Source organism: Parasphingopyxis lamellibrachiae, from assembly GCF_003385775.1.
Taxonomy (GTDB): domain Bacteria; phylum Pseudomonadota; class Alphaproteobacteria; order Sphingomonadales; family Sphingomonadaceae; genus Parasphingopyxis; species Parasphingopyxis lamellibrachiae.
The window spans coordinates 789,471-901,083 of the sequence record NZ_QRDP01000004.1 but is presented as its reverse complement, the minus strand read 5'-3'; the positions used below and the strand labels follow the sequence as shown (position 1 = coordinate 901,083).

The following is a 111,613-nucleotide window of genomic DNA, read 5'->3' as shown; positions in this document are numbered from 1 at the left end:
GTTCCCTGAACGCGACTGCGACGCCGCCGATCGCGACGAGTATAACCGCCTGATGGATCTGGAGTTTGAGCGGGTTCGCGATTTCCTGATGCTGCACTATGTTGCCACCCAGCGCGATGACGCTGCCCTGTGGCGCGATATGCGCAACATGGAATGGCCGGACAGTCTCAAATACAAGATCGATGCCTTTCGCCGCCGTGGTATCGTGCCCGAATATACGCACGGCCTTTTCCTGCCGCCGAGCTGGCTCTCCGTTTTCATCGGGCAGAATATTGTGCCGGAGGCGTATGATCCGCGCGTTGATTTGATGTCGGAACAAGAGCTGGCCGCCAATCTGGAACGGGTAAGGAGCAGAATCGCCGCTGCCGTCGTGCAGACCAGCCGGCACGACGATTTCCTTGAAAACTATGGCGCAACTTTTGCCGGAGAGAGCGCCTCGTGAGCGGAGAGAAGGGGCCTTTGACTAGCATTGCGGTCTTTGGACAAGGCGACGCGCTCTGGCCGGTTGCAACGCTGCTGGAGAAGGCTCTCCCAGAATACATAGCGCTTATTCTCGTGGAAGATGAGAGCGCTACGATTCCGTCCGGCGCCGCGACACTGGCCTGCGACAATCCCTTTTTTGAGCTGGCCGGCCTGGAGGCCAGAGAGTTGGTGACAGGCGGCAACGCCACGCTCGGCCTGGGTACCGACTGCCTTGGCTGGCAGGGCGAGGGAAGCCGCTTTTTCGTTGCGCCCTCGGGAACTTTGCCGGCGATCAACGATATCGCGCTGCATCACATCATGCTGCGCGCAGCGATGATGCACGAGGGCCCGGAACGCCTGGCCCATCTGTTTCAGCCGCTGCGCTTCGCGGCCCGGGTTGCGCTGGCCGGCAAGTTCGCGGACCGCTCCGACGATCCGGGATCGCCGCTGCGGATGCTGGGTCCGACGGTCCAGTTCGACCGGGCCGATCTCGGCGTGCAGTTGAAGACCCGCTTTCCGAAGGGCAGTGCGGAGATACTGGCGGGCAAGCCGGTCGATGCCGCTATGAAGCCGGACGGCGATATTCTGTCGATCGGCCTTGACGACGGGCGCGAAATTGCGGCCGACCTGTTCGTGGATGTGTCAGGGGCGATCTCCCTGCTTGAGCGCAATGGTGAACAGCCGCTTGCGCATTCGCTTGCCGATATATTGCCCTTCGACTGGGCCATCCGCAGTGTCGACGCCAGCAATCCACCCGTCGGCCATCTCCACACGGTCGCCCGCGCAAAGCCGGGCGGCTTGGTTATCGAAACGCCATTGCGGGACGGTGTCGCGTGCGAAATGCTCTTCTCCTCGGCCGAGATTGAGGCCGAGGGCGCTTCGTTTCCCTTCGAACCCCGCTATTGCGAGACCCCCTGGACCGCAAATCTGGTGCGTTTGGGTTCCGCCGCCGCGCAATTGGGGCCCTGTCTGTCGGCCGATACGATGCTGCTGCTGGAGCAGGCCCGGCATCTGACGCGCGCGCTTCCCGCCAGCCGCGCCATGGAAATCGAAGCGACCGAGTTCAACCGGAACCAGCTTGGTTCGGCCCGGCAGATTTGCGATTTTCTCGCGCTGCCCTTCGTCCTGAACGGACGAAAGGAGCCTTTATGGGCCAGTATTCGCGAAGCCCGGCGCCCCGAACAACTCCAGATCCGCCTCGAGCAATTTCTCAGCCGCGGCCGTTTCGTGGAGTTCGACCATGAACTGTTCGAACAGCAAAGCTGGATCGAGACGATGATCGGCTTCGGAGCAACGCCGGAACGCTATGATCCGCGAACCGCCTATCTGGATATGAAAAGGCTGCCGCCGATACTCAGGAAGATGATCGATGATTTCGATCGGGCGATCGAGGAGATGCCGGATCATGCGGATTATATGCGCGGTCTGCGCGCCGATGTCCGGAAATCGCAATAGCCCGGACCACGAAATCCCGGAACGCTAGCGCTGCGGCCCGTATTGCGCCTCCATCTGCCGCAAGCATTCGGCGAGGGAGCGCTCCGGGGCCGGCCTGTATGTCGCGCCTGTCGGGCTGACATCGGCCATGCGGTCGATCCGGAACATTCTGAAATCCTCGCGCAATTCGCACCAGGCCAGCAGCGTCCATACTTTGCCCCAGAACCAGAGTCCGAGAGGTTGCACCGATCGGCTCGTCGCTTGGCCGGCTTCGTCGCGATAGCCGAAAGACAGGATCGCTCGGGCATCGACGGCGGCTTCGCAGACGTCGATCAGCTGCCGCGTTTGATCGGTCATCCCCATTTCCGGCGCAAAAATCTGGGTGTTGGCGGCGCGCATCCGTTCCTTGTCCGGCAGCACGGCTTCGATCTTGACCAGAGCTTCTTCTGCAGCACGCGCCATCGCCACGCCGCCCCAGGACCGGACGATCCTGGCACCGGCGACCAGCGCGACAATTTCGTCATGGGAGAACATCAGGGGAGGGAGGTCGAACCCGCTGCGCATGACGTAGCCAACCCCCGCTTCGCCATCGACCGGCACGCCGGTCGACTGAAGGTCTGCGATGTCGCGGTAGATCGTACGCTCGGAAACCTCGAGCCGTTCGGCGAGCATCGCGGCGGTAACGAGCCGACCGCCGCGCAGATATTGCACGATCTGAAAAAGGCGGTCGGCGCGTCGCATGGGCAGTGTATAGCGGCTAGGCTTTGAAGATGCCGAGAGAATTGCCCTCGGTGTCGATGGCGTAGAAAAACGAGCCGGCCGGGATGGTGATGACATCCGAGACGATTTCGCCGCCGGCTTCGCCAACCCTGGCCATGGCATCATCCAGTTCGAAAGGCGTCGCCAGATGGGCGGTCACGCCTTCGCCCTTTTTCGCGGGCGTGCCCGGATACAGATGGCCCGCTACGCCGTTGGTTGGGTCCGAGCAGGGCAGCATCGCCATCGGGTTCGGGCCGGTATTGTCGCGCTTCAGCGGTTCGCCGAGAATTTTTTCATAGAAAGCGGCCGCGCGATCGAGATCGGTGACGGGGATTTCCGCCCAGACGAGGCGGTTGGAGGGAGAGTCGGTCATTGGCGTGTTCCTTGTTGTTTCGGGAGCACGCCTTTCCTGCCACACCTCTACTGACAGCATTGTGTCAGGAGAGTGCGGGTGTGCGCAGACTGCTCAAATATAGCCGAACAGCACGCCGCCCACCTTGCGCATCTGGATCTCTTCTGCGCCTTCGGTGATGCGGTACCGCCGGTGATGGCGGTAGATATGCTCGAACGGCTTGTGCCGGGAATAGCCGATGCCGCCATGCACCTGCATCGCGCGGTCGGCGGCTTCGCAGACCAGCCGGTTGGCCCGGTAGTTGCACATGCTGACCTTGTCGGAGAGCTGCTTGGCGACTTCGGTTTTCGGCATCTGGTCCATCTGCCAGGCCGTCTTGTAGATCAGCAAGCGGAGCATTTCGGCGTCCGTCTGCAGCTCGACAAGCGGGAACTGGATCGCCTGATTGGCGGAAAGCGGCTTGCCGAACGGTTTGCGCTCGCCGGCATATTTCACCGCTTCGTCGATGCAATATTGCGCTGCGCCGAGCGAGGATGCGGCCTGGCGGATGCGGTTCTCATGGACAAAATGCTGGGCGCAGGCGAGCCCCCATTCGGGATCGCCGAGAATCGCATCGCCCGGAACCCAGACATCGGTCAGCGACACTTTGGGGTGATCCGTCGGCATGTTGAACGTCCACATATATTCGCCGATCTCGAATCCGGGGCTGTCCTGCGGGACGATGAAGCAGGTGATGCCCTTGGCCGCACCGTCAGGGCCTTCGGTGCGCGCGAACAGCATGCAGTGGGTCGCGACATGGCTGCCGGTCGTCCACATCTTCTCGCCATTGATCAGCCAGCCATCCACGCCGTCCCGCGTTTCGCGGACAGCGCGCGTTTCCATATGGGTGGCATCCGAGCCATGGGCCTCTTCCGTTAGGCCGAATGTCCAGCGCATCGTGCCATCGAGCAGCGACGGAATGAATTTCTGCTTCTGCTCTTCTGTCCCGAAATCGCGGACGACGAGCGGCAGAACCAGATTGCCGACGATCGAGCTTTCATTCTGAAGGTCGTTATGGAGCCCCAGACCCTTGGCGGCGAGATGCTCGCGGATCCGCGCCATGGCGAGATTGGAGCCGTTCTTGCCGCCGAATTCCTCCGGCAGCGCGTAGCGATAATGCCCCGCTGCATCGGCTTTTTGGCGCATTTCGCGGAGCAGCTCTTCCCAGTCTTCCCGCGGCAGGCCCTCATTGTCCCAATCGGTGCGCGCATGTTCGCGACGATGATCGAAAAACCGAATATTGTCGTCGCGCTGTTCCAGCGGTTTGATCTCGGCATCGATGAACGCGTCAAGTTCGGCGAGATAGTCTTCAATGTCCTGCGGGATTTCAAAGCTCATGACATGGTCCATTGCTTGAGGGCGGCCGCAAGGCCGGGATATCTGGGTTGGTCGACGGACAGGCGTTCGAGGGCCGTGAGGCGCAGATGCGCAAGCAGGGCCGGGTCGGCTGGCGAGAGCGTGCCCTCGGCAAGCCTCATGCGCAGTTCGTCGGCGGTAAGGCCGAGCGCCTTGAGACGCTCCCGTTGCCGGGAATCAAATACAGGCCCCAGCACGGCTTCCCGCTGCAACATCCCCATGGCATTTTTGGCAACGCGAGCCTGAAAAAGGTCTCGGCTCCTGGCATGGGGAATGACATCGTCGCTGTCCCAACCGATCAACGCTTCCAGCAATTCCGCGCTATGGGTTTGGCCCTTATGGCTGGGCGCTGCGGGCAATGCCCAGTCGATCTTCCGGTCGGCGCTCTCGTCGAGCATCGGATCGAACAGCAGGAGCAGGTCCACCTCGACCTCGCTCACTCGCCGCCCAATGACAGCACGCTCAAGGGTCCGGTCCTGGCCCGTGCGCCAGATACTGGTCATGCCAAGGCAGCACACGCCCCACCAGAGGGTGGAATAGACGAGCCAGAAATCGAAACGTGTGCGCTCGACGGCTGCGCCGCTGGCTGCTTCATAGGCATTCAGAAATTCATCTATCCCGGCAAAACCGCCCACCGGCTTGTCATGCCGCGTAAATCGCCAGCTTGGTGTGCACAGATAGGCGAGATCCTGGGCCGGGTCGCCGATATGGGCGAGTTCCCAGTCGAGGATCGCCGCGATACCGTCGCCATCGATCATCAGATTGCCCATCCGGAAATCGCCATGCAGCAGGCAGGGCTGGGCCGGCTCGGGCAGGTGATCCTCAAGCCAGCGCAGCGCATAATCGAAAACGGGGACATGAGCGCCATATTCGCGATACCGTTCGGCAAGGCCGGCGAGCAGCGTCTTGGCCTCATCGCGGGGCATATCCGCGGGCAGGCGATCAAGCGGAATTGCGTGAATCTTGGCCAATTCGCCTGCACACTGCCCGGCCAGCTGTTGTTCAGCTTTCGCGAAATCGGGATTGTCGAGGATCTTGTGCGGGAGCGTTTCTCCGGCAATCCGTTCCATCACATAGCCCTGGCCGAGATCGTCCTCCGGCTTGAGAATGCCCATTACCGGCGGGGCGGAGACGCCCTGCTCACATGCGAGAGCGATGAGCCGTGCCTCGCTCTCCATAGTTATCCGAGACAGATCTTCATTGCGTTCGCCATTGCCCGGAGTGCGGCGGAGCACGAGTCTGCGATCGCCATAATCGAACGCCCAGCTTTCCATATTGGCGCCGCCTGTCAGCCGTCTCAGATGGGCAATTTCCCCGCTCTCGCCGAACATGCGGGCGCAAAAACGATTTAGTTCGTATTCTAACGAATCACCGGACATAGGTTGACGCTAGCGGCAACCAGGCGGGTGTTCAATGCTTGCATCGCGTTCCCGCGCTGCCTAGTCGGAGGGCAAACAACAGGGGTTTACTATGCGGGCATTTATTTTTCCGGGACAGGGCAGTCAGGCGGTCGGAATGGGTTCGGTGCTGGCCGAGGCAAGCGCGGTAGCGCGCGAAACCTTTCAGGAAGTCGACGATGCGCTCGGGCAAAATCTGTCCGCGTTGATGCGCGAAGGGCCGGAGGATGAGCTGACACTTACCGAGAACGCCCAGCCTGCGATCATGGCCAATGCCATCGCCACCCTGCGGGTGCTGGAGCAGGAAGGCGGCATCACGCTGGCCGACAAGGCCGATTTTGTCGCCGGGCACAGCTTGGGAGAATATACCGCTTTATGTGCTGCGGGCGGTTTCGATCTTGCGACCACCGCACGGCTTCTCAAGCGTCGGGGGCAGGCCATGCAGGCCGCCGTACCGGTCGGCGAAGGAGCGATGGCGGTGTTCCTCGGTCTTGAATTCGATCCGGCGCAGGAAGTTGCGGATGCGTCAGCAGAAGGCGAAGTCTGTGTAATTGCCAATGACAATGCGCCGGGCCAGATCGTCATCTCCGGGCATAAGGGCGCCGTCGAGCGCGCCTGCGAACTGGCCAAGGAAAAAGGTGCGCGCCGCGCAATGCCGCTGGCGGTTTCCGCGCCGTTTCACTGTCCGTTGATGAAGCCGGCGGCTGATGCGATGGAAGAGGCGCTGGCCGGTGTGGAGATCCATCCGCTGTCGGCTATGCTCTATGCCAATGTCACTGCCTCGGCGGTTGGCGAGCATGAGGCTATTCGCGGGCTACTCGTCGAACAGGTAACGGCAATGGTGCGCTGGCGTGAAAGCATTGCAGCGATGGCCGGAGAGGGCGTGACCGAATTCATCGAGTTCGGCGGTAAGGTCGTCGCCCCGATGGTCAAGCGGATCGCGCGGGATACGAGCCAGAAAAGCGTGGTTTCGATGGACGATATCGAGGCCGTACTGGCTTCGTTGTGAACTGCAATTTACGCAACAATGGGGAGCTTGTTTTGCCGAATGGTCGGCGTCTTGTTCTTAAAGACTATTATTCGACACCATCAAATGAGAGCAACCTTTACTGCTATGACCAAAACGGGTCCCTTCTCTGGCAATCTCCGGTCAAACCATCTGAAGACGATCATTACGTTGCCGTTCGCATCAACAATGGCCGGCTCTTCGGAAATACCTGGGGTTGCTATCTGAAAGAAATTTCGCTCGAGAATGGGGCCATTCTGTCTTCGGTTTTCACTAAATAGGAATATTGATGTTCGATCTTACAGGCAAAACGGCGCTGGTGACCGGCGCATCGGGCGGCATCGGCTCTGCGATTGCGAAAGCGCTGGCGGCGCAGGGCGCACGCGTTGCGCTTTCGGGCACGCGCGAAGAGGCCTTGCAGGCGGTTGCTGCGGATATTGGCGGCGATCCTGTTATCCTGCCTTGCAATCTTTCCGATCCCGATGCTGTGGATGCACTGGTTCCCTCGGCTATCGAGGCGCTGGGGAAACTCGATATTCTCGTCAACAATGCCGGCGTGACGCGCGATAATCTCGCGATGCGGATGAAGGACGAGGAATGGAATGACGTTATCCGGATCAATCTGGAGGCGGCTTTCCGGCTGGCGCGGGCCTCTCTTAGGCCAATGATGAAGGCGCGGGGTGGACGGATCATCTCGATCACCTCCGTGGTCGGCGCAACCGGAAATCCCGGCCAGGCCAATTATGCGGCGTCCAAGGCCGGTCTGATCGGCATGTCCAAGGCGCTGGCGCAGGAAGTGGCGAGCCGCGGGATCACGGTAAACTGCGTGGCGCCGGGCTTTATCCGCTCGGCAATGACCGATGAGCTGCCCGAAGCGCAGAAAGAGGCGCTGATGACCCGGATTCCGGCCGGAAAGCTGGGTGAGGGCGATGATATCGCCGCCGCCGTCGCCTATCTGGCATCGGACGAAGCTGCCTATATTACGGGCGAGACCTTGCATGTGAACGGTGGAATGGCGATGTTATAGCTTGCCTTAAGATGAACGGGGCTTGCGCCAAAACGCGCTGCCCTTTAGGAAAACCGGGAATCATTAAAGTAAAGGATATTCCATGAGCGATACTGCTGATCGGGTCAAAAAGATCGTCACTGAGCATCTCGGCGTTGAAGCCGACAAGGTCACTGAAGATGCCGCCTTCATCGATGATCTTGGCGCAGACAGCCTCGATATCGTTGAGCTGGTAATGGCATTCGAAGAAGAATTCGGTGTCGAAATTCCGGACGATGCTGCCGAGGATATCGCGACCGTCAAGGATGCGATCACCTATATCGACAAACAGAACGCCTAATCGCTTAGGCGATGAGGGAGCCCGGTCGCCAGACCGAGCCAAATGGATTAATGCGGCTCCCCGGTCCAGAACCCGGGGAGCCGTTTTGCCGTTATAACGAGGCCTGCGAAGGGGCCATGCAATAGGGAGGCATGAAAATGCGCCGTGTAGTTGTCACTGGACTGGGATTGGTCACGCCATTGGGCGGAGACGTTGAAACCACATGGAAGAATCTGACTGCCGGGAAGTCCGGCGCCGGGCAGATAACCCGGTTCGACCCCTCCGACCAAAAATGCACAATCGCCTGCGAAGTTAAACCGGCTGACCATCCCTACGGTTTCGATCCGTCATTGCGCGTCGATCACAAGGTCCAGCGGCAGGTCGACCCGTTCATCATTTTCGGTATCGATGCAGCGGGGCAGGCTCTCGAAGATGCTGGCCTTACCGAAATGACCGAGGAGGAAAAATTCCGCGCCGGCTGCTCTATAGGGTCGGGCATTGGCGGACTTCCTGGAATTGAAAGCGAATCGTTGGTCCTGGCCGAGCGGGGGCCGGGCCGGGTCAGCCCGCACTTTGTGCATGGCCGGCTCATCAACCTTATTTCCGGCCAGGTCAGCATAAAATACGGCCTGATGGGACCCAATCACGCTGTGGTAACCGCTTGTTCGACAGGGGCACATTCGATTGGCGACGCGGCGCGGATGATCGCGCTCGACGATGCCGATGTCATGCTGGCGGGCGGCTCCGAAGGGGCCATCTGCCCGATCGGCATCGCCGGATTCGCGCAAGCCAAGGCGCTTTGCACCAATCGCAACGAGGAACCGGAAAAGGCGAGCCGACCCTATGATCGCGATCGCAGCGGTTTCGTTATGGGGGAGGGCGCCGGCGTAGTGGTGCTCGAGGAATATGAGCGGGCCAAGGCCCGCGGCGCGAATATCTATGCCGAGGTTGTCGGCTATGGACTTTCGGGCGATGCCTATCACGTCACCGCGCCGCATCCCGACGGTATCGGCGCTTATCGTTCGATGGAAATGGCGCTGCGTAAGGCTGGTCTTGACGCAAGCGAAATTGACTATGTGAATGCACATGGCACGTCGACAATGGCCGATCTTATCGAGCTGGATGCGGTGAAGCGGCTGTTCGGCGACGCCGCCAATTCATTATCCATGAGCTCGACCAAATCGGCGATCGGCCATCTTCTGGGCGGTGCGGGAGCGGTAGAATCGATCTTCTGCATTCTGGCGCTTCGCGACCAGCTGGTTCCGCCGACGCTGAACCTCGACAATCCGGAAGAGGGGACGGCGGGCATGGATCTTGTTCCGCACGAAGCGAAACAGCGCGAAGTGAAGGCCGTACTGAACAATAGTTTCGGTTTCGGTGGAACCAACGCCAGCGTCATCATGCGAGCCGTATAGGGAATAATCGTCATGCGCAGGCTTGGTTGTCTGGGGCTCATTGTTGCAGGGTTGCTGGTAGTCGGGCTTGTCGCGGCCCTGCGCAGCTGGAGTGGTGCCGGTCCGTTGGATGAACCGGTTGCTGTTACCATTGCCGATGGCGCAACGCTCACGGATGCAGCGCTTACCCTTGAGGAAGCCGGCGTCATCCGTTCGCAGAGCCGGTTCCTGCTGTTTGCGCGTTTCCTGGGCAGCAATGCACCGATCCGGGCAGGCGAATATGAAATGCCGGCACGGGTCAGCCAATCCGGCGCGCTGCGCATATTGCAGGAAGCCCCGGCCATACAGCGTTTCGTGACGATTCCCGAGGGCATGCCAGCGGTACTGGTCCATGAAAGACTGATGGCGACGGAACTGCTGACGGGTGAAATACCGGTGCCTGAAGAAGGATCGGTGCTGGCCGACAGCTATTCCTACGAACGCGGGGAAAGCCGTGCGGATCTGCTCTCGCGCATGCAACTGGCGCTCGACGAGGAACTGGCCGCGTTATGGGCCGTGCGTAGCGACGATATCGCGGTTGAGACGCCCCGGGAAGCGGTTATTCTGGCATCGATCGTCGAGAAGGAAACGGCTGAGCCCTCGGAACGCCCGATCATTGCGGGCGTCTATTCCAACCGGCTGCGCATCGGGATGCGCCTCCAGGCCGATCCGACGATCATCTACCCGATCACGCAGGGGCGGGCACTGGGCCGGCGTATCCGGCGTTCGGAGATCGATCAGCGCAACGATTACAACACATATGCCATGGCGGGCCTGCCGCGCGGTCCGATTGCCAATGTCGGGCGCGACGCGATCGCCGCCGTTCTCAATCCGGCAGAGACCGATGCGCTCTTTTTTGTAGCGAATTCGGACGGATCGGGAACGCATGTGTTCGCCGAAACCTATGGCGAGCATCGCGACAATGTGGAACGCTGGTACGAACTGCGCCGCCAACGCGGCGAGATGGACTAGGCAATCAGCGCAGCCAGCCGCGTTTGACGGCGTTGCCCGCATACCAGATCTCGAAAATGCCGACGATAACCACGAGGACGGGGCCAATAGCCGCGGTCGCCGGCATGATATCGAGATAGCCGCTGAACACGAACGTCCAGGAATGCTGCACGACCACTGCGATCAGCGAAAGGATAAAGAGGATCCGCGCCCAGGCCTTGCGGGCAAGCAGGGCCAGAGCCCCGATCAGCCCGCCGAACACCGCAATGGCGAACGCACCGGTTACCCAGGCAGGCGTTGATTGAAAAATGGTCCTTTCCGCGGCGGAAAACATCGTTGCAAGCTGTTCGTCGGTTGCGGTTGTCAGCGCAAAATACTGGAAGCAGCCGATGCCGTTCCAGAGTAGCGCGAGTATCGATATTGCCCAAAAAGAACCGGGTGGCTTTCTGCTCAGAACGTTGTTCACGGCGACCTCTCAGTTTTTATACTGAGCTTCTACCCGATTATCCGCTAAATGTGAATAAAGCGGTGGATAAGCGAAGGGGTTAAAACCTCAGGCCGGCATATTCGTCGAAACCACCCATGAGATTGAGGTTTTGAACCGCTGCGCCGGCTGCTCCCTTGCCCAGATTGTCGAGCACTGCACACAGCCTGATCTGGCCGGAATCACTGTTGGCAAAAACCATGATATCCATCCGGTCCGTCCCCGCGCAGCGCTCGATGGTAACGGCATCGAGAGCCGCGCTGTCTTCTTCGTCGAGAACGGCGATCAGCCGACTGTCGGCATAGCGTTCTTGCAGCGCCGTGCGTATGTCGCTGTCCGTCGTTCCGGCCCTCATCTGGCTGAGATGCAGCGGGATTTCGACGAGCATGCCCTGATAGAGATTGGCAACGGACGGTGAAAACAGGGGCGGATTGTCCAGCCCGCTATGCTGTTGCATTTCGGGAAGGTGCTTGTGCCGCAGGGGCAGGGCATAGTTGCGAAACGCCGTGGGGCTTGCTCCGCCCCCGAACTCCTCGATCATCGCGCGGCCGCCGCCGGAATAGCCCGATACGGCATTCACACTGACACATGTGTTACCCGGCAGGATGCCTGCCAGGATCAGGGGATGGGTGAGGGCTATAAAGGTCTGTGCATAGCAGCCAGGATTTCCCACCCGTCTGCTCGATGCAATCGCATTTCTGTGGCCTGTCTCCCATTCGGGAAAGCCGTATGTCCAGCCCGCGGTTGTCCGGTGCGCGGTCGATGCATCGATGATTTTGGTGTCACCATTGCCGACCATCGCAACTGCGTCCCGCGCCGCATCATCAGGCAGGCAGAGGATTGCGATATCCGCCCCGTTCAGGGCGTCGAGCCGGGCATTGGCGTCTTTGCGCCGGTCGTCATCGAGCGCAATCAGAGCGATTTCCGCCCGCTCGGCCAGTCTTTCGCGAATCTCGAGCCCGGTTGTCCCGTGGCCGCCATCGATAAATACGGAAATCGTCACCCGGCGATCCTCCGCCTGACCAGAACCGGCTGATCATGGTCCTTGCCGATCCGCGCGACGACGTCTGCCAGAGCTTCCGTACACACTTTGCCATTGTGTCCGCTGGCATGGATCAGCGTTTCGCCATCCACCATCAGACCGACATGCTCGGGGAAGAATACAAGGTCTCCGCGCCGGAGTTCCGCGCCGTCGGCCAGCGTTGCGCCGATAGTCGCCTGCTGCAGATCGCTGTCGCGTTGCACCCGATGCCCGGCCATTGCGAGAGACTGCTGCACCAGACCCGAACAATCGATCCCCTCGACGCTTCTGCCTCCCAGGAGATAGGGCGTGCCGACAAAGGCTTCGGCAACGGCAACGGGATCGGAAACGGTTTCATCGACCGGCCGGATGTCTTTTACGGAAACCGAACCGCTATCCATAACGAAGCGATCGCCATCGACCGTTCCGGTAAGCCGGCTCCCCATGTAGAGCTGTGCCGCCGGGTCTGCCGGTGTCGCAAGAGCCTTGACGATGTGCGTTGCTTCGCTTGGCGCAACCAACGCCTCCTTGCGGACGAAGCCGACAAAATGATCGTGCAGCCCATAACCCCAGGCCCAGCCGTCATCAATGTCCAGAAGCGCGAAACCCTCGCCGAACAGCAGTTGGGAACCAAGTTCGCTCGTTTCAGAGGGCTCTGCGTGAAGATTGGCGATCGGCTGGCCAATCTGGCGCATCGCCGGTTTGACATAATGGGGCAGGGCGATCCGGTCCGCCAGCGCGATATCGGCGATATCGTCCCGATAGGCGTGAATGCGCGGGTCGAGGGCGGCAGCCAGCGGCTTGAGAGTAAAGCTCTGCCGGCTTTGCTCCATAGAGGCGGATCTGGCAGCCGGTTGGCCGGTCTTGGTCGAAGAGTTTTTCGTACCGTTCAAGGAAGGAGCCTCATTTGGTGCCTGTGCGATGAGGATTATGCGAGGGTCGCATATATCGCGCTTGCGTCGCAGATAGCCGAGTGCACAGAGAGTATTCAAGGCGCGAGGCGCAAGGGCTCTGGAAAGCTGTATCTTTCAGGTGTGCACTGCGATCGGATGGCCAGGGGTCAGGCGTCTGAATACCTATTTCCCGCGTGCGGTCTGCAAATTCTCTATACCATTGCCGGTAAACGGCTTTATTCTGGGAGATAGCGTTTTTTCAGCATGCCCCAATGAGCTCTTATTCCCAGTGCTTCGCCGCCTTTGGGGCGGCCGGGTTTGGCGGCGTTGCGCCAGGCGAATGTATCGAGATGGGACCATTTCGTTCCATTCTCGACAAATTTCCGGAGAAACAGTGCCGCTGTCGAAGCACCGGCCATGGGAACGGACGATGTGCTGCTGATATCGGCTGTCGGCGATTTGAGCCATTCGTCATAGCCGTTCCACAGCGGCAGCTGCCAGATGGGGTCGTCGCCGGCAATGCCTGCCGCAATGATATCGTCAGCCAGTTCCGCATCGTCCGTGAACAGGGCGGGCAGGTCCGGCCCCAATGCGCCGCGGGCTGCGCCCGTCAGGGTTGCAAAGTCGATCAGCAGTTCCGGTTCGTCCTCGCAGGCCTTGCTCAGCGCATCGCCAAGAATGAGCCGGCCTTCGGCATCGGTGTTGCCGATTTCCACGCTCAGCCCCTTGCGGCTCGGGATGATGTCGCCGGGCCGGAAGGCGTTGCCGGCGATCGCGTTCTCGACCGCCGGGATGAGGAGGTGCAGCCGAACCGGTAGTTTTCTGGCCATGATTAGTCCGGCCAGCGCCAGTGCATGCGCGGCGCCGCCCATATCCTTCTTCATCCAGCGCATGCCCGCGGCGCCCTTGATGTTGAGGCCACCGGAATCGAAACACACGCCCTTGCCGACAATGGCAATTCTGGGATCGTCGGTCTTGCCCCATTGAAGCTCTATCAGGCGCGGCGCGCGATCGGTCGCCGCGGCTCGGCCTACGGCGTCGATCATCGGATAGCCTTCGGTCAGGTCGGTGCCCGAAATCACCGACATTTCCGCACCATGGTTGGTTGCAATGGTTTCGGCCGCGTCCTGCAGCTCGGCGGGGCCGAGATCGCTGGCCGGTATATTGACGAGTGTGCGAACGAGATCCGTCGCTTCTGCAAGCGCGACCATCTCGTCGATTATGGCTGGCTTGGACGTCAGGAGCGTTTTCGTGCCGACCGCTTCCGGGTCCTGTTTGTAGCGATCGAACCGGTATTGCGCGCATAGCCAGCCAAAGGCCGCTTGCCCCGGTTCGCCTTCAACCAGGCGATATTCGCCGGCGGGCAGGTTTTCTGCGGCCTTGGCCAGGCACCAGCTGGAGAGTTTTTCCGGGTTGGCGACGCCGATTACGGCAGACCATGCATCGGCCTCCTTGCCGGCCAGAATGGCAAGCTCGGCCTCTTTCCCCGTGAATCCCTGGGCGGTGACGGATTGGCGTTCGCGATCGGGCAACGCCTTGAGCCATTCGTCGAAGCCATCAGGATTGACGAGATGAATGGTGTGGGCGGATTGTCCCTTGTCGGGCTGGAGCATGGAAGCATAATCGGTCATATTCACGCCTTAGACAGAAGAGGCGTAAAACGCCAAGGCCGTTTGTCTGCATTCGGGGGGAGAGACCATGTCCATAACGACCATAAGAAACGCCTTCATTCTGCTGTTTGCCGGGCTACTCGCAGCCTGCTCGATGCAGGGAATGATCGAAACCATGACCTCGGAAGAGGATCGCGCGATGGTGCAGGCCTTTGTCGACAATATCCAGGCGCGCGACAGCGCAGCCCTGGAGGCGATGGTCGATCCGGAAATCTGGAAGGAAAGCGCCAGCCAGTTCGAGCAGGCAGCGGCCATGTTCCCGGATGGCGACAGCGAAACGCGGATCATTGCTTATAGCATGCACTCGAGCGGCCTCGATGCCGGTGCGCGAACGGAGAAAGAGTTTACGCTCGTCACGACTGACGAAACACGGTGGACGACAACCACGATTTCGACCCTTCAGGATGGCGGCCCGCAGCGCATCACAGCCTGGAATGTCGAAAGTTCGAGCGAACCGCCGGCCGATCTGGAAACGATGGAAACCGTGGGCAAGGTGTTCATGTGGGCGGGCATTGTCGCGCTGATATTCTTTGCCGGAATCATCGCGCTGATCGTGTTTCTCGTCCGCCGCTCAAACCGCAACAAGCGGGAGCGCGCGGGTATCAGCTAGGTCGCGGTAACGGGTACGCCGAACAGGTCGTGCGCATCGGCGTCTTCTATCGTGACCGAAACGATATCGCCGGGTTCAAGGCCCGATGTGTCGCGCAGATGGACTTCGCCGTCGATTTCCGGCGCATCGGCCTGTGATCGACCCGTCGCGCCGCCATCTTCGTCGACAAGATCGATAATGACCTTCTGGGTCGAGCCGATCTTGGCCTGCAGTTTGGCGGCGGAAATTGCGGCGCATTTTTCCATCAGCCTCGCGTAACGCTCCTCCTTCACCTCTTCGGCGACCGGATCGGGCAGGGCGTTGGCGCGCGCGCCTTCGACCGGTTCGAAGCGAAACGCGCCGACCCGGTCGAGCTGCGCTTCGTCGAGCCAGTCGAGCAGATACTGGAAATCCTCCTCGGTTTCGCCCGGAAAACCGGTGATGAAGGTCGAGCGGATCGTGATATCCGGGCAGATGGCGCGCCACTTCGCAATGCGCTCCAGCACTTTTGCTTCATTGGCCGGGCGTTTCATGGCCTTCAGGACTTGCGGGGAGGCGTGCTGGAACGGGATGTCGAGATAGGGGGTGATCAGGCCGTCCGCCATCAACGGGATGACCTGATCGACATGTGGATAGGGATAGACATAATGGAGCCTGACCCATGCCCCCAATTTCCCGAGTTCGCGGGCAAGATCGGTCATATGCGCGCGGACCTCTTCGCCTTTCCAGGGCCATTCCGCATGGCGCAGGTCGACGCCATAGGCCGATGTGTCCTGGCTGATGACCAGCAGCTCTTTCGTGCCCGCCGCGACCAGCTTTTCGGCTTCGCGCAGCACGGCGTCGGGTCGGCGGCTGACAAGATCGCCGCGGATCGACGGGATGATGCAAAAGGCGCAGCGATGATTGCAGCCCTCGGAAATCTTCAGATAGCTGTAGTGGCGCGGCGTCAGCTTGAGCCCGGTTTCGGGCACCAGATTGACATAGGGAGAGGGCGGCATGGGCGCGGCATCGTGGACCGCGTGGACGACCTCTTCATATTGCTGGGGCCCCGATATGGCGAGCACATCGGGAAAACGATCCCGGATCAGAGCCGCTTCATTGCCCATGCAGCCGGTGACTATCACCCGCCCATTCTCTGCGATCGCTTCGCCGATCGCTTCGAGACTCTCCTCCTTGGCGCTGTCCAGAAAACCGCAGGTGTTGACGAGAACCACGTCCGCCCCGTCGAAATCGGGCGACAGGCCATAGCCGTCCGAACGCAGCTTGGTGAGGATGCGTTCGCTGTCCACCAGCGCCTTGGGACAGCCGAGCGAAACCATGCCGACTTTCGGCGGGGATGGGAGTTGAGTTGCCATGATGCGGTGCGCCATAGTCCCGAATTGCCACGCTGTCACCGTTTTCGCAGCAATTCGACCGAATTTGCGCTATAGTCCCTCTCCATAATCGCTTTGAGGGAGGGGAAGAATGGAATTTTATGCAGAAAACTGGATCGCGATAATCGCGGCCGCGGCCGCCGGCTTTGTTGTCGGTGGTATCTGGTATGGCCCGGTGATGGGCAAGAAATGGATGGGGGCGGTCGGTCTGACCGAAGAGGATATCCAGTCCGGCAATATGGGTATGATATACGGAACGACCTTCGTCCTCAGCCTTGTCGCATCGACAACTCTGGCGCATGTCCTGACCTATTTCCCGGCCGCCGATCTGGGGACCATCCTGATGGTTTCGGTCGGGATTGCACTCGGTTTTCTTGTTCCGGCGATCGGCACCAATTACCTGTTTTCGCAGAAAAGCCGGACGCTGTTTCTGATCGATGCGACCTATTGGCTGCTCTTCTATGCGGCGATGGGCGTTGTTCACGCCCTGCTCTAAGGTCAGTCGTTGTCGGGCTTGCCGACAATCTCGACGATGAGATCGCCTTCCAGGATCTGCTTGGCTTCTTCTTCCCAGAAGCCAAAGGGCTTACCGTTGCGGTAGATGCGAACGCCGAGCCCGGTCTGGAGGGCGCCCAGCGGTAGGCCTTCCTCCATATGGGTTGCCATGCGCTCGCGGAGCGCAACGCGGCCCGTCGCCGAGGCAAGGTCGGCCATATAGTCCGAAATATGCGGGCCGTGGCAGGAACCGGCGAGCAGGAGCCCGGCGAAGCTCACCGGGTTGATGACATTTGATGCACCGGCCTGGCGGGCGAGTTGTTCATTGTCCGAAGCGCGCACGAGCACGCTGATCGAGAGTTTGGGTGCCAGCGCGCGCGCCGTGAGCACGACCAGTATCGAGGTGTCGTCCCGGCCTGCGGAAACGATCATCGAACGGGCCCGGGAGACGCGAACCTGGTTAAGGGTCTTGTCGCGCGAAGCATCCCCCTCCATCACGTTGCAACCGCGTTTTTCAGCGGCTTCGAGACGGCCATGATCCTGATCGATAACGACAATTTCGGAAGGGTCGATCCCGCGTTCGAGAAGCTCGTCCACGGCCTCCGATCCGCTGATCCCGAAACCGGCAACCACGATATGGTTGTGAAGATTCTTCTGGATGATGCTCATGCGCCAGCGACTCCAGCTCTTTTGTAACAGAAAATCATAGGCCGTCCCCAAAAAGATCAGCCAGATGAACAGGCGGATCGGTGTGACGAGTATGGCTTCGAACAACCGGGCGCGGTCGGTAACCGGCACGATATCACCATAGCCGACGGTCGTGATCGTGACCATTGTGAAGTACAGAACGTCGGAAAAATTGATATTGCCGTCGGCGTGATCGACATAGCCTTCGCGATCGAACCAATGGACGCTGATGGCGATTCCGACGAGGAAGAACACGAAGGCCGCGCGCATGGTGAGCGAGCTCCAGCGCGACAATCCGGTTTTGCGTCTCAGTTCCCCCATGCGGTCGGGGGGCGGTCGACTCGGTCCCATCATCAGGAAAGGTCCGGCAGGTGAAGAGCGGGGTCGACCGGTTGGCGATTGCGGCGAATCTCGAAATGGAGCTGCGGCTGGTCGACCTGTCCGGTATCGCTGGCACGGGCGATGACCTGGCCGCGTTCGACACGCTGACCCCTGGCGACCTGCAAATCTTCCATATTGGCATAGGCCGTGATCCAGCCATCGCCATGGTTCAGGAGGATGAGCCCGCCATGCACCTGGATCTCGTCGCCCGCATACAGCACGACGCCGTCGGCCGAAGCGAGGACGGGCGTCCCGCGTACCGCACCGATGTTAAGGCCATTGTTGCGCTGACCTTCGGCGCCGCGGCCAAATGGCGAGAGTATCCGACCGGTGAGCGGCCAACCGAACTGGCCGGCAAAATTCGCGGGAGAGCGGACGGCGGCGTCGGCCGGAAGCACCTGCTGAGCGGTTCGTATCGGCGGCGTCGCCTGTTCGTTTTCGGCGAGTGCGGGTTCGCCCCCCGTGACGATATCGTCGATGTCGAGATCGAACGCGGCGGCGCGCTGTTCGCGGGTCATCGAGGCAACGGCCCTTGTGCTTGGCAGCAATATCCGCTGGCCGGCCCTCAGGATGAAGGGTTCTTCCAGCCGATTGAGCGTTGCGACTTCCGACCAGTCGACGCCGTAAGTGCGGGCTATCGCGATTCCCGTCTCTCCGCGCTGGACTTCGTGATAACGCCCGGCCGGGATATCCAGAACCTGACCCGGCCGGATGATATAGGGTGGGGCGATATTGTTTGCGTCGGCAATGGCGCTGATGCTTGCGCCTGTGTTGCGCGCAATGCCGCTCAAAGTGTCGCCCGGGCGCACGATATAGCGGGTGGCGTCGATTTCGGCGGCATTGGCAGCGACCGCGCTCGGCTGCCAGCTGGTAAGCGGCGCCGGTGGAGGTGCAGGGCGGGCGGCAGGTGGACGCGAAGCGGTGCGCGGACCGGACGGCGCGGGAATGCACGCGCTCAACATTAGCGCCGAAGCCAGGGGCAACATCCATGGGCATCGTGCTCGCATGATGCGGTCATACCACGAAATTCTTGGGTTTCCAGCGCAGATAGCCGGTTAGGATCGAACAACTGCGGATCGCAATTTACTCGAAAATTGCACCGAGCGCCGCCAGTGACCGGTGATGCGTCATATCCAGATGCAGCGGCGACACTGAGACAAAACCATCCGCCACGGCCTCCAGATCCGTTGAATGCCCCGGCGTGCCAACCATCGGGCCAAGGCCGAGCCAGTAATAGGGATAGCCGCGCGGGTCCTTATTCTCCAGAATCTGTAGCCGGCCATAATCGCGCATGCCCTGGGTGACAGTGCGAATTCCCCGGACATCCTCAGGCGCGCAGGCCGGAAAATTGACATTGAGCAGCGTTTTCGCCGGGAATTCATAGTTGGCCAGTTTTTCAAGCACTTGCGGGCCCCAGCTGCGCGCCGCGGAAAAAGGCACGTCATCGCCCATGCCGTGAGACCCATAGCATTGGCTTAGCGCGATTGACGGCACTCCGGCGAGGGCTCCCTCCATCGCAGCGCAGACCGTTCCGGAATGGGTGACGTCCTCAGCAAGGTTTGCCCCGCGATTTACTCCGGACAACAGAAGATCGGGAGGATTGTCCTTCATCACCTTGTTGATGCCCATCATCACCGCATCGGTCGGCGTGCCGACAACAGAATAGCGGCGCTCGCCGAGCTGGCGCATCCGCAGCGGAACCGTGAGCGTGAGCGAATGGCCGGCTCCCGATTGTTCTTCCGCCGGCGCAACCACCCAGACATCGTCGCTCAATGTCGCCGCTATCTCCTCGAGCACGGCGAAGCCCGGCGCGTTTATGCCGTCGTCATTTGTCAGGAGAATGCGCATGGTCGGGCCTCTATCCGGCTTCAAGCCGCTTGCGCAATTCCGTGCGCGCCAGTTCGATCGCCAGCGCGAACCCATGGGTGCCTGTATGTGCCATCTTTTGGCGGATGTCCGTCCAAAGGGCCATGTCGCGGATCAGATCCAGATATTCATGACCCTGCCAGCTCAGCTCGTACACGATCACATCGAAGCGGTGTTCGGGATGCTGGACGCTGTGGAAGGGTTCTGAAACGAGCATGCCGGCTTCCGCCATCATGTAGAGGTGGTACGTGATCGCTTCGAGCGAAAAATCGTCCACCTCCAGGTCGTCGGCCTTAAGGCCATGGCTGCCCTGCTTGGCGTCTACGATGAGCATAAGTCTGCGTATCAGGTCGATATCCCGTTTCATTGAACCGGCTCCAACAATTCCGTCCCGCCCATATAAGGCTGCAAGACCTTCGGCACGACAACCGATCCGTCGGCTTGCTGATAGTTTTCCAGAATGGCGACGAGCATCCGTCCGACAACCAGTCCGGATCCGTTCAGGGTGTGAACGAAACGGGTGCCCTTGGTTTCGCCCTCGGGGCGATACCGTGCATTCATGCGGCGTGCCTGGAAGTCGCGGCAGGTCGAGCAGCTTGAAATCTCGCGATAGCTGTCCTGGCCCGGAAGCCAGACCTCGAGATCGAACGTGCGAGCGGCGCCAAAGCCAAGGTCGCCTGTCGAAAGGTTCATCCGCCGGAATGGCAGATCGAGCCGGGTGAGGATGTCCTCTGCGCAGGCGGTCATCCGCTCATGCTCGGCTTCGGAAGCTTCCGGTGTCGTGATCGAAACCATCTCTACCTTTTCGAACTGGTGCTGGCGGATATAGCCCCGGGTATCGCGGCCCGCCGACCCTGCTTCGGACCGGAAACAGGAGGTCAGCGCCACAAAGCGCAGCGGCAGCGTTTCCTCCGTAAGGATTTCGTCGCGCACAATATTGGCCAGGCTGACCTCGGCCGTGGGGATGAGCCAGCGACCGTCGGTTGTCCGGAAAAGATCTTCGGCAAATTTGGGGAGTTTATCCGCGCCATACATGGTTTCATCGTTGACGAGCAGGGGAGGGTAAACCTCTTCGAATCCGTGATTGCCCGTCAGCGCGTCGAGGCCGAACTGGCCAAGGGCGCGATGGAGTTTGGCGACCGCGCCGCGCACCAGCGTGAATCGCGCGCCGGAAATCTTTGTACCGGTTTCAAAATCCAGCCCGAGCGGTGGGCCGAGATCGGCATGATCCTTCACATCGAAATCGAACTCGGGCGGCGCCCCGACCCGTTTCAGCTCGACATTGTCGTCTTCGCTTTGGCCCATCGGGACATCGTCGGCGGGCGGATTCGGAAGCGAAGCAAGCCGCGACTGAATTTCTGCAGCGAGTGTTTTTTGTTCTTCTTCCAGAAGGGGCAGGCGCTTTTTGAGTTCACCGACTTCGGCCATCAGCGCCGCCGCCTTTTCCTCGTCGCCCTGACCCTTGGCCTGGCCGATCATTTTCGAAGCTTCGTTGCGCCGGGCCTGGCCGGTCTGAACTTCGGTCAGCAGGGCGCGATTGCGCTCGTCCAGGGCCAACAAACTGTCGGCAACCGGCTCACCGCCACGTTTCGCCATCGCGGCATCAAATGCGGCGGGATTTTCCCGTATTTGTTTCAGATCATGCATGCCGGGCGATATGACTGGCACAATCCCCTGGTGCAACCCTCAAGCCGTTTCATGCGTTTGATAGAAAATGGGATGCGAGAAGATACGGAGGAAAACACCCATGCAAATGCCCAAAGACGTTCTCATTGTCGTCGCCGATGGCCGAAAGACCCTGTTTTTCAGGAACGAAGGCGGAGCCGAACATCCGCAACTGGAACTCGAGGGGAAACACGAACAGGAAAATCCCCCCAATCGCGTTCAGAAGGCGAGCGACGCCGGGCGGAGCTTCGCCAGCGGCGGTGCTCATCGCAGCAAGATGCAGGAAACCGATTTTCACCAGCTGGAGGAAGATCGTTTTGCCGCAGAAATGGCCGACATCCTCTACAAGCGGGCGCACGACAATGATTTCGAAAAACTGATCGTCGTCGCTCCTCCACAGTCACTTGGCGAGCTTCGGAAAAACTATCATCAGACGGTCAGGGAGCGGCTGATCGGAGAGATCGACAAGGACCTGACGGGACACACTGTCAGCGACATTGAAAAGATCGTCGCAGCCGCCGAGTAGCAAGGCGGGCCCCCATAAAAAACGGCGCGATCCCGGTCCGGGGTCGCGCCGTTTTTCGTCTGTCAGACGAAGCAGGTGTCAGGCGGCTGACTGCTTCTTTTTCTTCCAGCGCCGCCGGGCAACCAGTGCAGCTGCACCGCCGCCGAAGAGCAGGAGCATCGGCGGAGCCGGAACATCCGTACCGCTCGAAGATCCGTGACTGCTCGACCCATGGCTGCTTGACCCATGACTGCTCGACCCATGACTGCTCGAACCGAAGCTGCTCGACCCGCCGGTTGCGCCGCTGCTGGTCGAGGAACTCGTCGAAGAGCTGGACGAGGATGAGCTGCTCGTTGACGAACTGGTCGACGAGGAGCTGCTGACATTGCCCGAGCTGCTGCTCGTGGAGCTGACATTGCCCGAACTGGTGCTGCTGGAGCTGCCGCCGGTCGACGAAGTCGAGCTGACATTGCCGGACGAAGTCGAGCTCGTGCTGCTCACGCCGCCTGTCGAGGTGGAACTGCCACCTGTCGAGGTCGAGCTGCCGCCCGTGGATGTCGAGCTGCCGCCGGTCGAGGTGGAGGTCGAGCTGCCGCCCGAACCGCCGCTCGAGGTCGAGCTGCTATTTTCGTTCTTGATGACGATATCCCCTTCGCGGACGAAGAAGCCTCCGCCGCCGCCAGACGATCCGCCGCCGCCGCCAAAGCCGCCGAAGAAGCCGCCGCCACCGCCGACGAAACCGCCGCTGCCGCCGATGATTCCAACCTCACCGCCGCCGCCGAAGCTCGGAATTTCGGTGATATAGGGTGCCGCCGGGGGAACCTCATACATAGCCGGAGCGGGCGCAGCGACCTGGTTGGTCACGCTCACTACGGTAGGAGCGGGCGCGCAACTGGTCGTTGTCGTCGTCGTACGTACCCGGCGAATTTTCCGGTGTGCGCGCGGCCGGTTGCCGATGCTGCGTGCGGCGACACGCTGTTGGGCAACACGCGGTTGGGCGACGCGGATTTCAGCCGGGCCGCCGGCTGGGGCGTCCGATACGTGCACCGCACCACCACCGACGATGGCGCCGCCGCAAGCGCAGGCGCATAATTTTGCAAGAGCCATTCTGACAGACATGGGCTTTCTCTTCCTAATAGTTCTGAGCATCCAACCATTGCAGCGATAGCGTGCAAAACCCGGTGCTCGGCATTGGCACAAGGCAGCAAGAGAAGATTAATCGCAATATCGTTAACCATGATTTCGACGGTTAATCAGAGATTTGCGGGTAACCCTTTTCAATATTGATAGTTAATGTCCCATTGAGGGGCAGTTTTGCATGTCCGAATATGGATTTCCCAGGCTTGCCGGTTCCTCTGATCTAGCCCGCCATTCGCGCTGGAAAGCGGTTTCAACGATTCGTCGCTTGTGTGTCGCGCATGGGATGCGTATAGGCCCGCGCCATGGAGAAACGCCGATTCATCCTTGAGTCTCAGAGCGTTTCGCGCCGCGATCTGTCTGTTTCGGTAAGCGCTGAGGGAACATAATAATGGCAACTGCGGTGCAACCATCCAAAAAGAGCGTCGCTGGAGATTCGAGCAAACCGCCGAAAACCGACGCAGTTCTGGATTATGACGTCCCCTTTATGGGCAAGGCACACCGGGAATATTTCTTCCAGAAATTGACCGAATGGAAAGCCGGAATCGTTCGCGACGTGGACGGTACACGTGAGCAATTGCGCGAAGGCCCGATAAGAGAACCGGATGCCACCGACCGTGCGTCGAGCGAAACGGACTGGTCCATCGAATTGCGTCGCCGGGACCGCCAGCGCAAGCTCATCGCGAAAATCGATGCAGCGCTGGATCGTCTCGAAAAGGGCGAGTTCGGCTATTGCATGGTCACCGGTGAGCCGATTTCGCTGGCGCGTCTTGATGCGCGGCCGATCGCGACGATGACGGTCGAGGCCCAGGAGCGGCACGAGCGCAACGAGCGCACGACCCGGGACGAATAACGCCTCTTACAACGCGGCGCCGTCTACCCCGTCTAGTGGGTAACCAGTTGTTCCTTGATCCTGAGTTTTTGCTTCTTGAGTTCCGCGAGCTTGATTTGATCGGGTGAGGGGCGCTGCAATTCCATCTCTATCTTGGCGTCCAGGCCTGCATGCTTGGCTTCAAGGGCGGATTCATGAGCGTTATCCATCACTGTCTCCTTATGCTTGGGGAACGGAAGCTAACCCATTTCACATGGCTTTGTCTGCCCTTATTTTATTGCGCGCGACGGGCCGTGGTCTTGCAACTATGGGGCGTAGATGACATCGCCTGCCGTCATGGAAGACGCGATCTTACGGGTGAAACTGGCAACCTTGAAATCGGAGCATCGGGACCTCGACGATGCCATAGAGATGTTGCTCGAAGCACCGGGCAAGGACCAGCTTCAGCTTGCCCGCCTCAAGAAGCGCAAGTTGCGCCTAAAGGACGAAATCTCGGAAATCGAAGACCGGCTGCTGCCGGATATCATTGCCTGACCCGGATCAGGCGGACGCAATAAAAAGGGGCCGGCCCGGAAATCCAGGCCGACCCTCGTTCAAACGTTAATGACAGACAAGTCGCCTTGCCGCTCAGGCAGCTTCGCGGTCATCGTCATTATGCGCATCGATTGCCTTGGGAGCAGGGTTGCTGCCGATAGCGATCTTGCGCGGCTTCTTCTCTTCGGGGATTTCGCGGGTCAGCTCGATATTGAGCAGGCCATTAGCATATCCCGCGCCGGTCACCTTGATCGTGTCGGCGAGCTCGAAGCGGCGCTCGAACGCGCGCGTGCCGATGCCGCGATGGAGAAATTCGCGCGAGGCGTCTTCTTCGCGTTCGGCGACCCGGCCGGTAACGATCAGCACATTCTCGTGCACGGTCACATCGAGCTCTTCCTCGGCAAATCCGGCGACCGCCATCGAAATCTGATAGGCGTCGTCGCCCAGCTTCTCGATATTATAGGGCGGGTAGGCATTGCCTTCACCGCGGGTTGCAGCATCGACGAGACGATTCAGATTCTCGAATCCGACCGAAGAACGGAGGAGGGGGGTAAAATCAAAACTACGCATTTCCAAAAATCCTTTCAAAGCGATTTAAAGAGTTTTCGGCCCACGGGTCGTCCGTGCAGCCTGTCTTTCCCGCCCCGAATCCGGCAACGGTTCCGACATCTGTGAAATGGGTTTTCTTGGATCGTTTTCAAGAGGTCGATGCCGCCCCGCTTCGGGACAATATCGGTTAACCAGACATTCTCACCCTGTTTGCGCTTGGAGTGTGCGGGCCGCCTGTGGCAAGAGGCCCTTTCATGTCGAACGCAATTCCCCAGGCCCAGCTGACCCGCAAACTCGTGGACTCGCTTTATGTCGAGGCCATGGTGCTGGCCGATGAAGCGCGCGCCTATTTCGAGGATCACGGCGTGGCCGCGCGCGACCGGCTCTCGCCCTCGCTGCGGGTTGGGTATGCGGTGGAATCGCTGAAGGTTACGACGCGGCTGATGCACGTCATCGCCTGGCTGCTCACCTGGCGCGGCGAAGCCCGGGGCGAGATCGATGCCGCGATGGCCAGCCATCCAGACCGCCGCCTCGGCCTGACCGGCAGGAGCGACGAGAGTGTCGTCGTGCAGCTGCCGGATGGCGCGCAGAAACTGATCGCAGCGAGCGAGGACCTCTACAAGCGCGTCAACCGCCTTGAGCGTGACCTGCTCGCACCGCCCGCGGAGCCGCCGGCAAGCCCCGCGCGGAGTTTGCTGGGCAAGCTTGAGCGCGCTTTTTAGGCGGTCAGAGTCAACCGAGAGGGTGAGCCCGACAAACTAGGCCATCCGCGCGAGCAGACTCTCCTTTGCCGCCCGGTATTCCGCCTCCAGCCGGTCCACCCGTTCCGCGACGCTTTCGACCTTTTCGACCGCCCCGACGCCCTGGCCGGCGCCCCAGATATCCTTCCAGGCTTTCTTGTCCTGATTGCCTCCCGAGCCGAAATCCATTGTCTTGTAGTCGCCCTCGGGGAGGTTGTCGGGATCGAGGCCGGCCCGCTCGATCGAGCCGCGCAGATAATTGCCCTTCACACCCGTAAACAGGTCCGAATAGACGATGTCGGCGGCCTGTCCTTCGACGATGCCCTGCTTATAGCCCTCGACCGCATTGGCCTCTTCGGTCGCGATAAAGGCGGTGCCGATATAGGCGAGATCGGCGCCCATGGCTTGCGCGCCCAGAATCGCTGCGCCGGTCGAAATTGAGCCCGATAAGAGCAGCGGCCCGTCCCACCATTCGCGGATTTCGCCGACCAGCGCGAACGGCGATGTCACTCCGGCATGGCCGCCCGCACCGGCCGCCACGGCGATAATCCCGTCCGCTCCTTTTTCGACCGCCTTGCGGGCGAAACGATCGTTGATGATGTCGTGCAGCGTGATGCCGCCCCAGCCATGCACCGCGTCGTTGAGCTCGGTCCGCGCGCCGAGCGAAGTAATCGTGATTGGCACCTGCCATTTCTCGCAGGTCGCCAGATCCTCTTCGAGCCGGTTGTTCGATTTATGGACGATCTGGTTGACCGCGAAGGGCGCGGCCGGGCGGTCCGGATTGTCGCGGTTATGCTTGGCCAGTTCCTCGGTGATCTGGTGCAGCCATTCGTCGAGCATCGCCTGCGGCCGGGCGTTCAGCGCCGGGAAGGAGCCGACAATCCCCGCCTTGCACTGGGCGATAACGAGTTCCGGGCCGGAAATGATGAACAGGGGTGCACCGACCAGGGGCAGGCGCAGCGGATCGAAAAGAGGGCTGGGTAAAGTCATTCGGGTTTCCTAACGAAACTTATTCCCGTGTCCAGCCACTGTTTCCTGCATTTGCCAAAGCTGAACGGAAAGCGGGAAGGTCGGAACGGAATCGCACTTAAGGTCGCACTTTTTTCGCTTCGCGGGACGGAAATGGCGGAAAAGCTGGATTGCGTAACAATTGCGTGTCCCATTATGCCAACTTCCGGTGCGGCATGAGTAGCATTTGGGGCAGCATCTGGAGCAGAATCGGGGCCAGCACAGCGCATCACAGGGGCTTCACATGCGGACCAGCGGAACGGCAGGCGAGGGCGGCCCTGTCGGCAAACCACCGGGCATCGCTGGCAACCTGCTTGCGGGTCCGGGCCGCTTCGGCGCGACGGGCCGTGCGCTCCTCCGCCTGACTATCGCGCCATCGCGCGCGATCCCGCAGCGCCGCGACGACCTGCGCCGTATCGCGCGGCTTCGGCATCAGCCGCAGCACCAAAATCAACGCGCGCTCCTCGGCGCGCCTGTCTTCGCCTACCCAGTCCGCAGTGCCGCGCCAGCGCTCGGCCAGCGCCGTGCTAATCCGCTCACGTCGCACATCAAGGGCCGCCTGCCATGCCAGATCGAACTCGCCCGCGCCGGGCTTTTCCCGCAGCCGATAGGCCGACCGCGCCGACATCCCGACACCGCACGCGGCTTCCCGCACCGACCCCGTCTGGGCGAGCAGCGCAATAAACATCCGCTGGTGCTCCTGCGTCCAGCCATTTGCGCGGCGCCGCAGCATCGGCACGGGCGCGAATTCGGGGAAGAAGGGGGCAGTGACTTCTGGAGACGCAGGAGGTGAGGGTGATCGGGGCATTGCCCGAATATGACGGAGTTGGGTGTGTGTAGGACAGGGGTTTATGCGCCTGCCAGCCGGACGGCTCAACGCCAATACCCTAGTGATCTTCAGGCTTTGGCTAGGCGTGTGTCAAAGCTGACCCGGTCTAGCGCAGCATCCATTTTCAGGAGCGCATCATGGAGGTCAACGCCGATCTCTTCAAACAGCTCTCCGTAAACAGTTTGGGCCTTTTCGATTACGGTGCTGACATCCGCAGCAACTCGCATACCCTTGCCAGAGAGAGAGAGCGGTTTGCGGCGGCCATCGCTGGGATCGTGGCTCCGCTCCACAAGGCCCTTGCCGATCAATATGCGGGTGGTTTTGATCGCTGCGACATGGCTGACATTAAGCGCGCTGGCGATCTCGGTCACGCTAGCCGGCCCATGTTTGAGAGCCATGACCGTGGACATTGTGTTGACCGGAATTTCGATGCCCATGGCATTTGAAAAGCGCGCTCCCTCGCTCGAAAGGCGATCAGTGAGCTGAATCGCCAGAAAGGCGAAAAAGGCCGGTGCATAAGCCTGTACAGGGGGCTCAATGCGGGCATTTTCAGATTTTTTGTCCTGGATCATTGTGCCTCTCCTTCGGCCATGCTAATTATACGTAACTGGTTACATAAAGTGGAGCTGTTTGCAATGATGAAGTCTCGTTTCCGATCAATCGCCTTGATCGTGATGGCATCGATGTTTTTTGGCGAGGCGGCGCTGGCACAGATTGACGCGCATCACTTGCAGACGGATGTCGAAGCATGGCGCCACTGGATGGGATCTACGCATCCGGACCTTTCTCACTCTGCAGATGCACAGCTACTCGATGCCGCCTTTGAATCGCTGGAACAGGGCTTTCAGGGCGAATATGACAGTCGCACAGCCTGGTATGCACTGGCCACCATCAATCCGCTCCTTAACGACGCACATAGCGGAATTCGATTGCCCGACACCGCATACGAAGCCGCGATTGAGCGGGGTGCTGCCGCTTTTACGCTTCCCGTTCGCGTAACCGATGGGCGGCTCTTTGTAGCCGGGAATATTCAACCCTCGAGCCCACTCAATCCTGACGAGGAAATTCTTGCAGTCAATGGTCAGCCTGCCGCTACTCTGGTCACCGAATTGGAGCCCAGGATGCGTGGGGAAAGCAGCGGGCTGCGTGAGCGCGTTTTGTCATTGAGGTTTCCGATAGCTCTTTGGGCTTTGCAGGGTGATCGGCAGTTTCATAACGTGACAGTTGAACGTGATGATGGTCCCGAGACGATTGGGCTTGATCCAACTCGCGACATCGCAGTGTCCGATAGTGGCGTCTATGCACTCGACATTCGGGGGCCCGTAGCTGTCATGCGCGTCGACAGTTTTGAGGCACCGCGAGAAGAAGAATTTGCCACTTTTCTATCGGACGCATTTGCCCGGATCGATGCTGGAAATATCGACCGACTGATTGTCGACCTGCGGGGCAATGGCGGCGGCGCCCGTCAGCTTTCCGATCGCCTGATGGCATATATCACCACTGCTCGTTACACACCTATATCTGCTGTTAAAGCGCGTATTGTTGCAGAAAACCAAGCGCTTATTCCCGGATCGCAGATTGGGCAAGTCATCGATATGCCCTTCGCCCAGTGGGCTGAACCGCCGGTCGAGTTGGATCATCGATTTGAGGGTACGACGGTCATTCTGATCGGGCCGACGAGCTATTCGCAAACCATCGCCTTTGCGGTGACGGTACAGGATTTCGAAATCGCTGAAATCGCGGGCACGCCCACAGAGGGGCCTGCCAATCAGACCGGCCAGGTGCAGCGTTTCACGCTCCCTGAAACCGGTCTTGTGGTTCAGGCGCCGCTTTACATTTTCACGCGACCGTCGGGCGAAGCCGGCCGAGCCCCGCTGGTTCCTGATCGCCTCATTCCCGGACAAGGACAAGAACAGTTGGCTGCACTGATTGCCGCACTGGATGAGTGAATCCCACTAAAGGCCGACTGGTGCGATCTCTTCGAGAACAGGACCGCCAGAGCGCCGCGTCTCCGCTTCTATCCGCCGCGCAGCTTTCGGATCGCGCCGAAGCTTATGGCCAGTCCGACCGCCAGGCAGATCGACCCGAGCAGCGCGAGCATGGGGAGGCCGCCCAGCGAGGTTTCCAGATTCTGGCCGGTGACCGCCCGGTTCAGGATCGCCACGCCGAGGAAGTGCAGCAGGCCCAGTGCAACGCCGCCAAGGCTGCGCACTATGGCGCGCAGGACCGGACGGCGGCGGCGCCTTGGCCCGGTGCGGCCCTGCAGGGCGTCGACGAGGAAATCGACATCCTGGCTGAAGGAATGGTGGCGCAGGAAAAGGGCGTTGCGCTCCAATAGCGGCTGGACATCCTCGGGCAGCATCTCTCTGTCCGGCATCGGAGCGTCGTCGAGGATCAGCGGGATGACCCGCATGTCACTGGCCAGCGCGCTGGCGACTTCCATACGGACAAAATCGCCGGATCGGTTGATCCGGGGTTCGCCGTCATCCACCGGGCCAACCCAGCGATCGCCCATCAGTACAAGGCAGACATCGGCCTGACCGAGGGACGCCTCCAGCCGTTCCGGGAAGGATTCCCCGGCCGCAATATCGTCAATGTCGAGAAAGGCCGATTTGATATGCGGCACATCGCCCAATGCATCGGCAAGCCGCCCGGCGCTGTGCTTGCTGTCCTCCCGCCGATAGCTGATGAAAATGCGCATCTAGCGGAAGCCGCGGCGCACGGCTCTGGCAAGGCCGGTCCGGGTGAGATGATCCTGCGGCGATACGCGCCCGGGCTCCAGCATCCGCACCGGGCTGTCGCCGCCGTCCCAGCGGAATTCGTAGATCAGCGCATCGACATTATAGTCATCGGTAAAGGGAACCCGGCGATAAACGGATGAGAGCCGGTTCGCGCCGCCGCGCAGCCGCCGTAACGCCTCGTCATCGTCGAGCAGCCTGTTGCGGGTTGCGAAGGGCCGCACGGAGACGACCACCACGATATAGCGATAATAGCCGGGCGGCGCGTTGACGAAGAGGCTGTAGAGAATGTTGGTCAGCGAATCCCGGGTCCGCTGGCCGGGCAGCTCATAGCGTGCCGACCCGCGCAGCCGATTGCCGGCGCTGTCCATCTGCTCGATCCGGGTAACGATCGCGAAGCCGCCGGGCACCGCATAATAGCTGTGCTCCAGATAGCCGGCGCTCTCGAATGCGGCCTGCAACCGGCTGCCGGCCGTGCTGAGCGTCATCCCGTCGCGCGAGCCGATATAGCGATCGAGGCTGAACTGCCAGGTCGGCGATTCCGGCGGCCATACCGGATAGACCGGAATACCCGCGCGAGCCGGGGCAGGGGCCGAGGGCGAAGCGATCACCGGAGCAGGCGCAGGGGGCGGGGGAGCCGGGGCGGGCACAGGAGGAGGCGGTGGAGGCGGTGGAGGCGGCGGTGGAGGGGGAGGGGGCGCGTTTTCCGATTCCGAGTTGCCCGACCAATCGTCATTCCGGATGGCAAAGCTGCGGATGATCACCTGCTCTTCCACGCTGAAGCTACCGGGGCCCGTGAAGTTGCGCGTGCCATTGGCGGAAAGAACCGTGACCGTGTCACCCTGCTGCAGGGCGATCCTGCTCTCCCCGTCCAGCTCCATACCGCGGGGATAGCGAGCGGCCGAAGGCCCGGCGGAACGGATGACGACACTGGTATCGGCGGGGTCCGGCGCTGTCCCGATGGTCAGGTTGGTCAGTTCCCGTTCCGCACTGCGCATCGCTTCGTCATCGGCTTCCAGGATGCCGGACAGGCCGAATATCGCGCGGCGGTATAGCGGCACGGCATCGGCCCGGCGCCAGCTGTCGCGATAGAAACGCGCCAGTTCCAGCATGGCCATCAGCGTCGAAGGGTCGTCAGCGCCAAGGCTGGTTTCGCGCAGCTCGAGGATATGGAGGTAAAGCGCTTCCGCCTCGTCGGGATCTTCATTGCTCAGCATCCGCGCCTGCTCGATCAAAGGCGCGACGGTTTCGCTTGGGGCCGGGTCCTGAAAAGCCTGGACGGGCAAGGCGATAAGGGCTGCCGCCCCGAGCGCCAAAGTCGCCCGCCGAAAAACTGCTGACTGTCCGTAACTGGCCATCTCGCCCATCCCCCTTGTGTCGCGCCGGAGCGTCCTACCAGACGGTCGCAATGTCAATTTTTGCCGTGTGGCTTTTCCGGTTCCGCATTCTCCGGCATAGCCGCTGCAATGCCGCAACTTGCCGCCCTGTTTGCGCTGACAGCGTTGCTCTACGCCATGGTCGGCTTTGGCGGCGGATCGACCTATAATGCGCTGCTTGTGCTGAACGGCACCGATTACCGGATCCTCCCGGCGATCGCGCTGATCTGCAATATCATCGTCGTTACGGGCGGGAGCTGGCGATTCTGGCAGGCCGGGCATCTCCAGCTTGCGCGGATACTGCCCTGGATAGTGCTGTCCGTGCCGGCGGCATGGCTTGGCGGACGGATGGTGATTTCGGAAGTCGTATTTATTGGTGTGCTCGGCATCTCCCTCCTGATCGCCGGATTGCAGCTTGTTCTCGAGCGCAGGCAGGTGGCGGAAGAAGGCGCAGTGCGCCATGTTTCCCGTCCGGTCAGCTATGCGGTGGGCGGGGGGATCGGTTTTCTTTCCGGCATGGTCGGGATCGGCGGCGGAATATTCCTTGCGCCGGTGCTTTACCTGCTGCGCTGGGGCGGACCGCGCGAAATAGCCGGAACGGCGAGCATCTTCATCCTCGTCAACTCGCTGGCCGGGCTGGCCGGTCAGTTGATGAAGCTGGAGGCCGAGCATGGCGTGGCAAGCGCGACTGACCTGCTGCGCGATTACTGGCTGCTCTTTCCCGCGGTGCTGATCGCCGGGCAGATCGGATCGCGGCTGGGCAGTGCGCATATTCCGCCGCTGCTGGTCAAAAGGCTGACGGCGGCGCTGATCCTCTATGTCGCGCTGCGGTTGCTGTGGCGCTGGTATGGGCTCATAACATAGGCGGGGAGCGTGTCGTACATAGTCGGTGCGCTGATGAAGGGGAAATCATGTATTATCTGACGCGCCTTGCGCGCTTCGCACTAGCTGGAATCGCGGCGTTCGGCTTGGCCTTTGGGCAGATCTCTCCCGGGTATGCACAACCGGCTAACGCGCAGGTGAATGCACAGGGCGTCAATGGCTGGAACGTGATCCGCGCGACCTTCGATGGCGGCGTATTCCAGCAGACATCGCCGGGCCAATGGACGGAATTCGGCAATGGTGGCCAGAATTTTTACTTCGAGGAACGCAATCGCGATGACTGGTCTGTCTATCTGCATGACGTGTCCCGCGACATCTCGATACAGATCGATATTTTCCGGGACTGGATCAGCTTTGCGCAGGGCAACGGACAGCGCACGGACCTATACCGGATCACCAGTTCCGCCGCAGGGTCCAATATCGGTCCGGCGAACGGCAACCCGCTGGCGGCACAAGGAATCAACGGGTTTAATGTAATCCGCGCCAATTATGATGGCGGCCTGTTTCAGTTGATGGGCGGCGATGAATGGATCGAAGTGACGGACGATGCCCGTACGTTCCGGTTTCGCGAAACAAACCGCGATGACTGGTCGGTCTATATGTTCGATGCCTCGCGCAATGTTCGCCTGCAGATCGATATCCATCGCCAGATGATTACGCTGGCCGATGGCGGCGGCCCGCGCCGCGATTTGTATGAGATCGCCTCAGCCCGGGCCCGCTGAGGAAGGCGGATTATTCGGCAGGGAGAGACCAGAATGAGCCAGTTTCAATTCGTCATGGTGCTGCTGTCGATCATTATCGGCCTCGGGGTAACCGATCTGTTGTCGAATATTTCACGGCAGATAAAGCTCCGGGCAACTGTGACATTCTCCTGGCTGCAATCGAGCCTTGTCCTCTTCGTGTTTGTTGCGCTGCTGCAGCAATGGTGGGAAAGCTGGGGTCTGCAAACGGTCGATCATTGGAATTTTGGCACGATGCTCTTGATGTTGGCGGGGCCGGTGGGTCTCTATGTCGCCTCGCACTTGTTGTTTCCGCAGAGGATAGAGGACAGTGATCTCGAGGGGTATTATTTTGACAATGCCAAGGCCTTTTGGCTGCTCGGAGCCTCCGTCGTTATTGTATCCACGCTGTTTCGTCCGATCGGATTTGGAATGGCGCTCATCGACCCAGACAATGCCGCATCGGTTTTTTTGCTTCTCGCCTGTCTAACCCTGGCGTTCGTCAGGAATCGTCTGTTTCACAAGATTGTCTTTCCGATCGTCTTTCTGGCGATGCTTCTCGATCTGTTCGTGTTCAACCCGAATATCTAGCGCGATAGGGAAACTCGTATGCCCATGCCCCAAATCCGAGTTGCTACCGAAGGCGATCGGGCGACGGTGATCGATACATTGACGCTCGGTTTTGCCAGCGACCCGTTCATCCGCTGGCTGCTGCCTGTGTCCTCGGCCTATCTCGCCATTGCCCCGCAGATGACGGAGGCGTTTGGCGGCGGAGCGATTGACGCCGGATCGGCTTATATCGCCGGGGAAGGAAAGGCGGCGGCGCTGTGGATTCCACCTGGCCTGGAACATGATGACAATGAGATCGGCAAGATCCTGAGCGCCAATGTACGGCCGGAAATCAAGGACGCTGCGAAAACCATGTTCGCGGACATGGATGCCTATCACTCCCGCTATGCGCCCTGCTGGTTTCTTTCCATGATCGCCGCCGACCCGGCCTGGCTGGGGCAGGGACTGGGCGGGGCATTGATGAAACATGCCCTGCGGCGGGTCGATGAGGATGGGCTTCCCGCCTATCTGGAATCGTCCAACCCCCGCAATATCTCGCTCTATTTGCGGCACGGATTCGAGATACTGGGCGAAATCCGGCACGGTTCCTCGCCCGTGGTTACGCCGATGCTGCGCCCTGCGCGGCGCTGACAGGCAGAAGCCCCGGGCGGCGGGTTACTATTTCGCGACGCCGGTCATGGTCATGGCGGCGGCAACCGCCTCCGCACTGCCATCGAGCAGGAAGCGGGAGATATAATATTCGCCGTCGGTCAGCCCGTTGGCGAAGCTGACGATGCTGTCCTGCTCGAACATCCCCACCATCGCCTCGCTATATTCGGTCGCCCAGATCGGATCGTCATCATTTTCGATACATACGAATTCCGGTGCGAAGACGTCGTTGCCGGTATTGACGAGCATCGGCACCGTCATGCCATCGTCGCATGTGGTTTCGAACTGGATCACGACGAGGCAATCGTCCGAGCATAACACTCCGAAACTGGAGCCGGTGTCGTTGGTCGTGCTGGCCAGCGCGATATTGTTCTGGTTGGTGCTTTCCACCGTCCAGGCGCCATATTCCCCGACCTGCGCCGAAGCTGCCGATGCCAGCGTTACCGAAGCCGCCACCAGCGCTGTGCGCATCATGATGCCAAATGTCATGTCATTGCCCCTTGTTCCCCTGAAGAAGTGCATTCTGCACCGAATGGGCCGCAAGGGCAATTTACCGGAGATGGTGGAAGCGGCGTGGAGGCACCCGATCGGGCATGCCGGGAAAAATGGTGAACGCACCAGGGCTCGAACCTGGGACCCGCTGATTAAGAGTCAGCTGCTCTACCAACTGAGCTATGCGTCCACTGTCTCTCGAAAGAGGCGGCGCGGTTAGCATGGTGAGTTGTGCGACGCAACAAAATTTGGGTTTGCGTTCGGGCGATCAGCGCCGCATCCGGTTTTCGCGATCTATCGACATCAATATGCCGATGCAGATCAGCACGGTGAGCATGGCCGACCCGCCATAGGATACCAGTGGCAGCGGGATGCCGACCACCGGCGCAAGACCCATCACCATCATCAGGTTGATCGCGAAATAGAAGAAGATGGTCGTCGAAAGCCCCGCGGCGGTAAGCTTCGAAAAAGTGCTCTGTGCGTTCTGGCCAACGCGGATGCCCCAGCGGATCAGCAGGGCGAAACCGAGAATCAGCAGCAGACCGCCAAGCAGGCCGAACTCTTCGGCCATGGTCGCGAACACGAAATCGGTATGGCCTTCGGGAAGATAGGAGAGGTGGCTCTGGGTGCCGTTGAGGAAGCCCTTGCCGAACAGGCCGCCCGATCCGATCGCGATCTTGGACTGGGTGATGTGATAGCCGGTACCGAGCGGATCATTCTCCGGGTTCAGGAAGGTCAGCACGCGGTTGCGCTGATAGCCTTCGAGCAGGAACATGAAGGCGAGGGGAACCAGGGCCGCCATTGCCACGGCCCCGCCGATGAAAAGCCGCAAGGGCAGGCCGGCGAGGAACATGATGGCGACCCCGGCCGCGACAAGCACCACCGTCGTTCCCAGATCCGGCTGGATCACGACCAGCGCCGCCGGCAGGCCGATCAGCAACAGGGCGGGCCAGATCGCCACCAGCCGCCGCAATTCGCCGGACGGCAATGTATCGTAGAATTTGGCCAGCGCGAGAATAAGCACCGGTTTCATGATTTCGGACGGTTGGATCGTCATGAAGCCGAGATTGAGCCAGCGCTGGCTGCCGCCGCCGACTTGCCCGATGATTTCGACGCCGAGCAGAGCGAGCAGGGTCAACGCATAAACCGGATAGGCGAAGAATTTCCAATGCTCTTCGCGAAAGCGCGACAGCATGATGGCCATGGCGAAGAAGACCATGAAGCGGACGGCCTGAGAGGCCGCCCAGGGCTGGAGCTGGCCGCCGGCCGCGGAATAGAGAATCGCCAGTCCGAACCCGGAAATGGCGAGAACCAGCAGGATCAACCGCCACGGCAGCTGGGCTATCTGTTCGGGAACCAGCGAGTCCTGGCGCGCGCCGTTCATTCGCCTGTCTCCGGGTCGCGCGATGCGCGATCGGCCAGCGGGTCGCGCAGCGTGCCGGCTTCGGCGGCGGCCTGCCGCGCGCGGTATTCGGCTTCTTGCCGCGCCATGCGCGTCGCGATATCGCCGCCCCAGCCCGCTTCGTAGCGTTCGAGCGCCTCCATCGCCCGGTCCTGGTCGTAGAGATAGGTGAGCACATCCCGGGCGACCGGATAGGCCGATCCGGATCCGCCGCCATGCTCGATCACAACGGCGGCCGCATAGCGCGGATTGTCGGTCGGGGCGTAGCATACGAACAGGCCATGATCGCGCAATTCCCAGGGCAGGCTGGCATTGGAGCGCACGCCGCCCGCGCGTTCGGCCATGGTGATCCGGCGAACCTGCGCCGTGCCCGTCTTCCCGGCCAGCTGGACGCCCTCGATCGGCAGGCGCGCACGGCCTGCCGTGCCCGCTCCGTTGACGACATCGCTCATGCCCTGGCGGACGATATCGAAATGCTCGGCGCTGAAATTGAGCGGCGCGGCCCGGGGACCGGCATTGTCGGCGATGAGATGGGGCGTAAGGTTGCGGCCCGACCCGATCCGTGCCGCCATGATGGCGAGTTGCAGAGGGTTGGTCAGCATGTAGCCCTGGCCGATCGTGGCGTTCACCGTGTCGTATGTCTGCCACGCTTCGCCAAAACGCCGCTGTTTCCATGCAGGATCGGGCACGGTGCCGAAATACTGATAGGGTACGGGCAGGCCGGGGAAGCGTTGTCCCAGACCGAGGGTGCGGGCGGTTTGCGCTATCGGATCCATGCCGATCCGCACGCCCATCTGGTAGAAATAGATGTCGCAGCTCTGGGCGACCGCGCGGTTCATGTTGACCGCGCCATGGCCTCCACGCCGCCAGCAGTGGAAATTGCCGCCGGCAATGCGCGTCCGTCCGGAACAGGTCACCGTTTCCTCGGGATCGATGCCCTGGCCGAGCAGCGCCAGCGCGTTCATTGGCTTTACCGTCGAGCCGGGCGGGTAGAGACCCTGCAGCGTCTTGTTGCGCAGCGGTACATGATCGTCTTCGGAAAGCATGTTCCATTCAAGATGGCTGATACCGTCGGAAAAGCTGTTGGGGTCGTATGCGGGCATGGAGGTCATGCAGAGGGTGCCGCCGGTCAGTGTGTCGATAACGACGACCGATCCCGATTCCGTGCCCAGCCTGCGTGCCGCATATTCCTGCAGCCCCGCATCGACCGTCAGCCGGAGCACGTCGCCGCTCACATCGGGCCGGGTTTCCAGCTCGCGAACAAGTTCGCCGCGCGCGGTAACCTCGGCGCGCCGGGCACCGGGTTCGCCGCGCAGGCTATCCTCCATCGTCTGTTCGAGCATGTCCTTGCCGATCTTGAATCCTGGCACCATCAGGATCGGATCGCGGGTCTCTTCATAATCCTCGCGGCTCGGCGCACCGACATAGCCAACCAGATGGGCGACCGCCGGCCCGGCGGGGTAGTAGCGGGAATAGCCCTGAAGCGGCGCGACGCCCGGCAGGTCGGGAAGGCGTACATTGACGGCGGCAAACTGCTCCCATTCCAGTCCATCGGCGACCTGCACCGGCTGATATCCGGCGGCGTCCTCCAGATCGGCGAGGATCCTGGCGACCTCTTCGTCCGGTAGATCCAGCAGTTCCACCAGCGATGCAATCACGCGGCCCGGATTTTGCAGCCTGTCCGGAATCAGGTCGACGCGAAAGTCCGAACGGTTCATCGCGATGGGTTGGCCGCCGCGGTCGACGATCCAGCCGCGGCGCGGGGGAATGAGGCTCAGCTGTACGCGATTGCTCTCGGACAGCAGTTGCCAGCGCTCATTCTCCGCAATCGATATCCATGCCATGCGCGCGCCGAGCAACCCGGCCACGCCAAGTTGCGCGCCGCCCAGCAGCATCGATCGGCGCGAATACATGGTCTTGCGCATATTGTCGTTGATCGAAAGCGATCGTCTGCGCCTCACAGGGTAAGCCTCCGCCGGTCGAGGCGCGCGCACAGACGCAGGCAAAGCGGAAACAGGAGGATGGCGGCGGCAATCTGGGGCAGCAGCGGGGCAAAAACCCATCCTCCACCGGTAAGCACAGTCAACACCATGTCGGCCATGATATAGAAAGTGAGCGCTGCTGTCGCGGCCAGCCAGTCAATCCAGTAATCCCGCCACATTGCCCGGTTTACCGCATAGTCGAGCGTCAGCAGGATGATCGTCCATAACAGCATGCCGCTGCCGATCGGGCTGCCGGTGATCAGGTCGTCGAACAGGCCGAAGGGAAGGCCCGCCCAGATCGGCCAGATTTCGGGGCGCAGGAAACGCCAGGCTAGAAAGATCATCAGCGCGATCGGCGGGAGAAGAGGGGCCTGGGCGATCAGCGGCATCAGGCACAGAAGCGATCCCGCGATCACGCTCGCAGAGGGGATCAGGCTGAGCTGCGCGCGGACCAGCGCCAGGTTTTCGTCCGCCGCATGCAACCGGCTCATGGGGTTTCCGACAATCCCGGTGCGGGTTCGCTATCGTCCGGCGCGACATCTTCCGGGGATTCGGTTTCTTCCACTGGCGGCTCATAGGCGGGCTGGACGATGGCGAAGTCCAGCGCTGCCGGATTGGCGAGCGGGGTCGCCAGCGCGGTATCCCCGAACACCTGTATGATGACGGCGACCGGAACATTGGGCGGATAGATGCCGCCGGTGCCGCTGGTGACGAGGACATCGCCTTCTTCGAAGGAATTGCGCCCGGCTTCGAGCGAGCGCACTTCGACGCTGCCGTCGCCGCGCCCGGTGGTGAAGGCAGGTGTGCCGTCCCGCGTCAGGCGCACCGGCACGATGTTGGACCGGTCGGTAAGGAGCAGGACGCGCGAGGCGGTGCGCCCACTGTCAATAATGCGGCCGACAAGGCCGTCTGCGGCGCGGACGGGCTGGCCGGACATGACGCCCTGGTTGCGACCCGCGAACAGCGTGGCCGTGCGGCGGGTGCTGGTGAGGCTGGAATTGACGAGCCGAGCTGTGGCCAGCGTTTCTGTCTCGCCCTCGATAAGGTTGACCAGTTCGCGCAGCCGGCGGTTTTCCAGATCGGTCGCCCGGGCTTCGATAAGCCGGCGGCGCGCGATATCGAGCTCGGCGCGCAGATCGGCATTCTGCCGCCCTGCATTCCACCAGTTGGCGATATAGTCGTCGATCCGCCCGCCGCTTTGCACGGCGCCGCGTCCGGTAGAGGATATTGGCGCCGTAATGTCACTCATGCCCCCGCGAATGGAGGAGAAGCCCTGCGGATCGAAAATCGCGATGATGACGAGACCGGCGCCGACCAGTGCCCCCGTGATCGCGACCACATATCCGGCGAACAGGCCGAAACGCGCGCGGCGGGAAAATCCGGGGCGCTTCGATCCTTCTGAGGCCATTTGGCCTTCTCCCTTGGCTTATATGGCCGGATTATCCGGTGCTGAGCACGCCGCGGAACACTTCTTCTTCGAGCGCCCGGCCCGTGCCAAGCGCTACGCAGGTCAACGGATCCTCGGCCACCGTTACAGGCAGGCCGGTCTCGCGGCGGAGCACTTCGTCAATGCCTTCGAGCAGGGCGCCGCCGCCGGTCAGGACGATTCCCTGGTCGACGATGTCGGCGGCAAGCTCCGGCGCGGTGTTCTCGAGCGCGATCCGCACGCCCTCGACAATGGTCCCGACGGGTTCGGAAAGCGCTTCGGCGAGCTGGCCCTGGTTGATCGAAATTTCCTTGGGCACGCCGTTGACGAGATCGCGGCCCTTTATGTGGATCGTCTGGCCCTTGCCGTCCGCCGGCATCAGCGCCACGCCAACTTCCTTCTTGATCCGTTCCGCCGTGGCCTCGCCGATCAGCAGGTTATGGTTGCGGCGGACATAGGAGCTGATCGCCTCGTCCATCTTGTCGCCGCCCGTGCGAACCGAGGTCGTATAGGCAAGGCCGCGCAGCGAAAGCACCGCGACTTCGGTCGTGCCGCCGCCGATATCGACAACCATCGAGCCGATCGGTTCGGTCACCGGCATATCGGCACCGATAGCAGCCGCCATCGGTTCTTCGATCAGGAACACCTGGCTGGCCCCGGCATTGGAGGCTGCGTCGCGGATGGCGCGCCGTTCAACCTTGGTCGAGCCGGAAGGGACGCAGATCACGATTTCCGGCCAGCGCGGGAAACGGCGGGGGCCGTGAACCTTCTGGATGAAATGCTTGATCATCTGCTCGGCGACATCGATGTCGGCGATAACGCCGTCTCGAAGCGGGCGGATGGCCTCGATCGCATCGGGCGTCTTGCCCATCATCACCTTGGCGTCTTCGCCGACTGCTTTAACGCGCTGGATACCATTGAGCGTTTCGATGGCGACCACCGAAGGCTCGTTGAGCACGACGCCGCGGCCGCGAACATAGACGACGGTGTTGGCTGTACCCAGATCGATAGCCATGTCGTGGGACATGATCTTGAAAAAACGTTGGAACCACATGGTTGGAATAGTCTCGTACAGGGGGTTGTGAAGCTTCGGGAATCAGCGCTTAATAGGCCTTGACACTCACATAGCGGTTATCCGCGCATTTGCACTAACATTTTGTGCGAATCGCTGTGGATCAACCGCTCGTGCGGTTGCGGGACATGCGGTAAAGGATTTATATGCCAATTCGCCGCCTGCCCGAACATCTCGTCAACCGTATCGCTGCCGGCGAGGTCGTCGAACGCCCGGCAAGCGCGCTGAAGGAACTGGTGGAAAATGCCGTGGATGCGGGGGCTACACGGATCACCGTGCGGCTTTCGTCCGGCGGTATCGACCGGGTCGAAGTGATCGATGACGGGTGCGGGATGAGTGCCGAAGAGATGGCGCTGGCACTGGAGCGCCATGCCACATCCAAGCTGCCGGACGACGATATCGAAGGCGTCGAAACGCTCGGTTTTCGCGGCGAAGCGCTGCCCTCCATCGCCAGCGTTTCACGGCTGACGCTGGAAAGCCGGGTCAGGGGTGCGGAAGGCTGGTCGCGGATTGTCGACAATGGCGATCTGGAGGAAGAAGGTCCGGCGGCGCTGCCGCCCGGCACGCGCGTGCTGGTGGAAAATCTGTTCGCCAAGGTACCCGCACGCCGCAAGTTCCTGCGCACGCCGCGTTCCGAATATGCGGCCGCGGCGGACACCATCCGGCGGTTGGCCATGGCGCGGTCCGATATCGGCTTTACGCTGGAGCATGACGGGCGGCGCAACATAGCGGTGCAGCCAGGCGAGACGCGCCCGGAACGGGTGGCCGCGCTGACCGATCGGCAACTGATCGAAAACAGCGTGGCGGTCGACTATGATCGCGGCACGGCAAAGCTGGAAGGTGTGGCGAGCCTGCCGACCTTCAATCGGGGCGTCGCCGATCATCAATACCTCTTCGTCAATGGCCGTCCGGTGAAAGACCGGCTGCTGATCGGGGCCGTGCGCGGCGCCTATCAGGACCTGCTGGCGCGGGACCGGCACCCCGTGCTCGCACTGTTCCTCACCGTTCCGGCAGGCGAGGTGGATGTGAATGTGCATCCCGCGAAAACCGAAGTGCGGTTCCGTGAACCGGCCAATATTCGCGGGCTGATTGTCGGCGGCCTGCGCCATGCGCTCGACGAGGCCGGGTTTCGCAGCGTGCAAAGACCCTCCGCCGCGGCGCTGGGCAACTGGCAGGCAGAACCGGTCGAGGGCGGAGTGGGTCAGTCATCCACAGCTTATCCACAGGGTTATTCATCCGAACACCCACAGCCACATCAACAGGGCCATCCACAGGGTTTTCAACAGCGCGCCGCCTTTTTCACCCCGCCGCCGGGTTCGGATCAGGCCAGTGTCTGGGATGGCGCCCCCGAATATCAGCCAGCGCCCGAAGGCAAGGCGGAAGCAGCCGAAGCGCCGGTTCCCGATGCGGCAACGCATCCGCTGGGCATTGCGCGCGGGCAGGTGTCAGAAACCTATATCGTGGCCGAGGCCGAGGACGGGCTGGTAATCGTGGATCAACATGCCGCGCATGAACGGCTGGTGCTGGAACGCATGAATCGGGCAGTGGCCGAAGGCGGTGTGGCGTCACAGGGCCTGCTCGTGCCCGAGGTTGTAGATCTCGATGAAAGCGCCTGTGATGCGCTGGAAGAGCGGATCGGCGAACTGGCCGAGCTGGGGCTGGAGCTGGAACGTTTCGGCCCCAAGGCGATGCTGGTCCGCGCCACCCCCGCGATGCTCGGTGCGGGCGACACCAAAGGGCTGGTTCGGGATCTCGCCGACGAAATCGCCGCCTATGACCAGCATCTTTCCCTGAAAGAAAAGCTCGATCATGTCGCCGCCACCATGGCCTGTCATGGGTCCGTGCGTGCGGGCAGGGTGCTCGCCGTCGCCGAAATGAACGCCCTGCTGCGTGAAATGGAAGTGACCCCACATAGCGGGCAATGCAATCACGGTCGCCCGACCTGGGTGAAGCTCGGCCATGGCGATATCGAAAAACTGTTCGGGCGGAAATGATGGGCAAGGTCCTGGCAGTCGCCAGAAAACCCTCGCACGGCATCGCGAAACCCAAAGCCGATGCGATCCGCCTCATCGCCGGTCATGGCGTGGAGGGCGATGCGCATTGTGGCGTGACGGTGCAGCATCGCTCGCGCGTTGCGCAGAACCCGGATCAGCCCAACTTGCGGCAGGTGCATCTGATTCAGGCCGAGCTGTTCGACGAGCTGGCCGGGCGGGGCTTCTCAGTCGTACCAGGCGATATGGGCGAGAATATCACGACGCGGGGCGTGGATTTGCTCGCCCTGCCCGAGGGCGCGGAGCTTGCGCTGGGCGCGGCTGCACGGGTGCGGGTCACGGGCCTGCGCAATCCGTGCAAGCAGCTCGAAGGCCATGCGCCGGGGCTGATGGATGCGGTGCTGGACAGGGCTGCGGACGGCACGCTCGTTCGCAGGGCCGGGATCATGGCGATCGTGCTGAGGGACGGCGAAGTGCGGCCAGGCGACGAGATCGTCGTGCATCTGCCGGAGGGCGAGCGGCGCGCGTTGCAGCCGGTGTAATCCTGCCGGCTTCGCGGGAAGCGGATCAGGGGGCGCCGATCGAGCCGAGCAGCGCTTCCAGTTTTCCCGCCAGCGCGCCGGCATCGCCCGCCACTTCGACCTGCTTGATCCGCGCGGTTTCGCCGGACGCTATCGTCACCGATGATTTCGAGACTCCCAGCGTATCGGAGAACCAGCGCAGGATGGCCGTGTTGGCCGCGCCATCGACGGGCGGCGCTTTCACGCGCAGGCGCAGCACGGGGCGGCCATGGGCATCGGATTCGATTCCCGTCGCTTCGGTCCGGTTGGCGCGCGGCGTCGCCTTGACGGCAACCAGCAGGCCCCGGCCGCCTGCGCGCCAGGGCCGCCCGGTCACCCGGCTTCGGCGGCCGCGCTCAGCACGGCGCGCACGCTTGCCGTCGCCACGTCGCGGCTGACGCCGACCCCGAACACCGTGGCGCCGCTTGCGTCGGTGCATTCGAGATAGGCGGCGGCCTGGGCGTCCGAACCGTGGCCGATGGCGTGTTCGTTATAGTTCACCACGTCGAGCTGGATGCCCCATTCGTCGCGCAGCGCGGCAAGTACGCTAGAGATCAGCCCGTTGCCGCGCCCGGATACAGAGCGCTCCTCGCCCTTATGGACGATGGTGCCGGTGAAGATGCGGTCGGCGCCGACGCGCGTTTCCTCATAATCCACGAGTTCGAAACGCTGCTCGCCGGTCAGGCCATAGCGTTTCTGGAAAGCGTGCCAGATGTCGTCGGCATCGAGTTCGCGGCTGGTTTCGTCGGCCAGTTCCTGCACGACCAGGCTGAAATGCGCCTGCAGGCGCTTGGGCAGTTTCAGGCCCTGATCCTGTTCCAGCACCCAGGCGACGCCGCCCTTTCCGGACTGCGAGTTTACCCGGATTACAGCCTCGTAGGACGTGCCGATATCGTTGGGGTCGAGCGGGAGATAAGGCACCTCCCACAGCTCGTCATTGCGCACATCCTGCGCGGCGAATCCCTTCTTGATCGCGTCCTGGTGCGATCCGGAAAAGGCGGTGAAGACCAGCTCGCCGGCATAGGGGTGACGCGGATGGACGGGCAGGTCGTTGCAATATTCCACCGTCGACTTGATCTGTTCGATATCGGAAAAATCGAGGCCGGGATGCACACCCTGGGTGTACATGTTGAGGCCCAGCGTCACGAGATCGACATTGCCGGTGCGCTCGCCATTGCCGAACAGGCAGCCCTCGACCCGGTCGGCGCCCGCGAGCAGGCCCAGTTCGCTCGCCGCTACGCCGGTCCCGCGATCATTATGGGTGTGGAGCGATATGACGACACTGTCGCGACAGGAAATATGCCGGCAGAAATATTCGATCTGGTCGGCATAGATGTTGGGCGTTGCCGCCTCCACCGTCGCCGGAAGGTTGAGGATCAGCGGCTTTTCCGGAGTCGGCCCGACGATGGCGATCACCGCTTCGCAGGTTGCAATGCTGAGATCGATCTCGGCGGTGCTGAAGGTTTCCGGCGAATATTCGAATTGCCAGTCGGTTTCCGGATATTTGGCGGCCTGTTCCATCAGCATGTCGGCGCCCTGTTTGGCGATATCGATCACGCCGGCCTCGTCCATCTGGAACACGATCTTGCGCCAGGCGGGGGAGATGGCGTTGTAGAGATGGACGATCGCGCGCGGCGCTCCAGCCATGCTGGCGAAGGTCGTTTCGATCAGGTCGCGGCGGGCCTGTGTGAGGGCCTGGATCACCACGTCATCGGGAATTTTGCCGCCATCGACGAGACCGCGGATGAAATCGAAATCGGTGGCGCCGGAGGCCGGAAAGCCGACCTCGATCTCTTTCACCCCGATCTTGACGAGCAGATCGAAAAAGCGGCGCTTCTTCTCGCCGTCCATCGGATCGATCAGCGCCTGGTTGCCGTCGCGCAGATCGGTGGACAGCCAGCGCGGCGGGGCGGTGATGGTTTTAGACGGCCATTGCCGGTCCGGCAGGTCGATCTGCGGAAAGGGCCGGTATTTTACAGAAGGATCGTTGAGCATGGGCATGAGACTAGCCTGTTTCTTCTTCGGTTTTCAGGATTTTGTGAAGGAGCCCTTAGGCCGTGTGTGCTGCATGCAGCACCAAAGGCACGCCTAAGGGCGTGTAAGTCGAAGAATTAGCAGGGCGCGATGCGCTGTCATGGCCTCACTATTGGCGGCAATTGGTTAACAAGTCCAGACCCTGTATCCGACACTCCGGGCAGACCCCGGAGTGTCGGTGAAGGCGCTAGTTTTTCTCTTTGTCGACCAGCTGGTTGGCGCCGATCCAGGGCATCATCGCGCGCAGCTCTGCGCCCGTTTTCTCGATCGGATGGGCGGCGGCCTGTTTGCGGGCGGCCTTGAGTTCGGGCTGCCCGGCGCGGTTGTCGAGGACGAAATTCTTGACGAAACGGCCGCCCTGGATGTCTTCGAGAACGCGCTTCATCTCGGCCTTGGTTTCATCGGTGATGATCCGCGGGCCGGTGGTGATGTCTCCATATTCCGCCGTGTTCGAGATCGAATAGCGCATATTGGCGATGCCGCCCTCATACATCAGGTCGACGATCAGCTTCACCTCGTGCAGACATTCGAAATAGGCCATTTCCGGTGCATAACCGGCCTCGGTCAGCGTTTCGAAGCCGGCCTGGATCAGATGGCTGAGGCCGCCGCAAAGCACGGCCTGCTCGCCGAACAGGTCGGTTTCGCATTCCTCGCGGAAATTGGTTTCGATGATGCCGGAGCGGCCGCCGCCGACACCGCTCGCATAGGCAAGGCCGACATCATGGGCGTTGCCGCTCGAATCCTGATGCACGGCGATAAGGCAGGGGACGCCGCCGCCGCGCACATATTCGCTGCGCACCGTATGGCCCGGGCCCTTTGGCGCGATCATGATGACGTCGAGATCGGCGCGGGGTTCGATTAGGCCGAAATGCACGTTGAGCCCGTGGGCAAAGGCAAGGGCGGCACCCTCTTTCAGATTGTCGTGCAGGTCTTCGGCATAGATGGCGGCCTGATGCTCATCGGGCGCGAGCATCATCACGATATCGGCCCACGCTGCGGCTTCGGCATTGGTCATGACCTTGAAACCGGCGCCTTCCGCCTTGGCGCGGGTGGAGGAGCCTTCGCGCAGCGCGATGGCAACCTCGCTCACGCCGCTGTCGCGCAAATTCTGCGCATGGGCGTGGCCCTGGCTGCCATAGCCGATGATGGCGATCTTCTTGCCGGTGATCAGGCCGAGATCGGCATCTGCATCATAAAAGACGCGCATAGTCTAAACTCCCTGTTTTTGATTGGGACGACGGAGATAATCGGTGATCCGCGTCCAATAATGAGAAACGACATAGATGGAGACGGGCAGGGCAAGCGCGATGCCGCGATACCAGTCCCATCCCCAGATATTGACGGCGCCGATCACTGCCAGAATGGGCAGCAGCGGCCAGAGCCTGAGGATGATGACCCAGCTCATGGCGAACAGGGCCAGCACCCAGTGCATTTCGTTCTCGAGCGCAAGAAACACCGCCGAACCAAAGATCAGAAAGTAGATGAAGGCGAGGATAATCGCCGAAATGCTGATGATTTCGCGCATGGAAGCCGTGCCTAACTCGCGTCCTTGCCGCGGCCAATGGCGACCACGCCGGTGCGCGCCACCTCGACCAGGCCGACCTCGCGCATCAGCTCGATGAAGCTGTCCACCTTGTCGCTGTTGCCGGTAACTTCGAAAACGAAGCTCTGGGTCGTCGAATCGACAACCCTTGCGCGGAAAACATCGGCAAGGCGCAGTGCCTCGATCCGGTTGTCCCCGGCTCCGGCCACCTTGACCAGCGCCAGATCCCGTTCGACATGCGGCCCGATCTCGGTCAGGTCGACAACCTTGTAAACGGGCGGCATCCGCTCGGTCTGCGCGATGATCTGTTCGATCACATGGGGCGAGCCCTTGGTCACGATCGTGATCCGGCTGATCGTTTCGTCTTCGCTGACGCCGGTCACCGTCAGGCTTTCGATATTATAGCCGCGCGCCGTGAACATGCCCGCGATCCGAGCGAGGATGCCCGGCTCATTGTCGACCAGGATGGAAAGCGTGTGGCGCTCGGCGGCTTCGGTATGTATTTTCATCAGACCAGCGCCTTTGCTTCGTCTTCCATAACACCCGAAACGGTATCGGACTGGAGGATCATTTCGGTATGCGCGGCGCCCGACGGGATCATCGGGAAGCAATTGGCCATTTTGGCAACACAGCAATCGACGAATACCGGGCCGTCATGAGCCAGCATTTCGGCGATGCCGGATTCAAGATCGGCCTCAGCCTCGATGCGGATGCCTTTCCAGCCATAGGCTTCCGCCAGCTTTACAAAATCTGGAAGAGAATCGCTGTAACTTTCTGAATAACGGCCAGAATAGGTCAGTTCCTGCCATTGACGGACCATGCCCATATATTCGTTGTTCAGGACGAAAACCTTCACCGGCAGGCGATACTGGCTGGCAGTGCCCAGTTCCTGAACGCACATCTGGATCGAAGCTTCACCGGCGATATCGATAACCAGCGCGTTCGGATTGCCAATCTGCGCGCCTATAGCTGCGGGCAGGCCATAGCCCATCGTGCCAAGGCCGCCGGATGTCAGCCATTTGTTCGGCTTCTCGAACCCGAAATGCTGGGCGGCCCACATCTGGTGCTGGCCGACCTCCGTCGTAATGATCGGGTTATGCTTGTGGGTGGCTTTCCACAGCGCCTGAATGGCGGCCTGCGGCATGATTTCGTCTTTGGCTTGCGGAAAGGCCAGGCATTTGGTCGCGCGCCAGCCATCGATGCGCGCCCACCAGTCCTGCAGGTCGGCCTTTTTATGTTGGCGCGCTTTCCAGATTTTGGCGATATCCTCCATCGCGCGCCCGGCATCGGCGTTGATGCCGAGGTCGACGGGGACGATCTTGTTGATCGAACTACGGTCGATATCGATATGGATTTTCTTGGAATCCGGCGAAAAAGCGTCGAGCCGGCCGGTGACACGGTCATCGAAGCGGGCGCCGATCGCAATGACCAGATCCGCCTTGTTCATCGCCATATTGGCTTCAAACGTGCCATGCATGCCAAGCATGCCCAGCCACTGATCGGACGAGGCGGGCAGGGCGCCCAGACCCATCAGGGTAGAGGTAACCGGCGCACCGGTGATCCGGGCGAGTTCGCGCAGCATCTGGCTGGCACCCGGCCCGGCATTGATGATGCCGCCGCCGGTGTAGAATACCGGGCGCTTGGCGGCCGCGATCATCTCGACTGCGGTTTCGATCCGCGCGGGATCGGGTTTGTCGCGCGGCACATAGGCCTTGTGCGCGATCGGCCCCGATTTGCGATAGATGCCGGTCGCGACCTGCACATCCTTGGGAATATCGACGACAACCGGCCCGGGGCGGCCCGTCGTGGCGATGAAAAAGGCCTCCTGGACGATATTGCCCAGCTTGTCGGGATCCTTGACCAGATAATTATGCTTTGTGCAGTGCCGCGTAATGCCGACCGTGTCTGCTTCCTGGAAGGCATCTGTGCCGATCAGGGTGGAGGGGACCTGGCCCGTGATGACGACCATCGGAATGGAGTCCATCAGCGCATCGGCGATACCGGTGACTGCATTGGTCGCGCCCGGGCCAGAGGTGACGAGGACAACGCCGGGCTTGCCGGTCGCGCGGGCATAGCCCTCGGCCGCATGGGCCGCGCCCTGCTCGTGGCGGCACAGGACGTGGCGAATGCGCTTCTGCTCGAACAGCGCGTCATAGATTGGCAGAACCGCGCCGCCCGGATAGCCGAAAATGACTTCCACGCCGCAATCCAGCAGCGCTTCGACCAATATATCCGCTCCAGCTTTTTCGGCTGCCATGTTCTTCGTCCACTGTCTGATTTTGCACTGCAATAGCAGCGTCGAAACCGGGCTGCTAGACAGGCAATAATTGTCTGTCAACCACTATTAGAGTAATTTAGTTACAATATAGCTATCGATATCGTCATAATCTGATTCTGATATGCGCGGCCAGTTCCCGGGAGGCTGGTTGGCGAACCAGGTGTACTGGCGCTTTGCGTAGCGGCGCGTAGCCTGGGCGGCGGCTGCGACGGCTGCGTCCCGGTCCATTTCGCCATGGAGGAAAGCCGCGATTTCCGGGACTCCGATGGCGCGCATGATCGGCAATGCAGGGTCCAGCCGCCGATGGAGCAACGCTTCCACCTCTTCCACGGCTCCACTTTCGAACATGGCAGCAAAGCGCCGGTCGCAGCGTTCGTACAACCAGTCGCGATCGGGCAGCAGGATCAGCGGTGCAAGGGCGATATCGCCAGCAATGCCGCCGCTTTTCTCCCGTTGCCATGCGTCGACAGGCCGCCCGGTGGAGCGAACCACTTCGAGCGCGCGGGCGATTCGGCTTGAATCGGCCCGGTTGAGGCGCGCTGCGGATGCCGGATCCTCATTTTCGAGTGCGGCATAGGCATCGGCAACGGGCAGGGCGCGTATCGCCGCGCGAATATCGGCGTCGATTTCGGGAATTGGAGCAAGGCCCTCAAGCAGGGTCCGGTGATACAATCCCGTCCCGCCGACAAGGATTGCCGGCTTGCCACCTTGATGTGCCGCAGCAATTTCCGCCTTGGCATCGTCGGCCCAGCGCACGGCCGAACAGGCCTCGCTGCCGTCGATATAGCCGAACAGGCGGTGGGGGAACGCCGCTTCCTCGGCCTTGTCTGGGCGTGCCGTCACAGTCCTGAGGTCGCGATAGACCTGGGCGCTGTCGGCGTTGACGATAACGCCGCCGACCCGATCCGCAACCGCCATCGCAAGAGACGACTTGCCGCTGGCGGTTGGCCCGGCAATAAGCGCGACCCTGGCGCCGGCGAACTTCTCGGTGGCGTTCTGGTTGGAGTTTCCGCACATGTTCATAGCAACGCTCATAGCAGCAGATCGGCTTTCCGCAGGCGATATTTCGCAGGCGAGCGATTTGCTTGCCGAGGCCGGCGCGGAAATCCTGGGCACGGACTGGATCGAACCGGAAACGGCCGCCGATATCCGCTTTGTCGGCGACTTGCCCGGCGCCCGCGCCGCACTCGCGGCTTGGGAAGGGCGCGTGGATACCATTGTGCAGGAAGCGGCCGGGCGCGCCAAAAAACTGTTCATCGCCGATATGGATTCGACGATGATCACCGTCGAATGTCTTGACGAGCTGGCCGATTATGCCGGGTTCAAACCGCAGGTTTCGGCGATCACCGAACGGGCGATGCGCGGCGAACTGGATTTCGTGGCGGCGCTCGACGAGCGCGTGGCGCTGCTTGAAGGCATGGATGCGGAGATCGTTACGCGCTGCCATGCCGAACGCGTGGCCCTCTCCCCGGGCGCGGTGGCGCTCGTCAGGACAATGAAGGCGCATGGCGCCCACACGGTCCTGATATCGGGCGGCTTCACCCTGTTTGCCGAGCGCGTGGCGGCCGAAATCGGCTTCGACAGGGCCATTGCCAACCAGCTCGAAATATCGGCGGGCAGCCTGACGGGCCGCGTGCTCCGGCCGATCGTTGACAGCGTAAAAAAATGCCAGGTCCTGCAAGAGGAAACCGAAAGGCTGGGTTTGGCGCGCGAAGATACGCTGGCGATCGGCGATGGCGCGAACGATCTGGCGATGGTCGAACAGGCCGGTCTCGGCATTGCCTATCACGGCAAACCCAAATTGCGCGATGCTGCGGATGGGCGGATCGACCATGGGAATTTGTCGGTGTTGCTCTATGCGCAGGGCTATGCGCGAAACGACTGGGTCGAAGGCTAACCGCCCAAGCTCTAATTGGCCTGTGTCATGTCTGCGGCGACGGCGCTGAGCGCAAAAGCCACCGAATCCTCGTCACCGGCGAAACTCAGCTCGATTCCGGCTTCCGAAATGGCATGGACCTCGGCGATGATTTCACCGGCTGCGGGATGAACCAGCCTGATCTTTGCACCGCATTCCGGGTTTGTGTTGCTGCGGATGGTGGCGCCGCGGCCCGAAACGCGCTCAAGGGCAGCCGGAGCGGGGCCATCGGCATGGATAACGCACATGCGCCGCCTGCGCCATGGCGTTGCCATTGATCCGCCCTGCATTCTGTACTGTCGCGACATCCACACTTCCCCTGTTCAGGAAGCGAGTAACGCCGATCCACGAAAATTCGGTTAAGCTGCCCTATCGGCGACGGACGGTAATGCACTCCGATCCGGCGCGAACGGCGGCGGCACAAGCCTGTCGGGCCTGAGCCCGGGTCTGGAAAGGCCCGGCTTGCAGCCGCGTATAGGGCCCTGCGCGCACCAGAAAGGGCTGCAGGTCGGCGAGCGACGAACTTCGCGCGACGACCCGGCGCCAAAGCGCTTCTGCCCTTGGGCGCTCGCGGAAGGAACCAAGCTGGATCCGCCAGTCACCGGTTCGCACAGCCGGGGGAGGCGTGGGCGACGCTGCCGGAGGAGCCGGCGTGGCGGCCGCGGGTGGTCGGTATTCGGCGGGGGGCGCCGCAGGCGGTGGGACAGAGGCCGGCGGCTGAGCTGCGGGTGCGGGCACCGGAACCGGTGTGAAGGTCGGAGTAGGGGCAGGGGCCGGCACATTTGCAGGTGGCGGCGCGCTGGCAATCTCTGTCGTCTGGCTTTCCTGCTGCATCTGCGCGGCCATTGCCGTGCCTTCCTGGCGCTGCTCAAGCGGGATATAGCCGTCCATCTGTTCGAGGCTGGCGGAAGCCTGCAGCAACCCGGCGGCGCTGGCATTGGTCATCAGGGCATAAGCGCGGGGCCAGTCCCGCGGTGCGAGATCGCCGTTAAACAGGGCCGTACCGTAAATATATTGCGCGCGCGGCTCGCCGCGATTGGCGGCACGGATGATATAGGGCATCGCATCTTCGCGGTTGCCGTCCTGGAACAGGATCAGCCCGTAATTGGCTTCGGCCTGCAAATGGCCCTGCCGAGCGGCGCGACCAAACAGATCGCGCGCCCGCTCCATATCCTGCGGTACGCCGCGGCCGAGCTTATAGGCCTGGCCCAGATTGAACTGCGCATCGGGATCGCCGGCTTCGGACAGGGGCTGCCATTCGGCAATGGCGCGGGCATAATCGCCGCCGCGCCAGGCTTCGACGCCTTCTTGCACACCCGCATTAACCCCCACGGGCATCGCTATCAGCGCCAACGCGACGCCAATTGCCGCTCTGTGCCCCATCGCCATATGCAGTTCTCCATGTTTTTACGCGCTTTACTTACTGAGGATATTAGCAGGGTTAAAGCCGGATTAGCAAAGCTGAACCGTCCATTTCCGGGACATCAATCAAAATTTAACGTCGAGCGTTAACCAGATTTTAGTCACCTGAGTGGCAATGCCGGTCATGAAATACCGCCATCAAAGGGGATATCATGCGGGTCTTGGCATTAGCATCGCAAAAAGGCGGCTCTGGAAAAACAACGCTTTCCGGGCACCTTGCAGTAGAAGCGCAGCGCAGCGGCGCAGGACCTGTGGTTCTGATCGACATCGATCCCCAGGGTTCGCTCGCCGACTGGTGGAACGAGCGTGAAGACGATATGCCTGCCTTTGCGCAGACGACCGTCGCGCGGCTCGCATCCGATCTCGAAGTGTTGCGGCAACAGGGCTTCAAGCTCGCCGTGCTCGATACGCCGCCCGCCATTACGATGGCCATCCAGAGCGTTATCCAGGTTGCCGAGCTTATCGTCATTCCGACCCGCCCCAGCCCGCATGACCTGCGCGCCGTGGGTGCCACCGTCGATCTGTGCGAACGGGCCGGCAAACCGCTGATCTTCGTAGTCAATGCGGCAACGCCCAAGGCCAAGATCACTTATGAAGCCGCGGTCGCGCTCTCCCAGCACGGCACGGTTGCACCGGTAACGCTGCACCATCGCACCGATTTCGCGGCCTCGATGATCGATGGCCGCACGGTCATGGAAGTCGATCCCAACGGTAAATCGGCAAATGAAGTGCATGAGCTGTGGGGCTATATTTCCGACCGGCTCGAAAAGAATTTCCGCCGGACCGTGTTCAGTGGGCCCAAATTCGCGGCCCAGCCTGGCGCCGTCCATCGACCGGCGGCAGGCGGCTTCGGTCGCCGGGTGACAGGTCAGTAGGAGCGACATGATGGGCGAAGAAAAATTCGCGTCGCTTTCCTCGGGCCTGCTTGCACGCAAAGGTGCAGCAAAACCCGCCATGCGACGCCAGGGGTTCATTAATCCCGAGGGCAACGTAACCGACGATCTCGGCTGGAACGATATGGGGCTGGAAACGCCGCATCCGGTCAATGGCGATGGTGACTATCACGGTGAAGCGCCGCTTCCCGAGGTCCGCAAGCAACAGGAACAGCTGGCCGAGGGTCTGGGGGACGCCGATTATACGCCGTTCGAACCGGCCGAAGCGCAGACCTTTGCGGTGCCCGGGGAAGAGCCGGAACCGCAGGACGAGCCTACGCATACGACGAATGGCCATGGCGGGCTAAGCCCGATGGAACCGAGCGACGCCGAGCCGGAGCCCGTTGCGGAAATCGACGAGCAGATCGAAGAGCCGGCACCGGCTGTCGAGGCCGAGCACGGCTTGCGTGCCCATGGCGAATCTCCGCTGTCGGTCAAGAAGGCCGACCGGATCGAGCCGGTTGAACAGAACGAGACCGCGGAATCGCACGAGCCGAAGGAACAGGATGTGCCGGCGCGCCAGAAGGTCGCCTTCACATTGCGGCTCGACAAGGAGCGTCATCTGAAATTGCGCCTGGCATCGGCGGTGCTGAACCAGTCCGCCCAGCGCCTGGTGACGGAAGCGCTCGACCAGTTCCTGGAACAGCATCCCGATGTGCAGGCGCTGACCGGACCACTGTCCGCAGCCAACAAGCACTGATTGAGGAGGGGTATAATGAAGCCTAGCATCATCAAAATCGCAGCATCGACGCTTGCCGTCGGCGCATCGATCGTAGGATTTTCGCCGCTGGCAAACAGCGCCTTTTCAACAGGCGCGACGGAAACCGACAGCCGTGCCTCGCAGCAGGCCGCGAGCTCCGCATCGTCGGCGCGTAGCGCGCTTGCTGAAAATGACAGCATGGCTGCCATCCGCCACGCCGAACTGGCGGTGGACCGGATGCCGAACAGCGCTGAATACCGGCATCTGCTCGGCCGTGCCTATTTGGCGGCCGGCCGCTTTGCCTCCGCCGAAACCAGCTTCCAGGATGCGCTCACGCTCAACCCGGATCTGAACCGGACGGCTTTCAATCTTGCGCTGACCCAGATTGCCCAGGGGCAACGGGCCGATGCGCTTGCCGAACTGAACGCTCTTGAAGGCCGCCTTGGCGCGTCCGATCTCGGCCTCGCCATGGCGCTGGCCGGCAATCATGACCGTGCCATCGAAATCCTCCAGCAAGCGGCCCGCGCCAATGGCGGCGATCCGCGTGCCCGGCAGAATCTTGCATTGACCTATGCGATGGCCGGCCGCTGGGCGGAAGCCCGGATAACGGCGGCCCAGGATATCAGCCTCGCCGATCTCGACAGCCGAATGCGCGACTGGACACAGTTCAGCGCGCCGGAACATGACTGGGATCAGGTGGCGAGCCTGCTGGGCGTTGAGGCCGAGCGAAACGATCCGGGCCAGCCGGTTCGGCTCGCCCTTGTGCAGCAGGACAGCACGGTGATGATGGCCGAGGCGCCTGCCGCCGCGGATCAGGCCGTGCAGAATCCGGTCGTCGCCTTCACCGCGCCCGCAGTCACCGAAGTGGAGGTTCCGCCGGTCATTGCTGCGGACCCGGAACCGATGCGGGTCGCCGCGGTTGAAGCGGAAGACTATTCCGCGCCGGCCGTCGACGCCTTTGTCGTCGAGGATGAAGACAATTTCGAGGAAGCCGATGCCACCGATGCTATCGCGGTCGCGGCCGAGCCCGCTGCGCGACCCGTCGTAGCGTTGACAGCGCCAGTCGTCGCCATGGCTTCGCAGGCTGCGCCCGCCGAAGAAAGCTGGCTTGCAGTTCTGCGTGCAGCTCGCAGGCCGGATCGTCCGGTCGTGGCTGCCGCTCCGGTTGCCCAGCCAGTCGCACCAGCAGTTCAGGCTCCACCGGCTGCACCGGCTACCAACGGCCGCTATGTGATTCAGCTCGGCGCATTCTCTTCCGAGGCCAATGTTCGCGTTGCCTGGAACCGGGCTGTACGCCGCTATTCGCGCCTTTCCTCCTATACGCCGTCCCATGCGACTTTCGACCGCGGCCGGACGCTGTATCGCCTGTCTTTCGGCGGTTTCGCAACCAGCCGCGAGGCGGCCCGCATGTGTCGGACGCTGCGTTCGCGCGGCCAGGAATGCTTCGTGCGGACCCGTGCCGGCGATGCGCCGCTGCAAATGGCCGCCCGGGCCGGCGCCGGGATGGCGGCACTGCGCTAGACGATAATATGCCAGACTATCTGGAGGGCGGTCGATCCACGGATTGGCCGCCCTTTATCGTATGGATCACCTTGCCCTGGACCGGCAGCTCGTCAAACGGTGTGTTGCCTGCGCTTGAGGCCATGGCCATCGTGTCCACGCGCCATGGCGCATCCGCATCGAATATCACCAGATCAGCCGTGGATTCTGCGCTGAGAGAACCGCCGTCCACGCCGAGCAGTGTCGCCGGGTTGCGGGAGAGCAGGGCAAACAGCCGCGCCATATCGATATGGCCTTCGCGGACAAGGTTGAGCGACAGGGCGAGCAGCGTTTCCGCGCCCGACATGCCCGGCTCGGCATCGGCATAGGGCAGGCGTTTCGCTTCCGGTCCCTGCGGATCATGGCCCGAGCATATCACGTCGATCGTGCCATCGGCTAGCGCGGCCAGCGCCGCATCGCGATCCTCGGCGCTGCGCAGCGGCGGAGAGAGTTTGGCGAAGGTACGATAGGTGCCGATATCGACATCGCAGAGCAGCAGGTGCCCGGGCGTTATGCCGCAGCTGACATGGACGCCGCGCGCCTTTGCTTCGCGGATCAGGTCGAAACCGCGCGCTGTGGACACGATGCGGAAATGGATATGGGCGCCGGTTTCCTCGGCGAGCATGATGTCCCGCGCGATCGCCATCGCTTCGGAAATGGCGGGCGCGCTGGGCAGGCCGAGTCGCGTTGCCGTCTCGCCGTTGGTGGCGACGGCATGGCGTGACAGGCCTTCATCCTCGGCATGGGCGATGACCATCAGGTCGAGCGCGGCGGCGTAGCGGAGCAGCCGGTGCATCAGGCCGGAATCGGCGATGCGGATGCGTCCGGTCGATATGGCGACCGCGCCGGCGCGCTGCATCAGGCCGATCTCGGTCAGATCCTCGCCGTTCAGCCCCTGTGTCGCGGCGGCGATGGGATGAATCCAGACGGCTGGCTTGCCGGCCGCTGCGGCATGCTGAACCATGGCCGGTTCGTCGATGGCGGGCGACTGGTCCGGCATCAGCGCGACGCGCGTGATCCCGCCGGCGGTGAAAGCCGGAATATCGATAGAAAACGCGCCAAGGTCGACAATCCCCGGTGCGACATGGAGCCCGCCGGCGTTGATTGTTTGGGCGGTATCGGACGCTGCTTCGGCGATTACGCCATTCGCGCAGGCGACATTACCCTGCGAGACAGTGCCCGCGACGGGATCGACCAGCGTTCCGCCTGTGATCGTAAGCGCGGTCATGCCCAGCCCTCAATGCCGCGTTGCTTGCGGGTTAGCACGTCGAGACAGGCCATACGGACGGCGACACCCATTTCGACCTGTTCGGTGATGGCCGAGCGTTCCAGATCGTCGGCAATGTCGCTGGCAATTTCCACTCCTCGGTTCATCGGCCCAGGATGCATGACCAGTGCGTCTGGCGCGGCCCGTTCGAGCCGTTCCCGGGTCAGCCCGTACAGGGCAAAATATTCGCGCGATGAGGGAATGAAGCCGCCCTGCATCCGCTCATTCTGGACACGCAGCATCATGACAACGTCGGCGCCATCCAACCCTGCATCGAAATCGGTAAAAGGGGTGACGCCAAGACGCTCGATTGCCGCTGGCATCAGGGTCGGCGGCGCAATCACGCGCACTTCCGCGCCCAGCGCCGTCAGCGCCAGGATGTTGGAGCGGGCCACCCGGCTGTGCAGGATGTCGCCGCAGATCGCGACCCGCTGTTTTTCCAGCGCGCCCTTGCGGCGGCGGATCGTAAGCGCGTCGAGCAGCGCCTGGGTCGGATGTTCGTGCCAGCCATCGCCGGCATTGAGCACCGGGCAGTCCACCTTGTCGGCGATCAGCTGCACCGCGCCCGAGGCCTGATGGCGTATGACAATGACATCGGCGCGCATCGCGTTGAGCGTTACCGCCGTATCGATCAGCGTTTCGCCCTTTTTCACGCTCGATTGCGCAGCGTGCATGTTGACGACGTCCGCCCCGAGTCGTTTCCCGGCAATCTCGAACGAAAGCAATGTGCGCGTCGAAGCTTCGAAGAAAGCGTTGATCTGGGTGAGACCGGCAAGCCGGTCGTCATGCTTGGAGGATTGGCGGTTCAGCTCGACCCATTGCTCGGCTTCGTCGAGCAGGAAGGTGATCTCCCAGGGCTGGAGCCCGAAAATGCCGGTTAAATGCCTGTGCGGAAAGGGGTGCGCGCCTTCGGGAGTGGCCGCAGAAATAGGAATCGCCTGTGACATTAAAGGGGTCTCTTAGACGCGAGAGGTTAAGGGAGCAATACAGATTGGTACGTCTGACTCGCGTTGAAGGGCTGTTACGCAGAAGCGCCAAACTTGCTTTGCGGCTGTAATAGGCGTCTAATTCCCGATCTTAGATTGTCTAAGAGGGGAACGACGATGAGAAAAGTTCTTGTACTTGCAAGTGTTCTGGCCCTTGGCGCGTGCGCGGAAACAGCACCCGAAGCCGATCCCGCAACCGAAGTGGAAGCGACCGAGGATGCCGGCGTGGATATGTCGGCATGGGTTGGTGAATACGCGCTGGTCTATGATGACGGGACGGAAGCCACACTGACCATCGCTGCCGATGGCGCTTATAGCGGGACGAGCGGCGAAGAGACTGTGACAGGCGCGATCACCCTGGGTGACGGCGGTGCATTTTGCTACACCGCTGAAGGCAGTGACGACACCGAGTGCTGGACCAATGGCGAAGCCAATGACGATGGCAGTTGGGTATCGACCAGCGACGCCGGGCGCAGCGCAACGGTTACGCGCATGGAAGAAACCGCCGAGGCGGAACCGGCTGGCTAAGCAAGCTTGAGGGCAGGGGCCGCGAGGCCCGTTCCAGAGAAACCAACCAAAACGGGTGGGGGCGGCTTGCCGCTGTCCGGCCCGTTTTGTGTTTGGCTACAGTCCCACCAACGCATCGATCGCGCCCTGCAGGATGAACGCCGCCGCCGCCGCATCGACCCGGGCCGCGCGTTTCTTGCGGGTGACGTCCTGTTCGATCATTGCGCGTTCCACCGCCTGTGTTGACCAGCGTTCGTCGCGGAGCAGGATCGGCAGGTCGAGCGCCTGATCGACATTGCGGGCGAAAGCCCGGGTGGACTGTGTCTGCGGACTGTCCGTACCGTCGAGATTGAGCGGCAGGCCGATGATCAGCCCGGCAATATGCTGCTCGGCGAAGATGGTTTTGAGCCGCTCCAGATCTTTCGAGAATTTGGTGCGTTTGACCGTTTCCGCTGCCGTGGCGAAGGTCCAACCGGCATCGCACAGGGCGACGCCGACCGTCTTGCTGCCGACATCGAGCCCGGCAAGCCGCCCGCCTTGGGGCAGCGCCTCTCGAAATTCGGTGGCGGCTTCGGTGATCACTGGACGGCCACCTGATACGCGCTGACCCGCCGCGCCGCGTCGTCGCGCAAATTGCTCCAGAAGAGCAGGAAATCGAAAACATGATAATTGTTGCCCGGCAACACATAACGTCCGAACGCTTCGGGCGGCTGGCCGACCAGCAGCAGTCCCTGATCGTTGCAGCGGGCCGGGATCAGGCCGCGTGTCAGGCTGGCATTGTTCATATCCTCATTGGGCACGACCGCGCCGAGATTGGCGTCCGCCGCCGCTTCGCCGTTCCGGCTGCCGGTCAACGGATTGACGCACAGCATGGCCGTGTCGCGGCGTGATGCCCCCGTATAACCGGTGCTCTCGTCATATATGCGGGTGATCTGGTGGGGATCGGCGGGTTCGGCAAAGCTCTGGAACGCGATGATGCAGTTGCTGGACTCCGGCTCTGCACAGGCATTGAGGGGCAGGGCGGGCAGATCCGCCTCGACGGAAATCGGCCAGCCGATCACATAGGCCGCGACGATCCGGTCGGCGGCGGGGGTTCCGGCGATGCGTTCGTGGAGCAGGGTTGCCAGATGCAGACCGCCCTGGCTGTGGCCAGCCAGAATGAAGGGCTGGTCATCATCGATCTGCGTCAGGAAATAGTCGAAAGCCGCCTCGACATCCTGATAGGCAAAACGCAGCGCGACTTCGGCATTGCGATGATCGGTCAGGAAGGCACCGATCACGGCCTGGCGGTAGAGCGGTGCCCAGACTTCCCCGATTTCGTTGAACACGCTGGCCTGGCTGGCGGCGAACAGTTCCTGGCGGGGGCGGGCCGCCGGACTATTGAGCGGCGCATTCCAGCGATCCCGGTCGAGATAGGTTGTGGGCAGGACATAGAAAACCGGGATGCGGGGCTGGTCATCGTCGGTGGCCACAGGGGCGGGGGCGGGTGTGATTCCTGTTTCCTCTGCGTCTGTGACCTCTTCTTCTTCGCCAAAGCCTTCGGGGAGCCAGTCGCTGGCCGGGTTCTCGATATCCGGACGGATCAGCCACATCGCCCGGTTGGCATAGGCCTGATCCGGCACTTCTTCGAGCATCTCGATGGCTTCACCGGGCACCAGCGCCATCTCCAGCAGTTCGTCCTGAAACAGCGTCCAGGCAACTCCGGCAAGCAGGACGAGGAAGATCGCGGTGGCAATCAGATAGAGAAAGATACGGGCGGCCATGGTGTCACTCTTATACGGTCTGGCGGGCGCCATAGTCCAAGGCGCGCTAAAGGCCAACGCCAACGGTACCCGCCATACGTTTTACGCGCTTGCAGCAAGGGCGGGGCGATGCTAGCCGCGCGGCCATGTCCGTCGATACACAAACCGTGCTCCGCATCGCGTCTCTGGCGCGCATCGCGATGAGCGAAGAAGAGGCCGAGCGCCTCAAGCCCGAACTCAACAATATCCTGGGATGGGTCGAACAACTGGGCGAAGTCGATACGTCCGGTGTCGAGCCGCTCGCCGCTGTTATCGCCAACCACACCCGGATGCGCGACGATGTCGTGACCGATGGCGACAAGCGCGAGGATATCCTCGCCAATGCGCCGGTGGCCGAACATGGCTTTTTCGCCGTTCCGAAGGTGATCGAATAGTGACCGATATTACCGATCTTGGCGTTGCGGATATCCGCGACGGGTTTCGTGGCGGGGCGTTTTCCGCGCGCGAGGTGGCCGATGCGTTCAACGACGCGGTGGCGGGTTCCGACGCGCTGAACTGCTTCATCGTGAAGACGCCCGAAAAGGCGCTCGAAGCAGCGGACGAAGCCGATCGCGCGCTGGCGGCGGGGGACGCCAAACCGCTTTCCGGTGTGCCGCTGGGCATCAAGGACCTGTTCTGCACGAAAGGCGTCCAGTCGACCGCGGCGAGCCATATCCTAGAGGGCTTTGTGCCGCCGTATGAATCGACCGTGTCCGGCAATCTGCTGGAGGCCGGTGCGGGCATGCTCGGCAAGCTCAATATGGATCAGTTCGCGATGGGGTCGTCCAACGAGACGAGCCATTTCGGCAATGTGGTTTCGCCCTGGCGGCGCAATGATGGTGGCAATACGCCGATGTCACCGGGCGGCAGCTCAGGCGGCACATCGTCCGCCATTGCCGCGCATATCGTGCCAGCAGCGACCGGCACCGATACCGGCGGTTCGATCCGCCAGCCCGCCGCCTTTACCGGCATTTGCGGCATGAAGCCGACCTATGGCCGCTGTTCGCGCTATGGCATGGTGGCGTTTGCGAGTTCGCTGGACCAGGCCGGGCCGATGGCGCGCAGCGTAAAGGATTGCGCGATCCTGCTCGAAGCGATGGCCGGCCATGACGCCAAGGATACGACATCGCTGAAAGAGCCGGTCCCCAATTGGGAAGCGGGCCTGAACGGCGATCTCAAGGGCAAGACAATCGGGATCCCCAAGGAGTATCGCGTCGACAATATGCCAGAGGAAATCGATGCGCTGTGGAAGCAGGGTGTCGAGTGGATGCGCGATGCGGGCGCGGAGATTGTCGATGTCTCGCTGCCGCACACCAAATATGCGCTGCCGGCATACTACATCATCGCACCTGCCGAGGCGTCGGCCAATCTCTCGCGCTATGACGGCGTGCGGTACGGCCTGCGCGAAACGCCGGATGGCGCAAACCTGCAGGATATGTACGCAGCGACCCGCGCCGCCGGGTTTGGCGACGAGGTCAAACGCCGCGTCATGATCGGCACATACGTCCTCTCGGCCGGATTCTACGACGCCTATTTCACCCAGGCCACGAAAGTCCGCACGCTGATTGCGCGCGATTTCGATTCTGCGTGGGAAAGCTGCGACTATCTGCTGACGCCTACTGCGCCGAGCGCCGCCTTCGGCCTTGGCGATCTCAGCGATGATCCGATTGCCATGTATCTGAATGATGTTTTCACCGTGCCGAGTTCGCTGGCTGGATTGCCTGCGATTGCCGTGCCGGGCGGCCTTGATCATCAGGGCCTTCCCCTTGGCCTGCAGGTTATTGGCAAAGCGCTGGATGAGCAGGGTGTGATGAATGCGGGGCTGGCGATGGAAGAGCGCGCCGGCTTTACTGCGCGTGCGGAGAAATGGTGGTGAGCAATTATCGTATCCAGGGCGCAACGGGCGAATGGGAGGTCGTGATCGGCCTTGAGGTTCATGCGCAGATCACGTCTCACTCCAAGCTGTTTTCGGGCGCGTCGACCGAATTCGGGCAGGAACCGAACTGCAATGTGTCGCTCGTCGATGCTGCGATGCCCGGGATGCTCCCGGTCGTGAATGGCGAATGCCTGCGCCAGGCCGTGCGCACGGGGCTCGCGCTCAATGCCCAGATCAACCGCTGGTCGCGCTTCGACCGGAAGAATTATTTCTACGCCGATCTGCCGCAGGGCTATCAGATTTCGCAGCTCTTCCACCCGATTGTCGGCGAGGGCGAGATCGAGGTTTCGCTCGACGAAAAGGATCCCGAAGGCACGGTCAAGACGATCGGTATCGAACGCATCCATGTCGAGCAGGATGCCGGCAAGCTGATGCACGACCAGCATCCGACGATGAGCTATGTCGATCTCAACCGCTGCGGCGTGGCGCTGATGGAAATCGTGTCGCGGCCCGATATGGGTTCACCGCTCGAGGCGGGGGCCTATGTCCGCAAGCTGCGCTCGATCCTGCGCTATGTCGGATCGTGCGACGGCAATATGGAACAGGGCTCGATGCGCGCCGATGTGAACGTTTCCGTGCGCAAGCCGGGCGAGGAACTGGGCACGCGGACCGAGACCAAGAACGTCAATTCGATCCGCTTCATCCAGCAGGTCGTCGAGACCGAAGCCCGCCGCCAGGTCGACCTGATCGAGGATGGCGGAACTGTCGTGCAGGAAACCCGGCTGTTCGATCCGGACAAGGGCGAGACGCGCTCTATGCGCTCCAAGGAAGATGCGCATGACTACCGCTATTTCCCCGATCCCGATCTGCTGCCGATTGAGCTCTCCGAAGAATTCGTCGCCGAAGCCAGGGCGAGCCTGCCCGAACTGCCGGACGCCAAGCGCCATCGCTACGAGAACGCACTCGGCCTCAGCGCCTATAACGCTGCGGTGCTGACCGCCGAGGCGGAAACCGCGCGCTGGTTTGAGAAGCTGGCGGCCGAAAGCGCCAAGAAGCAGGGAAAGCCCGAATCCGATGTTGCCAAGGCCGCGGCGAACTGGCTGATCTCCGATCTGTTCGGCGGATTGAACAAGCTCGGCGTCGATCTGGACTCTTCGCCGGTAAGCGCGGCGCAGGGCGCTGAACTGCTCGCACTGGTCGCCGATGGCACGCTTTCCGGCCCGCTCGCCAAACAGGTGTTCGAGATCATGCTCGAAACCGGCGACGATCCGGAAAAGATCGTCGAGGAAAAGGGGCTGAAACAAACCTCCGACACTGGTGCAATCGAGGCCGTGATCGCCGATATCCTCGCTGCGAACAGCGACAAGGTAGAGGAATATCGCGGCGGCAAGGACAAGCTGTTCGGCTTTTTCGTCGGCCAGACGATGAAGGCGATGCAGGGCAAGGCCAATCCGAAAGTGGTCAACGAGTTGCTCAGGAAGGCGTTGGGCTAGGCAATTTCGTCATTCCGGACTTGATCCGGAATCCAGTGCCAGAGGCGATATCGCATTCTGACCCGGTCCCCGGGTCATGCCCGGGGCAACGATCCTCTAGAATACCGGCTGGTTGGCCTCGTCTGTGCCGTCCTCGCCATCGCTGGGCGTGTGGATGCCGCATTCCGTCTTGTCCCAGCCGCGCCAGCGGCCGGCGCGGGCGTCTTCGCCGGGCTTGACCTTGCTCGTGCAGGGCGCGCAGCCGACGGAAAGATAGCCCTCGGCCTCGAGCGGGTGGCGGGGCAGGTCATGCGCGTCGAAATAAGCATCGAGATCGGCCTTGATCCAGTCGCCGAGCGGGTTGAGCTTGAGCCGGCCGTCTTCGACTTCGAAACGGGCGATATTTTCGCGGGTGTGGGACTGGAACGCCTTGCGCCCCGAAATCCAGGCGTCGAGCCCGTCCTTGGCGCGCGCCAGAGGTTCGACCTTGCGGATCGCGCAGCAGCCGTCCGGATCGAACGACCAGCGCAGCTCATTCTCGTCCTTCTCGGCAAGCACCTTAGGATCGGGCGTGACGACCGTGGCATTCCTGATCCCGAACGCCTTGATCAGCGTTTCGCGATAGGCAAGCGTTTCGGAAAACATGCGCAGCGTATCGACGAACACGACCGGAATGGCCGGATCGGCCCTGGCGACGAGATGGAGCAGCACCGCGCTTTCCGTGCCGAAGGAGGACACCACGGCGATTTCTCCCAGCTCGTCCTCGGCGAACAGGGCGCGCAGCATGGTCTGCGCATCGACCCCTTCGAAACGGGCGTTCAGCGCGTCGGCATCGGCCTGCGTATAGCGCGGACGGGCATCGATCGTGTCGAGCGCACGGGCGGCGGAGCTAGCCATGTCGTTTGCTCCAGATCGGGGTTCGGTCATCGGCTGCCTTTTGATAAACATTGTCCCACCGGGAAAGCGCGGTTTGAGCATCGGCGGCGTCGATCGGCTTCTCCGGCGCGAAACTGTCGAAACCGCAGCGCTGCATAAAAGCCAGCTGGTCGACGAGAACATCGCCCTGGGCGCGCAGTTCGCCGGTATAACCATGCTCGCGCAGGATCCGCGCCGCGGAATAGCCTCGGCCATCGCCAAAATTCGAAAAACCGATTTCGATCAGGGCCAGACGATCCAGATAAGGGATGAGCTGGCGCGCGTCTTCGCCATCCTCCAGCCGCACCGCGGTTGCGTTGGACTGGCCGAAAAAGCTGTCCAGGGTGACGGCGGGTTCTTCATGCACCTCGTCGTCGCGGAAACGCAGCACATTATCCATAGAGCGCCTCCTTGAACGGCGCCATGCCGAGCCGGCGATAGGTGTCGACGAAGCGTTCGTCATCCTCCCGCTGGGCAACATAAACGTCGGTCACCGTCTCGATCGCGTCGACAATCCCGTCTTCGTCGAAGCCGGGGCCGGTGATTTTCGCGAGGCTTACATCCTCCGCGCCTGAGCCGCCGAGCAGCAACTGGTAATTCTCCGTGCCTTTCCGGTCGACGCCGAGAATGCCTATATGGCCGGCATGGTGATGGCCGCAGGCATTGATGCAGCCGGATATTTTCAGCTTCAGCTCGCCCAGTTCCTTCTGCCGGTCGATATCGGCGAAGCGTTTGGCGATCTTCTGTGCGACCGGGATCGAGCGGGCATTGGCAAGGCTGCAATAATCGAGGCCGGGGCAGGCGATGATATCGCTGATCAGATCGAGATTGGGCGAGGCGAGACCCGCCTCATCCAGTTTCTGCCAGAGCGCGTAGAGATCGGCTTTGCGGACATGGGGCAGCACGATGTTCTGCGAATGGGTGACCCGGCATTCGTCGAAACTGAACTGTTCGGCAAGATCGGCCATCAGGTCCATCTGCGCCGAACTCGCATCGCCCGGAATGCCGCCGGCCGGCTTCAGGCTGATCGTGGCGATCGCATATCCGGGTCGTTTATGGGCGTCGACATTCTGGTCGAGCCACACCGCGAAATCGGGGTCGGTGCGGTCAATGTCTTCGCTAAGGCCGCTTTCGAAGGCGGGTTCCTCGAAATGGGCGATGATGCGTTCAAGCTCGGCCGCCGGCGCATCGATATTCTGCCCCTGGAGATGGACGAATTCGGCTTCGACTTCCTCGATGAACTTTTCCGCGCCCATTTCATGGACGAGGATCTTGATCCGGGCCTTGTATTTATTGTCGCGCCGGCCGTAGCGGTTGTAGACGCGCAAGATCGCCTCGGCATAGCTCACCAGCTCGCCGATCGGCACGAATTCGCGGATCAGCGGTGCGATCATCGGGGTGCGCCCCATGCCGCCGCCGGCATAATAGCGGGCGCCGATCTCGCCCGCATCGTTGCGGACGATCTGGATACCGATATCGTGGAGGCGCATGGCCGCGCGATCCTCATCCGCCGCGATCACGGCGAATTTGAACTTGCGCGGCAGATAGTTGAATTCCGGGTGGAAGCTCGACCATTGGCGCAGCAGTTCGGCATAGGGGCGCGGGTCGGCGACTTCGTCCGCCGCCGCACCGGCATATTGGTCCGAACTGATGTTGCGGATGCAATTGCCGCTGGTCTGGATGGCGTGCATCTCGACCGTGGCGAGATCGGCCAGGATATCGGGTGCGTCCTCCAGCTTGATCCAGTTATACTGGATATTCTGCCGCGTCGTGAAATGCCCGTAACCGCGGTCATATTTGCGCGCGATATGGGCAAGCATCCGCATCTGTTCGCTGTTCAGCGTGCCATAGGGCACCGCGACGCGCAGCATATAGGCGTGCAGCTGGAGATACAGTCCGTTTTTCAGGCGGAGTGGCTTGAACTGGTCTTCCGTTATTTTCCCGGCGAGGCGACGCTCTACCTGGTCGCGGAATTCCTCGACGCGCGTGTCGACCATCTGCTGGTCGAAAGAATCATATTTATACATGTCAGATTACCCAGTTTCCGGCGGCGGGGTCCGGCGGTGCAATTTTGAGATCAGGGCGAACGGTGGGCCCGGTTGCGCGGATCTTTTCCTTGATATGGAGCGGCAAAATGCCGGCATCGGTGCGTTCGGCATCGACAGTGTAACAGTCGCTGACGGTGCGAGCCGCTATCTCGCGGGCGATGATCTGGTCCACGGTATCGCCGACCTCGATCGCATCGGAAACATGGCGCGACCAGTTATAGCCGGTCCACCAGACGACATCGCCGCTTTTCAGCTCGTTGCCGGTGAGTATCTTCATGCGCCTTGCTCCACTGTGTCTGTCGCCGCGGTTTCGGCCAGGGCGACCAGCCGGTCTTCCGCAAGGGACCGGTCGACGACATCGCCGACGATGATAACCGCCGGGCTCTCGATCCGTTCGCGGGCGACCAGATCGCCCAGATCGGCAAGCAGGCTGCGCATCGCGCGGGCGCCGGGCAGCGTCGCGCGCTCGACAATCGCCACGGGCATCGCCGGCGAAACGCCGTCTTCGATCAGCTTGTCGGCGATATCCGCAGCCGTCGCGACGCCCATATAGATGACGAGCGTCCGGCCCTTACCGGCTAGTCCCGACCAGTTCTGGTCCGACAGCCCTTTGCACTGGCCCGCCACAAAAGTAACCGCACTCGACGCCTCGCGATGGGTGAGGGGGAGCGCAGCCTCCGCGGCAGCGCCAAGTGCGGCAGATATGCCGGGCACGATTTCTACGTCGATTCCGGCTTTGCGGAGCGTTTCGGCTTCTTCGCCGCCACGTCCGAAAATGAAGGGGTCTCCGCCTTTCAGGCGCAGCACGGTCAGGCCCTCTGAGGCCTTTTCGACCAGCAGCGCATTGATGCCGGGCTGCGGCACGGTGTGGCGGCTGCGTTTCTTGGCTACGGAAATCCGCGGCGTATCGGCGGGGATCATGGCCAGGATGCGTGCATCGACGAGGCCGTCATGCACGACGATATCGGCTGTTTCTATGGCTCTGGCTGCGCGCAGCGTAAGCAGGTCCGGGTCTCCGGGTCCTGCGCCGACGAGCAATACACGCCCTGATCTGGTGGTCGAACTTTCCATGGCTGCAACATGGTCAAATCGGGCGCCGCGAACAAAGCATGGTTGCTTGTCCCCGGTTTAGCTCAGCTTTCGCACCTGCGAAGAGATCAGCTTTGCGGGTCTTTCAACCCCACTCCGATGGACGCGCGAACCGCCGGAGCCTCGGCAGAGGCCACGGGATAAGCGCAATAGTCGGCGGCATAATAAGCGCTGGGCCGATGATTGCCGGACAGGCCGATCCCGCCAAATGGCGCGGCCGATGATGCGCCATTGGTGGGCTTGTTCCAGTTCACGATGCCGGCGCGGATATTGCCCCAGAAGCGGTTATAAAGCTCGGGCGAGCCACTGAGCAGCGAGGCCGACAGGCCAAAGCGCGTGTTGTTCGCCTCGGCAATGGCGCTGGAGAAATCGGGCACCCGGATGATCTGGAGCAACGGACCGAAAATTTCTTCGTCGGGCCGGTTCTCGACTCCGGTGACATCAATGAGGCCCGGCGTGAGAAACGGCTTGTCGTCCTCGATGCGCCGGAGATGGGAAATCGGGTTTCCGCCCTTCATTATCAGATCGAGGAAACCGTCCGTCACCGCTTCGGCCGACTGATTGTCGATCACGCATCCCATAAAGGGTGCGGGAGTCGCGTCGGGCGGTCCGACAATGATGCGCTCAACGATCTTGCGAATGGCGTCGATCAGCTCTTCATGCTTGCCGTCTTCGACGATCAGGCGGCGCGCGGCGGTGCAGCGCTGGCCGGCCGTCATATAGGCAGACTGCACGGCGATCGTCGCCGATGCATATACATCGGGCGAATCCCAGACAATCAACGGGTTGTTGCCGCCCAATTCGAGTGCGAGAATCTTGTCCGGTCGCGGCCCGAATTGCTTGTGGAGCGCAACGCCGCCACGCACGGAGCCGGTGAAGAGCAGGCCGTCTATTCCATCATGCCCAGCCAATTCCTTGCCCTGTTCGGGCCCGCCGACGAGCAGCCTGACGACATTTTCAGGTACGCCGGCCTCATGATAGCATTTGACCAGGAATGCGCCGGTTGCCGGCGTTTTTTCCGACGGTTTGAAGACAATCGCGTTACCCGCGATCAGGGCCGGGACGATATGGCCGTTCGGCAAATGTGCGGGAAAGTTGAACGGCCCGAGTACGGCGAGCACGCCATGCGGCTTGTGCCGCAATGCATTCTGCTCGTTCAGCGCGCCCTGTTTGTTGCGGGAAGGCGTCCGTTCGAAATAGGCATCGGCCGAAATATCGACCTTGTTCATGACCGCGTCGATCTCGGTCGCCGTTTCCCAGAGCGGCTTGCCTGTCTCGCTGGAGATCAGGGCGGCGAATTCATCCTTCTTTCCGCGCACGATATTGGCAAAGCGGCGCAACGCTTCGATCCGGTAGGTACTGGATCGCGCGGCCCATTCCGCCCATCCGCCACGGGCTGCCGAAACCTCCGCATCGGCATCGCCGACCGGGGCCTCCCAGATCGCTTCGCCAGTTGCCGGATTGTTGGAAATAAGCATGTCTGTCACAGGATTCTCTATTCAAAGCGCGAGCCATTTGTCCTGACGGGAGATGCCAGACAAGACGCAAGAACGCCAGATATTACCGCAGCGCCTCGCCCATCCGGCGTATCGCCGCGACTTTGGCCGTGAGCGGTTCCCAGTCGTCGGCCTCGTCGATCCGCGCCCAGATCGCCTCCACCTCGTCGATATGCATCGAACAGGGCCCGGCATCCGACCAATAGGGATGATCGGGCGGCTGCGACGCATAGGCGGCCATGGCCGGCTCCAGTTTCGCGAAATGTTCGTTCTCATAGATGGGGTCAGCGGGAGAGGAACCCCGCCGCTGGCCGCCGCGCCAGTCAAAGAAAAAGCGATCGATCGTGACGTCGCTATTGCTCAATGCCTGTTCGACCAGCGTTAGCAGCGCGATATCGTCTTTCGCCCCGCGCGAGGAAACCCCAAGCCGCGCCAGCATCTTTTCGCGAAACGCGTCCTGATAGAGCGGGCCGAAGCCTTCGATGACCGGGATCAGCGGCTCGGCTTCCTCGATCAGACGCAGGGAGACGGCGAGCTGGGCAATATCCCAATGGATAGCCTCGGCCTGACGGGCAAAGGCGTAAAGGCCCGTCTGGTCGAAATAGGCGGCGGTGAACCCCGGCTCCCATTTCGGGGTGAAGCGCCAGGGGCCATAGTCGAAGCTTTCGGTCGTAATCGCGATATTGTCGCTGTTGAGCACGCCGTGCACGAAACCGGCCGCCATATAGGAAGCCGCGAGTTTTGCCCCGCCCGCAACGACATGGGCGAGCAGGCGTTCGGGCGCGTCCTTTCCGCCTTCCTCGCCGAAATAGTGTCTGAGACAATAGGCGATCAGCTTGTTCATGTTGTCAGGCTCGCGCAGCGCCGCGAGCCGCTGGAAGGTACCGATCCGGATATGGCCGTGGCTGAGCCGGACCATGACGGCGGAGCGGGTGGGCGAGGGTTCGTCATTGCGTTCCAACGCTTCGCCGGTCTCGATCAGGGAAAAGGTTTTCGAGGTTTCGACGTCCAGCGCTTCCAGCATTTCGGTGGCCAGAATCTCGCGCGCACCGCCCTTGAGTGTCAGCCGCCCGTCGCCGAACCGGCTATAGGGCGTCTGGCCGGATCCCTTTGTGCCAAGGTCCATGAGCCGGCCGGCCGCGTCCCGCATCTGTGCGAACAGAAATCCCCGTCCATCGCCGATTTCCGGATTGTAGCTGCGGAACTGGTGACCGTGATAGCGCAGCGCGAGCGGTGAAGGGAGCGAGCCTTTAAGCGGAGCGAAGCGGCCGAAATGGTCGATCCATTCGTCATCGCTCAATTCTGCAAGGCCCACAGTCTCGGCCCATCGGTCATTGCGGAACTTGAGCCGGGTTTCCGGGAAGTCAGCCGCCTCTACCGGATCGTAGAAATCGCCACCCAGTTCGTGGATCGCGGTTTCGGGCGTGTAAGTTGAAGCTTGCGGCAAAATCGTCATGGCCCGATATGGGGGGAAGCAACAGGAGAGCGCAAGCGTGGCGGACTATAGTGACGGGGTCTGGTGGTCGAATGACGGTTTGCGGCTGCATTACCGCAGCTATGCCGGGCCATCGGACAAGCCGCCGATCCTGTGTCTGCACGGATTGACCCGCAATGCGCGGGATTGGGAGCCGGTTGCCGAAAGGCTGACAGGTGACTGGCAGATATATGTGCTCGAGATGCGCGGCCGGGGCGAGAGCGCCTATGCGCCGGACCCGATGACCTATGTGCCGCTGACCTATGTCCAGGATGTCGAGGCTTTTCTGAAAGACCGGAATATCGATCGTTATGTCGCATTCGGCACGTCGCTTGGCGGAATCATCACCATGTTGCAGGCGGCGACCCGCCCCGAACGGCTGGCGGCGGTGATGCTCAACGATGTCGGACCGGTGATAGAGGAAGACGGCGTGGAGCGTATCCGCGGCTATGTCGGCAAGGGCGGCAATTTCCCGACCTGGCTTCACGCAGCGCGCGGGTTGCAGACGGGGTTTGGCGATATTTATCCAAAATGGGAATTGGCCGACTGGCTGGCTATGGCAAAACGGCTCTGCAAGCTGCTGCCCTCGGGGCGCATCGGTTATGATTACGATATGCGGATAGCCGAACCCTTCCGGGTGCCGGGTGGAGAATCGGGATTCGACATGTGGGCCGCCTTTGCCGGGCTGAAGGAAATCCCGACCATTCTCGTGCGCGGCGGCCATTCCGAAATTCTCTCCGAAACGACCGCGCTGGAGATGAAGCGGCGCAAGCCCGATCTGGAGATCGCCACGGTTCCCGATGTCGGCCACGCACCGGTGCTGGACGAGCCGGAGGCCGAGGCCGCGATAGACTCTCTTCTGGAGCGTGTCCGGGCGTGAACGAGCCGGCAAAAATCCTGCACCTCCATTCGACCTTCTCGCTCGGCGGGAAAGAAGCGCGGGCGGTTCGGCTGATGAATGTCTTCGGGAAGCGTGCCAGCCACACTATCCTCAGCGCCATGCCCGAGGCGCTGGGCGCGCGCGATGCGATCGACCCCGCCATCGCAGCCGATTTCCCCCAGGACGCCCCGTCGCTGATTGGCAAGCCCGGTGTCCGGCGATACCGCGCACTGGCCCGCTACATGCGGCAATTCGATCTCGTCCTGAGCTATAATTGGGGATCGATGGACGGCGTCATGACGCATCGGCTGTTCGGTTCCGGATTGCCGCCGATCATTCACCATGAAGACGGGTTCAACGCGGACGAGGCCGACCGGCTGAAGAGCAAGCGCAACATCTATCGCCGCCTGGCCTTTCCGACGCTGCATGCGCTGGTTGTCCCGTCCCTCCAACTGCGCAGAATAGCGCGCACGGTGTGGAAACAGCCCGAGGGACGAGTGCGGCAGATTTCCAACGGCATTCCCGTTGAGCGCTATGCCGAACCGCCAGAGTTCGGTGCGATTCCCGGCTTTGAGCGTCAGCCGGGCGATGTGGTTGTCGGGACGATCGCCGGGTTGCGGGAGGTGAAGGATCTGCCGCGCCTCGTGCGTGCGGTGGCCGAATTGCCCGACAATGTCCGGCTCGTCATCGCGGGCGAGGGGCCGGAGCGGGAAGCGATAGAGGCCGAAGCGCGGCGGTGCGGAATTTCCGGACGCGTTTCGCTGGCCGGGTTTCTCGACCGGCCCTCGCGCTATGTCGGGCATTTCGACATATTCGCGCTGTCGTCGCGGAGCGAACAATTCCCGATTTCCGTGGTCGAGGCGATGGCGGCGGGCCTGCCGGTGGCGTCGCCCAGCGTTGGCGATGTCGAATCCATGGTAAGTGCGGAGAACCGGCCTCTTGTCGCGCTTGGGGAGGTGGATCTGGCGGGCGCGCTGAAAGAACTTGCCGGGGACGAAGGGCTGCGCGCCGCGATCGGGGCGGCCAATCGCGAGAAAGCAGCCAGCCACTACGACGAAGGCCGAATGATCGGGGAATATGCCGGGCTTTATGAGGGAGCGCTTGGCCGACCGGGCTTATTCACAGCCTGAGTAAAGTGGTCGCATCGCGCAGCAAAAGCTCCTATATGGCGGCTTGAAGAGGGTCGGAGTAAATATGTTCAAGGGTTTAGATACGATCAACTATGGCGGGCGCGAAGTCCTGCCTCTGATCGAAGGCGGCAAGGGCGTGGCCGCAACCAACGGAATGAGTTCGGGTGCATGGGCGGCTGCAGGCGGCATCGGCACGGTGTCGGCGGTAAACGCGGACAGTTATGACGCTGATGGCCGGATTGTTCCGCAAATCTATCATGGCAAGCGGCGCGTCGACCGGCATGAAGAGCTGATCCAATATGCGATCGACGGCGCCGTCGAGCAGGTCCGCCGCGCATTCGAGATCGCCAGCGGCAGGGGCGCGATCAACATCAACGTATTGTGGGAAATGGGCGGCGCGCAGGACGTGCTGCATGGCGTACTCGAAAAGACCAAGGGTCTTGTCGCCGGTGTTACGTGCGGCGCGGGCATGCCGTACAAGCTTTCCGAGATCGCGGCGTCCTACCAGGTCCATTATCTGCCGATTATCAGCTCGGCCCGGGCGTTCCGGGCGCTCTGGAAGCGGGCCTATTCCAAAGCTGCCGAATGGCTCGGTGCGGTGGTCTATGAGGATCCGTGGAAGGCGGGCGGGCATAACGGCCTGTCCAATGCCGAAGATCCGCTCAAACCCGAAGATCCCTATCCGCGCGTCAAGGAACTACGCGATGTTATGCGGGCCGAGGGTATTTCTGACGATGTGCCGATCGTAATGGCCGGCGGCGTCTGGTATCTCAGGGACTGGGATCACTGGATCAACAATCCGGAACTTGGCCAGATCACCTTCCAATATGGCACACGGCCGCTGCTGACGCAGGAAAGCCCGATTCCCCAGGCCTGGAAAGACCGGCTGACCACGCTCGAAGAGGGTGATATCCTGCTCCACAAATTTTCGCCGACAGGGTTTTATTCTTCTGCTGTTCGCAATGACTTTCTGAAGAATCTTGAGGCGCGGTCTGAACGGCAGATCGCCTTTTCGCTCGAAGCAGCCGGCGATCACCAATATCAGCTCGATGTCGGTGTGAAAGGCAAGAATTTCTGGGTGACGCGCGGCGACCTGCTGCGCGCGCGCGAATGGGATGCGCTGGGCTTCGCCATGGCGCTGAAAACGCCAGACAACACGCTGGTTTTCGTTACACCGGAGGAAGCGGCGCTGATCCGCAAGGACCAGGCCGATTGCATGGGCTGCCTCAGCCAGTGCCAATTCTCGTCCTGGAAAGACAAGGACAATCACACGACCGGGCGCCTTGCCGATCCGCGTTCCTTCTGCATCCAGAAAACGTTGCAGGATATTGTCCATGGCGGACCGATGGATCACAATTTGATGTTCGCCGGCCATAACGCCTTCAACTTCAAGACCGATCCTTTCTATTCGAACGGATTCGTGCCCACGGTGAAGCAGCTGGTCGACCGGATCGCGACCGGGGACTAGGCCTTACGCTTACTTCTCGGGTAATTGCCGCTTTCCCGGCGCTCTGGCAGTCTTTCCGCCGCAGAGGGAGCGATTATGGCGGACCGCATTGCCTGGACGATATTGGCGCTTGTGCACCTGGTGCCGGGTATCGCCTTTTTCGCGCCATCGCTGGTGTCGCGGCTTTACGGCGTGGCGGCGGAGTCGCCCCTGTTCCCGTTGCTCCATCATCGCGCCGCCCTGTTCGGTGTGGTGCTGCTGATCTGCATCTGGGCGGCGTTCGATCCGGGCGTCCGTCAGCTTGCGACGATCGCCACGGCGGTTTCGATGCTCAGTTTTCTCGGGATCTACTGGTGCGCCGGCCAGCCGGCATCTCTGCGAACCATCGCGCTCATTGACCTGATCGGCCTGCCGGTCCTGCTCTTTGCGGGCTGGCGGGCCTTTTTCAGCACCTGAAAGGGCCTATTCCCAGTCCCAGGCCTTTTCACCATGCTGCGACAGGTCGAGACCTTCCTGTTCCTGATCTTTCGTCGCGCGCATCGGGAAGACGATGCCGACAATCCAGGCCAGTCCCGCCGTCGCCACTAGCGACCAGAGCGCAACCACGCCGATCGCGGTGAGCTGGGACATTAGCTGGCTCGCCATTGTAACGCCGGGCGCAAAGCCCGTCCCGCCGAGGCTCGGAGCCATCAATATGGCGAGCATTGCCGCGCCGAGCATCCCGCCGACGCCATGAACCGCGAACACATCGAGCGAATCGTCAATCGCGAACCGCCGCTTGATCAGGCCGACCGCAGCAAAACAGACGATCGCCGCCATGAGGCCCAGAAGCATCGCGCTGCCGGGGCCGACGACATTGGCGGCGGGGGTGATCGTCGCGAGCCCGGCGATGACGCCGGTGGCGATGCCGATGCCGGTGGATTTGCCGAAGCGCAGCTTCTCGATCGCTGCCCAGGTCAGCGCGGCGGCGCTGGCCGCCAGATGGGTGTTGAGAATGGCCGCGCCGGCGCCGAAATTCGCGGTCAAGCCCGATCCGCCGTTGAAGCCGAACCAGCCGACCCAGAGCAGGGCCGCGCCCGTCATGGTGAGGGCTGCGCCGTGCGGCGGGATCATCTTTTTCGGGAAACCCTCGCGGCGGCCCAGCAATATGGCGATCACCAGCGCGGAAATACCGGCGGTGGTGTGAACAACGATGCCACCCGCGAAATCGAGTGCGCCACGCTGCGCAAGCCAGCCGCCGCCCCACATCCAATGGGCAACCGGAACATAAACGAGGAGCAGCCAGAGCGCGGAAAACACCATGACCCAGCCGAACCGGGCCCGTTCGACCCAGGCGCCGACCATCAGTGCGGGCGTGATAATCGCGAAGGTCATCTGGAACAGCACGAAGCTGGATTCGGGAATGGTTGTGCCGGGGAAGACTTCGCCGAGGCCGGAAAGCATCGCCAGCCCGGTGCCGCCGATGAAATTGCCGCCCTCGCTGAACACCAGGCTGTATCCGATCGCCACCCAGATCAGGGACGTGATGCAGCAAATTCCAAAAATCTGCATGCCGACGGAAAGGAAATTCTTTGTGCGGACGAGGCCGCCGTAGAACAGCACGAGGCCGGGCAGGGTCATCAGCAGGACGAGCGCACTGGCGGTCAATATCCACGCGGTGTCGCCGGAATTGACCACGATGGGGGCTGGCGGGAAGCCGGGCTGGGCATGGGCAACGCCGCCGAATATCGCTGCGGCAACGGCTGAAGCACCGTATTTCATAACTTTGCCCATCAAATCCACTCCCCGTTTGCCCATAGTCGAAGGGCTGTTCTTATCTGTAACTGATTAGAAGAAAGTGCAGGGCTTCGACAAGCTCAGCCCGAGCGGACATCATTATAATGAGCGTCCGTTAAGCCCAGCCTTCGAGCACCTGGTCCGGCGGCCGGTGGCCGTCCGCCCAGATGCGGATATTGGCGATGACCTTGTCGCCCATCGCTTCTCGCCCCTCGAAAGTCGCCGAACCGAGATGCGGCAGCAGAACGACATTCTCGAGCGCGAGAAGCCGTTCGCCGATATCCGGCTCATTTTCATATACATCGAGCCCGGCGCCGGCGATCGCACCCTTTTCGAGGGCGTCCGTCAGCGCTTCTTCGTTGATGATCTCGCCGCGCGCAGCGTTGATCACATAGACATCCCGACCCAACAGGCCGAGCCGCTTTTCGTTGAGAAGATGGTGGGTTTCGGCCGTGTAGGGGCAGTTGATCGAGAGAATATCGATATCGGCGAGCATATCGTCCAGATTTTCGCGCCAGGTGGCACCCAATGTCTGTTCGACCGCTTCCGGCAGCCGGTGCCTGTTGTGATAGTCTATCGCGATTCCGAAACCGCTTGCGCGGCGGGCAATGGCCTGGCCGATCCGGCCCATCCCGACAATGCCCAGTTTCTTGCCGTTGACCCGGTGGCCGAGCATGCCTGTCGGGGCCCAGCCGCGCCACTTTCCGGCCCGGACGAACTTTTCGCCCTCCGCCAGTCGGCGCGGCACGGAGATGATGAGCCCCATCACCATATCGGCCGTGTCTTCGGTCAGCACGCCTGGCGTGTTGGTGACGGGAATGTCGCGCGCGCGCGCCGCGGCAAGATCGATATGATCGACGCCGACGCCGAAATTCGCGATCAGCCTGAGCTGGGGACCGGCGCTCGCCAGCACATCCTTAGAGATATCGTCGGTAAGGGTCGGCACCAGAACGTCGGCCCGCGCGACTGCGTTCTTGAGCGCGTCTTCGCTCATCGGCGTATCATCGGCATTGAATTCGGCATCGAACAATTCGGCCATGCGCGCTTCCACCTGAGCGGGCAGCTTGCGCGTGACGATGGTTTTGGGGCGTTCGATCTGTGGCATCGCGATGTGAATTGCAGCCTGTTTCGCGACGCGTCAAGCGGATCGCGGGTTGAAGGGCGACGCACGCTTGGCTTAGAGACGGGAGCAGGCGATCGAAACGGGGGCGATGCGACAAATGCGCACGATTTTGCGATTGGTGATTCTAGTGTGTGGCGCGGCATTGATGTCGGTGCCGGATGGAGCGGCGGCCCAGAACAGGGAAACACCCTATTGGGCTTCGGTTTCAGCCGGGCAGGCGCGGATGAGGACGGGGCCGGGGCGCAACTTCCCGATCAGCTGGCTGTACCAGCGGGCGGACCTGCCCGTGCGCGTTGTCGAAGTGTATGAAAACTGGCGCAAGATCGAGGACCCGGACGGCACCCAGGGATGGATGCTCGTCAATCTCCTGAGCGCCGACCGGACGGCCATGATCGTCGGCGATATTCGGCCGATGCGCGAAGCGCCGCAGGTCGGCGCGCGAATTCGCTATCAGGCAGAGCCCGGCGTCGTCGGACGGATCAGGAGCTGCCGGCGCGGATGGTGCGAGATCGATGTGCGCGGGCGCAGCGGTTTTGTCCGGATCGCCCACCTTTTCGGCGTCGAGGAAAATGAGCGTGTCGACTAGGCCCTGCCACTAAGTGACCGCGCTCTTCACGAATTTCGAAAATTTGCCGCCTGAATGGCGCGCCGGATTCGGGGCGCTGCTCGGTCTGATCATCGGCAGTTATCTGGCCACGCTGGCGTTGCGCTGGCCTTCGGGCGAGGGCGCGTCGCAGGGCCGGTCCCGCTGCAATGGCTGCGGCAGGGCGCTCGGCTGGCGCGAGCTGATCCCGCTGCTGAGCTATGCCATGCGGCGCGGCCGGTGCGGACATTGCGGTGCGCGGATAGACCCCGTCCATCCGGTCGCCGAACTGGCAGCGGCGCTGATCGGCGCCTTGTCCCTCGCGCTGCATCCCGGCTTCGAAGGGCTGACCGGCGCAATTTTCGGCTGGATCCTGCTGGTTCTGGCGATACTCGACATCCGCCACTTCTGGCTGCCCGACCGGCTGACCCTGCCACTGGCTGCTCTCGGTATCGGTGCCTCATGGCTGATCGGTATGCCGAGCCTGGTCAACGCGCTGATTGGCGCGCTGGCCGGTTTCGGGCTGCTGTTTGTCATCAACAGCGCCTATCGCGCGCTGCGTGGCCGCGACGGACTGGGCAGCGGCGACTCGAAGATGCTCGCCGCGATCGGCGCATGGCTCGGATGGCAGATGCTGCCCTTCATTCTTTTGCTGGCGAGCGGGACGGGCCTTCTGGCGGTGCTGTACGGCGCGCTGCGGGGACGCGCGACGAAGGCCGGCGATCGCTTGCCTTTCGGTGCATTTCTGGCGGTTGCAGCCTGGCCGCTCTGGCTGGGCCGCGATGCACTGCAAAATTATTTCCATGCTTTGTGAGTCGCACCTTTCACGGAAATGCCATAAAACCCGTCATCGCGGTGTAACACTCAGCGCCTAGCGGGCGTGTCTCGGGGGAGTATTCATGCGCTTATCGCTCGATGCCCGTGCTCAACGACTGTTGAGACGGCTGCCGCGAACAACCTGGTTTTCCGTGCTGGAAATCATCCTGATTTCCTTGCTTGCCGTGCAGTGCGCGCGGCTGGTCTGGGCGGTTGTAACGCCGGTCGGGCCAGTCGGGGACTGGCGCAGCGATGCCGGCATGCCGGCGCTCGCCGCACCGGATATGACGCTGTTCGAAACTTTCGATCCCTTTTTTCGCCTTGAAGGCAATGGGCGTGTTGTTGTGACGGATCTCGATGTCCGCCTCTTCGGCGTACGGCAGGATCAGGCGAGCGGCCGCGGATCGGCGATCATCGCGCTGCCCAGTGGCGAACAGGACAGCTATTCGGTGGGCGACGAGATCATGCCCGGCGTGACGCTGGAGGCGGTCGATTTCGATTTCGTGACGATTTCCCGCAACGGATCGCGCGAACAGATATTTCTCGATCAGTCGAGTGCGCCGACGGCATCGCCGCCGCCGCAGGCCGTAGCGCGTCAAACGCCGGCCGCGCCCTCCCGAAGAGCCTCGGCCGGACGCCCGGCGCCCGAAAGGATTTCGCCGGGCCAGCTCGCCTCCGGCACCCAGATTTCGCCGCGGCGCGAAGGCACCCGGCTGACCGGTATCGTGCTCCAGCCGAGCGGCGCCGACGACGCGGCCCTGCGTGCAGCCGGTTTCGAGCCGGGCGATGTCATCATCTCGATCAATGGCGAGCGGATACAGGATATGGGGCAGGCGGTTCGCTTCGCCAACAGTCTGGGAACCGGCGACGGTTTCGTACAAGTCGAACGCAATGGCGAAACCGTCTCGTTTCGCGCAAGGGTAGGCGAATGAAAAAGATAGCATCGATTTTGGCCATGACGGCGTTGCTGATGACGCCCATGGCGCCGCTCAGCGCCCAGCATGTGCTCAACCTGCGCAACGCCGATGTCCGGGCCTTTATCCAGGACGCTTCGCGCGTAACGGGGCGGACCTTCGTTATCGACCCTTCAGTGAGCGGCACGGTGACGGTCGTGACCGACCGGCCTTTGTCCCAGTCCGAATATTTCGAGGTGTTCCTCTCCACCCTGCGCGCCAATGGCCTGGTTGCGGTTCCGACGGCGGGCGGCGCGCTGCGCATCCAGTCGACGGCGAGTGCAGCCTCCCAGCCAGGGAGCGTCGGCACGGCGCGTGCCGGCAACAACGCCTTCGTCACGGAAATTTTCCGGCTGAGCAATATCCCTGCTGCATCTGCGATCGAAACCTTGCGACCGCTGGTAAGCCCGGAAGGATCGATCACCGCAAACACGGCGGGCAATTCTCTCGTCATTGCCGATTTTGCCGACAATGTGCGCCGGATGCGGGCCCTGATCGGGCGAGTCGATGTGGATTCCAGCGCCAGCGAGATCATCGCGCTCAACAATGCCGGCGCGCGGGAAATCGCAGCATCGCTGCAAGGACTGGTAACGGGCGGAGAGGGGCCGGCTCCTGCCGCGGTTGTGCCGGTCGACAGTTCCAACTCCCTGATCATTCGCGGCGAGCCGGCAACGGTGGCGCGGATATCGGCGCTGGCGCGCGAGCTTGATGCCCGGGCGGCGAGCGGCACCGAAATCCGTGTCATATTCCTGGAATTTGCCGATGCGGGTCAGATCCTACCGGTGCTCGAACGCGTGACGGGGCAGGCCGGTGCCGTCTCGTCCTCAAGTCCCAGTACGGCCGGTGCGGATAGCGGGGCGGGCAGTGGTACCAACGGGGCAGGGACCGCCGAAGCAGCCGGTGGCCGCCCGGGCCAGCGGGTTATCGTGACCGGCTATGAGGGAGCGAACGCGATCATCATCTCCGCGCCGCCGGAGATGCAGCGCACGCTCGGTGAACTGGTACGCCAGCTCGACACGCGCCGGGACCAGGTCCTGGTCGAGGCGATCATTGTCGAGATTTCGGATGCCGCGGCGCGCGAACTGGGTGTGCAGTTCCTGTTCGGCGGCGAGGATGCGCCCTTCGGCGTCACCAACTATTCGAATGTCTCGCCGCGCATTCTCGATATTGCGGGCGGCGTGCTGGCGGATGACCTCGATCAGTCGACGACCGTCATCAACGGCAATGTGGTCACCACGAGCAACAATTCGTCAGTAGGCGATCTGCTGCGCGAAAATGCGGCGCGATCCATTCTCGGTGCGCGTGGCGGTTTTCTTGGTTTCGCCTCGCAACTGGGTTCGGACTTCATCTTCGGCGCGATCCTGAACGCCGTGCAGGAAGATACCGATTCCAACATCCTCTCCACGCCCTCGATCACGACGCTGGACAATCAGGAAGCGAGCATTCTCGTCGGTCAGGAAATTCCGATCTCGACCGGCGAGGCTCTGTCGAACAATTTCGACAATGCCTTCCGCACAATCCAGCGCGAAAATGTCGGTATCGAACTGGAAGTCAGGCCGCAGATCAACGCCGGCGGGGCGATCCGCCTCGATATCCGGCAGGAAGTCAGCTCTATTGCCGGGCCGGTGTCGGAGGACTTCAACGAACTCATCATCAACAAGCGCGAGATCGAGACGACGGTGACCGTTAATGATGGCGAGATTATCGCTCTCGGCGGCCTGCTCGACGATAATGAGCGTCGAACGATCCAGCGGATTCCGATCCTGGGCGACATCCCGATTATCGGCGAACTGTTTCGCTCGCGGGCGCGCACCCGGACCAAGACCAACCTGATGGTCTTTATCCGGCCGACGATCCTGAGCAGCGCCGAAGACCGGCGCGAAGTGATGGAGCGGCGCTATGGCTATATTCGTGCGCGGCAGTTCCTTGCCGACCCCGATCGCGAACCCGGTATCGACACGCTGGTCCGCCAGTATCTCGGTGTAGCGCCTCCCGGCCGCCCTCCGTCCAATCCGCCTGCTGTCGATCCGGACATCATTGTGCCCGAGGTCAGTACGAGCAGCTCCACCATCAGGCCGGTGCAGGTTCCAGCTGCCGAGGAGCCGCAATAATGGTCAGCATTCGGCGTGGCGACGAAGTGCCGCCGGATGATCTGGCGGGTGCGCCGGCCGTGACGCTGGACGACGGCTCCGATCCGATGCCGATACAGGAACTTGCGGCGAACATCCCCTATGGCTTTGCCCGGAAATTCGGCGTGGCCCTTCTCGAACAGGCGGCCGAAGACCCCCGCTTCAGGGTGGCGCTGCGTGAAGGAGACGATCCGCAGGCCCTGCTCGAGGTGCGCCGCTTTCTCAGCCGTCCCTTCGATGTCGAATTGGTGCCGCCGGAGCGGTTCGATTCGATCCTCTCCGAACGCTATGCCGTGGACGGTCAGGCGGCGGCGGATGCGGCGAGCGGGATCGGCGATCTCGACATGCTCGCCAGCGATATCCCGACGGCCGAAGATCTGCTCGACAGCGCCGATGATGCGCCCGCCATCCGCCTGATCAACGGCATCATCGCCGATGCTGCGCGGCAGGGCGTCTCCGATATCCATATCGAACCCTATGATACCGGGCTTGTCATTCGCATGCGGATGGACGGAGTGTTGCGCGAAACACTGCGCATGCCGCCCCATGCCGCCTCGACCATTGTTAGCCGGATCAAGGTGATGGCGCGGCTCGATATCGCCGAGCGCCGGATTCCGCAGGATGGGCGCATTGCGCTGACACTGGGCGGAAAGTTGCTGGATGTGCGCGTGTCGACCCTGCCCAGCCGGGCGGGGGAACGGGTGGTGCTCCGCATTCTCGACAAGGACAATGCCGGGATCGACCTCGAACAGCTCGGTATGCCCGAGCGCGTCGATGCCGTGTTCCGCCAGGCACTGGCAGAGCCCAATGGCATCATCCTCGTCACCGGGCCGACCGGTTCGGGCAAGACGACGTCGCTTTATGGCGGGCTGCGCCTTCTCAACGATGGCTCGCGCAATATCCTGACCGTCGAGGACCCGGTCGAATATGCGATCGAGGGTGTAGGGCAGACCCAGGTCAATCCGAAGGTCGGCCTCGATTTTGCGACCGGGTTGCGGGCCATCCTGCGGCAGGATCCCGATGTCGTGATGGTCGGCGAGATTCGCGACCGGGAAACGGCGGAGATCGCCGTACAGGCCTCGCTGACGGGTCATCTGGTGCTTTCCACGGTCCACACCAACGATGCCGTCGGCGCGATCACCCGGATGCGCGATATGCGGATCGAGCCGTTCCTGCTGGCATCGACCCTGCGCGCCGTTGTTGCCCAGCGTCTTGTCCGCAAGCTGTGCACCAACTGCCGTGAGCAGGTGCAGTCTTCTAATGCCGTCGCGGCGTTGCTTGGCTTTGATGCGGGGACGCCGATATTCGAAGCGCGCGGCTGCGATGAATGCAATCATAGCGGCTATAAGGGCCGGATCGGCGTATTCGAGATTATCCGGATTGATGACGATATCCGGCGGATGATCAATGCGGGCGGTGATGAATCGCAGATTGCCCGCCATGCCTATCTTCATGCACCCAATCTCGGGTCGGCGGCGCGCGCGCTGGTTCGTGACGGTGTGACGACGGCCGAAGAAGCCGTGCGGATTTCGCGACTTGAGGAACCAGAGCCTGTCGCCGGGTCTGTTGATGCCTAGTTTTGACTATCTTGCCCTCGACACGGCGGGCCGCGAAAAGCGCGGTTCGGTCGATGGCGAGACTCTGGAAGCAGCGCGGGCGCGGCTCGATGCGCGGCGGCTTTATGTGGTGCAGATCGCACCGGGCACGGGCGGCCCGGCCAAGGCTGCCGCAAACGATACCGGGCCGCTGCTGAGCCGCTCGATCACGCTCAACCCCAATCTGTCGGCGAAAGAGCTGACGCTCTTCACCCGCCAGCTTTCGACGCTGATCGATGTCAGTCCGCTCGAAGAGGCGCTTAGGACGATTGCCCTGCAGGCGGAAAAGCCCAGAGTGCGCCGCGTCCTTGAAAATGTGCATGCGGGCGTGGTCGAAGGGCAGCGTCTGGCCCGTGCGATGGAGCGCGAGAAAAAGAGTTTTCCGCCGCTCTACCGCGCGATGATATCGGCCGGCGAGGGGTCGGGCGCGCTGCCCAACATCCTGGCCCGGCTTGCCGATCTGCAGGAACGTCAGGCCGAGGTGCGCGGCAAGGTACTGACCGCGCTTGCCTATCCGATCATGCTGACGGTCGTCGCCATTGCTGTGGTGTTCGCGCTCATGATTTTCGTCGTGCCGCAGGTGGTTGAGCAATTTGACAGTGTGGGTCAGGAACTGCCGCTGTTGACCAGGATCGTGATCGGGCTTTCGAGTTTTCTATCCAATTGGTGGTGGGCCTTGCTGCTGGTCATCGGGCTGACCAGTTTCGGTCTGTGGCGCGCACTCCAGAACCCGGAGTTCAAATTGCGTTTTGATAGGCGTGTTCTCCGGTTGCCGGTGCTCGGGCGCCTCGCCCGCGATCTCCATGCCGCGCGTATGGCACGAACCCTCTCGACGATGATCGGCAGCCGGTTACCGGTGCTCGAAGGGCTGACCCTGACGGCGAAAACGGTTCGCAACGCGGCGCAGCGCCAGGCATCCGAAGACGTCGCCGAAGCCGTGCGTCAGGGCGGAAGCCTGTCCGCCGCCTTGCGCAAGGCCGATATTTTCCCGCCATTGCTTGTCTATATGGCGTCGAGCGGGGAGGCGTCGGGGCAGCTCGACATCATGCTCGAACGGGCAGCCGACTATCTCGAACGCGAATTCGACACCTTCACCTCCGCCATGCTTTCGCTGCTCGAACCGGCGATCATCATCGTCATGGGCGTCGTCGTCACACTGATCGTGCTGGCCATCCTGCTGCCCATTCTCCAGCTCAACACATTAGCCGTTTGATAGGGTTTCACTATGTCGCTTGTTTCATTTCTCCGCCGCCAGCTCGTCAATGACGCAAAGAAGGAAAACGGATTCACGCTGACCGAACTCATGGTCGTGCTCGTGATCCTGGGGCTGTTGTCGACCGTCGTTATCCTCAACGTCATGCCGCTTCTCGGTCAGGCCAATTCGACCAAGGTGGCCGCCGATATCGACACATTGGGCTCGGCGCTCGACCAGTACCGGCTCGACAATATGGCCTATCCGCGCACCGAGCAGGGGTTGGCCGCGCTGACGACGCCGCCGTCCGATCTCGCCCAGCCGCAGCGCTATCGCCAGGGCGGCTATATCCGCCGCCTGCCCGACGATCCCTGGGGCAATCCCTATCAGTACGCGATGCCCGGAACGCAGGGCGGCGGCCCCTATGATATCTTTACCTATGGCGCAGACGGCCAACCCGGCGGCGAAGGCGAAAATGCAGATATCGGCAACTGGCAATAAATGAAAAGCCCGTTCACCCTTCGCCGGAACAGGCCTGAGCGGCGTGGCTGTGCCAACGAGCAGGGATTCACGCTGACCGAGCTGATGGTCGTGCTGGTGATCCTGGGGGTGTTGTCGGCGGCGATCGTCTTAGTGATGCCCGATCCGCGCGGCCGGCTGATCGACGAAGGGGAGGCGTTTGCAGCGCGCGCCAATGCCGCGCAGGAAATTGCCATCGTCGAGATGCGGGATACCGCTCTCTGGGTGTCGCCAGCCGGTTATGGATTCGAACGCTATGACGGTGACGAATGGTCTCCGATGACGATACCGCCGTTTCAGGACAGGCAGTGGCCGGAAGACACTGCCGTTTCGATTGCCCAGCAAGATGGCGAGCGGACGCGGATTATATTCGACGCCACCGGACTGAATGGGCCACTCGATGTCACATTGGCACGCGGAGACAACAGCGTAAGCGTCGCCATCGGCGCGGACGGGACGATCAATGTCGCGGGCTAGCCGGCCGTCCCTTCAAGCAGGCTTCACCCTGCTCGAAATGCTCGTGGCGCTTGCCGTGTTCAGCATTGCCGCGCTGGCGCTTCTCAATCTTGAGACAGTGACGGTGACCAACACCAACCATATTGCAGACCGCACATTCGGCCAGATTGTTGCGCACAATGTGGCGGTGGAAACGCTGACCGATCCCGCGCCGCCTTCCATTGGGACGGCTTCGGGCGAGGAAGCCAATGGTGGTCGCAACTGGCAATGGACGCGCGTGACGGGGGCATCGCCCGAGGAACGGATCCTACAGATCGAGATTGCGGTGATCGACGAAGCGGGAGCGCACGCTGCCGACCTCACCATTTTCCGGTTTGCCGCGCAATGATGCGATCCGGCCACTCCCAGGCGGGCTTTACGCTCGTCGAACTGATGGTGGCGCTGTTCATCTTCGGCATAGTGTCGGCCGCCGGGGTGGCGCTGCTGGGTTTTAGCGTGGATTCGCAAGCGGCATCGCGCGAAGCCCTGGCCGATATGAGCTCCATCCGGCGCATGAACGCGTCGCTGACCAATGACCTTGGCCAGATTGCCCCGCGTCCCGCGCGCGACCAGGCCGGCGCGCGGCAAAATGCCTTTTTCGGCGGTGGCGGGGCCGATGGCGACCTGCTGATCAGCTTTGTTCGGCGCGGCTGGTCCAACCATGACGGAGAGCCACGGGCCTCGCTCCAGAAAGTCGATTACCGGCTGGTCGGGGGCGTGCTGGAACGGCAGGCCTATCCCTATGTCGACGGCGCGGAACCGCTGCCTGCGGCGCAGCTGGTATCGGGTATCGAGAGCATTGCCCTGCGCTATCGCAGCGACGGGGAATGGCGGGATCGCTGGGACCCGACCCTGGCCACTGAGCTGCCCGATGCGGTGGAGTTGATCGTAGAGATTGAAGGGCTTGGGCCCGTGCGCCAGCTTTTTCAGACAGGGGCGACAGCGTGAGGCCGGGCAAACCTTCCGAAGAGGGCGCGGCACTGCTCGCCGTGCTGCTCCTCGTGGCCATCATGGCGGCGTTGGCCGCCGCATCGCTTGAACGACTACAACGGGCGACGCGGCTTGCCGGGAACATCGCGGCGCTGGACCAGTCGCGCGCTTTTGCGACCGGCGCGGAATCGCTGGCGGTGCTCAGGGTCAACGACCTGCTCGCGCGCGACCGCGGCAAGACAACGCTGGCCGGTGACTGGCTCGGCCGGGAAACAGCGCTCCCCTTGCCTGATGGCGGCGTGGCGCTGGCGCGGCTCTGGGACGGCAGCAACTGTTTCAATCTGAATAGTGTGGCGCGCGGCGACGATCCGGCTGCGCTGACCACGGATCAGGTCGGGGTCATCCAGTTTTCGGCACTGATGACGGCGCTCAGGATTCCGCGCGGCGATGCCGAGCGGATCGCCTGGTCGCTGGCAGACTGGATCGATGCAGATTCCGTTCCGGCACGTCAGGGCCATGAGGATCGCAGTTACGGCCAGTCCGATACCGCCTACCGCACGGGAAACACGATGCTTGCCGAAGTGAGCGAACTGCGCGCGGTTGCGGGCGTCACCCCCGCCTATTATGAGCGAATGCGCCCTTGGCTCTGCGCGCTGCCGACCACCGAGTTGTCGCCGATCAATGTGAATACCCTGCTTCCTGAACAGGCCCCGCTTATCGCCATGCTTCTGCCCAACCGTCTCGATGCCAATGGCGCCAGCCAGGTGATAGCCGCGCGCCCCGAGGGTGGCTGGAACTCGATCGCCGATTTCTGGAGCCAGCCGGTGCTCGCCAATCAGGAACCGATGAGCGAAGTGATCGGCCAGCCGCAGATCCGAACCCGTTATTTCCGGCTGGCACTCGATGTGCGGCTTGGCGAGGTCGCGATGCAGCAGTCTGCGCTGATCGATGCGAGCGTTGCGCCAGCGCGAATTGTGTCGCGCCGCTGGGGGCGCGACGAATGAGCGAGGAACGCTTCCTTCTGCTTTTTCTCGGCGAGGAACCCGGCTGGATGCGGCTTGCAGGTGGGCGTTGCGTTGCCCGCAAACCCGGCTTCGATACGCTCGCTTTCGATCCCGATACGGACGATCCGGAAATGGTAATCCTTGTGGTGCCCGGCAGCGATGTCGCGTTGCACTGGGCGGATATTCCCGCCGGACTGGCCCCGGCGCAAACCATGGCCGCAGCCCGGATCATGGCGGACGAGGTTAGCGCCGAGCCTCTTGAAGCGACGCATATTGCCTTTGGACAGGCCGATGAGGAGGGCCATCGCTGGCTTGCCGTCACGGCCCGGGCGAAGATGGACAGCTGGCTCGGCGCGGCTGCCGCACTCGGGATCGATCCTGACGGCATCGTCCCCGAACCGGTGCTGATGGCGCCGCCTGAAACAGGGGTGCATGTCTTTCGTAGGGCAGGGCTCTGCTCGGTGCGCGGGCAGACCCGCGCCTTTGCCGCCGAACCGGAAATCGCTGCGTTGCTGATCGGAGACGAGCCGAGCGAAGCGCTGGGCGCGGAGGATTTCGAGGGGGAAGTCGGCGCAATGCTGGCCGATGCCCCGCTCAATCTGAGGCAGGGCGACTATGCCAAACGCCGGCAATGGAAGCTCGACAATGCCTATGTCCGCCGGGTTGCGCTGCTCGCGGCGACGATCCTCCTGGTAACCCTGCTGATCCAGCTGACGATGATTGCGCGGTACAGCTTCGCCGCCGACGCGTTGGAGCGCGAAGCGATGGAGCGCGCGCGCGATGCGATCCCAGGCACTGTCGAGATTGTAAATCCCGAAACCCAACTCCGGGCGCAGCTTGCCGGACTGGGCGGGGGACCGGGCTATGGCGAACAGGCCAGTGCCGCTTTTGCGGCCATCCGGGATACCGCAGGGGTCGAGCTGCAGGCGATGATCTACGATGCCGATAACACTCTGCAGCTGACAGCCGCCGCGCCGGGACAGGCCGAATTACAGGCATTGCAGCAGCGCATGATAGCGGCAGGGTTGTTGGTCACACCCGGCGCCGTGCGTGACGCGGGCGGCCTGCAGATCGGCGAATTTACGGTGAATGCGCCATGATCGATCAATTTAACAGATGGTGGGAAACCCGCACGGTGCGCGAGCGTTGGCTGTTAGGCGTCGCCGCCGGGCTGGCCGTACTGGTTCTGGCCTGGCTTCTGATCGTCCGGCCGATCGACCTTCTGCGTGAATCCGCCAAGGCCCGGCATGACCATGCGGTTATTGCGCTGGGCCGGGTCGAAGCGCGGCTCGCCGAGATCGAGGAGTTTGCCGCCAATCCATCCGCAACTGTCGAAGGACGGATCAGCGATGTCGTGATGGCCGAAGCGGTGCGCGTCGGTTTCAACACCGCGCAAACCGAGCCAGCCGGAACAGATGGTGTGCGGGTACTCATCGGGGCCGTTCGCCCCCAGACCTTCTTCGCCTGGGTTGCGGATCTCGAAAATCGGCTCGGGCTCGATGTCGACGCACTGACGGCCCGGCCAAATGCGGACGAGACGCTGTCCGTGGATGTCACATTCCGCAGGGGGCAGGGCTGATGCGGATTGCCTTGCCAATGAGCCGCGCGGTGCTTTTCGTCTGCATCTTCCTGCTTGCGATGCTGGTGCTCATTCCGATGCAGCATGGCCTTGGCTGGTTGGGCATGGACGAACGCGGCATTGCGGCGCGCGAAACCAGGGGCAGTATCTGGAACGGGCGGCTTGTCGAAGCGCAGTTTGGCGATGCGGCGGTCGGGGATGTCGATGCCCGTCTTGGCTTTTTCCCGTTGCTGGTGGGCAGAGCTCGCATAGCCATGGCGCGCAGCGGCAGCGATGCCGGAGCCGTTGGCGATTTTCGCGGTGCAATGAGCGTCTCGGGCGCCGAGTTCGGGTTGGATGACATGCAGGCTTCCCTGCCAGCCGCGTTGCTGTTCGCGCCGCTGCCTGTAGCGGGGATCGAACTGGAAGATGTGACCGTTCATTTCGACCATGGCCTGTGCTCGGAGGCCGAAGGGCTGGTGCGCGCGCGGCTTGGCGGAAATCTTGGCGGCGTTTCGCTTCCCGATATGCTGATGGGCAATGCACAATGCGATGAGGGTGCATTGTTGCTGCCGCTGATCAGCCAGTCGGGGATGGAACAGCTCGAGATCAGGATCGATGCGACCGGTGCCTATGCTGCGGAGCTACGGATGATGGCGGTCGACGATGCGGCGCGCGAACGACTGGCGCTTGCCGGTTTCGTGCCTGGCGCCAATGGCTATGCGCTGGCGGTTCAGGGCGAACTCTGAGCGAAGGCCTTCACCATCGCCGCGGCGATGGACAGGGCGATCTCGGCGGGGCCGGTGCTACCGATATCGAGCCCTGCGGGGCCATCGATCCGCTGCAGCATCTCGTCGCCAATTCCCTGAGCGCGCAACCGGTTCAGCCGCGCCGCGTGACTTTGTCGTGAACCAAGCGCGGCGATATAGGCGGCGGGCGTAGCCAGAGCGGCGACCAGCGCCGGGTCATCGATTTTGGGATCGTGGCTGAGCGCGGCAATTGCAGTCCGGCGGTCGGGGCGGTGTTCCGCTATCGCGTCATCGGGCCAGCGGTCGTCGCGGGTCATGCCGGGAAAACGCTCTGCTGTCAGAAATCTCTCTCGCGGATCGATGATGACCGGTTCGATGTCGAGTTCGCGCGCTATGCGGGCCAGCGACTGGGCGATCTGAACCGCACCAATAATGAGCAAACGGCGGCGCGGGGCATAATGGGCGATCCAGAGATCATCGTTCGCAGGCTCCGCCAACCTCGTCATTCCAGTTTCCAGATCGGTGGCCGTGGAGAGCGTCTCGCCGGCTGCGCGCGCCGCTGCAATCTCGGCAAAGAGCGCTTCCGGAAATCCAGTCATGCCGACCGGCTGGATCATGACCCGGAGCTGGCCGCCGCAGGGCAGGCCAATCTCCCATGCGGTTTCATTCTCTACGCCATAGTCCAGAATCCGGAATCGATTCTCGGAGATAACCTGAGCGGCGGCCAGCAATATTTCTCCTTCTACACAGCCTCCGGATACGGATCCCTCGAACCGGCCATCTTCATGAACCAGCATGTGGCTGCCGACAGGGCGCGGCGCGGAATTCCATGTTCTGAGGACGGTCGCTACGGCAAGGCGGTCTCCCCGCCATTCCCGCTGGCGCGCGATCAATCGGTCCATCTCGCCTTTCATGATACCTCTTTGCGCTGCGGGATGAGGAAAGCGCAAGCGCCTGTTGCGCGTCCGCGCGCGACTGTGCGAGAGTTGACGTAAAGGAGAAGCTGATGACCGATCGCGTGACCATTGCCATAGATGACAAGGGCGTTGCCGATGTGCGGCTGAACCGGCCCGACAAGATGAATGCTCTCGATCCGGCGATGTTCGACGGGATCATCGATGCGATCGACCGGCTTGGCGGCGAAACGGGTTTGCGCGCCGTCGTGCTCTCGGGCGAGGGCCGGGCCTTTTGCGCCGGGCTCGATATGGGCAGCTTTGCCGGAATGGTTGAGAATAGCGAAAAGAAGGGCGATGACGCGCCCAAATCCGGCGGCCTCGAAACGCGGACTCATGGCGATGCGAACCGTTTCCAGCAGGTTGCATGGGGCTGGCATGTGCTTCCCGTGCCGGTGATCGCGGCGGTTCATGGCGTGGCATTCGGCGGCGGTTTCCAGATCGCGTGCGGCGCCGATATCCGGATGACCGCACCCGACACGCGCCACGCGATCATGGAAATGAAATGGGGGCTGGTGCCGGATATGGCGGGTATCCCCATCGTGCGAAATCTGGCGCGCGACGATGTTGTGCGGGAACTGTGCTATACGGCGCGCATCTTCAGCGGCACCGAAGCGCTGGAATATGGTTTTGCGACGCGACTGTCCGACGATCCCCATGCCGACGCGATGACGCTGGCGCATGAGATCGCAGCGAAAAGCCCCGATGCGGTGCGCGCCAACAAGCGGCTGCTGAATATGTCGGTTGACCAGCATGCACCGGAAATACTGCTTGCGGAATCGCGCGAACAGGCCAGCGTGATCGGCAAACCCAACCAGATCGAGGCGGTCATGTCCGGCATGGCAAAGCGCCCCGGCAATTTTACGGATGCAGCATAGATGAAAGCCGCAACGCTCAATAAACCCGGCGGGCTCGACAATATCGCAATCGCGGATCGGGAGCAGCCGGATGCAGGCCCGGGCCAGATACTGGTCAAGGTCAGTGCGAACTCGCTCAACTATCACGATTATGTTGTCGCACTGGGCGGTATCCCGACGGTTGATGGCCGGATCTTGATGTCCGACGGCGCGGGCGAAGTCGTGGCCGTGGGCGAAGGCGTGTCCGGCTGGAAAATCGGCGACTATGCCCTGTCCGTCTTCTTTCCGGGCTGGGCCGATGGTGTGGGCGAGAACGAGAAGCGGCTTGGCGTGCCCGGCGATCATGCCGATGGCTTTGCCGCCGAATATGTCGCCGCCCCTGCACAGGCCTTCACAAAGGCGCCGAAGGATTACAGCTTTGCCGAGGCCGCAACCTTGCCATGTGCAGCTGTAACCGCATGGCGGTCCCTCATGGTCGCCGCCCACACCAAACCCGGAGACATCGTACTGGTGCAGGGATCGGGCGGCGTTTCCATTTTTGCCCTGCAATTCGCCAAGGCGGCGGGCGCAACAGTGATTGCGACCTCGTCTTCCGGCGAGAAGCTGGACAGGCTTCGCGATCTCGGTGCGGATCATCTGATCAACTACAAGGAAGAGCCCGAATGGGGCAAAGCGGCGCTGACTCTTACCGGCGGACGCGGTGTGGATTGCGTGGTTGAAATCGGCGGCCCCGGAACCCTGACCCAGTCCATTTACGCTTGCCGCACAGGTGGCCATATCGGCCTTATCGGCGTGCTGACGGGGCTCTCGGGAGAAATTCCGACGGCGCTTTTCTTCCAGAAAAATCTTGTGATGACAGGCATCACCGTTGGCAGCCATGCCGATCAGCGCGACATGATCGCCGCGATCGATGCGAACGGCATCAAGCCGGTAATCGACAGCCACTTCCCGCTGGAAGGATTGGCGGACGCGTTCAGGCATCAGGCGGCGCAAAAGCATTTTGGGAAGATTGTGATCGATATTCCAGGTTAAGGCGCGGGCCTGGCAAAGGCACGCGGCAATGGATTGGGAGAGATGAAAATGGCTTCGACATTCACGCGGTTGGCGGCGCTCGCCGCCATACTGTCACTGGGTCTCACGCCCTCACTCGCGCAGGAGCGGGCGGAGACGTCGGCTCTCGAAATGGGCGCTGGTGGCCGACCGGTTGGCCAGGCCTGGTCGCGCAGCCCGGTTTATGCTGAGCATGGCATGGCCGCGACGGCCCATCCGCTCGCGAGCCAGGTCGCGGTCGATGTCCTGCAACGGGGCGGAAGCGCGGTTGATGCGGCCATTGCCGCCAATGCGGCGCTGGGGCTGATGGAGCCGACCGGAAACGGTATCGGCGGCGATCTTTTCGCCATCGTCTGGGATCCCGAAACGCAGCAACTCTACGGGCTCAACGCGTCCGGGCGCAGCCCGATGGGGCGCAGCTATGCCGATTTACGCTCGGCGCTGGGCGATGCCGATTCCATTCCGCCCTTCGGCCATCTGCCGGTCAGCGTGCCGGGCACGGTCGATGGCTGGTTCGAGCTGCATGGCCGGTTCGGCAGGCTACCGATGGCGGACATTCTCGCACCGGCAATTGACTATGCGGAAAACGGCCATCCCGTTTCGCCGGTGATCGCCTATTATCTGGAGCGCAACCTCGCCCGGTTCGAGGAGCGGCTCGACATGATCGGCGAGTTCGACAATGCGCGCGCTACCTATTTTGCCGATGGCGCGCCCGAGGCCGGAGAGATGTTCCGCAATCCCGATCTCGCCAACACGCTTCGCATGATTGCGGAGGGCGGGCGCAATGCCTTTTACGAAGGCGAGATAGCCCGGACGATCGATGCCTATATGCGGCGGATCGGCGGCGATCTGCGGCTTGAGGATTTCGCGGCGCATCGCAGCGAATGGGTGGCGCCGGGCTGCGTCGAATATCGCGACGGTTACGAGCTGTGCGAATTGCCGCCGAACGGGCAGGGCTTTGCCGCGCTCCAGATGGTCAACATCCTGCGCAATGTGGACCTGACCCAATGGCCGCGCGGCTCGGCGGAGGTGCTGCATTACATCACCGAAGCGAAGCGCCTGGCCTTCGAGGATCTGGCGCGATTCTATGCCGATCCCGCCTTTGCCGATATCCCGGTCGAGGGTCTGTTGTCGGAGGAATATGGCCGCCGCCGCTTTGCCGAGATCGATGCGACGCGCGCCAATCCGGCGTTCCAGCCCGGCGATCCGCGGCTCGAAGGGGAGGGCGATACCACCTATCTGACCGTCGCCGATTCCAGCGGCATGATGGTCTCGCTGATCCAGTCCAACTATCGCGGCATGGGATCGGGCCTTGTGGCTGACGGGCTGGGCTTCATGTTCCAGGATCGCGGCGAGCTCTTCTCGCTCGATCCCGATCATCCCAATGTCTATGCACCGGGCAAACGACCTTTCCACACGATCATCCCGGCCTTTGTGATGCGCAATGGCGCGCCGCATATGAGCTTCGGGCTGATGGGTGGCGGAATGCAGCCTCAGGGCCATGTCCAGGTCCTCATCAACATGGTCGATTACGGTATGAATGTGCAGGAGGCGGGCGATGCCGCGAGGCTCAACCATGATGGCGGCCGCCAGCCGACCCAGGACCTTGAAGGCACGGGCGCCGAGCTGCTCGGAACGCTTCATGTCGAACCGGGCATTTCGGAAGAGACGATCGAGCGACTGCGCGCAATGGGCCACAATGTCGAAGTCGTCGAGAATGGCGTGATGTTCGGCGGCTATCAGGCGATCATTCGCGATCCGGAAACCGGCGTCTATTCGGGCGCGACCGAAATGCGCAAGGACGGCCAGGCCCTCGGCTATTGACGCGTTTGCGGGATCGGATGCGGCCTGGAAGCCGCGCCGGCCCTTAACATGATGTCCGGAAAGTCGTCCTCGGCCTGAAAGAGAAGCGCCGACCGCGCTCATCGCAGAGCACGTCGATCGCCGAGCCGTCAGGCGCTCGATAGAAGTCCGAACATCCTGTTTCGGGACGTTCCGGATGTCGAGATTGGCCCCCGCCGGCCTGACCGAACAGCGTGACGGCCCGGAGCCGGATGTAAACGCGCGAAACGCGGGCGGGCTCCTGAATATCCGGCGTGCCGTCGACCGGTGAGCGGGCCGCGATGGCAACAGTCGGTGGAAGCCATCTCCTCCTGGTTACAAACCCGTGCCGGAAATTTCGTCAGCTTTTTCCGCCAGGTAGAAGATAAATTCTGTAAACTATTCTAAAATAGGCATAAGAAACCTATTGACAACATATTGTCAATACGACAACATGCGCCTTATGGAAAAACGAACACGCCGGGGCGAAATACTGACAGAGCTGATTCTGGAGATATTCAGGGTCAATGGCGAGATGCTGGATATCGGCAACGATCTCACCAGGCCGCATGGGCTGACCAGCGCACGTTGGCAGGTGATGGGGGCTGTGGAGCTGGCGGGACAGGCGCTGACTGTATCGCAGATCGCCCGCCGGATGGGGCTCGCCCGTCAAGGCGTCCAGCGGATCGTCAATGACCTGGAAAAAATGGAACTGGTGATCGCCGAACGCAATCTCGATCACAAACGCGCACCGCTCTTTTCGATCAGCAAGGCCGGAGAGAAGGTGATGGCCAAGATCGACAAGGCTCAAGCGCAATGGGTCAACCGGATCTCGAGAACACTCGGTGAAGGGGAGCTCGAACAGGCGCTGCAGACATTGCGCACCATCCGCGATCGCTCGGAAATCCACAAACCCGAATAGGAGATACATTGTGCCAAGTTTTAAAGAGCTCAACGAAAATTTCAGTCTCGCCGATCAGATGCAGACAAAAGAAGATGGATCGATCGTTCTGATCAACGTTTTCACCGTCGACCCCGCCGACGAAAACGAGCTGCTCGCGGCCTGGACCCACGATGCCGAGTTTATGCGGGCGCAGCCCGGCTATATCTCGACCCAGCTGCATAAAGCGATCGGCGGCAGCGGGACCTTCGTCAATTATGCCGTCTGGGAGAGTGTGGAGTGCTTCCGCAATGCCTTCACCAATCCTGAATTTCAAAAGCGCATCGCCGATTATCCCGCAAGCGCAATCGCTTCGCCTCATCTCTTCAAGAAGCTTGGCGTGCCGGGGCATTGTGTCGCTTAGCGCCACGAAAGGACATCTCTATGCCGCTCAAAAGTACGCAATCAGCTTATGGTGCCGTGGCCGTGACTATCCACTGGCTTAGCGTTCTTTTCATCATAGCGCTGGCTGGCTCGGGTTTTCTGGCGGCAGGGATGGAAGATACTGCCGCTAAGGCCGCTGTTCTGCGCGCCCATGTGCCGTGTGGTATCGTTATTCTCCTGCTCACCGCCGCGCGCGCTGGCTGGTGGTTGCTTGCCGACAGAAAACCGGATCCCGTACCCATGCCGGATTGGCAGGATCGCGTTTCTCGCGGCGTGCATTTCCTGTTCTACGTCGTGATTTTCGGAATGGGGGCCAGCGGTATCGCGATGATGGTGCTTTCCGGCGCCGGCCTGATAATTTTCGGTGGAACGGGTGAAACACTGCCTGATTTCCGGGACTTTGGACCGCGCATTCCCCATGGGGTCGGCGCACGCCTGTTCATCGCGCTGTTCGTTTTTCACGCCGGTGCTGCCCTGCATCATCATTTTGTCAAACGCGATGGCCTGCTGCGGCGCATGTGGCGATGAGGATGGTGACCCCTACGGGAATCGAACCCGTGTTTCAGCCGTGAGAGGGCCGCGTCCTAACCGCTAGACGAAGGGGCCTTGGCAAGCAGTGCTTGCGGGCGGGTCGATTTAGGGGGTGGGCAGGGAGAGGTCAACTCATCGCCGGGAATATGCTATGATCGGGCTTCCCGGTGAGTCCCAGCACCGGCCCCCGCATTGCAGGCACAAGAGAGGAAGGCAGCATGGCTACGCAACTCAAGATCGATTTCATATCCGATATATCCTGCCCCTGGTGCGTTGTGGGGCTACGCAATATGGAAGCTGCACTCGCCAATATCGGCGATGATATCGAGGCCTATGTCCGCTTCGAACCGTTCGAGCTCAATCCGGACATGCCGCCCGAGGGTATGGATCGGGCGGCCTATTTCGCGACCAAATACGGAATTTCAACCGAAGAGGCGAAGAACCGGGGCGGCGAGATTCGGGCGCGGGCCGAAGAGGCGGGTTTCACGATGAACACGGGCGAAGGCTTTCGCGTTTACAACACCTTCGATGCGCACCGTCTGCTCGAATGGGCGATGGAAGAGGGCAAACAGCGGGCGCTCAAACATGCGCTGTTCGAGGCCTATTTTACCGATGGCAAGAATATGGGCGACCATGAGACGCTCGCTGGAATCGCTGAATCTGTCGGGCTGGACCGCGGGCGGGCGTGCGAGATCGTGGCTGGTGACGACTATGCCGGGCATGTCCGCCAGTCCCAATCCCATCAACGCGGGCGCGGCGTCCAGTCCGTCCCGACGATTATCGTCAACGGCGAATATGTGATCAATGGCGGCCAGCCGCCCGCGATTTTCGAGAAAGCCTTTCGCCATATCGCCAGCGAAATTGCGCGCGAAGAAGCGGTGATGCCCGAGGTTGTTTAAGCCAAGATGCGGGATTTCTGTCAGCAGTGTTGAGCCGCCAGAAACTGGCCCAGCCTTAGGCCGCTTCGGCTTCCTTGTCGCGCCGCATACCCTCTTCATTCAGCATTTCGGCCAGCAGGAAGGCCAGTTCGATGCTTTGCCCTGCGTTGAGGCGCGGATCGCAATGGGTGTGGTAGCGGTCGCCGAGATCCTGATCGGTGACGTCGATCGCTCCGCCCGTGCATTCGGTGACATTCTGGCCGGTCATCTCGCAATGGATGCCGCCGCCATAGGTGCCCTCGGCGCGGTGAACGGCGAAGAAGTCCTTCACCTCGGCAAGGATGCGTTCGAACGGCCGGGTCTTGTACCCGCTGTCCGCCTTGATAGTGTTGCCGTGCATCGGATCGCAGGACCAGATGACCGGATGGCCTTCGGCTTTCACCGCGCGGACGAGCGGGGCGAGGCCTTCCTCGACCTTGTCATGGCCGAAGCGGCTGATCAGGGTGATGCGACCGGGTGAGCGCTCCGGATCGAGCGTGTCGAGCAGTTTCAGCAGATCGTCGGGATCGAGGCTTGGCCCGCACTTCATGCCGATCGGATTCGCGATGCCGCGGAAATATTCGACATGGGCGCTGTCCTCGAACCGTGTCCGGTCGCCGATCCACAGGAAATGGGCGGACGTGTCGTACCAGTCGCCGCTCTGGCTGTCGCGGCGGGTCAGCGCTTCCTCATAGGGGAGCAGCAGGGCTTCGTGCGACACATAGAATTGCGTGCCGTTAAGCTGCGGTACGCGGTCGGCGTCGATGCCGCATGCGTCCATGAACTGAAGCGCATCGCCGATGCGGCCGGCCAGTTCCTCGAACCGGGCGGCCCAAGGGCTTTTGCCCATGAAATCGAGCGTCCAGCTATGCACCTGGTGGAGGTTCGCATAACCGCCGCTGGCATAGGCGCGCAGCAGATTGAGCGTGGCCGAAGCCTGCGAGTAAGCGCGGATCATGCGCTGCGGATCGGGTATGCGCGATTCCTCGCTGAAGCCGATATCGTTGACGATGTCGCCGCGATAGGAGGGCAGGGTGACGCCGTCCTGCTCCTCGACATCGGACGAGCGCGGTTTGGCAAATTGCCCGGCCATCCGGCCGACCTTCACGACCGGTACTTTCGAAGCATAGGTGAGGACAACCGCCATCTGCAGGATGACGCGAAACGTGTCGCGGATATTGGTCGGGTTGAACTCGGCAAAGCTCTCGGCGCAGTCGCCGCCCTGCAGCAGGAAGGCTTTCCCTTCGGCCACTTCCGATAGATCGTTGCGCAATTGGCGTGCTTCACCGGCAAAGATCAGCGGCGGACAGCTGGCGAGGCTGTCTTCCACACCGGCCAGAGCTTTCGCGTCGGTATAGCTCGGCATCTGGATGCCATTGGCATCGCGCCAGCTATTCGGGGTCCATTGCTTCGTCATAACATTATCCACAGGGTGATTGCGGGCAAATCCATGACGGAGCCCATCTGCGATTGCAACGGGCTTTTGCTTGTTTGCGGAAAAGCACGGGTTTTGGCCAACTCGCGCCGATACAGGGAGCGGCGGCTGTCAGGCCGGGCTCAGGCAGCATCCACCCAGTTACCGTGGAACCCTGGCGGAATGCGGTGGGGCAGGCGGACCCGCGCCACCGGATCGCCGGTAAAGTTCGCGGCGTCGAGGATCGCGAAGTCCGTACTATCCGTGTTCATGTCGACCACCAGGCCGACCAGCCAGCCCTCTTGCTCGCCTGCGCCGCGCGGAACGAAGACGAATTCGCCGGGATGGCGGTGCGCACCGAAATCATGCGTTTCGCGGGTTCCCGCTTCGAGATCATATTTGAACAGGCGCGTATCGTTGATCAGGCCCGGAACGCTCTCGCTGTCTTCGCTGGCCATGCAATAGGCGTAGCGATATGGCTTGCCGGTCAACCTTTCATCGAAGCGCGGGAATTCCTGGTTAGTGTCGTCGATAACGCTGCGCTCGACGACTCCGCCCTTGGCATCAATCGTCCAGCGTTCGAACGCGCTTTGCGAGCCATCCGGGCCGTCATATCCTTCTGCGAACATCCGGTCATGCGTCACGATATCCATGGTTATGCTGCCGTCCGCATTCTCGAAGGCGTTGCAGGGATGGAATGCATAGCAGGGGGCGACATCGTGCCAGATGACATCGGCGTTGCTTCCGCTGCGCGGCATCAGGCCGACCCGGGCCTTATGATCCGGGTTCCAGCGATAGGGAAAGCCATGTCCGCTGATCAGCGTTTTCATCGAGAAAGTGACGGGCAGGTCGAGGACGATCACGTAGTTCTTCGTTATCGCGCAGTCATGGATGCTCGGTCCATGCTCGACGGAAATCGGTTCTTCGCGCACGACCTTGCCATCCGGCCCGACCACCGTGTGCCATACAGTGTCCGCAACATCGCCCTTGTAACAGATGGAGTGCATCTCGCCGGATTCCGGATCGAGATGCGGATGGGCGGAGAAGGGGCCTTTGAGCGTGCCGTCAAACGGGTTGATGGCGAGCGTTTCCAGTTCTTCGCTGAGCTCGACCGGGCTGTTGCCGGCTTCAACGATGGCCCAGGTGCGGCCGTTCTGACCCACGATATTGGTGTTGGCGCTGCCGCGTTCGCGATCTTCGGGGCAGGGCACCATCGGTTCGCCCAGGGCCCGGCTCACGGCTTCGGAACGGATCCAGCGGTTGCGATACCATTCGGCCTTGCCGTTCCGGATTCTGAGGCCATGCGCCATGCCGTCGCCGAGAAACCAGTGATAGGTGGCGGCGTTTGGCGGGGTTACCGGATTGGGGCCAATACGGAGATAGCGCCCGTCCAGTTCCGCCGGAATTGCGCCGTCGACCTCCAGTTCGGTCAATGTGAGTTCGGCTTCCATCGGTTTGTGGACGCCGGTGAGATAGGGATGGTCGTCGCTGCGGGTCTTCAGGGCAGCGCTGACTTTTGAGACGCCCATGATACCGGACGTTACGGTCTTGCGGATAGTCTTTTCGATTGCGCTGGCCATGGCGGAATTCCTTGCGTGAGCAGATGGGCGATTCGTTATGTTGACACTGTTAACTCAGCAATGGTAACAGTGTCAACATGGAAGAATTGGCAAACCGACAAGCCTATCATCATGGCGACTTGCGCAGCGCACTCATCGAGACGGGGCTGCACTTGCTGAAAACGAAAGCGCATGGCGATATCGGCCTGCGGGAAGTGGCGCGCGAAACCGGCGTGAGCGCAACGGCCGTCTATCGACACTTCCCGGACAAGGATGCGCTTATGCGCGCGCTTGCCCTTGCCGGGTATGAAAAGCTGTTCGATGCGCAGGAGGCTGCGGCGGCGGCCAAATCGTCGAGGGAAGAATCGTTTCGCGCTACCGGACAGGCCTATGTTCATTTTGCCGTCGCCAACCCGGCGCTGTTCGGTGTGATGACCAAATATATGTCCGATGCGCCCGGTGAAGAGGCGCGCGCCCGGGCGGCACAGGCCAGGCCGGGGGTGTCGCTAAGGGAGAATATCGCCTCGTTGCTGCCCGATGGGGCGAGCAAGCGGGCGCAGGATGTCGTCGCAATACAGGCGATGGCGCTGGTTCACGGTCTGGCGCAACTCGTCCTTGGCGGCCAGATTCCCAACGATCCTGACCTTATCAACGCGGCTGTCGACCAGTTTGGCAACTGGCGCCGCGTACAGGACTAGGCTTCGGGCACGCCGAGTGCGCGCGCCGCCGCATTGATCCGTTCGAGCTGTGCGGAATTCCCCGCAACGGCCTCTCGCGCCCGGCGCCACGCGCCCCCGGCTTGCGCTGACTGGCCCAACTGCATGCGGGACCGCATCAGCATGATCCAGCCGTCCGGGTCGTTCGGATTGGCGGTCAGGCGCTGATCGAGGCCATTGACCATATCTTCGATCATCATGTCCTGCTGGCCCTGCGGCAAGTTACTTGCCGCCCGCATTTCCGCTGGACTCGGGCCCGGAATAGCCTGGGTGGCCGCGGCGGGAACATTGGTTTGCGCGCGAGTTCCCGGCGGCGGCACGCGGCCTTCGACATCGATGTCGTGTTCGGCCGAAACTTCTGCAATCAGGCGGCGCAGATCGGGCTCCCACGGGGCGCCTGCCGGCGTATCGCCAAGCAATGCAATCCAGTCATCGATCGCGCCTGCATGATCGCCAGCAATGTCTTTGCGAACGCCTTCGAAATAGCGCGCGCGGGGATCGGCTGGATCGAGTTCCAGGGCGCGGGCGAAGGCTTGCTGTGCTTCTTCCGGGAATCCTTCGTCCGCCGCTAGGGCCAGCGCTTCGCCGCGGGCCGCATGATAGCGCGCCAGTGTCGGGTTCAGCTCGCTCGCCTGACCATAGGCGCGGGCCGCTTCCGGATACCGACCGGTCTGGAAATAGGAGAGGCCGAGTAGCGCCCAGCCTTCCTCATCCTCGGGGTTGGCTTCGAGCCGCGCCTCGAGCTGCGGGATAGCTTGGGCGAGTTCGGCGTTGCCCATAGCCGCCGCCTGGTCCGTGCCTTCGGGCGCGCCGCTTACGGCCGCGCCCCTGTCATCTCCCCGGGCAATCGCGAAGCCGATAGAGAAGGTCGCAACGGCCGCCGCCGCAATCAGGGCGTAGCGGGCCATATTGCCGCTCGTGGATTTTGCTGTGTCTTTGTCTGATGTCATGCAGGATGATGTCTACAAATCGGGGATTCATGTCCAGCAGGAATTTACCGCGGCTATTGCAGTCGGCCGATCGAGGCGGGGAAGCTATATCCGTCGCGGTAGCCATGCGGCCTCGTCGAATCGTCGCACGGCATCGATTTGCGCCGCGACGCCCATCGGATAGTGTCAGCTTTTCCGCTAACCGGTTCGCATTAAGCAAGACTTTCCTCCAATAGCTCTAGCTTGTCCGGGCAAAGATGTTAGGGTGTGCCCGGGCGCACAGTTTACGGGATGAGCATGGGGTAAACCCGGCCATCTATGGGGCAGTTGGACGGCAGGGGGTTTTATTGGCGGACGCATATCGTATCGCTATTGTCGGGTCGGGGCCGGCGGGCCTGAGCGCCGCAGCCCGTGCCGCGCAGCTTGGCGTATCGCACATCCTGATCGAGAAGACCGACCACCTTTCCGATACGATTTACAAATATCAGAAGGGCAAGCATGTGATGGCCACGCCGAGCCAGCTTGTGCTGCGCTCGGACATGGATTTCGAAGCCGGAAAGCGCGAGGTCGTGCTCGGCACATGGGACGAGCAAACCGCCGGTCATGATGTCAATGTCAGGCTCAATTCGGAAGTAAAAGCTGTCGAGGGAGATGCCGGCAACTTTCGGATCACCTTTGCCGATGGCGAGACGGTTTCGGCTGAAAATATCATTCTGGCCATCGGCACTCAGGGCAATCCTAATCTGGTGCGCTGCCCCGTCGATGACGGTGCGGTCGTTCAGTATACGCTCGATGATCCCGGCGAATATGTAGACGAGCATATCACGATTATCGGTGGTGGCGATGCCGGTATCGAGAATGCTCTGGGGCTTGCGGCTGACCCCGAACAGAATAACAGCGTTACTCTCGTCAACCGGGGCCCCGAATTCGCGACGGCCAAGGGGGCCAATGTCAAAGCGCTGCTGGCGGCGGGCGATGCCGGACGCATTTCCATACTCACCGAAACCACGGCCTCGCATATCGGCACGGGGGAGATAACCTTCGATACGCGCGACGGGGAAACCAAGATACGATGCGATCGTGTCATCGCGCGGATGGGCTCGGCCCCGCCGCGGGCTTTTGTGGAGGCCTGCGGCGCCGAATTTTCGGGCCCGGACCGCAATGCCTTCCCGGTGCTTTCGCCGACCTTCGAAAGCAGCAAGAAGGGCGTGTATGTGATCGGCGCGCTGGCCGGTTATCCGCTGATCAAGCATTGCATGAACCAGGGCCATGACGTGGTCGAGTTCATCAATGGCAACACGACGCTCAAACCCGCCGACGAACCGATCCTCGAAGCCAAGTTCAAGAATTTGCCCGGCCGCAAAAGCGTCGACGAATGGCTCGAATTCCTGCGCAGTAGCGTCACGATCCTGGAACCCATGACGCCGCTTCAGATGCGCGAATTCATGCTCGACAGTGAAGTCAGGGCTTATCGACGCGGCGAGACTTTGTTCGACCGTGCCGATCCCGGATCTTCACTCTTCGCAATAGCCAGCGGATCGGTGCTGGTGCAGGTCGATGCCGATGATCCGTCGAAAACGGTCGGCATCGAATGCGGCTCAATCGTCGGCGAGGTGGGCCTGGTTTCGGGGCGTCGCCGCGGCTCGACGGTTGTTGCGGCGGAAGATTCCATTTGTGTCGAAATTCCGCGCATGGCCGCGCTCAAGCTGCAAAGTCAGGTTCCGCCCGCACGGGATGCCATCACGCGGATTGCGACCGAACGGCAATTGTTGCAGATGTTCGGTTCCGGGCTGACCAAGGAAGACATTGCCGAAATCGTAGACAGCGCCGAGATCATGACGATCAAGGCCGGCGAGGCGATCATCGAAGAGGGCGATACCGGTATCGATCTCTATGTGATCCGTTCAGGCTCAATGGTCGTCGAGAAGATGGTCGGGCGCAAACCGGTATTCCTCTCCTACCTGCCGGCCGGCTCCTATGTCGGTGAAATGGCGGTGCTCGACGATACGCCGCGCACGGCAACGGTGCGCGCGGCGATCAAATCGGAAGTCATCAAGGTCGATGGCCATGCCTTCCGAGCATTGCTTGAGAAGAATCCCGAGCTGCTTGCACGCGCCCGAAGCGATGTCGAAGCGCGCGAAAATGTGAACAATTTCGTCGAGGCGAAAAAGGACAGCTTCTCCGGCGTTGTCGACATGTACAGTTCGATATCCTCCTTCCTGGTCGAGAACGGCATTGGCGAAGCGACGGATGTCCTGCTGATCGATGAAAATCTGTGCGTCGGCTGCGACAATTGCGAGAAGGCCTGTGCCGATAGCCATGAGGGACTGTCGCGGCTCAACCGCGAGGCGGGGCGGACCTATGCGCATCTCCATGTTCCGACCAGCTGCCGCCATTGCGAGCACCCGCACTGCATGGCCGATTGCCCGCCCAACGCGATCCATCGCGGTGATGATGGCGAGGTGTTTATCGACGATACCTGCATCGGTTGCGGCAACTGCCAGAGAAACTGCCCGTATGGCGTGATCCGCATGGAAAAAGTGCCGCCACCCAAACCGTCATTGCTGAGCTGGCTGTTTTTCGGTTCAGGGCCGGGACCGGGCGAACCGGAACATGACTGGATTGAGGAGAGAGTGGCCGAAGACACGCCCAAACAGGCGATCAAATGCGACATGTGTGCAGGCATCAAGGGGGGGCCGGCTTGTGTGCGGGCCTGCCCGACGGGCGCCGCCATTCGGGTTGCGCCGGAAGAATTCCTGTCGGTTGCCCGGCTTGAAACGGAGCAAGGCTGAGCATGGCGACCCGGAGAGCAGACGTGGGCACGGATTTGGCCGAAACCGACGAGGTCGAGCGGAGCACGGTCTCGACAGGAGCCCGGCATGAGGGCGTATGGCGATATCGCGGTAGCTATTGGGGGAAAATGGCGCTCGGCATTTCGGTCACCCTGATCATCGCTTATGTGCTGATCGATGTAGAGCCGCGGCACAATGGCGGCAGCTGGCTCGGCTACACCCTGGGAACGGCGGGTGGCGGTCTCATCCTGTGGCTGACGATGCTCGGGGTCCGCAAGCGTGCGATGACGCCCGGTCGCTGGTCGCTCAAGGGGTGGACATCGGCGCATGTCTATCTCGGCCTGTCGCTTGTCGTGATCGGGACGTTGCACACCGGCTTCCAGTTAGGATGGAACGTCCATACCCTGGCCTGGGTGCTGATGATGATCGTTATCGTCACCGGCATTTTCGGGATAACGGTTTATGGTATTCTGCCGCGTCAGCTCAGCAGTAATCGCGATGAGACGACCGAAGCACAGATGCTGGAAACGGTAACCGATATCGATCGTCAGCTGTTCGATACCGCGCAGCCGCTCGATGCGGACGGCGCGGCTGTCATCCAGGAGGCGATCGACGAAACGCCGTTCGATGGCGGGATCGGGCAAAGGCTGAGCGGCAAATATCGCGGCGGGGGAACGGCGCGCGGTCTGGCCGATTTCCGGGCGCGCTCTTCGCACGGAGACCGGTCGCTTGACGAACTTTACGATCGGCTCGAGGCACTTTTGGCGCGCAAACAGGCGGCGCTTTCGCGCATCCGCAGGCATTTGCGGATCAAGGCTCTGCTTCAGATCTGGCTGTATATCCATGTTCCGATGACCTTTGCGCTGCTTGCGGCACTGTCTGCGCATATCGTCAGCGTATTTTTCTACTGGTAGGGGTGCGATGAGCTTTGTCGTCAAATATCGTTCGCGCACGTCGGGGGGTCGGGAGATCATCCGGGCGAAGACCGTTGATTCCGATACGCTGAAAATCGGCCGCAGCGCCGAGTGCGATATCGTTCTGAGCGATCTCGGTGTGACACTGCATCATGCAACAATCCAGCTTTCGGGCAAAAGCCAGGTCACCATCGTTACCGAGGAAAATCTGCCGGTTACCGTCAATGGCCGGTCGACGACGCGGGCGGATATCAGCGCGGTGCGCGGCGGAACGGTGCGTATCGGACCGCACCGGCTGAGCATCGGGATCGGCGATGGTGAGGGCGAAGAGGGCCGAATCGCCATCACCGTCGATCGCGAAGAAAGTGCGGACAAAGTCAAAGCGCACCGGATGTTCTCGCTGGCCGGCGTGGTCCCTGGCAAGCGGATCACTTCCTGGGTTTTCGTCGCGCTGATCCTCCTCTCCTGCCTCGCCTTTCCCATCTATTCCTATTATTCGAGCAAGGGTGTCGAGCAGCGCGCGGACGGCTTTCACGCCGATACACTCTGGGTGAGCGGGGCGATGTCCGACGGGCATGCCAATCTCGCCAACGACTGCCAGTCCTGCCATGTCGAGGCCTTTGTCTCGGTCCGCGACAGCGCCTGTGTGGAATGCCATACCGACATACCCGATCATGCCGAGGCCGATCTGATGGCGACGGCGGAACCGGAACTTGGCTTCGGTCGTAGCTTCCTGCGAACAGTTGCAACGGCGTTCAACCGGCCCGAGCGCAGCTGCGCATCATGCCATGTCGAACATGAAGGTGCAGGCCGGATGGCGGCGGCTCCGCAGCAATTCTGTGCCGATTGCCACACTGATCTCGATACCCGGCTCACCGAAACCAGTCTGCTAAATGCGCATGATTTCGGCAGCGATCATCCCGAGTTCCGCCCCCGCATCATGACGAGGCCGGCTGACGAGAATGGCATGGCGCGCTATCGCCGGGTCAGCATCGACGATGAACCGCAGGAAAATACCGGCCTCAAATTTCCGCATGAGCTGCATCTTTCGGACACCAACGGCGTGGCGCGGATGGCGCAACGGTTGAGCGATGAATATGGCTTCGGTGAAGCGCTCGATTGTGCGGACTGCCATGTCGCGACACCGGACGGAACGCGCTTTGAACCGATCTCGATGGAAGCCAATTGCCAGATGTGCCACAGCCTTGCCTTCGATCGCATCGGCGGAACGGTCCGCACTTTGCGCCATGGCGAGCCGGAAATGGTCATCGCCGACATCCGGGCCTTTTATCGCGGAACTTCGCCCCGCCGCCCGATCGATCTTTCCGGCATGGAGCGTCGCCGGCCGGGCGATGACAGCCGTGCGCGAACCGTTGGCCGGTATCAGTTCGCTGCGCGTACGCGGTACGCCCAGGCGGACTCAGCTATCCGCGCGGTATTCTCACGCGACGGCGCCTGCTTCGATTGCCATGAGGTGGAACGTCCGCCGACGCGCGCCTCGCTCGCTTTCGACATTGTCCCGGTTCGCCAGATTTCGCGCTATATGCATGATGGGTGGTTCGATCATGCGGCGCATGAAACGGAGGATTGTTCGACCTGCCATGTCGCGTCGGAATCCGAGGAAGCCAGCGACGTGCTGTTGCCGGGAATCGAAACATGCAGGGATTGCCATGCCGGGGCCGTGGCGGGCGGCAACGAAATCGTCTCTACCTGTGCTATGTGTCACAGCTATCATGCAGACGATGCGGCACCTTATCTTGTCCGCGCACGGAATAATCGCGGTCAAAGGCCGCGCAGCGTTCGGGATTATGGAGGGTTGGCGATCAACCCCCGTGGAGACCGCTGAGCAATAGAGAGTCGGAACAGGGAGGGCGCATGGCAGATAGGGAAACCCCAGCTCCATGCTGATTGCACAGATAACCGACATTCATCTGGGTTTCGATCCGGACGACCCGGCGGAATTCAACCGTCGCCGGCTCGATCAGGTGCTGGAACGGCTCTGTGAGATGGAGCCACTTCCCGATCTGTTGCTCGCGACCGGCGATCTTACCGACAAGGGCGATACCGACAGCTATCGGCGGCTGAAATCGGCCTTTGGCCGCTGCCCCTTTCCCGTCTGGCCCTGTATGGGTAACCATGACGATCGCGACGGCTTTGCGAAGCTCTTTCCCGAAGTGCCCAAGTCCGACGGCTTTGTTCAATATGTAATCGACGAAGATCGCTGGCCGATCCGGATGATTGTTCTCGATACGCTGGAGCCGGGCCGGCATGGCGGCGCATTTTGTGACACGCGCGCATCATGGCTCAGCGAGCGGCTTGCAGAGGAACGCGACAAACCAACGCTGATCGTGCTGCACCACCCGCCGATCGAAACGGGAATCCCCTGGATGACGAGCGAGCCCGAAGCACAATGGGTGACCAATTTGCGCGACGCTCTGGCCCCCGCAAACAATGTTATCGGCCTGATTGCCGGCCATATCCACCGGCCAATCGTGACAGGTTGGGCCGGGCTTCCGCTCGCGGTTACACCGTCAACCGCGCCGCAAGTGGCGCTCGACCTCAGGCCGATCGATCCGGCGAAACCGGACAATCGCCCGATGATCGTCGCCGATCCGGCCGCCTATGCGCTCCATTATTGGAATGGTGCCGCCCTGATCTCGCATCTTTGCAACGCGGACGACCATGTCCAACTCGCCCGCTATGACGAGACGATGCAGCCGCTGGTGAGATATCTTCTCGAAGAACATGCGAACGACCGCAAATAGCGGTCAGCGCCGGGCGAAAGCCGCCGTCACCCAATTGTCCATATTGACTTCGTCGCTGACCCGGTAGGGCACCCGGCGGCTGTTGAGGAACAGCCGTTCCATTTCGCTGCGGGTAAAGGGCCGGGATCCTTGCCGGCCGAAAATAGCCATCTGGCCGCCAGTTTCATCGACACCGCGATCCCGGTCCAGCCCTTTGGAAAGGGCGAGGGCGGGCGAGGATGTCCGTACCCAGGCGATCATTTCCGGCACCGGCGCGGGCGAGAAGCCATAGAAATTGGGCTGGCTCGACGGGCTTGTCAGCTGCAACACCTTCATCCCGTTCACTCCATCTGCGATATAGGCGAAGAGCGAGGCATTGGTTGTGCCAACAATCACGTCATTGGTGTCCGGCGTTTCGCCTTCCCGGGCGAACCGGCTGTGTTCCACCGGTGCTTCGGGATTGGTGACGTTGAGGATAACGAGCCCGTCGTGTCCGGCCGCCACATAGGCATAGGTCCGCGCAACATAAAGCCGCCGCGCATCGGCGAGCGGGAAGGTGGCTTCCGGAATCAGGCGCGGTTCTTCGAGACTGGTCACGTCGATAAGCTGTACACCTTCCGCCGTCGTGACCCAGAGATAACGGAACTGCAGGGCCGAGGCCCGTGCGTCGTTGAGCGGAATGGTGGTCACATGACGCGGTTCGAGCGGATTATCGAGATCGACGACAACCATTCCGGCATCCGCCGCGATATAGGCATAATGGCCGCCAAGAACGATATGACGGGCGCCGTTCAGCACACCATTCTCGTTCCACGTCACCGCGCGATCGAGGAAGTTGTTGCGCAGCTCGCCATCGGCCATCGTGTTCACATTGACGAGGAACATGCCCTCCACGCTGTCCGTGACCACGGCATAGTTATAGATGGGATGGAAGCGCTGCTCCCGGTTGATGTCGAGCAGGCTGCGTTCCGTGCCGTCGGCCTCGGTGACCATGATGCTGGCCATGCGTTCCTGGCGGGTCGGCGCGATATTCTGGTTGGTCGGCAGCGCCATGCAGGTGGCGTTCTCCGAATCCACGCGCGTGTCATGGCCCAGCGGAGAGAAGGGCGCGGTAATGATCCGCTCTGAAAAGCCCTTGTTCGCAATGCTGGCGACATCATAAACTTGGAAGCCGCCCCGTCCTTCGGCGACAAACATATATTCGCCGCGCAGCTGGAGGCACTGGGCTGCGCCGTTCGTGCCCTGCGTGATATGTTCGATTTCTTCCAACGCCCGGGTTTCTCCCGACAGGTCGGCATCGAATATCCGTCCCCGCCGGAACTCGCGCAGCTCCCGGTCATGATCCTCGACATGAATGCGCCAGTAATCGGGATAGGCGAAGCGATGGAGATAGGAACCGAACACGGCCTGGGGTTCGTCCCATTCGGTTACGCGGATGGCCTGGAATCCTCGTTCGTTGCCAACCCATGCGTTGAGTCCGACGAAATTGACGAAATTGGTTCCCTGCAGCAGCAGCTGCGCCATGATCGCATTATTGTCGTTTGCTTCGGACAGGTGGCAATCGGTGCATTGCTTGGTTTCCGTTCGGCGGACGGTGTGCGGGAAATGCGGCGCAAAAGCCTGGCTCGAATAGCCCGAGGCCGATATCGGCGGCTGTTGTACATAGATGCGCTCGCGGTTGATATTGGTCGAGCTCAGCACCAGCGCCGAACTGGAGCGGACGGGCGCGATGATATTGCCGCGCGTATCCTGATGACGGCCAAGCTGGAACATCTGGTCGCGGGCGACCTGCGGGTTGTAGGTCGCGAAATTGCGGGACTGCAGACCGTCATAATGATGGCTGGAGGTCAGCGCATTGGCCTCGATCGGCAGATGGCAACCGCCGCACGATGTCGTCCAGCTCAGATGACAGGTGAAGCAGGCCATTTCGTCGTCACGGTGCGCGCGGTCTTCGCGCAGGATGCCAGGGCCGAACTCGAACACGCCGCTTTCGGCGCCGCCCCGTCCCATCAGCTTCGATCGCGCGGAGGCTTCGTTGAAATCGGGATGAGTCCGGTCGACCGTGTCGCGGACAAGGCTCACTTCCCATTCCAGTTCGGGATCGATGATTGATCTCTGGACGAGTATCCGGCGACCTTCATTGTCGCGCATCCATTCGAAACGGCGCTGGCCGTCCGGGTTGCGCAACAGGGTCAGGTTGGTGCCGGACGGAGGCGCGGCCGGCCCGGATGTCCGCAGCGTCGGATATTCGTCGGCAGTGCCGTGGCAATCCGCACAGCCAATCTCGACCGCGCTCGCCACTTCGCCATAGATCAGCCCGTTGCCATGGCTGTCTTGCGCGAAATGGCAGTCCGCGCACTGCATGCCGATCTCGGCATGGATATCCATCATATGCACGGAACGGCCCGGATTGGTGCCGACCTCGACAAACTGGCCTTCGCCTTCGCGCCGGAACAGTTCGGGGTCGTCCGGGTCGAGAATATTGCCGTCTTCGTCCAGCATATTGCCGTCCCGGTCGCGGCGGAAGATCGCCCGGAAATTCCAGCCATGGCCGTGATAATCGGCAAATTGCGTCGTCCGTGCCTCGGGATTGATCAGATCGGTAACGTTGCGGACAAAGTCGATATCGCCCCAGCACCCGCGAACAGCAGCCATTTCGGGATTACGGTCGAGGATCGCGAACATCTGTTCGGCGGTGCGGTAGATCTGGTCTTGCGGCCACATCAGCGGCGCATCGCTCTCATAGTCCCACATCGTATAACCGAGGAAGCTGTTCAGGAACATGTTCGGCTGATGCATGTGGCAGTTCATGCACTGCGAAGTCGGGATCGAACGGGTGAAGGCATGCTGGATCGGATGACCGCGCTCACGTTCGGCAAAGGGGGCCGGGGCTGAAGCATGACCGGCTTCCCCGGGGCCGCCGACGCCGTCATGCGTTTCGCCTTCTGGACTTTCCTCGTCGTGATGCTCGCTTCCGCTGCGCTGCGCGCGGATGCTCGCGGCAACCCTGTCAAAGGCTGCACCGCACTGCCCGGGCTCCATCGAGACATCGACTTCCGGCTCTTCATGTGCGTCGGAACGATGCTGGCCTTCGCGTAGCCGGTTGATCGTGGGATCGGCCGTGGCCGACTGTCCGTCCCTGCCAAATTGCGAATAGGTCAGCGAATGGCGCGGTTCGCGGTCATTGGCATAGACGACATGGCAGGACGCACAGCCCGAATGGCGATAATCGCCGGGCTGGTCGTTCGTGCCCATGAACCATGTGAACGGATCGTTGAGGCGGGTCTTGTGGATGTTGAGAACCGGGAT

The 111,613-nt window shown here is 61.8% G+C and carries 114 protein-coding genes and 2 tRNA genes (2 of these 116 only partly in view); 59 read left to right on the top strand and 57 right to left on the bottom strand.

What is annotated here, in order from left to right:
• Both DFR46_RS04475 and DFR46_RS04470 read left to right on the top strand, forming a co-directional pair.
• On the top strand, window positions 1–442 hold the 3' end of the coding sequence (locus tag DFR46_RS04475; protein WP_211306371.1) for a tryptophan halogenase family protein. Its footprint begins 1,091 nt before the window's first position; the window shows 442 of its 1,533 coding nt (coding positions 1,092–1,533); its start codon lies beyond the left edge, outside the window; the stop codon is at window positions 440–442.
• Window positions 443–459: 17 nt separating this feature from the next.
• Window positions 460–1,917: a tryptophan 7-halogenase gene (locus tag DFR46_RS04470; protein WP_162843392.1), complete on the top strand. Its 1,458-nt coding sequence runs from the start codon at window positions 460–462 to the stop codon at window positions 1,915–1,917.
• A 24-nt stretch (window positions 1,918–1,941) separates the two neighbouring features.
• Here DFR46_RS04470 and DFR46_RS04465 read toward each other — a convergent pair whose 3' ends face one another.
• The 4 genes from DFR46_RS04465 to DFR46_RS04450 all read right to left on the bottom strand — a co-directional run bounded on the left by DFR46_RS04465 (window position 1,942) and on the right by DFR46_RS04450 (window position 5,733).
• Window positions 1,942–2,637, bottom strand: coding sequence for a helix-turn-helix transcriptional regulator (locus DFR46_RS04465; RefSeq protein WP_116235358.1), 696 nt, complete (start codon window positions 2,635–2,637; stop codon window positions 1,942–1,944).
• 16 nt (window positions 2,638–2,653) lie between these two features.
• Window positions 2,654–3,028, bottom strand: coding sequence for a VOC family protein (locus DFR46_RS04460; protein ID WP_116235357.1), 375 nt, complete (start codon window positions 3,026–3,028; stop codon window positions 2,654–2,656).
• Between the two features lie 93 nt (window positions 3,029–3,121).
• A complete protein-coding gene (locus DFR46_RS04455) occupies window positions 3,122–4,384 on the bottom strand; it encodes an acyl-CoA dehydrogenase family protein (protein WP_116235356.1) in 1,263 nt (420 codons plus the stop codon).
• Window positions 4,381–5,733 carry a phosphotransferase family protein gene (locus tag DFR46_RS04450; RefSeq protein WP_162843391.1) on the bottom strand — a complete coding sequence of 451 codons (1,353 nt, stop codon included), beginning with the start codon at window positions 5,731–5,733 and terminating at the stop codon, window positions 4,381–4,383. The genes DFR46_RS04455 and DFR46_RS04450 overlap by 4 nt, the downstream gene beginning before the upstream one ends.
• 139 nt (window positions 5,734–5,872) lie before the next feature.
• Between DFR46_RS04450 and fabD the strand changes: the two genes are divergently transcribed.
• From fabD to mltG, 6 genes are all read left to right on the top strand, one after another.
• On the top strand, window positions 5,873–6,808 hold the full coding sequence (gene fabD, locus DFR46_RS04445; protein ID WP_116235354.1) for an ACP S-malonyltransferase: 936 nt from the start codon (window positions 5,873–5,875) through the stop codon (window positions 6,806–6,808).
• The gene (locus DFR46_RS15065) at window positions 6,805–7,086 is read left to right on the top strand and encodes a DUF7957 family protein (RefSeq protein WP_116235353.1); all 282 of its coding nucleotides are present in this window, start codon (window positions 6,805–6,807) and stop codon (window positions 7,084–7,086) included. Before fabD ends, DFR46_RS15065 begins: the two co-directional genes overlap by 4 nt.
• Before the next feature lie 8 nt (window positions 7,087–7,094).
• Entirely contained in the window at window positions 7,095–7,832 is a 738-nt protein-coding gene (gene fabG / locus DFR46_RS04435) for a 3-oxoacyl-ACP reductase FabG (RefSeq protein ID WP_116235352.1), read from the top strand.
• 82 nt (window positions 7,833–7,914) lie between these two features.
• Window positions 7,915–8,151: an acyl carrier protein gene (locus DFR46_RS04430; protein ID WP_116235351.1), complete on the top strand. Its 237-nt coding sequence runs from the start codon at window positions 7,915–7,917 to the stop codon at window positions 8,149–8,151.
• Between the two features lie 137 nt (window positions 8,152–8,288).
• On the top strand, window positions 8,289–9,545 hold the full coding sequence (gene fabF / locus DFR46_RS04425; protein WP_116237145.1) for a beta-ketoacyl-ACP synthase II: 1,257 nt from the start codon (window positions 8,289–8,291) through the stop codon (window positions 9,543–9,545).
• A 12-nt stretch (window positions 9,546–9,557) separates the two neighbouring features.
• Entirely contained in the window at window positions 9,558–10,535 is a 978-nt protein-coding gene (gene mltG / locus DFR46_RS04420) for an endolytic transglycosylase MltG (RefSeq protein WP_116235350.1), read from the top strand.
• Between the two features lie 4 nt (window positions 10,536–10,539).
• Here the strand turns inward: mltG and DFR46_RS04415 are convergent, their stop codons facing one another.
• From DFR46_RS04415 to DFR46_RS04400, 4 genes are all read right to left on the bottom strand, one after another.
• Window positions 10,540–10,980, bottom strand: a complete 441-nt coding sequence (locus DFR46_RS04415; RefSeq protein ID WP_116235349.1) for a hypothetical protein — start codon at window positions 10,978–10,980, stop codon at window positions 10,540–10,542.
• Between the two features lie 79 nt (window positions 10,981–11,059).
• Entirely contained in the window at window positions 11,060–12,001 is a 942-nt protein-coding gene (argC, locus tag DFR46_RS04410) for an N-acetyl-gamma-glutamyl-phosphate reductase (RefSeq protein WP_116235348.1), read from the bottom strand.
• Window positions 11,998–12,912, bottom strand: coding sequence for a C40 family peptidase (locus DFR46_RS04405; RefSeq protein WP_245953677.1), 915 nt, complete (start codon window positions 12,910–12,912; stop codon window positions 11,998–12,000). The genes argC and DFR46_RS04405 overlap by 4 nt, the downstream gene beginning before the upstream one ends.
• A 236-nt stretch (window positions 12,913–13,148) precedes the next feature.
• Entirely contained in the window at window positions 13,149–14,543 is a 1,395-nt protein-coding gene (locus DFR46_RS04400; protein ID WP_116235346.1) for a leucyl aminopeptidase family protein, read from the bottom strand.
• Window positions 14,544–14,610: 67 nt separating this feature from the next.
• Between DFR46_RS04400 and DFR46_RS04395 the strand changes: the two genes are divergently transcribed.
• Window positions 14,611–15,192 carry a hypothetical protein gene (locus tag DFR46_RS04395; protein ID WP_116235345.1) on the top strand — a complete coding sequence of 194 codons (582 nt, stop codon included), beginning with the start codon at window positions 14,611–14,613 and terminating at the stop codon, window positions 15,190–15,192.
• On the opposite strand, the gene rimO is transcribed toward DFR46_RS04395, so the two are convergent.
• Entirely contained in the window at window positions 15,189–16,526 is a 1,338-nt protein-coding gene (gene rimO / locus DFR46_RS04390) for a 30S ribosomal protein S12 methylthiotransferase RimO (RefSeq protein ID WP_116237144.1), read from the bottom strand. The genes DFR46_RS04395 and rimO overlap by 4 nt on opposite strands.
• 109 nt (window positions 16,527–16,635) lie before the next feature.
• On the opposite strand from rimO, the gene DFR46_RS04385 reads away from it, so the two are divergent.
• Window positions 16,636–17,040 (top strand): DUF1761 domain-containing protein, encoded by a 405-nt coding sequence (locus tag DFR46_RS04385; RefSeq protein ID WP_116235344.1) that lies wholly within the window; start codon window positions 16,636–16,638, stop codon window positions 17,038–17,040.
• A 2-nt stretch (window positions 17,041–17,042) separates the two neighbouring features.
• Here the strand turns inward: DFR46_RS04385 and DFR46_RS04380 are convergent, their stop codons facing one another.
• The 5 genes from DFR46_RS04380 to serS form a co-directional block, all read right to left on the bottom strand.
• A complete protein-coding gene (locus tag DFR46_RS04380; protein WP_116235343.1) occupies window positions 17,043–18,080 on the bottom strand; it encodes a potassium channel family protein in 1,038 nt (345 codons plus the stop codon).
• Window positions 18,080–19,069: a M23 family metallopeptidase gene (locus DFR46_RS04375; RefSeq protein ID WP_245953675.1), complete on the bottom strand. Its 990-nt coding sequence runs from the start codon at window positions 19,067–19,069 to the stop codon at window positions 18,080–18,082. Before DFR46_RS04375 ends, DFR46_RS04380 begins: the two co-directional genes overlap by 1 nt.
• Before the next feature lie 121 nt (window positions 19,070–19,190).
• A complete protein-coding gene (gene surE, locus DFR46_RS04370; protein ID WP_116235341.1) occupies window positions 19,191–19,955 on the bottom strand; it encodes a 5'/3'-nucleotidase SurE in 765 nt (254 codons plus the stop codon).
• A gap of 10 nt (window positions 19,956–19,965) precedes the next feature.
• Window positions 19,966–20,340, bottom strand: coding sequence for a DUF2513 domain-containing protein (locus DFR46_RS04365; RefSeq protein ID WP_116235340.1), 375 nt, complete (start codon window positions 20,338–20,340; stop codon window positions 19,966–19,968).
• Window positions 20,337–21,620, bottom strand: coding sequence for a serine--tRNA ligase (gene serS / locus DFR46_RS04360; protein WP_116235339.1), 1,284 nt, complete (start codon window positions 21,618–21,620; stop codon window positions 20,337–20,339). Before serS ends, DFR46_RS04365 begins: the two co-directional genes overlap by 4 nt.
• 100 nt (window positions 21,621–21,720) lie before the next feature.
• Between serS and DFR46_RS04355 the strand changes: the two genes are divergently transcribed.
• Window positions 21,721–22,164 carry a host attachment family protein gene (locus DFR46_RS04355; RefSeq protein WP_116235338.1) on the top strand — a complete coding sequence of 148 codons (444 nt, stop codon included), beginning with the start codon at window positions 21,721–21,723 and terminating at the stop codon, window positions 22,162–22,164.
• A 78-nt stretch (window positions 22,165–22,242) separates the two neighbouring features.
• Here DFR46_RS04355 and DFR46_RS14765 read toward each other — a convergent pair whose 3' ends face one another.
• Window positions 22,243–23,262 carry a PEP-CTERM sorting domain-containing protein gene (locus tag DFR46_RS14765; protein ID WP_162843390.1) on the bottom strand — a complete coding sequence of 340 codons (1,020 nt, stop codon included), beginning with the start codon at window positions 23,260–23,262 and terminating at the stop codon, window positions 22,243–22,245.
• A gap of 409 nt (window positions 23,263–23,671) precedes the next feature.
• On the opposite strand from DFR46_RS14765, the gene dksA reads away from it, so the two are divergent.
• Window positions 23,672–24,133, top strand: a complete 462-nt coding sequence (dksA, locus tag DFR46_RS04345; RefSeq protein ID WP_116235337.1) for an RNA polymerase-binding protein DksA — start codon at window positions 23,672–23,674, stop codon at window positions 24,131–24,133.
• A 32-nt stretch (window positions 24,134–24,165) separates the two neighbouring features.
• Here dksA and DFR46_RS04340 read toward each other — a convergent pair whose 3' ends face one another.
• Window positions 24,166–24,321 (bottom strand): YdcH family protein, encoded by a 156-nt coding sequence (locus tag DFR46_RS04340; protein ID WP_116235336.1) that lies wholly within the window; start codon window positions 24,319–24,321, stop codon window positions 24,166–24,168.
• 127 nt (window positions 24,322–24,448) lie between these two features.
• Between DFR46_RS04340 and DFR46_RS04335 the strand changes: the two genes are divergently transcribed.
• Window positions 24,449–24,646 carry a YdcH family protein gene (locus DFR46_RS04335; RefSeq protein ID WP_211306447.1) on the top strand — a complete coding sequence of 66 codons (198 nt, stop codon included), beginning with the start codon at window positions 24,449–24,451 and terminating at the stop codon, window positions 24,644–24,646.
• Between the two features lie 93 nt (window positions 24,647–24,739).
• Here the strand turns inward: DFR46_RS04335 and DFR46_RS04330 are convergent, their stop codons facing one another.
• Entirely contained in the window at window positions 24,740–25,216 is a 477-nt protein-coding gene (locus DFR46_RS04330) for an Hsp20 family protein (RefSeq protein WP_116235334.1), read from the bottom strand.
• A gap of 233 nt (window positions 25,217–25,449) precedes the next feature.
• Here DFR46_RS04330 and DFR46_RS04325 point away from each other — a divergent pair, with 233 nt between their 5' ends.
• Window positions 25,450–25,917: a DUF1465 family protein gene (locus DFR46_RS04325; protein ID WP_116235333.1), complete on the top strand. Its 468-nt coding sequence runs from the start codon at window positions 25,450–25,452 to the stop codon at window positions 25,915–25,917.
• 36 nt (window positions 25,918–25,953) lie between these two features.
• On the opposite strand, the gene DFR46_RS04320 is transcribed toward DFR46_RS04325, so the two are convergent.
• From DFR46_RS04320 to DFR46_RS04310, 3 genes are all read right to left on the bottom strand, one after another.
• Window positions 25,954–26,925 carry an NAD(P)H-dependent flavin oxidoreductase gene (locus DFR46_RS04320; RefSeq protein WP_116235332.1) on the bottom strand — a complete coding sequence of 324 codons (972 nt, stop codon included), beginning with the start codon at window positions 26,923–26,925 and terminating at the stop codon, window positions 25,954–25,956.
• 247 nt (window positions 26,926–27,172) lie between these two features.
• Window positions 27,173–27,751 carry a hypothetical protein gene (locus DFR46_RS04315; RefSeq protein WP_147297613.1) on the bottom strand — a complete coding sequence of 193 codons (579 nt, stop codon included), beginning with the start codon at window positions 27,749–27,751 and terminating at the stop codon, window positions 27,173–27,175.
• Between the two features lie 89 nt (window positions 27,752–27,840).
• Complete coding sequence (locus DFR46_RS04310; RefSeq protein ID WP_116235330.1) at window positions 27,841–28,344, bottom strand: MarR family transcriptional regulator; 504 nt, start codon at window positions 28,342–28,344, stop codon at window positions 27,841–27,843.
• Window positions 28,345–28,407: 63 nt separating this feature from the next.
• Here DFR46_RS04310 and DFR46_RS04305 point away from each other — a divergent pair, with 63 nt between their 5' ends.
• Window positions 28,408–29,721, top strand: a complete 1,314-nt coding sequence (locus tag DFR46_RS04305) for a S41 family peptidase (protein ID WP_162843389.1) — start codon at window positions 28,408–28,410, stop codon at window positions 29,719–29,721.
• A gap of 68 nt (window positions 29,722–29,789) precedes the next feature.
• On the opposite strand, the gene DFR46_RS04300 is transcribed toward DFR46_RS04305, so the two are convergent.
• Window positions 29,790–30,473: a toll/interleukin-1 receptor domain-containing protein gene (locus DFR46_RS04300; RefSeq protein WP_116235328.1), complete on the bottom strand. Its 684-nt coding sequence runs from the start codon at window positions 30,471–30,473 to the stop codon at window positions 29,790–29,792.
• Window positions 30,474–31,868 (bottom strand): tetratricopeptide repeat protein, encoded by a 1,395-nt coding sequence (locus DFR46_RS04295; RefSeq protein ID WP_162843388.1) that lies wholly within the window; start codon window positions 31,866–31,868, stop codon window positions 30,474–30,476. It abuts the gene before it with no gap.
• A 108-nt stretch (window positions 31,869–31,976) separates the two neighbouring features.
• On the opposite strand from DFR46_RS04295, the gene DFR46_RS04290 reads away from it, so the two are divergent.
• The 4 genes from DFR46_RS04290 to DFR46_RS04275 are packed head-to-tail and all read left to right on the top strand — an operon-like array spanning window position 31,977 to window position 34,687.
• Window positions 31,977–32,750, top strand: a complete 774-nt coding sequence (locus DFR46_RS04290; RefSeq protein ID WP_116235326.1) for a sulfite exporter TauE/SafE family protein — start codon at window positions 31,977–31,979, stop codon at window positions 32,748–32,750.
• Between the two features lie 47 nt (window positions 32,751–32,797).
• On the top strand, window positions 32,798–33,490 hold the full coding sequence (locus tag DFR46_RS04285) for a hypothetical protein (RefSeq protein WP_116235325.1): 693 nt from the start codon (window positions 32,798–32,800) through the stop codon (window positions 33,488–33,490).
• A 54-nt stretch (window positions 33,491–33,544) separates the two neighbouring features.
• Complete coding sequence (locus tag DFR46_RS04280) at window positions 33,545–34,078, top strand: hypothetical protein (RefSeq protein WP_147297612.1); 534 nt, start codon at window positions 33,545–33,547, stop codon at window positions 34,076–34,078.
• 24 nt (window positions 34,079–34,102) lie between these two features.
• Window positions 34,103–34,687: a GNAT family N-acetyltransferase gene (locus DFR46_RS04275; protein WP_245953674.1), complete on the top strand. Its 585-nt coding sequence runs from the start codon at window positions 34,103–34,105 to the stop codon at window positions 34,685–34,687.
• Between the two features lie 27 nt (window positions 34,688–34,714).
• On the opposite strand, the gene DFR46_RS04270 is transcribed toward DFR46_RS04275, so the two are convergent.
• From DFR46_RS04270 to DFR46_RS04240, 7 genes are all read right to left on the bottom strand, one after another.
• On the bottom strand, window positions 34,715–35,194 hold the full coding sequence (locus DFR46_RS04270; RefSeq protein ID WP_116235322.1) for a hypothetical protein: 480 nt from the start codon (window positions 35,192–35,194) through the stop codon (window positions 34,715–34,717).
• A 117-nt stretch (window positions 35,195–35,311) separates the two neighbouring features.
• A tRNA-Lys gene (locus tag DFR46_RS04265) sits at window positions 35,312–35,387 on the bottom strand.
• 78 nt (window positions 35,388–35,465) lie between these two features.
• The gene (gene rodA, locus DFR46_RS04260) at window positions 35,466–36,581 is read right to left on the bottom strand and encodes a rod shape-determining protein RodA (protein WP_116235321.1); all 1,116 of its coding nucleotides are present in this window, start codon (window positions 36,579–36,581) and stop codon (window positions 35,466–35,468) included.
• A complete protein-coding gene (mrdA, locus tag DFR46_RS04255; protein ID WP_116237143.1) occupies window positions 36,578–38,524 on the bottom strand; it encodes a penicillin-binding protein 2 in 1,947 nt (648 codons plus the stop codon). Before mrdA ends, rodA begins: the two co-directional genes overlap by 4 nt.
• Window positions 38,525–38,556: 32 nt before the next feature.
• The gene (locus DFR46_RS04250) at window positions 38,557–39,072 is read right to left on the bottom strand and encodes a rod shape-determining protein MreD (RefSeq protein WP_116235320.1); all 516 of its coding nucleotides are present in this window, start codon (window positions 39,070–39,072) and stop codon (window positions 38,557–38,559) included.
• Window positions 39,069–39,989, bottom strand: coding sequence for a rod shape-determining protein MreC (gene mreC / locus DFR46_RS04245; protein ID WP_116235319.1), 921 nt, complete (start codon window positions 39,987–39,989; stop codon window positions 39,069–39,071). Before mreC ends, DFR46_RS04250 begins: the two co-directional genes overlap by 4 nt.
• A 31-nt stretch (window positions 39,990–40,020) precedes the next feature.
• Window positions 40,021–41,061 carry a rod shape-determining protein gene (locus DFR46_RS04240; protein ID WP_116235318.1) on the bottom strand — a complete coding sequence of 347 codons (1,041 nt, stop codon included), beginning with the start codon at window positions 41,059–41,061 and terminating at the stop codon, window positions 40,021–40,023.
• 164 nt (window positions 41,062–41,225) lie between these two features.
• On the opposite strand from DFR46_RS04240, the gene mutL reads away from it, so the two are divergent.
• Window positions 41,226–43,073 (top strand): DNA mismatch repair endonuclease MutL, encoded by a 1,848-nt coding sequence (mutL, locus tag DFR46_RS04235; protein WP_116235317.1) that lies wholly within the window; start codon window positions 41,226–41,228, stop codon window positions 43,071–43,073.
• Complete coding sequence (locus tag DFR46_RS04230; RefSeq protein ID WP_245953671.1) at window positions 43,070–43,612, top strand: MOSC domain-containing protein; 543 nt, start codon at window positions 43,070–43,072, stop codon at window positions 43,610–43,612. Before mutL ends, DFR46_RS04230 begins: the two co-directional genes overlap by 4 nt.
• Before the next feature lie 25 nt (window positions 43,613–43,637).
• Here DFR46_RS04230 and DFR46_RS04225 read toward each other — a convergent pair whose 3' ends face one another.
• The 7 genes from DFR46_RS04225 to miaA all read right to left on the bottom strand — a co-directional run bounded on the left by DFR46_RS04225 (window position 43,638) and on the right by miaA (window position 50,502).
• Window positions 43,638–43,967: a DUF167 domain-containing protein gene (locus tag DFR46_RS04225; protein ID WP_245953670.1), complete on the bottom strand. Its 330-nt coding sequence runs from the start codon at window positions 43,965–43,967 to the stop codon at window positions 43,638–43,640.
• Entirely contained in the window at window positions 43,964–45,625 is a 1,662-nt protein-coding gene (leuA, locus tag DFR46_RS04220) for a 2-isopropylmalate synthase (protein ID WP_116237142.1), read from the bottom strand. Before leuA ends, DFR46_RS04225 begins: the two co-directional genes overlap by 4 nt.
• A 226-nt stretch (window positions 45,626–45,851) precedes the next feature.
• Entirely contained in the window at window positions 45,852–46,871 is a 1,020-nt protein-coding gene (gene ilvC / locus DFR46_RS04215) for a ketol-acid reductoisomerase (protein ID WP_116235314.1), read from the bottom strand.
• A gap of 3 nt (window positions 46,872–46,874) precedes the next feature.
• On the bottom strand, window positions 46,875–47,189 hold the full coding sequence (locus DFR46_RS04210; RefSeq protein ID WP_116235313.1) for a hypothetical protein: 315 nt from the start codon (window positions 47,187–47,189) through the stop codon (window positions 46,875–46,877).
• 11 nt (window positions 47,190–47,200) lie between these two features.
• Window positions 47,201–47,716, bottom strand: a complete 516-nt coding sequence (ilvN, locus tag DFR46_RS04205; RefSeq protein ID WP_116235312.1) for an acetolactate synthase small subunit — start codon at window positions 47,714–47,716, stop codon at window positions 47,201–47,203.
• Complete coding sequence (ilvB, locus tag DFR46_RS04200) at window positions 47,716–49,464, bottom strand: biosynthetic-type acetolactate synthase large subunit (protein ID WP_116235311.1); 1,749 nt, start codon at window positions 49,462–49,464, stop codon at window positions 47,716–47,718. Before ilvB ends, ilvN begins: the two co-directional genes overlap by 1 nt.
• Window positions 49,465–49,551: 87 nt before the next feature.
• Window positions 49,552–50,502 (bottom strand): tRNA (adenosine(37)-N6)-dimethylallyltransferase MiaA, encoded by a 951-nt coding sequence (gene miaA / locus DFR46_RS04195; RefSeq protein ID WP_116235310.1) that lies wholly within the window; start codon window positions 50,500–50,502, stop codon window positions 49,552–49,554.
• Here miaA and serB point away from each other — a divergent pair.
• Window positions 50,501–51,382 (top strand): phosphoserine phosphatase SerB, encoded by an 882-nt coding sequence (gene serB, locus DFR46_RS04190; protein WP_116235309.1) that lies wholly within the window; start codon window positions 50,501–50,503, stop codon window positions 51,380–51,382. The genes miaA and serB overlap by 2 nt on opposite strands.
• Before the next feature lie 11 nt (window positions 51,383–51,393).
• On the opposite strand, the gene DFR46_RS04185 is transcribed toward serB, so the two are convergent.
• Complete coding sequence (locus DFR46_RS04185; protein WP_211306370.1) at window positions 51,394–51,675, bottom strand: hypothetical protein; 282 nt, start codon at window positions 51,673–51,675, stop codon at window positions 51,394–51,396.
• A gap of 94 nt (window positions 51,676–51,769) precedes the next feature.
• The gene (locus DFR46_RS04180) at window positions 51,770–52,789 is read right to left on the bottom strand and encodes an SPOR domain-containing protein (protein ID WP_116235307.1); all 1,020 of its coding nucleotides are present in this window, start codon (window positions 52,787–52,789) and stop codon (window positions 51,770–51,772) included.
• 185 nt (window positions 52,790–52,974) lie between these two features.
• Between DFR46_RS04180 and DFR46_RS04175 the strand changes: the two genes are divergently transcribed.
• Genes DFR46_RS04175 through DFR46_RS04165 form a run of 3 tightly spaced genes read left to right on the top strand, consistent with a single transcriptional unit; the run spans window position 52,975 to window position 55,975 of the window.
• Window positions 52,975–53,697, top strand: a complete 723-nt coding sequence (locus DFR46_RS04175; RefSeq protein ID WP_116235306.1) for a ParA family protein — start codon at window positions 52,975–52,977, stop codon at window positions 53,695–53,697.
• A 7-nt stretch (window positions 53,698–53,704) separates the two neighbouring features.
• Window positions 53,705–54,454 (top strand): hypothetical protein, encoded by a 750-nt coding sequence (locus DFR46_RS04170; RefSeq protein ID WP_147297610.1) that lies wholly within the window; start codon window positions 53,705–53,707, stop codon window positions 54,452–54,454.
• Between the two features lie 15 nt (window positions 54,455–54,469).
• Window positions 54,470–55,975, top strand: a complete 1,506-nt coding sequence (locus DFR46_RS04165; protein WP_116235304.1) for an SPOR domain-containing protein — start codon at window positions 54,470–54,472, stop codon at window positions 55,973–55,975.
• A gap of 16 nt (window positions 55,976–55,991) precedes the next feature.
• Here the strand turns inward: DFR46_RS04165 and DFR46_RS04160 are convergent, their stop codons facing one another.
• Window positions 55,992–57,221 (bottom strand): dihydroorotase, encoded by a 1,230-nt coding sequence (locus DFR46_RS04160; RefSeq protein WP_116235303.1) that lies wholly within the window; start codon window positions 57,219–57,221, stop codon window positions 55,992–55,994.
• Window positions 57,218–58,207, bottom strand: a complete 990-nt coding sequence (locus DFR46_RS04155) for an aspartate carbamoyltransferase catalytic subunit (RefSeq protein WP_116235302.1) — start codon at window positions 58,205–58,207, stop codon at window positions 57,218–57,220. Before DFR46_RS04155 ends, DFR46_RS04160 begins: the two co-directional genes overlap by 4 nt.
• A gap of 156 nt (window positions 58,208–58,363) precedes the next feature.
• Between DFR46_RS04155 and DFR46_RS04150 the strand changes: the two genes are divergently transcribed.
• Complete coding sequence (locus DFR46_RS04150) at window positions 58,364–58,774, top strand: hypothetical protein (RefSeq protein WP_116235301.1); 411 nt, start codon at window positions 58,364–58,366, stop codon at window positions 58,772–58,774.
• 96 nt (window positions 58,775–58,870) lie between these two features.
• On the opposite strand, the gene ruvX is transcribed toward DFR46_RS04150, so the two are convergent.
• Window positions 58,871–59,335 carry a Holliday junction resolvase RuvX gene (ruvX, locus tag DFR46_RS04145; protein WP_116235300.1) on the bottom strand — a complete coding sequence of 155 codons (465 nt, stop codon included), beginning with the start codon at window positions 59,333–59,335 and terminating at the stop codon, window positions 58,871–58,873.
• Window positions 59,332–60,516, bottom strand: a complete 1,185-nt coding sequence (locus DFR46_RS04140) for a DUF3089 domain-containing protein (RefSeq protein WP_116235299.1) — start codon at window positions 60,514–60,516, stop codon at window positions 59,332–59,334. Before DFR46_RS04140 ends, ruvX begins: the two co-directional genes overlap by 4 nt.
• A 125-nt stretch (window positions 60,517–60,641) precedes the next feature.
• Between DFR46_RS04140 and gatC the strand changes: the two genes are divergently transcribed.
• From gatC to gatB, 3 genes are read left to right on the top strand one after another with little or no spacing between them, the layout of a single operon-like run.
• Window positions 60,642–60,929 (top strand): Asp-tRNA(Asn)/Glu-tRNA(Gln) amidotransferase subunit GatC, encoded by a 288-nt coding sequence (gene gatC, locus DFR46_RS04135; protein ID WP_116235298.1) that lies wholly within the window; start codon window positions 60,642–60,644, stop codon window positions 60,927–60,929.
• Window positions 60,929–62,410, top strand: a complete 1,482-nt coding sequence (gene gatA / locus DFR46_RS04130) for an Asp-tRNA(Asn)/Glu-tRNA(Gln) amidotransferase subunit GatA (protein ID WP_116235297.1) — start codon at window positions 60,929–60,931, stop codon at window positions 62,408–62,410. The genes gatC and gatA overlap by 1 nt, the downstream gene beginning before the upstream one ends.
• The gene (gatB, locus tag DFR46_RS04125; protein ID WP_116235296.1) at window positions 62,401–63,903 is read left to right on the top strand and encodes an Asp-tRNA(Asn)/Glu-tRNA(Gln) amidotransferase subunit GatB; all 1,503 of its coding nucleotides are present in this window, start codon (window positions 62,401–62,403) and stop codon (window positions 63,901–63,903) included. Before gatA ends, gatB begins: the two co-directional genes overlap by 10 nt.
• 96 nt (window positions 63,904–63,999) lie before the next feature.
• Here the strand turns inward: gatB and DFR46_RS04120 are convergent, their stop codons facing one another.
• The 7 genes from DFR46_RS04120 to DFR46_RS04090 form a co-directional block, all read right to left on the bottom strand.
• The gene (locus DFR46_RS04120) at window positions 64,000–64,779 is read right to left on the bottom strand and encodes a phosphoadenylyl-sulfate reductase (protein WP_116235295.1); all 780 of its coding nucleotides are present in this window, start codon (window positions 64,777–64,779) and stop codon (window positions 64,000–64,002) included.
• Window positions 64,772–65,197: a DUF934 domain-containing protein gene (locus DFR46_RS04115; protein WP_116235294.1), complete on the bottom strand. Its 426-nt coding sequence runs from the start codon at window positions 65,195–65,197 to the stop codon at window positions 64,772–64,774. The genes DFR46_RS04120 and DFR46_RS04115 overlap by 8 nt, the downstream gene beginning before the upstream one ends.
• A complete protein-coding gene (locus DFR46_RS04110) occupies window positions 65,190–66,824 on the bottom strand; it encodes a nitrite/sulfite reductase (protein WP_116235293.1) in 1,635 nt (544 codons plus the stop codon). The genes DFR46_RS04115 and DFR46_RS04110 overlap by 8 nt, the downstream gene beginning before the upstream one ends.
• Before the next feature lies 1 nt (window position 66,825).
• Entirely contained in the window at window positions 66,826–67,122 is a 297-nt protein-coding gene (locus DFR46_RS04105; RefSeq protein ID WP_116235292.1) for a DUF2849 domain-containing protein, read from the bottom strand.
• The gene (gene cobA / locus DFR46_RS04100; RefSeq protein WP_116235291.1) at window positions 67,119–67,916 is read right to left on the bottom strand and encodes a uroporphyrinogen-III C-methyltransferase; all 798 of its coding nucleotides are present in this window, start codon (window positions 67,914–67,916) and stop codon (window positions 67,119–67,121) included. Before cobA ends, DFR46_RS04105 begins: the two co-directional genes overlap by 4 nt.
• 86 nt (window positions 67,917–68,002) lie before the next feature.
• Entirely contained in the window at window positions 68,003–69,421 is a 1,419-nt protein-coding gene (gene astD, locus DFR46_RS04095) for a succinylglutamate-semialdehyde dehydrogenase (protein ID WP_116235290.1), read from the bottom strand.
• Between the two features lie 73 nt (window positions 69,422–69,494).
• On the bottom strand, window positions 69,495–70,886 hold the full coding sequence (locus DFR46_RS04090) for a protein adenylyltransferase SelO family protein (RefSeq protein WP_116235289.1): 1,392 nt from the start codon (window positions 70,884–70,886) through the stop codon (window positions 69,495–69,497).
• Between the two features lie 37 nt (window positions 70,887–70,923).
• Between DFR46_RS04090 and DFR46_RS04085 the strand changes: the two genes are divergently transcribed.
• From DFR46_RS04085 to DFR46_RS04070, 4 genes are all read left to right on the top strand, one after another.
• Window positions 70,924–71,784: an alpha/beta fold hydrolase gene (locus tag DFR46_RS04085; protein ID WP_116237141.1), complete on the top strand. Its 861-nt coding sequence runs from the start codon at window positions 70,924–70,926 to the stop codon at window positions 71,782–71,784.
• Window positions 71,781–72,914, top strand: a complete 1,134-nt coding sequence (locus tag DFR46_RS04080; RefSeq protein WP_116235288.1) for a glycosyltransferase — start codon at window positions 71,781–71,783, stop codon at window positions 72,912–72,914. The genes DFR46_RS04085 and DFR46_RS04080 overlap by 4 nt, the downstream gene beginning before the upstream one ends.
• A gap of 64 nt (window positions 72,915–72,978) precedes the next feature.
• Window positions 72,979–74,382, top strand: a complete 1,404-nt coding sequence (locus DFR46_RS04075; RefSeq protein ID WP_116235287.1) for an NAD(P)H-dependent flavin oxidoreductase — start codon at window positions 72,979–72,981, stop codon at window positions 74,380–74,382.
• A gap of 75 nt (window positions 74,383–74,457) precedes the next feature.
• Window positions 74,458–74,817 (top strand): hypothetical protein, encoded by a 360-nt coding sequence (locus DFR46_RS04070; RefSeq protein WP_116235286.1) that lies wholly within the window; start codon window positions 74,458–74,460, stop codon window positions 74,815–74,817.
• Window positions 74,818–74,823: 6 nt separating this feature from the next.
• Here the strand turns inward: DFR46_RS04070 and DFR46_RS04065 are convergent, their stop codons facing one another.
• On the bottom strand, window positions 74,824–76,134 hold the full coding sequence (locus DFR46_RS04065) for an ammonium transporter (RefSeq protein WP_245953667.1): 1,311 nt from the start codon (window positions 76,132–76,134) through the stop codon (window positions 74,824–74,826).
• Window positions 76,135–76,252: 118 nt separating this feature from the next.
• Complete coding sequence (locus DFR46_RS04060; protein WP_116235285.1) at window positions 76,253–77,242, bottom strand: 2-hydroxyacid dehydrogenase; 990 nt, start codon at window positions 77,240–77,242, stop codon at window positions 76,253–76,255.
• Window positions 77,243–77,357: 115 nt separating this feature from the next.
• Here DFR46_RS04060 and DFR46_RS04055 point away from each other — a divergent pair, with 115 nt between their 5' ends.
• The 14 genes from DFR46_RS04055 (at window position 77,358) to DFR46_RS03990 (ending at window position 89,783) form a co-directional block, all read left to right on the top strand.
• Window positions 77,358–77,846: an SH3 domain-containing protein gene (locus DFR46_RS04055; RefSeq protein ID WP_116235284.1), complete on the top strand. Its 489-nt coding sequence runs from the start codon at window positions 77,358–77,360 to the stop codon at window positions 77,844–77,846.
• Between the two features lie 13 nt (window positions 77,847–77,859).
• Entirely contained in the window at window positions 77,860–78,657 is a 798-nt protein-coding gene (locus DFR46_RS04050; RefSeq protein ID WP_245953665.1) for a prepilin peptidase, read from the top strand.
• A gap of 85 nt (window positions 78,658–78,742) precedes the next feature.
• Window positions 78,743–79,591 carry a type II secretion system protein N gene (locus DFR46_RS04045; RefSeq protein ID WP_116235283.1) on the top strand — a complete coding sequence of 283 codons (849 nt, stop codon included), beginning with the start codon at window positions 78,743–78,745 and terminating at the stop codon, window positions 79,589–79,591.
• Complete coding sequence (gspD, locus tag DFR46_RS04040; RefSeq protein WP_116235282.1) at window positions 79,588–81,723, top strand: type II secretion system secretin GspD; 2,136 nt, start codon at window positions 79,588–79,590, stop codon at window positions 81,721–81,723. Before DFR46_RS04045 ends, gspD begins: the two co-directional genes overlap by 4 nt.
• Before the next feature lie 86 nt (window positions 81,724–81,809).
• Window positions 81,810–83,318 carry a GspE/PulE family protein gene (locus DFR46_RS04035; protein WP_116237138.1) on the top strand — a complete coding sequence of 503 codons (1,509 nt, stop codon included), beginning with the start codon at window positions 81,810–81,812 and terminating at the stop codon, window positions 83,316–83,318.
• The gene (gene gspF / locus DFR46_RS04030) at window positions 83,311–84,549 is read left to right on the top strand and encodes a type II secretion system inner membrane protein GspF (RefSeq protein ID WP_116235281.1); all 1,239 of its coding nucleotides are present in this window, start codon (window positions 83,311–83,313) and stop codon (window positions 84,547–84,549) included. Before DFR46_RS04035 ends, gspF begins: the two co-directional genes overlap by 8 nt.
• A 12-nt stretch (window positions 84,550–84,561) precedes the next feature.
• The gene (gene gspG, locus DFR46_RS04025; RefSeq protein ID WP_116235280.1) at window positions 84,562–85,029 is read left to right on the top strand and encodes a type II secretion system major pseudopilin GspG; all 468 of its coding nucleotides are present in this window, start codon (window positions 84,562–84,564) and stop codon (window positions 85,027–85,029) included.
• On the top strand, window positions 85,030–85,524 hold the full coding sequence (locus DFR46_RS04020; RefSeq protein ID WP_116235279.1) for a GspH/FimT family pseudopilin: 495 nt from the start codon (window positions 85,030–85,032) through the stop codon (window positions 85,522–85,524).
• A complete protein-coding gene (gene gspI, locus DFR46_RS04015; RefSeq protein WP_116235278.1) occupies window positions 85,511–85,891 on the top strand; it encodes a type II secretion system minor pseudopilin GspI in 381 nt (126 codons plus the stop codon). Before DFR46_RS04020 ends, gspI begins: the two co-directional genes overlap by 14 nt.
• The gene (gspJ, locus tag DFR46_RS04010; protein WP_162843387.1) at window positions 85,888–86,490 is read left to right on the top strand and encodes a type II secretion system minor pseudopilin GspJ; all 603 of its coding nucleotides are present in this window, start codon (window positions 85,888–85,890) and stop codon (window positions 86,488–86,490) included. Before gspI ends, gspJ begins: the two co-directional genes overlap by 4 nt.
• Window positions 86,487–87,476 (top strand): type II secretion system minor pseudopilin GspK, encoded by a 990-nt coding sequence (gene gspK, locus DFR46_RS04005; RefSeq protein ID WP_245953663.1) that lies wholly within the window; start codon window positions 86,487–86,489, stop codon window positions 87,474–87,476. The genes gspJ and gspK overlap by 4 nt, the downstream gene beginning before the upstream one ends.
• On the top strand, window positions 87,473–88,576 hold the full coding sequence (gspL, locus tag DFR46_RS04000) for a type II secretion system protein GspL (RefSeq protein ID WP_116235276.1): 1,104 nt from the start codon (window positions 87,473–87,475) through the stop codon (window positions 88,574–88,576). The genes gspK and gspL overlap by 4 nt, the downstream gene beginning before the upstream one ends.
• The gene (gene gspM / locus DFR46_RS03995; RefSeq protein ID WP_116235275.1) at window positions 88,573–89,055 is read left to right on the top strand and encodes a type II secretion system protein GspM; all 483 of its coding nucleotides are present in this window, start codon (window positions 88,573–88,575) and stop codon (window positions 89,053–89,055) included. Before gspL ends, gspM begins: the two co-directional genes overlap by 4 nt.
• On the top strand, window positions 89,055–89,783 hold the full coding sequence (locus DFR46_RS03990) for a type II secretion system protein N (RefSeq protein WP_116235274.1): 729 nt from the start codon (window positions 89,055–89,057) through the stop codon (window positions 89,781–89,783). The genes gspM and DFR46_RS03990 overlap by 1 nt, the downstream gene beginning before the upstream one ends.
• Here the strand turns inward: DFR46_RS03990 and DFR46_RS03985 are convergent.
• Entirely contained in the window at window positions 89,768–90,697 is a 930-nt protein-coding gene (locus DFR46_RS03985; protein WP_245953661.1) for an XdhC family protein, read from the bottom strand. The two genes, DFR46_RS03990 and DFR46_RS03985, sit on opposite strands and share 16 nt — an antisense overlap.
• 92 nt (window positions 90,698–90,789) lie before the next feature.
• Between DFR46_RS03985 and DFR46_RS03980 the strand changes: the two genes are divergently transcribed.
• From DFR46_RS03980 to DFR46_RS03955, 6 genes are all read left to right on the top strand, one after another.
• The gene (locus DFR46_RS03980) at window positions 90,790–91,614 is read left to right on the top strand and encodes a crotonase/enoyl-CoA hydratase family protein (RefSeq protein ID WP_116235273.1); all 825 of its coding nucleotides are present in this window, start codon (window positions 90,790–90,792) and stop codon (window positions 91,612–91,614) included.
• Window positions 91,615–92,625 carry a zinc-dependent alcohol dehydrogenase family protein gene (locus DFR46_RS03975; RefSeq protein ID WP_116235272.1) on the top strand — a complete coding sequence of 337 codons (1,011 nt, stop codon included), beginning with the start codon at window positions 91,615–91,617 and terminating at the stop codon, window positions 92,623–92,625.
• Between the two features lie 48 nt (window positions 92,626–92,673).
• A complete protein-coding gene (gene ggt / locus DFR46_RS03970; RefSeq protein WP_342769821.1) occupies window positions 92,674–94,467 on the top strand; it encodes a gamma-glutamyltransferase in 1,794 nt (597 codons plus the stop codon).
• 460 nt (window positions 94,468–94,927) lie between these two features.
• Window positions 94,928–95,386, top strand: a complete 459-nt coding sequence (locus DFR46_RS03965) for a MarR family winged helix-turn-helix transcriptional regulator (RefSeq protein ID WP_116235270.1) — start codon at window positions 94,928–94,930, stop codon at window positions 95,384–95,386.
• Between the two features lie 10 nt (window positions 95,387–95,396).
• Complete coding sequence (locus DFR46_RS03960) at window positions 95,397–95,768, top strand: antibiotic biosynthesis monooxygenase family protein (RefSeq protein ID WP_116235269.1); 372 nt, start codon at window positions 95,397–95,399, stop codon at window positions 95,766–95,768.
• 20 nt (window positions 95,769–95,788) lie between these two features.
• On the top strand, window positions 95,789–96,316 hold the full coding sequence (locus DFR46_RS03955) for a cytochrome b (protein ID WP_116235268.1): 528 nt from the start codon (window positions 95,789–95,791) through the stop codon (window positions 96,314–96,316).
• 3 nt (window positions 96,317–96,319) lie between these two features.
• Here DFR46_RS03955 and DFR46_RS03950 read toward each other — a convergent pair.
• Window positions 96,320–96,394: transfer RNA gene (locus tag DFR46_RS03950), tRNA-Glu, on the bottom strand.
• A 143-nt stretch (window positions 96,395–96,537) separates the two neighbouring features.
• Here DFR46_RS03950 and DFR46_RS03945 point away from each other — a divergent pair.
• Window positions 96,538–97,218 carry a DsbA family oxidoreductase gene (locus tag DFR46_RS03945; RefSeq protein ID WP_116235267.1) on the top strand — a complete coding sequence of 227 codons (681 nt, stop codon included), beginning with the start codon at window positions 96,538–96,540 and terminating at the stop codon, window positions 97,216–97,218.
• Window positions 97,219–97,273: 55 nt separating this feature from the next.
• Here the strand turns inward: DFR46_RS03945 and DFR46_RS03940 are convergent, their stop codons facing one another.
• Both DFR46_RS03940 and DFR46_RS03935 read right to left on the bottom strand, forming a co-directional pair.
• Window positions 97,274–98,653: a class II 3-deoxy-7-phosphoheptulonate synthase gene (locus tag DFR46_RS03940; protein WP_116235266.1), complete on the bottom strand. Its 1,380-nt coding sequence runs from the start codon at window positions 98,651–98,653 to the stop codon at window positions 97,274–97,276.
• 140 nt (window positions 98,654–98,793) lie between these two features.
• Window positions 98,794–100,230, bottom strand: a complete 1,437-nt coding sequence (locus tag DFR46_RS03935) for an 8'-apo-carotenoid 13,14-cleaving dioxygenase (protein WP_116235265.1) — start codon at window positions 100,228–100,230, stop codon at window positions 98,794–98,796.
• Window positions 100,231–100,307: 77 nt separating this feature from the next.
• Between DFR46_RS03935 and DFR46_RS03930 the strand changes: the two genes are divergently transcribed.
• A complete protein-coding gene (locus DFR46_RS03930) occupies window positions 100,308–100,907 on the top strand; it encodes a TetR/AcrR family transcriptional regulator (protein WP_116235264.1) in 600 nt (199 codons plus the stop codon).
• Here the strand turns inward: DFR46_RS03930 and DFR46_RS03925 are convergent.
• Window positions 100,904–101,875: a tetratricopeptide repeat protein gene (locus DFR46_RS03925; protein ID WP_245953660.1), complete on the bottom strand. Its 972-nt coding sequence runs from the start codon at window positions 101,873–101,875 to the stop codon at window positions 100,904–100,906. The genes DFR46_RS03930 and DFR46_RS03925 overlap by 4 nt on opposite strands.
• Before the next feature lie 326 nt (window positions 101,876–102,201).
• Here DFR46_RS03925 and DFR46_RS03915 point away from each other — a divergent pair, with 326 nt between their 5' ends.
• Genes DFR46_RS03915 through DFR46_RS03900 form a run of 4 tightly spaced genes read left to right on the top strand, consistent with a single transcriptional unit; the run spans window position 102,202 to window position 108,325 of the window.
• Complete coding sequence (locus tag DFR46_RS03915; RefSeq protein WP_245953659.1) at window positions 102,202–104,646, top strand: cyclic nucleotide-binding domain-containing protein; 2,445 nt, start codon at window positions 102,202–102,204, stop codon at window positions 104,644–104,646.
• Between the two features lie 23 nt (window positions 104,647–104,669).
• Window positions 104,670–105,560: a hypothetical protein gene (locus DFR46_RS03910; protein ID WP_425453094.1), complete on the top strand. Its 891-nt coding sequence runs from the start codon at window positions 104,670–104,672 to the stop codon at window positions 105,558–105,560.
• Between the two features lie 7 nt (window positions 105,561–105,567).
• Window positions 105,568–107,406 carry a cytochrome c3 family protein gene (locus tag DFR46_RS03905; protein ID WP_116235260.1) on the top strand — a complete coding sequence of 613 codons (1,839 nt, stop codon included), beginning with the start codon at window positions 105,568–105,570 and terminating at the stop codon, window positions 107,404–107,406.
• Window positions 107,407–107,461: 55 nt separating this feature from the next.
• Window positions 107,462–108,325, top strand: coding sequence for a phosphodiesterase (locus DFR46_RS03900; RefSeq protein ID WP_116235259.1), 864 nt, complete (start codon window positions 107,462–107,464; stop codon window positions 108,323–108,325).
• A gap of 3 nt (window positions 108,326–108,328) precedes the next feature.
• Here the strand turns inward: DFR46_RS03900 and DFR46_RS03895 are convergent, their stop codons facing one another.
• Window positions 108,329–111,613, bottom strand: partial view of an LVIVD repeat-containing protein gene (locus DFR46_RS03895; protein WP_116235258.1) — the 3' portion only. Its footprint extends 1,026 nt past the window's final position; the window shows 3,285 of its 4,311 coding nt (coding positions 1,027–4,311); its start codon lies off the right edge, out of view — the gene reads right to left on this strand; it ends in the stop codon at window positions 108,329–108,331.

Coding starts and splice junctions, on each gene's coding strand:
- DFR46_RS04355 (WP_116235338.1), top strand. CDS start 21,721: ATGCAAATGCCCAAAGACGTTCTCATTGTCGTCGCCGATGGCCGAAAG.
- cobA (WP_116235291.1), bottom strand. CDS start 67,916: ATGGAAAGTTCGACCACCAGATCAGGGCGTGTATTGCTCGTCGGCGCA.
- fabF (WP_116237145.1), top strand. CDS start 8,289: ATGCGCCGTGTAGTTGTCACTGGACTGGGATTGGTCACGCCATTGGGC.
- DFR46_RS04300 (WP_116235328.1), bottom strand. CDS start 30,473: ATGCGCATTTTCATCAGCTATCGGCGGGAGGACAGCAAGCACAGCGCC.
- DFR46_RS03985 (WP_245953661.1), bottom strand. CDS start 90,697: ATGAAAGGCGAGATGGACCGATTGATCGCGCGCCAGCGGGAATGGCGG.
- DFR46_RS04430 (WP_116235351.1), top strand. CDS start 7,915: ATGAGCGATACTGCTGATCGGGTCAAAAAGATCGTCACTGAGCATCTC.
- DFR46_RS04070 (WP_116235286.1), top strand. CDS start 74,458: ATGGCGGACCGCATTGCCTGGACGATATTGGCGCTTGTGCACCTGGTG.
- DFR46_RS03905 (WP_116235260.1), top strand. CDS start 105,568: ATGAGCTTTGTCGTCAAATATCGTTCGCGCACGTCGGGGGGTCGGGAG.
- DFR46_RS04105 (WP_116235292.1), bottom strand. CDS start 67,122: ATGAAGATACTCACCGGCAACGAGCTGAAAAGCGGCGATGTCGTCTGG.
- DFR46_RS04045 (WP_116235283.1), top strand. CDS start 78,743: ATGCGCTTATCGCTCGATGCCCGTGCTCAACGACTGTTGAGACGGCTG.
- DFR46_RS04335 (WP_211306447.1), top strand. CDS start 24,449: ATGGAAGACGCGATCTTACGGGTGAAACTGGCAACCTTGAAATCGGAG.
- fabD (WP_116235354.1), top strand. CDS start 5,873: ATGCGGGCATTTATTTTTCCGGGACAGGGCAGTCAGGCGGTCGGAATG.
- DFR46_RS04305 (WP_162843389.1), top strand. CDS start 28,408: ATGATGAAGTCTCGTTTCCGATCAATCGCCTTGATCGTGATGGCATCG.
- DFR46_RS04090 (WP_116235289.1), bottom strand. CDS start 70,886: ATGACGATTTTGCCGCAAGCTTCAACTTACACGCCCGAAACCGCGATC.
- DFR46_RS04395 (WP_116235345.1), top strand. CDS start 14,611: ATGTCCATAACGACCATAAGAAACGCCTTCATTCTGCTGTTTGCCGGG.
- gspM (WP_116235275.1), top strand. CDS start 88,573: ATGATCGATCAATTTAACAGATGGTGGGAAACCCGCACGGTGCGCGAG.
- DFR46_RS03965 (WP_116235270.1), top strand. CDS start 94,928: ATGGAAAAACGAACACGCCGGGGCGAAATACTGACAGAGCTGATTCTG.
- DFR46_RS04365 (WP_116235340.1), bottom strand. CDS start 20,340: ATGAAACGGGATATCGACCTGATACGCAGACTTATGCTCATCGTAGAC.
- DFR46_RS03900 (WP_116235259.1), top strand. CDS start 107,462: ATGCTGATTGCACAGATAACCGACATTCATCTGGGTTTCGATCCGGAC.
- serS (WP_116235339.1), bottom strand. CDS start 21,620: ATGCATGATCTGAAACAAATACGGGAAAATCCCGCCGCATTTGATGCC.
- DFR46_RS04075 (WP_116235287.1), top strand. CDS start 72,979: ATGTTCAAGGGTTTAGATACGATCAACTATGGCGGGCGCGAAGTCCTG.
- gspI (WP_116235278.1), top strand. CDS start 85,511: ATGTCGCGGGCTAGCCGGCCGTCCCTTCAAGCAGGCTTCACCCTGCTC.
- DFR46_RS03945 (WP_116235267.1), top strand. CDS start 96,538: ATGGCTACGCAACTCAAGATCGATTTCATATCCGATATATCCTGCCCC.
- DFR46_RS04250 (WP_116235320.1), bottom strand. CDS start 39,072: ATGAGCCGGTTGCATGCGGCGGACGAAAACCTGGCGCTGGTCCGCGCG.
- ggt (WP_342769821.1), top strand. CDS start 92,674: ATGGCTTCGACATTCACGCGGTTGGCGGCGCTCGCCGCCATACTGTCA.
- DFR46_RS04155 (WP_116235302.1), bottom strand. CDS start 58,207: ATGTCACAGGCGATTCCTATTTCTGCGGCCACTCCCGAAGGCGCGCAC.
- DFR46_RS04110 (WP_116235293.1), bottom strand. CDS start 66,824: ATGTATAAATATGATTCTTTCGACCAGCAGATGGTCGACACGCGCGTC.
- DFR46_RS04290 (WP_116235326.1), top strand. CDS start 31,977: ATGCCGCAACTTGCCGCCCTGTTTGCGCTGACAGCGTTGCTCTACGCC.
- gspL (WP_116235276.1), top strand. CDS start 87,473: ATGAGCGAGGAACGCTTCCTTCTGCTTTTTCTCGGCGAGGAACCCGGC.
- mltG (WP_116235350.1), top strand. CDS start 9,558: ATGCGCAGGCTTGGTTGTCTGGGGCTCATTGTTGCAGGGTTGCTGGTA.
- DFR46_RS04450 (WP_162843391.1), bottom strand. CDS start 5,733: ATGTTCGGCGAGAGCGGGGAAATTGCCCATCTGAGACGGCTGACAGGC.
- DFR46_RS04185 (WP_211306370.1), bottom strand. CDS start 51,675: ATGGCAACGCCATGGCGCAGGCGGCGCATGTGCGTTATCCATGCCGAT.
- DFR46_RS03925 (WP_245953660.1), bottom strand. CDS start 101,875: ATGACATCAGACAAAGACACAGCAAAATCCACGAGCGGCAATATGGCC.
- DFR46_RS04325 (WP_116235333.1), top strand. CDS start 25,450: ATGTCGAACGCAATTCCCCAGGCCCAGCTGACCCGCAAACTCGTGGAC.
- DFR46_RS04055 (WP_116235284.1), top strand. CDS start 77,358: ATGCGCACGATTTTGCGATTGGTGATTCTAGTGTGTGGCGCGGCATTG.
- DFR46_RS04060 (WP_116235285.1), bottom strand. CDS start 77,242: ATGCCACAGATCGAACGCCCCAAAACCATCGTCACGCGCAAGCTGCCC.
- DFR46_RS14765 (WP_162843390.1), bottom strand. CDS start 23,262: ATGTCTGTCAGAATGGCTCTTGCAAAATTATGCGCCTGCGCTTGCGGC.
- DFR46_RS04230 (WP_245953671.1), top strand. CDS start 43,070: ATGATGGGCAAGGTCCTGGCAGTCGCCAGAAAACCCTCGCACGGCATC.
- DFR46_RS04180 (WP_116235307.1), bottom strand. CDS start 52,789: ATGGCGATGGGGCACAGAGCGGCAATTGGCGTCGCGTTGGCGCTGATA.
- ilvC (WP_116235314.1), bottom strand. CDS start 46,871: ATGCGCGTCTTTTATGATGCAGATGCCGATCTCGGCCTGATCACCGGC.
- DFR46_RS04280 (WP_147297612.1), top strand. CDS start 33,545: ATGGTGCTGCTGTCGATCATTATCGGCCTCGGGGTAACCGATCTGTTG.
- serB (WP_116235309.1), top strand. CDS start 50,501: ATGTTCATAGCAACGCTCATAGCAGCAGATCGGCTTTCCGCAGGCGAT.
- DFR46_RS04120 (WP_116235295.1), bottom strand. CDS start 64,779: ATGGCTAGCTCCGCCGCCCGTGCGCTCGACACGATCGATGCCCGTCCG.
- DFR46_RS04170 (WP_147297610.1), top strand. CDS start 53,705: ATGATGGGCGAAGAAAAATTCGCGTCGCTTTCCTCGGGCCTGCTTGCA.
- DFR46_RS04310 (WP_116235330.1), bottom strand. CDS start 28,344: ATGATCCAGGACAAAAAATCTGAAAATGCCCGCATTGAGCCCCCTGTA.
- DFR46_RS04295 (WP_162843388.1), bottom strand. CDS start 31,868: ATGGCCAGTTACGGACAGTCAGCAGTTTTTCGGCGGGCGACTTTGGCG.
- DFR46_RS03975 (WP_116235272.1), top strand. CDS start 91,615: ATGAAAGCCGCAACGCTCAATAAACCCGGCGGGCTCGACAATATCGCA.
- DFR46_RS04115 (WP_116235294.1), bottom strand. CDS start 65,197: ATGGATAATGTGCTGCGTTTCCGCGACGACGAGGTGCATGAAGAACCC.
- DFR46_RS03980 (WP_116235273.1), top strand. CDS start 90,790: ATGACCGATCGCGTGACCATTGCCATAGATGACAAGGGCGTTGCCGAT.
- DFR46_RS04275 (WP_245953674.1), top strand. CDS start 34,103: ATGCCCCAAATCCGAGTTGCTACCGAAGGCGATCGGGCGACGGTGATC.
- gatC (WP_116235298.1), top strand. CDS start 60,642: ATGTCCGTCGATACACAAACCGTGCTCCGCATCGCGTCTCTGGCGCGC.
- DFR46_RS04140 (WP_116235299.1), bottom strand. CDS start 60,516: ATGGCCGCCCGTATCTTTCTCTATCTGATTGCCACCGCGATCTTCCTC.
- mreC (WP_116235319.1), bottom strand. CDS start 39,989: ATGGCCTCAGAAGGATCGAAGCGCCCCGGATTTTCCCGCCGCGCGCGT.
- gatB (WP_116235296.1), top strand. CDS start 62,401: ATGGTGGTGAGCAATTATCGTATCCAGGGCGCAACGGGCGAATGGGAG.
- DFR46_RS04285 (WP_116235325.1), top strand. CDS start 32,798: ATGTATTATCTGACGCGCCTTGCGCGCTTCGCACTAGCTGGAATCGCG.
- DFR46_RS04380 (WP_116235343.1), bottom strand. CDS start 18,080: ATGATGGGACCGAGTCGACCGCCCCCCGACCGCATGGGGGAACTGAGA.
- DFR46_RS03990 (WP_116235274.1), top strand. CDS start 89,055: ATGCGGATTGCCTTGCCAATGAGCCGCGCGGTGCTTTTCGTCTGCATC.
- ilvB (WP_116235311.1), bottom strand. CDS start 49,464: ATGGCAGCCGAAAAAGCTGGAGCGGATATATTGGTCGAAGCGCTGCTG.
- DFR46_RS04210 (WP_116235313.1), bottom strand. CDS start 47,189: ATGCGCGAAATCATCAGCATTTCGGCGATTATCCTCGCCTTCATCTAC.
- DFR46_RS04400 (WP_116235346.1), bottom strand. CDS start 14,543: ATGACCGATTATGCTTCCATGCTCCAGCCCGACAAGGGACAATCCGCC.
- DFR46_RS04465 (WP_116235358.1), bottom strand. CDS start 2,637: ATGCGACGCGCCGACCGCCTTTTTCAGATCGTGCAATATCTGCGCGGC.
- gspG (WP_116235280.1), top strand. CDS start 84,562: ATGTCGCTTGTTTCATTTCTCCGCCGCCAGCTCGTCAATGACGCAAAG.
- DFR46_RS04330 (WP_116235334.1), bottom strand. CDS start 25,216: ATGCGTAGTTTTGATTTTACCCCCCTCCTCCGTTCTTCGGTCGGATTC.
- gspF (WP_116235281.1), top strand. CDS start 83,311: ATGCCTAGTTTTGACTATCTTGCCCTCGACACGGCGGGCCGCGAAAAG.
- DFR46_RS03935 (WP_116235265.1), bottom strand. CDS start 100,230: ATGGCCAGCGCAATCGAAAAGACTATCCGCAAGACCGTAACGTCCGGT.
- mutL (WP_116235317.1), top strand. CDS start 41,226: ATGCCAATTCGCCGCCTGCCCGAACATCTCGTCAACCGTATCGCTGCC.
- dksA (WP_116235337.1), top strand. CDS start 23,672: ATGGCAACTGCGGTGCAACCATCCAAAAAGAGCGTCGCTGGAGATTCG.
- DFR46_RS04150 (WP_116235301.1), top strand. CDS start 58,364: ATGAGAAAAGTTCTTGTACTTGCAAGTGTTCTGGCCCTTGGCGCGTGC.
- DFR46_RS04385 (WP_116235344.1), top strand. CDS start 16,636: ATGGAATTTTATGCAGAAAACTGGATCGCGATAATCGCGGCCGCGGCC.
- DFR46_RS03940 (WP_116235266.1), bottom strand. CDS start 98,653: ATGACGAAGCAATGGACCCCGAATAGCTGGCGCGATGCCAATGGCATC.
- DFR46_RS04320 (WP_116235332.1), bottom strand. CDS start 26,925: ATGACTTTACCCAGCCCTCTTTTCGATCCGCTGCGCCTGCCCCTGGTC.
- gspD (WP_116235282.1), top strand. CDS start 79,588: ATGAAAAAGATAGCATCGATTTTGGCCATGACGGCGTTGCTGATGACG.
- rimO (WP_116237144.1), bottom strand. CDS start 16,526: ATGGCAACTCAACTCCCATCCCCGCCGAAAGTCGGCATGGTTTCGCTC.
- DFR46_RS04340 (WP_116235336.1), bottom strand. CDS start 24,321: ATGGATAACGCTCATGAATCCGCCCTTGAAGCCAAGCATGCAGGCCTG.
- DFR46_RS04175 (WP_116235306.1), top strand. CDS start 52,975: ATGCGGGTCTTGGCATTAGCATCGCAAAAAGGCGGCTCTGGAAAAACA.
- mrdA (WP_116237143.1), bottom strand. CDS start 38,524: ATGCGCAAGACCATGTATTCGCGCCGATCGATGCTGCTGGGCGGCGCG.
- surE (WP_116235341.1), bottom strand. CDS start 19,955: ATGCGCATTCTCCTGACAAATGACGACGGCATAAACGCGCCGGGCTTC.
- DFR46_RS04270 (WP_116235322.1), bottom strand. CDS start 35,194: ATGACATTTGGCATCATGATGCGCACAGCGCTGGTGGCGGCTTCGGTA.
- fabG (WP_116235352.1), top strand. CDS start 7,095: ATGTTCGATCTTACAGGCAAAACGGCGCTGGTGACCGGCGCATCGGGC.
- DFR46_RS04065 (WP_245953667.1), bottom strand. CDS start 76,134: ATGGGCAAAGTTATGAAATACGGTGCTTCAGCCGTTGCCGCAGCGATA.
- DFR46_RS04160 (WP_116235303.1), bottom strand. CDS start 57,221: ATGACCGCGCTTACGATCACAGGCGGAACGCTGGTCGATCCCGTCGCG.
- DFR46_RS04455 (WP_116235356.1), bottom strand. CDS start 4,384: ATGAGCTTTGAAATCCCGCAGGACATTGAAGACTATCTCGCCGAACTT.
- DFR46_RS04240 (WP_116235318.1), bottom strand. CDS start 41,061: ATGTGGTTCCAACGTTTTTTCAAGATCATGTCCCACGACATGGCTATC.
- ilvN (WP_116235312.1), bottom strand. CDS start 47,716: ATGAAAATACATACCGAAGCCGCCGAGCGCCACACGCTTTCCATCCTG.
- DFR46_RS04375 (WP_245953675.1), bottom strand. CDS start 19,069: ATGTTGAGCGCGTGCATTCCCGCGCCGTCCGGTCCGCGCACCGCTTCG.
- rodA (WP_116235321.1), bottom strand. CDS start 36,581: ATGAACGGCGCGCGCCAGGACTCGCTGGTTCCCGAACAGATAGCCCAG.
- leuA (WP_116237142.1), bottom strand. CDS start 45,625: ATGCTCAACGATCCTTCTGTAAAATACCGGCCCTTTCCGCAGATCGAC.
- DFR46_RS04035 (WP_116237138.1), top strand. CDS start 81,810: ATGCCGATACAGGAACTTGCGGCGAACATCCCCTATGGCTTTGCCCGG.
- DFR46_RS03930 (WP_116235264.1), top strand. CDS start 100,308: ATGGAAGAATTGGCAAACCGACAAGCCTATCATCATGGCGACTTGCGC.
- miaA (WP_116235310.1), bottom strand. CDS start 50,502: ATGTGCGGAAACTCCAACCAGAACGCCACCGAGAAGTTCGCCGGCGCC.
- gspJ (WP_162843387.1), top strand. CDS start 85,888: ATGATGCGATCCGGCCACTCCCAGGCGGGCTTTACGCTCGTCGAACTG.
- DFR46_RS03955 (WP_116235268.1), top strand. CDS start 95,789: ATGCCGCTCAAAAGTACGCAATCAGCTTATGGTGCCGTGGCCGTGACT.
- DFR46_RS04315 (WP_147297613.1), bottom strand. CDS start 27,751: ATGCCCCGATCACCCTCACCTCCTGCGTCTCCAGAAGTCACTGCCCCC.
- DFR46_RS04020 (WP_116235279.1), top strand. CDS start 85,030: ATGAAAAGCCCGTTCACCCTTCGCCGGAACAGGCCTGAGCGGCGTGGC.
- DFR46_RS04165 (WP_116235304.1), top strand. CDS start 54,470: ATGAAGCCTAGCATCATCAAAATCGCAGCATCGACGCTTGCCGTCGGC.
- DFR46_RS04460 (WP_116235357.1), bottom strand. CDS start 3,028: ATGACCGACTCTCCCTCCAACCGCCTCGTCTGGGCGGAAATCCCCGTC.